At 57.5% G+C, this 115,343-nt stretch carries 99 protein-coding genes and 1 tRNA gene (2 of these 100 running past the window's edge); 67 read left to right on the forward strand and 33 right to left on the reverse strand.

The window, feature by feature from the left end:
* The 5 genes from ACQQZ8_RS04275 to ACQQZ8_RS04295 form a co-directional block, all read left to right on the forward strand.
* On the forward strand, positions 1-223 hold the end of the coding sequence (locus ACQQZ8_RS04275) for a single-stranded DNA-binding protein (protein WP_431711453.1). Its footprint begins 371 nt before the window's first position; 223 of the gene's 594 nt are visible here — the last part of the coding sequence; its start codon lies off the left edge, out of view; its stop codon occupies positions 221-223.
* A 209-nt stretch (positions 224-432) separates the two neighbouring features.
* Positions 433-957, forward strand: a complete 525-nt coding sequence (locus ACQQZ8_RS04280) for a hypothetical protein (protein WP_431711454.1) — start codon at positions 433-435, stop codon at positions 955-957.
* Positions 879-7,562 (forward strand): helicase-related protein, encoded by a 6,684-nt coding sequence (locus tag ACQQZ8_RS04285; RefSeq protein ID WP_431711455.1) that lies wholly within the window; start codon positions 879-881, stop codon positions 7,560-7,562. The genes ACQQZ8_RS04280 and ACQQZ8_RS04285 overlap by 79 nt, the downstream gene beginning before the upstream one ends.
* Positions 7,563-7,732: 170 nt before the next feature.
* On the forward strand, positions 7,733-8,605 hold the full coding sequence (locus ACQQZ8_RS04290; RefSeq protein WP_431711456.1) for a CPBP family glutamic-type intramembrane protease: 873 nt from the start codon (positions 7,733-7,735) through the stop codon (positions 8,603-8,605).
* A gap of 485 nt (positions 8,606-9,090) precedes the next feature.
* Positions 9,091-10,335 (forward strand): hypothetical protein, encoded by a 1,245-nt coding sequence (locus ACQQZ8_RS04295; protein ID WP_431711457.1) that lies wholly within the window; start codon positions 9,091-9,093, stop codon positions 10,333-10,335.
* 48 nt (positions 10,336-10,383) lie between these two features.
* Here ACQQZ8_RS04295 and mobF read toward each other — a convergent pair whose 3' ends face one another.
* On the reverse strand, positions 10,384-14,298 hold the full coding sequence (mobF, locus tag ACQQZ8_RS04300; protein WP_431711458.1) for a MobF family relaxase: 3,915 nt from the start codon (positions 14,296-14,298) through the stop codon (positions 10,384-10,386).
* Complete coding sequence (locus tag ACQQZ8_RS04305) at positions 14,295-15,257, reverse strand: hypothetical protein (RefSeq protein ID WP_431711459.1); 963 nt, start codon at positions 15,255-15,257, stop codon at positions 14,295-14,297. Before ACQQZ8_RS04305 ends, mobF begins: the two co-directional genes overlap by 4 nt.
* Before the next feature lie 279 nt (positions 15,258-15,536).
* On the opposite strand from ACQQZ8_RS04305, the gene ACQQZ8_RS04310 reads away from it, so the two are divergent.
* Positions 15,537-17,669, forward strand: coding sequence for a KAP family NTPase (locus ACQQZ8_RS04310; RefSeq protein WP_431711460.1), 2,133 nt, complete (start codon positions 15,537-15,539; stop codon positions 17,667-17,669).
* A gap of 199 nt (positions 17,670-17,868) precedes the next feature.
* On the opposite strand, the gene ACQQZ8_RS04315 is transcribed toward ACQQZ8_RS04310, so the two are convergent.
* Positions 17,869-19,089 carry an IS110 family transposase gene (locus tag ACQQZ8_RS04315; protein ID WP_431712132.1) on the reverse strand — a complete coding sequence of 407 codons (1,221 nt, stop codon included), beginning with the start codon at positions 19,087-19,089 and terminating at the stop codon, positions 17,869-17,871.
* A 395-nt stretch (positions 19,090-19,484) separates the two neighbouring features.
* Here ACQQZ8_RS04315 and ACQQZ8_RS04320 point away from each other — a divergent pair, with 395 nt between their 5' ends.
* Positions 19,485-20,681, forward strand: coding sequence for an IS110 family transposase (locus ACQQZ8_RS04320; RefSeq protein ID WP_431711461.1), 1,197 nt, complete (start codon positions 19,485-19,487; stop codon positions 20,679-20,681).
* A 379-nt stretch (positions 20,682-21,060) separates the two neighbouring features.
* Here ACQQZ8_RS04320 and ACQQZ8_RS04325 read toward each other — a convergent pair whose 3' ends face one another.
* Positions 21,061-21,999, reverse strand: a complete 939-nt coding sequence (locus ACQQZ8_RS04325; RefSeq protein ID WP_431711462.1) for a hypothetical protein — start codon at positions 21,997-21,999, stop codon at positions 21,061-21,063.
* 1,662 nt (positions 22,000-23,661) lie between these two features.
* Here ACQQZ8_RS04325 and ACQQZ8_RS04330 point away from each other — a divergent pair.
* The 6 genes from ACQQZ8_RS04330 to ACQQZ8_RS04355 all read left to right on the forward strand — a co-directional run bounded on the left by ACQQZ8_RS04330 (position 23,662) and on the right by ACQQZ8_RS04355 (position 33,641).
* The gene (locus ACQQZ8_RS04330; RefSeq protein ID WP_431711463.1) at positions 23,662-24,267 is read left to right on the forward strand and encodes a hypothetical protein; all 606 of its coding nucleotides are present in this window, start codon (positions 23,662-23,664) and stop codon (positions 24,265-24,267) included.
* Positions 24,268-24,757: 490 nt separating this feature from the next.
* The gene (locus ACQQZ8_RS04335) at positions 24,758-25,696 is read left to right on the forward strand and encodes a hypothetical protein (protein WP_431711464.1); all 939 of its coding nucleotides are present in this window, start codon (positions 24,758-24,760) and stop codon (positions 25,694-25,696) included.
* 825 nt (positions 25,697-26,521) lie between these two features.
* Positions 26,522-27,106, forward strand: a complete 585-nt coding sequence (locus ACQQZ8_RS04340) for a recombinase family protein (protein WP_431712133.1) — start codon at positions 26,522-26,524, stop codon at positions 27,104-27,106.
* A gap of 187 nt (positions 27,107-27,293) precedes the next feature.
* Positions 27,294-29,255, forward strand: coding sequence for a type I restriction-modification system subunit M (locus tag ACQQZ8_RS04345; RefSeq protein ID WP_431711465.1), 1,962 nt, complete (start codon positions 27,294-27,296; stop codon positions 29,253-29,255).
* Positions 29,252-30,571: a restriction endonuclease subunit S gene (locus ACQQZ8_RS04350; protein ID WP_431711466.1), complete on the forward strand. Its 1,320-nt coding sequence runs from the start codon at positions 29,252-29,254 to the stop codon at positions 30,569-30,571. Before ACQQZ8_RS04345 ends, ACQQZ8_RS04350 begins: the two co-directional genes overlap by 4 nt.
* Positions 30,558-33,641 (forward strand): type I restriction endonuclease subunit R, encoded by a 3,084-nt coding sequence (locus tag ACQQZ8_RS04355; protein ID WP_431711467.1) that lies wholly within the window; start codon positions 30,558-30,560, stop codon positions 33,639-33,641. Before ACQQZ8_RS04350 ends, ACQQZ8_RS04355 begins: the two co-directional genes overlap by 14 nt.
* Before the next feature lie 282 nt (positions 33,642-33,923).
* Here the strand turns inward: ACQQZ8_RS04355 and ACQQZ8_RS04360 are convergent, their stop codons facing one another.
* The 8 genes from ACQQZ8_RS04360 to ACQQZ8_RS04395 form a co-directional block, all read right to left on the reverse strand.
* Positions 33,924-34,571 (reverse strand): hypothetical protein, encoded by a 648-nt coding sequence (locus ACQQZ8_RS04360; RefSeq protein WP_431711468.1) that lies wholly within the window; start codon positions 34,569-34,571, stop codon positions 33,924-33,926.
* 2 nt (positions 34,572-34,573) lie between these two features.
* Positions 34,574-35,671: a transglycosylase SLT domain-containing protein gene (locus tag ACQQZ8_RS04365; RefSeq protein WP_431711469.1), complete on the reverse strand. Its 1,098-nt coding sequence runs from the start codon at positions 35,669-35,671 to the stop codon at positions 34,574-34,576.
* Positions 35,672-35,759: 88 nt separating this feature from the next.
* Complete coding sequence (locus tag ACQQZ8_RS04370) at positions 35,760-37,451, reverse strand: MinD/ParA family ATP-binding protein (RefSeq protein ID WP_431711470.1); 1,692 nt, start codon at positions 37,449-37,451, stop codon at positions 35,760-35,762.
* A 169-nt stretch (positions 37,452-37,620) separates the two neighbouring features.
* Complete coding sequence (locus ACQQZ8_RS04375) at positions 37,621-37,929, reverse strand: glutaredoxin family protein (RefSeq protein ID WP_431711471.1); 309 nt, start codon at positions 37,927-37,929, stop codon at positions 37,621-37,623.
* Positions 37,930-37,939: 10 nt separating this feature from the next.
* Positions 37,940-38,425, reverse strand: a complete 486-nt coding sequence (locus ACQQZ8_RS04380; RefSeq protein WP_431711472.1) for a hypothetical protein — start codon at positions 38,423-38,425, stop codon at positions 37,940-37,942.
* Positions 38,426-38,590: 165 nt separating this feature from the next.
* Positions 38,591-39,454 carry a tyrosine-type recombinase/integrase gene (locus ACQQZ8_RS04385; RefSeq protein ID WP_431711473.1) on the reverse strand — a complete coding sequence of 288 codons (864 nt, stop codon included), beginning with the start codon at positions 39,452-39,454 and terminating at the stop codon, positions 38,591-38,593.
* A 110-nt stretch (positions 39,455-39,564) separates the two neighbouring features.
* Complete coding sequence (locus ACQQZ8_RS04390) at positions 39,565-39,810, reverse strand: hypothetical protein (protein WP_431711474.1); 246 nt, start codon at positions 39,808-39,810, stop codon at positions 39,565-39,567.
* 80 nt (positions 39,811-39,890) lie between these two features.
* Positions 39,891-40,181 (reverse strand): hypothetical protein, encoded by a 291-nt coding sequence (locus ACQQZ8_RS04395; protein ID WP_431711475.1) that lies wholly within the window; start codon positions 40,179-40,181, stop codon positions 39,891-39,893.
* A gap of 376 nt (positions 40,182-40,557) precedes the next feature.
* Between ACQQZ8_RS04395 and ACQQZ8_RS04400 the strand changes: the two genes are divergently transcribed.
* From ACQQZ8_RS04400 to ACQQZ8_RS04425, 6 genes are all read left to right on the forward strand, one after another.
* Positions 40,558-41,367, forward strand: a complete 810-nt coding sequence (locus ACQQZ8_RS04400) for a DUF4190 domain-containing protein (RefSeq protein WP_431711476.1) — start codon at positions 40,558-40,560, stop codon at positions 41,365-41,367.
* Positions 41,368-41,836: 469 nt separating this feature from the next.
* The gene (locus ACQQZ8_RS04405; RefSeq protein ID WP_431711477.1) at positions 41,837-42,676 is read left to right on the forward strand and encodes a phage holin family protein; all 840 of its coding nucleotides are present in this window, start codon (positions 41,837-41,839) and stop codon (positions 42,674-42,676) included.
* A gap of 134 nt (positions 42,677-42,810) precedes the next feature.
* Positions 42,811-43,719 (forward strand): DMT family transporter, encoded by a 909-nt coding sequence (locus ACQQZ8_RS04410; protein WP_431711478.1) that lies wholly within the window; start codon positions 42,811-42,813, stop codon positions 43,717-43,719.
* Positions 43,720-43,772: 53 nt separating this feature from the next.
* On the forward strand, positions 43,773-44,954 hold the full coding sequence (locus ACQQZ8_RS04415; protein WP_431711479.1) for a glycosyltransferase: 1,182 nt from the start codon (positions 43,773-43,775) through the stop codon (positions 44,952-44,954).
* Between the two features lie 104 nt (positions 44,955-45,058).
* Positions 45,059-45,132 (forward strand) — tRNA-Ile (locus ACQQZ8_RS04420).
* 178 nt (positions 45,133-45,310) lie between these two features.
* Complete coding sequence (locus tag ACQQZ8_RS04425) at positions 45,311-46,126, forward strand: SGNH/GDSL hydrolase family protein (RefSeq protein ID WP_431711480.1); 816 nt, start codon at positions 45,311-45,313, stop codon at positions 46,124-46,126.
* 30 nt (positions 46,127-46,156) lie between these two features.
* On the opposite strand, the gene ACQQZ8_RS04430 is transcribed toward ACQQZ8_RS04425, so the two are convergent.
* Positions 46,157-46,681, reverse strand: coding sequence for a M23 family metallopeptidase (locus ACQQZ8_RS04430; protein WP_431711481.1), 525 nt, complete (start codon positions 46,679-46,681; stop codon positions 46,157-46,159).
* Positions 46,682-47,070: 389 nt separating this feature from the next.
* On the opposite strand from ACQQZ8_RS04430, the gene rpsB reads away from it, so the two are divergent.
* The 6 genes from rpsB (at position 47,071) to ACQQZ8_RS04460 (ending at position 52,061) form a co-directional block, all read left to right on the forward strand.
* Positions 47,071-47,892 carry a 30S ribosomal protein S2 gene (rpsB, locus tag ACQQZ8_RS04435; protein ID WP_431711482.1) on the forward strand — a complete coding sequence of 274 codons (822 nt, stop codon included), beginning with the start codon at positions 47,071-47,073 and terminating at the stop codon, positions 47,890-47,892.
* A gap of 145 nt (positions 47,893-48,037) precedes the next feature.
* A complete protein-coding gene (gene tsf, locus ACQQZ8_RS04440) occupies positions 48,038-48,874 on the forward strand; it encodes a translation elongation factor Ts (RefSeq protein WP_431711483.1) in 837 nt (278 codons plus the stop codon).
* A gap of 167 nt (positions 48,875-49,041) precedes the next feature.
* Positions 49,042-49,764, forward strand: a complete 723-nt coding sequence (gene pyrH / locus ACQQZ8_RS04445; RefSeq protein WP_431711484.1) for a UMP kinase — start codon at positions 49,042-49,044, stop codon at positions 49,762-49,764.
* A gap of 140 nt (positions 49,765-49,904) precedes the next feature.
* Complete coding sequence (gene frr, locus ACQQZ8_RS04450) at positions 49,905-50,426, forward strand: ribosome recycling factor (protein WP_431712134.1); 522 nt, start codon at positions 49,905-49,907, stop codon at positions 50,424-50,426.
* Positions 50,426-51,373 carry a phosphatidate cytidylyltransferase gene (locus tag ACQQZ8_RS04455; RefSeq protein ID WP_431711485.1) on the forward strand — a complete coding sequence of 316 codons (948 nt, stop codon included), beginning with the start codon at positions 50,426-50,428 and terminating at the stop codon, positions 51,371-51,373. Before frr ends, ACQQZ8_RS04455 begins: the two co-directional genes overlap by 1 nt.
* Positions 51,374-51,488: 115 nt before the next feature.
* Positions 51,489-52,061: a DivIVA domain-containing protein gene (locus ACQQZ8_RS04460; RefSeq protein ID WP_431711486.1), complete on the forward strand. Its 573-nt coding sequence runs from the start codon at positions 51,489-51,491 to the stop codon at positions 52,059-52,061.
* A 122-nt stretch (positions 52,062-52,183) separates the two neighbouring features.
* Here ACQQZ8_RS04460 and ACQQZ8_RS04465 read toward each other — a convergent pair whose 3' ends face one another.
* The 4 genes from ACQQZ8_RS04465 to ACQQZ8_RS04480 are packed head-to-tail and all read right to left on the reverse strand — an operon-like array spanning position 52,184 to position 55,950.
* Positions 52,184-53,659 (reverse strand): cation acetate symporter, encoded by a 1,476-nt coding sequence (locus ACQQZ8_RS04465; protein WP_431711487.1) that lies wholly within the window; start codon positions 53,657-53,659, stop codon positions 52,184-52,186.
* On the reverse strand, positions 53,656-54,030 hold the full coding sequence (locus tag ACQQZ8_RS04470) for a hypothetical protein (RefSeq protein ID WP_431711488.1): 375 nt from the start codon (positions 54,028-54,030) through the stop codon (positions 53,656-53,658). Before ACQQZ8_RS04470 ends, ACQQZ8_RS04465 begins: the two co-directional genes overlap by 4 nt.
* Positions 54,027-54,743 (reverse strand): LytR/AlgR family response regulator transcription factor, encoded by a 717-nt coding sequence (locus tag ACQQZ8_RS04475; RefSeq protein WP_431711489.1) that lies wholly within the window; start codon positions 54,741-54,743, stop codon positions 54,027-54,029. Before ACQQZ8_RS04475 ends, ACQQZ8_RS04470 begins: the two co-directional genes overlap by 4 nt.
* Before the next feature lie 25 nt (positions 54,744-54,768).
* Complete coding sequence (locus ACQQZ8_RS04480) at positions 54,769-55,950, reverse strand: sensor histidine kinase (protein ID WP_431711490.1); 1,182 nt, start codon at positions 55,948-55,950, stop codon at positions 54,769-54,771.
* Positions 55,951-56,148: 198 nt separating this feature from the next.
* Here ACQQZ8_RS04480 and ACQQZ8_RS04485 point away from each other — a divergent pair, with 198 nt between their 5' ends.
* Both ACQQZ8_RS04485 and ACQQZ8_RS04490 read left to right on the forward strand, forming a co-directional pair.
* Positions 56,149-56,490, forward strand: coding sequence for a DUF485 domain-containing protein (locus ACQQZ8_RS04485; RefSeq protein WP_431711491.1), 342 nt, complete (start codon positions 56,149-56,151; stop codon positions 56,488-56,490).
* A 6-nt stretch (positions 56,491-56,496) separates the two neighbouring features.
* A complete protein-coding gene (locus ACQQZ8_RS04490) occupies positions 56,497-58,116 on the forward strand; it encodes a solute symporter family protein (protein ID WP_431712135.1) in 1,620 nt (539 codons plus the stop codon).
* Between the two features lie 197 nt (positions 58,117-58,313).
* On the opposite strand, the gene ACQQZ8_RS04495 is transcribed toward ACQQZ8_RS04490, so the two are convergent.
* Positions 58,314-58,787 (reverse strand): Lrp/AsnC family transcriptional regulator, encoded by a 474-nt coding sequence (locus tag ACQQZ8_RS04495; RefSeq protein WP_431711492.1) that lies wholly within the window; start codon positions 58,785-58,787, stop codon positions 58,314-58,316.
* A gap of 151 nt (positions 58,788-58,938) precedes the next feature.
* Between ACQQZ8_RS04495 and pdhA the strand changes: the two genes are divergently transcribed.
* The 7 genes from pdhA to ACQQZ8_RS04530 all read left to right on the forward strand — a co-directional run bounded on the left by pdhA (position 58,939) and on the right by ACQQZ8_RS04530 (position 69,166).
* Positions 58,939-60,060, forward strand: a complete 1,122-nt coding sequence (gene pdhA / locus ACQQZ8_RS04500; RefSeq protein WP_431711493.1) for a pyruvate dehydrogenase (acetyl-transferring) E1 component subunit alpha — start codon at positions 58,939-58,941, stop codon at positions 60,058-60,060.
* The gene (locus ACQQZ8_RS04505) at positions 60,057-61,061 is read left to right on the forward strand and encodes an alpha-ketoacid dehydrogenase subunit beta (RefSeq protein WP_431711494.1); all 1,005 of its coding nucleotides are present in this window, start codon (positions 60,057-60,059) and stop codon (positions 61,059-61,061) included. Before pdhA ends, ACQQZ8_RS04505 begins: the two co-directional genes overlap by 4 nt.
* Entirely contained in the window at positions 61,058-62,398 is a 1,341-nt protein-coding gene (locus tag ACQQZ8_RS04510) for a dihydrolipoamide acetyltransferase family protein (protein WP_431711495.1), read from the forward strand. The genes ACQQZ8_RS04505 and ACQQZ8_RS04510 overlap by 4 nt, the downstream gene beginning before the upstream one ends.
* Before the next feature lie 523 nt (positions 62,399-62,921).
* The gene (locus tag ACQQZ8_RS04515) at positions 62,922-64,724 is read left to right on the forward strand and encodes an ABC transporter family substrate-binding protein (protein ID WP_431711496.1); all 1,803 of its coding nucleotides are present in this window, start codon (positions 62,922-62,924) and stop codon (positions 64,722-64,724) included.
* A gap of 144 nt (positions 64,725-64,868) precedes the next feature.
* Positions 64,869-66,386, forward strand: coding sequence for an ABC transporter permease (locus ACQQZ8_RS04520; protein WP_431711497.1), 1,518 nt, complete (start codon positions 64,869-64,871; stop codon positions 66,384-66,386).
* A gap of 53 nt (positions 66,387-66,439) precedes the next feature.
* A complete protein-coding gene (locus tag ACQQZ8_RS04525; protein ID WP_431711498.1) occupies positions 66,440-67,483 on the forward strand; it encodes an ABC transporter permease in 1,044 nt (347 codons plus the stop codon).
* A gap of 3 nt (positions 67,484-67,486) precedes the next feature.
* A complete protein-coding gene (locus ACQQZ8_RS04530; protein WP_431711499.1) occupies positions 67,487-69,166 on the forward strand; it encodes an ABC transporter ATP-binding protein in 1,680 nt (559 codons plus the stop codon).
* Between the two features lie 150 nt (positions 69,167-69,316).
* Here ACQQZ8_RS04530 and ACQQZ8_RS04535 read toward each other — a convergent pair whose 3' ends face one another.
* The gene (locus tag ACQQZ8_RS04535; RefSeq protein ID WP_431711500.1) at positions 69,317-69,781 is read right to left on the reverse strand and encodes a GNAT family N-acetyltransferase; all 465 of its coding nucleotides are present in this window, start codon (positions 69,779-69,781) and stop codon (positions 69,317-69,319) included.
* 68 nt (positions 69,782-69,849) lie between these two features.
* A complete protein-coding gene (locus tag ACQQZ8_RS04540; RefSeq protein WP_431711501.1) occupies positions 69,850-70,467 on the reverse strand; it encodes a TetR/AcrR family transcriptional regulator in 618 nt (205 codons plus the stop codon).
* Positions 70,468-70,670: 203 nt separating this feature from the next.
* On the opposite strand from ACQQZ8_RS04540, the gene ACQQZ8_RS04545 reads away from it, so the two are divergent.
* From ACQQZ8_RS04545 to ACQQZ8_RS04570, 6 genes are all read left to right on the forward strand, one after another.
* Positions 70,671-71,825 carry an acyl-CoA dehydrogenase family protein gene (locus ACQQZ8_RS04545; protein ID WP_431711502.1) on the forward strand — a complete coding sequence of 385 codons (1,155 nt, stop codon included), beginning with the start codon at positions 70,671-70,673 and terminating at the stop codon, positions 71,823-71,825.
* Positions 71,826-71,840: 15 nt separating this feature from the next.
* Positions 71,841-72,341 carry a MaoC family dehydratase gene (locus ACQQZ8_RS04550; RefSeq protein WP_431711503.1) on the forward strand — a complete coding sequence of 167 codons (501 nt, stop codon included), beginning with the start codon at positions 71,841-71,843 and terminating at the stop codon, positions 72,339-72,341.
* 361 nt (positions 72,342-72,702) lie between these two features.
* Positions 72,703-73,917, forward strand: coding sequence for a 1-deoxy-D-xylulose-5-phosphate reductoisomerase (gene dxr / locus ACQQZ8_RS04555; protein WP_431711504.1), 1,215 nt, complete (start codon positions 72,703-72,705; stop codon positions 73,915-73,917).
* Positions 73,914-75,257: a M50 family metallopeptidase gene (locus ACQQZ8_RS04560; protein ID WP_431711505.1), complete on the forward strand. Its 1,344-nt coding sequence runs from the start codon at positions 73,914-73,916 to the stop codon at positions 75,255-75,257. Before dxr ends, ACQQZ8_RS04560 begins: the two co-directional genes overlap by 4 nt.
* Before the next feature lie 24 nt (positions 75,258-75,281).
* Entirely contained in the window at positions 75,282-75,584 is a 303-nt protein-coding gene (locus tag ACQQZ8_RS04565) for a YciI family protein (protein ID WP_431711506.1), read from the forward strand.
* A gap of 260 nt (positions 75,585-75,844) precedes the next feature.
* Entirely contained in the window at positions 75,845-76,399 is a 555-nt protein-coding gene (locus ACQQZ8_RS04570; protein ID WP_431711507.1) for an NADPH-dependent FMN reductase, read from the forward strand.
* A 42-nt stretch (positions 76,400-76,441) separates the two neighbouring features.
* Here the strand turns inward: ACQQZ8_RS04570 and ACQQZ8_RS04575 are convergent, their stop codons facing one another.
* Positions 76,442-76,726 (reverse strand): hypothetical protein, encoded by a 285-nt coding sequence (locus tag ACQQZ8_RS04575; RefSeq protein WP_431711508.1) that lies wholly within the window; start codon positions 76,724-76,726, stop codon positions 76,442-76,444.
* A gap of 227 nt (positions 76,727-76,953) precedes the next feature.
* On the opposite strand from ACQQZ8_RS04575, the gene ispG reads away from it, so the two are divergent.
* From ispG to ACQQZ8_RS04605, 6 genes are all read left to right on the forward strand, one after another.
* Complete coding sequence (gene ispG / locus ACQQZ8_RS04580; RefSeq protein ID WP_431711509.1) at positions 76,954-78,120, forward strand: flavodoxin-dependent (E)-4-hydroxy-3-methylbut-2-enyl-diphosphate synthase; 1,167 nt, start codon at positions 76,954-76,956, stop codon at positions 78,118-78,120.
* Positions 78,074-78,961 (forward strand): GNAT family N-acetyltransferase, encoded by an 888-nt coding sequence (locus ACQQZ8_RS04585; protein ID WP_431711510.1) that lies wholly within the window; start codon positions 78,074-78,076, stop codon positions 78,959-78,961. Before ispG ends, ACQQZ8_RS04585 begins: the two co-directional genes overlap by 47 nt.
* Positions 78,962-79,019: 58 nt before the next feature.
* Complete coding sequence (locus ACQQZ8_RS04590; protein WP_431711511.1) at positions 79,020-79,712, forward strand: hypothetical protein; 693 nt, start codon at positions 79,020-79,022, stop codon at positions 79,710-79,712.
* A gap of 122 nt (positions 79,713-79,834) precedes the next feature.
* A complete protein-coding gene (locus tag ACQQZ8_RS04595) occupies positions 79,835-80,599 on the forward strand; it encodes a hypothetical protein (protein ID WP_431711512.1) in 765 nt (254 codons plus the stop codon).
* Between the two features lie 220 nt (positions 80,600-80,819).
* Positions 80,820-82,607 (forward strand): proline--tRNA ligase, encoded by a 1,788-nt coding sequence (locus ACQQZ8_RS04600; RefSeq protein ID WP_431711513.1) that lies wholly within the window; start codon positions 80,820-80,822, stop codon positions 82,605-82,607.
* Positions 82,608-82,657: 50 nt separating this feature from the next.
* On the forward strand, positions 82,658-83,452 hold the full coding sequence (locus tag ACQQZ8_RS04605) for a sulfite exporter TauE/SafE family protein (protein WP_431712136.1): 795 nt from the start codon (positions 82,658-82,660) through the stop codon (positions 83,450-83,452).
* 97 nt (positions 83,453-83,549) lie between these two features.
* On the opposite strand, the gene ACQQZ8_RS04610 is transcribed toward ACQQZ8_RS04605, so the two are convergent.
* The 8 genes from ACQQZ8_RS04610 to ACQQZ8_RS04645 all read right to left on the reverse strand — a co-directional run bounded on the left by ACQQZ8_RS04610 (position 83,550) and on the right by ACQQZ8_RS04645 (position 90,186).
* On the reverse strand, positions 83,550-84,092 hold the full coding sequence (locus ACQQZ8_RS04610) for a hypothetical protein (protein ID WP_431711514.1): 543 nt from the start codon (positions 84,090-84,092) through the stop codon (positions 83,550-83,552).
* A 174-nt stretch (positions 84,093-84,266) separates the two neighbouring features.
* Entirely contained in the window at positions 84,267-84,650 is a 384-nt protein-coding gene (locus ACQQZ8_RS04615) for a hypothetical protein (protein WP_431711515.1), read from the reverse strand.
* Positions 84,651-85,057: 407 nt separating this feature from the next.
* Entirely contained in the window at positions 85,058-85,735 is a 678-nt protein-coding gene (locus tag ACQQZ8_RS04620; protein ID WP_431711516.1) for a response regulator, read from the reverse strand.
* 10 nt (positions 85,736-85,745) lie between these two features.
* Positions 85,746-86,945 (reverse strand): sensor histidine kinase, encoded by a 1,200-nt coding sequence (locus tag ACQQZ8_RS04625; protein ID WP_431711517.1) that lies wholly within the window; start codon positions 86,943-86,945, stop codon positions 85,746-85,748.
* On the reverse strand, positions 86,912-87,319 hold the full coding sequence (locus ACQQZ8_RS04630; RefSeq protein WP_431711518.1) for a hypothetical protein: 408 nt from the start codon (positions 87,317-87,319) through the stop codon (positions 86,912-86,914). Before ACQQZ8_RS04630 ends, ACQQZ8_RS04625 begins: the two co-directional genes overlap by 34 nt.
* Before the next feature lie 98 nt (positions 87,320-87,417).
* Positions 87,418-89,571 carry a peptidase domain-containing ABC transporter gene (locus ACQQZ8_RS04635; RefSeq protein WP_431711519.1) on the reverse strand — a complete coding sequence of 718 codons (2,154 nt, stop codon included), beginning with the start codon at positions 89,569-89,571 and terminating at the stop codon, positions 87,418-87,420.
* Between the two features lie 182 nt (positions 89,572-89,753).
* A complete protein-coding gene (locus tag ACQQZ8_RS04640; protein ID WP_431711520.1) occupies positions 89,754-89,921 on the reverse strand; it encodes a hypothetical protein in 168 nt (55 codons plus the stop codon).
* A 97-nt stretch (positions 89,922-90,018) separates the two neighbouring features.
* A complete protein-coding gene (locus ACQQZ8_RS04645) occupies positions 90,019-90,186 on the reverse strand; it encodes a hypothetical protein (protein WP_431711521.1) in 168 nt (55 codons plus the stop codon).
* A gap of 275 nt (positions 90,187-90,461) precedes the next feature.
* Here ACQQZ8_RS04645 and ACQQZ8_RS04650 point away from each other — a divergent pair, with 275 nt between their 5' ends.
* Entirely contained in the window at positions 90,462-91,580 is a 1,119-nt protein-coding gene (locus ACQQZ8_RS04650; RefSeq protein ID WP_431711522.1) for a YihY/virulence factor BrkB family protein, read from the forward strand.
* Positions 91,581-91,750: 170 nt separating this feature from the next.
* Positions 91,751-92,419 carry a hypothetical protein gene (locus ACQQZ8_RS04655; protein ID WP_431711523.1) on the forward strand — a complete coding sequence of 223 codons (669 nt, stop codon included), beginning with the start codon at positions 91,751-91,753 and terminating at the stop codon, positions 92,417-92,419.
* A gap of 229 nt (positions 92,420-92,648) precedes the next feature.
* Here the strand turns inward: ACQQZ8_RS04655 and ACQQZ8_RS04660 are convergent, their stop codons facing one another.
* Entirely contained in the window at positions 92,649-93,695 is a 1,047-nt protein-coding gene (locus ACQQZ8_RS04660; RefSeq protein WP_431711524.1) for a hypothetical protein, read from the reverse strand.
* A gap of 165 nt (positions 93,696-93,860) precedes the next feature.
* On the opposite strand from ACQQZ8_RS04660, the gene rimP reads away from it, so the two are divergent.
* The 5 genes from rimP to rbfA all read left to right on the forward strand — a co-directional run bounded on the left by rimP (position 93,861) and on the right by rbfA (position 99,474).
* Positions 93,861-94,427, forward strand: a complete 567-nt coding sequence (gene rimP, locus ACQQZ8_RS04665) for a ribosome maturation factor RimP (protein WP_431711525.1) — start codon at positions 93,861-93,863, stop codon at positions 94,425-94,427.
* Between the two features lie 2 nt (positions 94,428-94,429).
* Positions 94,430-95,413, forward strand: coding sequence for a transcription termination factor NusA (nusA, locus tag ACQQZ8_RS04670; protein WP_431711526.1), 984 nt, complete (start codon positions 94,430-94,432; stop codon positions 95,411-95,413).
* A gap of 145 nt (positions 95,414-95,558) precedes the next feature.
* Positions 95,559-95,852 carry a YlxR family protein gene (locus ACQQZ8_RS04675; RefSeq protein WP_431712137.1) on the forward strand — a complete coding sequence of 98 codons (294 nt, stop codon included), beginning with the start codon at positions 95,559-95,561 and terminating at the stop codon, positions 95,850-95,852.
* Positions 95,853-96,018: 166 nt separating this feature from the next.
* A complete protein-coding gene (gene infB, locus ACQQZ8_RS04680) occupies positions 96,019-98,937 on the forward strand; it encodes a translation initiation factor IF-2 (RefSeq protein ID WP_431711527.1) in 2,919 nt (972 codons plus the stop codon).
* Between the two features lie 105 nt (positions 98,938-99,042).
* Positions 99,043-99,474, forward strand: coding sequence for a 30S ribosome-binding factor RbfA (rbfA, locus tag ACQQZ8_RS04685; RefSeq protein WP_431711528.1), 432 nt, complete (start codon positions 99,043-99,045; stop codon positions 99,472-99,474).
* Between the two features lie 101 nt (positions 99,475-99,575).
* On the opposite strand, the gene ACQQZ8_RS04690 is transcribed toward rbfA, so the two are convergent.
* On the reverse strand, positions 99,576-99,755 hold the full coding sequence (locus tag ACQQZ8_RS04690) for a hypothetical protein (protein WP_431711529.1): 180 nt from the start codon (positions 99,753-99,755) through the stop codon (positions 99,576-99,578).
* Positions 99,756-100,426: 671 nt separating this feature from the next.
* Between ACQQZ8_RS04690 and truB the strand changes: the two genes are divergently transcribed.
* From truB to ACQQZ8_RS04735, 9 genes are all read left to right on the forward strand, one after another.
* Positions 100,427-101,281, forward strand: a complete 855-nt coding sequence (gene truB, locus ACQQZ8_RS04695; RefSeq protein WP_431712138.1) for a tRNA pseudouridine(55) synthase TruB — start codon at positions 100,427-100,429, stop codon at positions 101,279-101,281.
* Between the two features lie 36 nt (positions 101,282-101,317).
* Positions 101,318-101,695, forward strand: coding sequence for a hypothetical protein (locus ACQQZ8_RS04700; RefSeq protein WP_431711530.1), 378 nt, complete (start codon positions 101,318-101,320; stop codon positions 101,693-101,695).
* Positions 101,692-102,165 carry a hypothetical protein gene (locus tag ACQQZ8_RS04705; protein WP_431711531.1) on the forward strand — a complete coding sequence of 158 codons (474 nt, stop codon included), beginning with the start codon at positions 101,692-101,694 and terminating at the stop codon, positions 102,163-102,165. The genes ACQQZ8_RS04700 and ACQQZ8_RS04705 overlap by 4 nt, the downstream gene beginning before the upstream one ends.
* A gap of 58 nt (positions 102,166-102,223) precedes the next feature.
* A complete protein-coding gene (locus ACQQZ8_RS04710; protein ID WP_431711532.1) occupies positions 102,224-103,174 on the forward strand; it encodes a bifunctional riboflavin kinase/FAD synthetase in 951 nt (316 codons plus the stop codon).
* A gap of 2 nt (positions 103,175-103,176) precedes the next feature.
* Positions 103,177-103,962, forward strand: a complete 786-nt coding sequence (locus tag ACQQZ8_RS04715; RefSeq protein ID WP_431711533.1) for a class I SAM-dependent methyltransferase — start codon at positions 103,177-103,179, stop codon at positions 103,960-103,962.
* A 105-nt stretch (positions 103,963-104,067) separates the two neighbouring features.
* On the forward strand, positions 104,068-104,337 hold the full coding sequence (rpsO, locus tag ACQQZ8_RS04720; RefSeq protein WP_188949123.1) for a 30S ribosomal protein S15: 270 nt from the start codon (positions 104,068-104,070) through the stop codon (positions 104,335-104,337).
* Between the two features lie 236 nt (positions 104,338-104,573).
* Positions 104,574-104,852, forward strand: coding sequence for a hypothetical protein (locus ACQQZ8_RS04725; RefSeq protein ID WP_431711534.1), 279 nt, complete (start codon positions 104,574-104,576; stop codon positions 104,850-104,852).
* A gap of 236 nt (positions 104,853-105,088) precedes the next feature.
* Positions 105,089-105,433 carry a DUF4282 domain-containing protein gene (locus ACQQZ8_RS04730; RefSeq protein WP_431711535.1) on the forward strand — a complete coding sequence of 115 codons (345 nt, stop codon included), beginning with the start codon at positions 105,089-105,091 and terminating at the stop codon, positions 105,431-105,433.
* 208 nt (positions 105,434-105,641) lie between these two features.
* Entirely contained in the window at positions 105,642-106,739 is a 1,098-nt protein-coding gene (locus ACQQZ8_RS04735; RefSeq protein ID WP_431711536.1) for a pyridoxal-phosphate-dependent aminotransferase family protein, read from the forward strand.
* A 167-nt stretch (positions 106,740-106,906) separates the two neighbouring features.
* Here ACQQZ8_RS04735 and ACQQZ8_RS04740 read toward each other — a convergent pair whose 3' ends face one another.
* Complete coding sequence (locus tag ACQQZ8_RS04740; RefSeq protein ID WP_431711537.1) at positions 106,907-107,653, reverse strand: type 1 glutamine amidotransferase domain-containing protein; 747 nt, start codon at positions 107,651-107,653, stop codon at positions 106,907-106,909.
* 430 nt (positions 107,654-108,083) lie between these two features.
* Between ACQQZ8_RS04740 and ACQQZ8_RS04745 the strand changes: the two genes are divergently transcribed.
* From ACQQZ8_RS04745 to ACQQZ8_RS04765, 5 genes are all read left to right on the forward strand, one after another.
* Positions 108,084-109,085: a glycoside hydrolase family 113 gene (locus ACQQZ8_RS04745; protein ID WP_431711538.1), complete on the forward strand. Its 1,002-nt coding sequence runs from the start codon at positions 108,084-108,086 to the stop codon at positions 109,083-109,085.
* Complete coding sequence (locus ACQQZ8_RS04750; protein ID WP_431711539.1) at positions 109,082-109,915, forward strand: CPBP family intramembrane glutamic endopeptidase; 834 nt, start codon at positions 109,082-109,084, stop codon at positions 109,913-109,915. The genes ACQQZ8_RS04745 and ACQQZ8_RS04750 overlap by 4 nt, the downstream gene beginning before the upstream one ends.
* 633 nt (positions 109,916-110,548) lie before the next feature.
* Positions 110,549-111,088, forward strand: coding sequence for a hypothetical protein (locus ACQQZ8_RS04755; protein ID WP_431711540.1), 540 nt, complete (start codon positions 110,549-110,551; stop codon positions 111,086-111,088).
* A 299-nt stretch (positions 111,089-111,387) separates the two neighbouring features.
* Positions 111,388-112,614 carry a toxic anion resistance protein gene (locus ACQQZ8_RS04760; RefSeq protein ID WP_431711541.1) on the forward strand — a complete coding sequence of 409 codons (1,227 nt, stop codon included), beginning with the start codon at positions 111,388-111,390 and terminating at the stop codon, positions 112,612-112,614.
* Positions 112,615-112,616: 2 nt separating this feature from the next.
* Positions 112,617-113,414 (forward strand): hypothetical protein, encoded by a 798-nt coding sequence (locus ACQQZ8_RS04765; protein ID WP_431711542.1) that lies wholly within the window; start codon positions 112,617-112,619, stop codon positions 113,412-113,414.
* Between the two features lie 666 nt (positions 113,415-114,080).
* Here ACQQZ8_RS04765 and ACQQZ8_RS04770 read toward each other — a convergent pair.
* Positions 114,081-115,343: the 3' portion of a putative transposase gene (locus ACQQZ8_RS04770; protein WP_431711543.1), read on the reverse strand. It continues 1,125 nt past the right edge of the window; the window shows 1,263 of its 2,388 coding nt (coding positions 1,126-2,388); its start codon lies off the right edge, out of view; its stop codon occupies positions 114,081-114,083.

Consider the following 115,343-nt stretch of genomic DNA (forward strand, 5'->3'; position numbering starts at 1 on the left):
ACCAAAGGCTGACCGGCAGGTTGATCGGAACCCCTCCGGGCCGCAGCAGTCCCCGCAATCCCCGACAGCAACGCCCGCGCCCGCGCCTGCACCTGCAGTGGCTTCAGCGGTGAATCCACAATCGGATGGCATGGTGCAGTCTGCGTCGGAATCGTGGGCCAGGATGATGACCAGTAAGTTCCAGAGTCAGCCGTCGGCCGGCCACCAGGGGCCGTCGCGATAGGTGCGACTTGCACTTCAAAACCTCACGTCCAAGACGGAGGTAGCCTGACGATCAAGAAGATCGTCGGGCTACCTTGACATTCATCCGTGTCCATCATGTTATGTAAAGTAAGCAGGCGAACATGGCTCGAAGGAAATCTTTTGAGAACCAAGCAGCACTATTCTCAATGGTCGGCGATGAGTACGAAATCAACCAGGAGCTGATAGACCATGAACCAGTCAACGCATCCACTGGTGAACCAGGAATCAGTACCAACCACTCAGAGCGTGACCCGCGATTGGGGCCAGCAGCGGTTCCTGGACAACCAGAACTGGCAGGCGGACCGCGAAACCCAGTGGGAGAGAAACCCGCACTCGTGGATGACCCCGGAGCTGTGCCCCTGGAACGAGTCCCTCAGCGAGAGGTTCGAAAGGGAGTATACGGAGGTTCCGACCCTGTTGGACGCCATGGCCACCATCCTGTACCCGGAGATGACCGAAGAGTTCATGGCGGCCATGATCCAGAATCTGATGTTCAAGAAGGGCACGGCGGATCCGGGCTTCCCGGGCCTGTTCGAGATGAGTCAGTACCAGCGCGCGACACCAGCCCAGAACCGGGCCAGCAACGAGCAGATGGATCTGATCGCCCAGGAAGTCATCAACCACCTGAGCCAGAAGTGCATTCGGTTCTCGACGTTGGAGGATTCGGTGTTCCCGTCGCTGGTGGCGAAGATGAAGTATCAGCCGAGGACGTAACGGCCCTGGACGTAGCAGCCGAGAAAGTTGCGGTCGTTGAGGCAACGATCTCCGACGCTGTTCCGGCTCGTGTGCGTCAAGGCCCGGTTCCCCCACGGTATGTGGGCGAACCGGGCCTTGGTGCACCTCGGAATGAGCGTGAACGAGTCCGCGCGAACCTTGACGCACTGAGACTGCTCACGGTGCTGGAGGAAGAGTATCGGTGGCCCAGCATGGGGGAGCAGGCGGTGCTGGCCCAGTATGCCTCCTGGGGTGGCGCATCCAAGGTGTTCGAGGAATGGCGTGGGGACTGGGCCGCCGAGCACGACGAACTACGGTTCCTGGTGGATGAGCCGACGTATCGTGAGCTGGCGGCAAGTACGCTGAACGCGCACTTCACTCCCGATGATCTGGCCGCGTCCATGTGGGCGGCACTGACCCATGCCGGTTTCACCGACGGGCAAGTTCTTGAACCAGGGTCGGGGAAGGGAACCTTCATCAAGCACGCACCCGCAGGGGCCGACATGGTGGGTGTTGAGATCGACTCGGTGACCGCGCGGATTTCGAGTTTTCTGGCGCCGGATGCGCAGATCCACCGTGAATCCTTCGGAACCTACCAGCGATCGAAGCAGAGTTTTCATGCGGTGATCGGCAATGTCCCGTTTGGGGACTTCAAGGTCCGGGATCCGAAGCACAACCCGGGTCGGCATTCGATCCACAACCATTTCATTCTCAAATCCCTGCAGCTCACCGCTCCTGGCGGGTATGCTGCCGTGGTTACCAGCTCCTACACGATGGATAGCCGCCGGGGGACGGCCCGGGCCGAGATGCAACGCCACGGCGATCTGCTCGGCGCGCTCCGGCTGCCCAATGGTGCATTCAAGAGCACTGTTGGGACCGATGTGCTCACCGACATCTTGATCTTCCGGGCCCGGGCCAAAGACCAACAGCCTGCCAACCGTGAACCGACCAGCAGCATAGCGTGGTTGACGTTGGGTGAGCTGGACGTGGGGGAGCACACGGTCGAGGTCAACCAGTACTTCCTGGACAACCCCGAGCATGTGCTGGGCCGTTGGGCCACCGCATCCACACCGTACGGTGGCCGTACCGCCGCCGTGACCGCAGACGACCTGAGTTTACTGGGCGCAGACGTGCAGCGGGCGATGGTGCAGATCGTTGATCAGGCCCGGGCGGAGGGGCTGGGGTATGAGCCCATCTTGGGTGTGGAGGCCCCGGTGTTTGATCCTGGGCTGCATCAGGAAACCGTGCTGACCCACACCGTCGGACACGTCCGCTACGAGGGCAACGGGTTCGAGCAGTATGAGCCCGACGGGTCCTGGGCCCCGGTCCGAGTGGCGAAAAAGAACGTCCCCGAATCGATCAAGCTACTGGAACTGCGTGACAGGGTCTCGACGTTGTTGGACATGCAGCGCACCCACCAGGACCCGGACCGTATCGCCGAATACCGTGACACTGTGGCGGCCCGCTATACGGAGTATGTCCACGAGTATGGGGCACTGAACCGCACCGAGGACGTGTTCCGCACCCCCACCTCCCGGCAAATCGCCGCGAAAATCCAGGACGCGACCACTCAGTGGCGCCAAACCCTTCCCACCGACGGGGATATCGCCCCGGTCGACGTTCCCGTCCCGGAGGAGCTGCTGGAAGTGTGGACCGAAGAGTTCTCGGCCCGGGAGCTGGTTCGCAGCGAACAGAAACACTTGAAGTTCCTCGCCGGGGACTCAATCCTCGGCCTTCTCACTGCCGCTGAGACCTATTCAGCGCAGACCGGGGAAGCGGCACCGGGGGCGATCCTCACCCGGAATGTCATTGATCTGCGGACCAGACCTGATACGGCGGATACTGCTGAGTCGGCGGTGGCGATCAGTATGGATGAGCTGGGGCGGATCGACATCGAGCGAGTCGCCCAGCTGCTGGGACTGGAGGTTGACCAGGCCAGAGCGGCGATTGAGCCGTTGTCGTTTACGGACCCCGAAACACGAAACTTGATCCCCGCCCAGGTGTACTTGTCCGGGCTGGTCCGCGACAAGCTCGACCTCGCCGTCGACGCCGCTGCCCAGGATCCAGAGTTCCACCGCAACGTGGCCGCGCTGCAGGAGGTGCTGCCACCGGTGGTGCCGATCGATGACATCTCCCTGAACCCCGGCGTCCGCTACGTGACGGAGGAAATGTACTCCCAGTTCGTGCGCGAGACGTTCCACCTTGATGCCCAAGCCTCATGGAACAACGCCACCGAAGCGTGGGAACTGAAGCTGCCCAAGAAGCGTGGGCCGTGGGATCCAAAAGTGCTGGCGGACTTCGGCACGGAGGATAAGAAACCCGACGCCCTGTTGGTGGATGCACTCAACGGTAGGGCCCCGGTGATCACCTGGGTGGATGATGACGGTAAACGGCACAAGGATGACCAAGCGACCACGGCCGTGCGCGAGAAACTGGACAAGCTCAAGGCAGAGTTCCGGGCCTGGGCGGTATCGGTCCCGGAGCGGGCCCAGGCCATCCAGGACCAGTACAACCGCGACTTCAATTCATTGGTCGCCCCGGACTACTCGGCCCTGGCGGAGAAAATGAGCTTCCCGGGCTTGGCCGAAGGAAGGACACCGTATGGGTACCAGCGGGCCGCGGTGGCGCGGATCGTCAATGAGCCGGCGGTGTTGATTGATCATGTGGTGGGGGCCGGGAAAACCGGGACGATGATCATGTCCTGTATGGAGCTTCGCCGCACGGGTATCACCCAGAAGCCGGCGATCGTAGTGCCGAACCATCTGGTGGAGCAGGTGGGCCGGGAGTTCAACCAGTGGTATCCCGGGGCGAAGGTTCTCACAGTCGGGTCGGGGCTCACCGTGGATGAGCGGATCCGGGTGGTGGCCCAAGCCGCTGCGGGGGACTGGGACGCGGTGATCATGCCGATGACCACCTTCGAGAAGATCCAGATTGACCCGCTCCGCACCGCAGCCTGGCTGGAAGAAGACATGGACAAGCTGCGTGCCGAGGTTCCGGGGGCCGACGACAAATACGAGAAGCAACTTCAAAAACAGCTGAAGCAACTTCAGACCCGGTACGAGAAAATCACGGCCGGGAAGGATCCCGGGGTGATCTGGGAGCAAACCGGCATTGACTACCTGTTCGTTGATGAGGCCCACAACTATAAGAATCTGGGCCGCACCGCACCCTTGCAGGAGCTGAGCTGTGCTGCGACGAATCGGGCGTCGGATTTGGATTACAAGCTGCGCGCCATGCGTGAAGCCAAGACCGAGGTGGCCATCGCTTCGGGCCGGTATTCCTCGTCCTACATTCCGGCGGTGTGCAGTTTCGCGACCGGGACACCGGTGGCGAACAACATGTCAGAGATGTGGGTGATGCAGCATTACCTGCGCCCGGACCTGTTGCACCGGGCCCAGGTCGAGCAGATTGGGGCGTGGGCGACCGCATTCACCATCCAAGGACAGGTGATCCGACCTAAGCCTGCGGGAGGCGGGTACGACCAAGTCATGAAGGTCAAAGAATATGTGAACGTGCCGGAACTGGTCGGTCTCTCTGCCCAGTTCACCGACGTGGTCACCACCGAGGATCTGAGCGCGAAAATCCCCACACTACGATCCGGTGAACGGCTGCTGCTGCGCAGGGAGCCCAGTGGCCCGGTGGAAGACTACGTGCTGGCGCTGCAAGACCGGGCCGAAGCGTTGAAGGGGGTGCGCCCCGAGAAGGGTGGGGATAACATGCTCTCGGTCGTCAATGACGGACGCAATGTCGCATTGGATGCCCGGCTGGCAGGCTTGGCGGCAGAACCTGACGGTGGCCGGGCCAGGCAACTGGCCCACACCATCATGGACGAACACCGAGCCACCGCAGACAAGGTCTACCAGGATGCCCACGGGAACCGGCACCCTGTACCCGGTGGGCTGCAACTGGTGTTCTGTGATCGGGCAATCCCCACGAGCGACGGCTCGTTTTCGATGTATCACGCCACCAAGGCCGAACTCGTCCGGTTGGGGATGCCGGCGGAGACGATCTCGTTCATCCATGACGCGACCACTGATCAGCAGCGCTCGGAGCTGTTCGAGAAGTGCCGGGTCGGGCAGATCAACGTGTTGATGGGCTCGACCACCAAGATGGGGACCGGCACGAACATCCAGGACCGTGCCATCGCGTTACATCATGTGGACTTGCCGTGGCGGCCCTCGGATATTGAGCAACGTGAAGGACGGATACTGCGCCAAGGCAACCAGAACGAGTCCGTGGAAATCTATCAGTACGCCACCGATCAGACCTTTGACATCTACATGAACGACGTCATCGCGAAGAAAGCCACGTTCATCAAACAACTCAAAGTCGGCCAACAGCTCGAACGCTCGCTGGAGGACCCCTTCGGCGGGCTGGACATGTCCGCCTCCCGGGCCGCAGCAGCCCTGAGTGGTGATCCGCGGTTGGAACAGCTGGCCAACCTGGAAATGGACGTCACCCGACTCAAACAACTCCACGCCGCACACCAAACAGAGAAATCCAGGGCGCGCCTGAAACTGGCCGGCAGCAAGACCACCCTTGACCACGTCACCGCGATCATTGCCGACCTTGAACCGCGCATCACCACCACCGTGCGCACCGACGGCGACGCATTCCGTTTCATCAGTGGGCAGGGCGAAGTCTTCACCAACCGGGGTCAGGCTGCCGATCATGTGCGTGAACAGATCACCGCAGCTTTGTCCCCTGCGGCCATGCCCGGTGAGCGGGTGCTGGGCATCCTGGGTGGACACCGGCTGGTGTTCACCGTCGACCAGGGGCGCGGGGACACCCGATACCACTTCGAAGACTCTCCCTATCTGCGTACGCTGGGTCGTGACAATCTGGGACAACCCGGCTCCTATGGGTTGATGACGAGGATCGAGAATTATGTGGCGAACATGCCGGCCGAACTCGCATTCCTGAAGAAACGTCAGCAGTTCTTGACCGAAGAGATCGCTTCCTTCGATAGCCTCATCCATCGTGACTTCGACAAGGCCGCCGAACTCACCGCCCGGTCCGAAGAGCTGACCGCACTCAAGGATGCGATGGGCGAAACAGACGAAAAGAACACCACTGATAGAGAACTGAACCGTGAAGAGATGGAGCTGCTCTACGGCGGCCTACCCAAGGGGGCACTGAACTTCGTAGCCCGGGCGGGGGACAGGGTGGTGCACCAGCAACGAGAATACCGGATCCACGACCTCGACGGAACCTTGTACGGCTTCACGAAGGGTGACGAACCAGCCGAAGAGAACATCAAGGTCAAGCCCTACGATGAACTCAGTGTCGTGGGGCGTTCCCGAGAGTTGTTGACGGGGCATGAACTGCGGGTTCTTGGCCATGACAGGGAGCATGATGTGGTGACCCACGACCGGTATTCGCTCCAGCCCGGTGACCGGGTGTCTGCGGAGTTGAGGATCCAGGGCGGGGGTATCCGGTCGATGACCGGGACGGTGCATACGAAGTACGGGGGATTCGACTTCCAACCCGACGGCCACACCGACCGGATCTCCTTCACCACCACTGGTGCGATTCTCCGGATCGACGCGACCACTCCGGAGCTGATTGCCCATAAGAAGGCTGAGGCCGAAGCGTTGAAAAACCGCGTGGGGGTTCGTGACCTGCAGCCAGGGGACGTGTTGTGTGTTGATGTGCCGTCCCTCGGGGCGGTGGCCGGGGATGTGATTAGGCTCCATGCCTCACGTTTCGGCCGGGCGGAGAAGGTCGCGGTGTCCCCGGACACCGGCCAACGACGCGACAAACCACCCTACCGGTACGGACGTGAGCATCAGGATCCCGAAAGTATCGACCGGGTGGTCGGCCGAGACCTGGAACAACATGAGCTGGCCATGATCCTAGCCACGACTACGGTTTCGTTGGTTCGTGTGCGGGAAGGGGACGCGGTGCCAATGAACCAACTGGATACCAGCAGAACGAACCCAGCACCGGTCCGGATCGTTGACGTGCACGGTCGCGGCGGAGAACGCCTGGACATCACCTACGTAGACGAAGATGGTGACCGGCACGAGGTGAAACGCAACGCCGACCAGGAAATCGAGATCCTCGGCCGCCGCCATGGCGCCTTGACGGTGTCCGAAGTCGCCTACGTGGCCACCGCTGGCCGTGGGGCGCAGCTGAAGCCCGCGAAGAATCTCGGGGAAACGGATGTGGGCTCATACGTCACCGGGTCCTCCCCGCGCACGGGTGAGAGTTTTCATGGCATCTTGCACCAGGTCGACCCGGATCAGGGAGAGCTTGTGCTGATGGATGATGCGTTTGAGATCTCGCGGTACCAGGTCGCGTCGAACACGGCAGTGACCGTCTGCCACGAGAATGTACCGTTGTCGCAGTTGTCGTGGTGCCAAACGAGCATGCAAACAACGGAACCAGCCGGTCATCAGGCCGAACCGGAACGAGTGAACGCCGAGGTCGAAGAACGCACACCGGAGCCAAAAACAGTGGCTCTTCTTGCTCGCGCGTCCCGGGTGGCATCATTGTCATCTAACGCGGGCCAACCACGATTGCCGGATCGGAACGGACAGGAACACCATGGACCACCCTTGGCATGGCGGCCGCACCAAACCGGGCCGTCGCTGGACCTCTAGAAGCGAACCCGGGCAGGCCGCGAACCACCAGAATCGATTCGCGGACCAATGTCATGCCGCACGCATTAGCGTCACCAGCGAATGTACCCGGGGCAAACAACCCGGCGGCCAGGTAAACGGACGATGGGCAGGCATGTGACATGAACCAAAGAAAACCTGCCAGCCGAAGTATGAGACTGAAATTCAAACAGTGGGAGAACACGACCACCGATACGGTCATGCTCGGATTCGTCGAGCTGTTCAGGATCAACCGCATCCCCACGAAACCAGATTGGTCCGGCTCACTCTGGCGAACCGTCATGATCCTGATCGTTATCGGGACGCTCATCGCCTCCGGCTGGGGCTCATCGACAATCCGCGCCATGAAGGTTCTCTTTGCCGGTGAACGCCCAGCCCCATTCATCGACGCGTCGAAGGTCGAGTTGTACGCCGCCAGCGTGCGGGATGACGTGCTGTTGACAGTCCTTGCCGTTGGCGTCTTCTTGATTTTCCGTGGCCCTGAACGGGCACGGCCGAAGTTGAGCATATCGGTCAAGGCCTATTTCGTCTATCCGCTCCTGGTCACGCTGGGAACCCTCACCCAGCGCCTATTTGCATGGATTCCGGGCTTTGATGTCACCATTCGCGGAGAACCCTACCTCGAACCGGGTGTGCCGCAGACGTTGTACATCGCGGATGCGGCGCTGGCCGGGCCGACCGAAGAACTGGTGCTGATGGCCATTCTTGTCGTCGCCGGCCGGCGACTCGGATACTCATGGGCGATGATTCTCCTGGCGGCCGTAATCGTGCGCGTACCGTTCCATCTGTATTACGGGTGGGCGGCGCTGGGTTTGTCGGTGTGGGCGGTCCTTGTTGTGCTTCTGTACCGTCGCACGAACGCTCTGCTTCCCCTGGTCTTGGGGCATACGACGTGGAACGTCATGGTCGACCTAGAACTGGGTATTGTTCTTGGACTCTTCTCTGCGGCCGGGCTGGTCATCGCCGGACTTAGTCTGCATCGATGCGGAAAAACTGTTGTTGAATCTCGTCAGGTAGGTTCGTGAGCGACCTAATGGATTCACAGGAGTCACTGAAGATCGAATGATACACGGAGGTTCAATGCTCAGCCTGTTGTTTCGATTACGAAGGTGGTCGTTCCCAGTCTTTTCAAACAGCGTCGTTTGCGTACGACACGTTCTCGTCCTGGAAGAATCCCTGAAGCGCCGGGTGTACTTCTGGAGCTGGCGTAACGTCCGCACCACGATTGACGTGATCTGATCCTGTGTGGTCGCCCGCGAATGGCTCACGTTTTCGTGTTAATCGTTCTTCCACCCCGATTGTCTTTGGTTCAGCTGCGGAGACTATAACGGCAGATGGTGCATGGTGAATTGCCCGTCGGTGGAGCCTGTCCAGTTCTTTACCGCACCCGGAGCGGTGCGGCCGGGTCACCCATCCATGGTCCTACTGTCCACGAGATATTGGTCTGTGGGCAGCTTCTACGGTTCAATGCAGGTATACGAATTTCTCCCTCTAGAACGAAGGCCAATGCATGACTCCGCTTCTCGTAAGCATTGCGATCGGAACTCTTGGTTCGATCCTGCTCCACTTAACGTTTCGAATGCTAAAGAGTGATTGGCCAACAAGCTATTCTGATATGAAAACTGTTGTTGATTCGGCATCTCAACGCAACGCGTGGTTATACGTAGCGATGAGATTCGTTCCGGTCTACGTAGTTTCTGTATTAGTGGCTTCAATGACTAATTCTGCCGAGGCGAATCCGTTTATAGCACTCACAGTTTGTGCTGTATTGCATATTTGCAGGACCAACCTTAGACCATCGGTATTACGTAGAGTATTCAGATCTTCACGAAACCGACCTCGTTACCTGGCAGCTTTTTTCTCATCGATAACCTTCATTGTTCTTGCAACCTTTTTAGCCTCCAAAACTTGGTCTTATTGGGAATCACTTCTGCCGGAACCAGATCAACTGGTTCAGGCGATATGGACAAGCCTGTTCGTTGGCCTTGTTGTAGTCTTAGTACGCTCTATAGGTACATTCGAAAATAATCTTGATGCGCAGATTAAGCGTGCCCTTGATGATTTGGGCAAGTCTCTTCAAAAGAAAATTCGAGAAGAGGCTCTGGCGAATAAAGTCTCTGCGGATTTCATTGAAGCCATCGTTTTGACTGAATGCATTCAGCGCCCAAAATGGGTGCGTCGAGCAGAATATATCAAAGGTCGTTTCATCGCGCCCGGTTCATATGGCGTTGCCCAGGTTTCTTCTTCCTCTCCCATCTCTGATGAAATGTCCATCGAGCTAATCTGCAAGAAATATGCTGGCTATTATCCTGTGCAGAACGAATATGGAAGTTATAATCAGACCCTGCTCCGGGTAGCTCTCGAATCGCATAATCCTGACCCCATATTCGTCGACCAAGCGAAAGAAATACTCGAGGCAAGACGCTCGGACATAGTTGAGAGTTCTTCGATTTGGGCCGAAGACGGACGAAAACTAATTGAAGTCACACATCTGAGGCGCGAAGGCCAAGAATGGGTTATCGTGCTGACCCATAGCCCTGATATTGATGGTCTGTGTATGACCACGTTCGCCAGAGACGGGGGAGAGGAGGAATCTTGCATCGACAGAGACATTCAAGAAGGTACTCGCAGCCAGAACGAAATAAGACTATCTATTCAGGTTCGGAAGGTTGAATTTAAAGGTGTTGATACTAAAAATAGCACCCAAGAGCTTGATTCTCTTACCCTCGACCTTGAAGACCCGCATATAGATTGATGCTTTACACGCTCTGTGGAAACCCTTGTCAAGATAAAGTCCTGGAGTTCATTTCAATTCTGGGTTCTCCTGATGTCGGCTTACTTCCACAGGCGGGGCAGTGCGAGCAAGCGATTCCTCTCGGGTGTGAATTGGCGGTTTGATACTCCACCTCAATGGGGTGAGTGGGTCCAATGTTTCTTCGCCAATTGGTGGCCCGTCGGTGAACAAGGACTCCCAGGACTCGCCACTCGGAAGCTGGTTCCATGCGCCTGCCTCGGATGTAGGTCCTTCGGTTGAAAACGGTTGGGGAGTGGATGACAGCGTAGCTGTCTTTACCATGATGGGTGATCCGAATCCTGGCTGCGGAGAACAGTGTGCTGGTTCAGGCGTCCTCGGGTTCTGTCGCAAGGCGCGCAGTTCGGTTTGAAACCGAGTGTAGAACCCATGCATGTATCTGTATCCTTGCTGATCAGGGATTGTCCCGACCGGTTTTGTTGCGTCGTCTTGGTCTGAGACGCTACGCCAAGCGCAGTGAAGCCTGACGGCGTCATACTCGACGGTGGGGTATTGGCTCTTGACGGTTTTCACCCAGTCAGGGTTCTCGAAGAGTGCTTGGCGAGTCATTTCATCCAACCGGTCGTCCATACGTCTGGTGAGATCAACTTTCAGTTCGGCTTGAGGGCCGCTTCCTGGGGCATAGTCGGGGACGATCGCACCGATACGCGGGGTGGCTTGTTGAGGTTCTTGGACGTGGAGTAGGAGTTCGGCGATGGTGATGTCCTCGACCTGGGGTGCGTGTTTGATGGTGTGGGCTGGGTCGGCGCGCACTAGGGATTGCCATTGCTCGCAGGATTGCAGTGTGGTGAGCTGCTCTTCGCCGTAGTGCTTGGTGATCCAGGCGATGGTGCGGGTGCTGCGGGCGACATCTGCCAGATAGATTGCCTCGTGGGCCATCCGTCCGTAGTCTTTGGCCCATCCGTGCTCGGCGTTCTGGATTACGTGGGCGGTTTTGGTGGCGGTTTCGTTGCGGAGAATCCCGGCAAGTACCTCCAGCTTCGCTTCCGGTTGGATCTTCTTCATGATGTTCCAGTGGTCTGGGGTGTCGTCCTGGTCGTCGGGGATGTTGACGTAGGCGTAGTTTCCGTATTTCCCGCGGGTCATGGCCACGTAGAACAATTCGCGGGGGACACCGCTGTCGGCGATGGTGTGGCAGGTGTCAACGGTGACACCTTGCGCCCGGTGCGCGGTGGAGGCATAACCGAGTTCGACTGATTCGGCCAGGTACTCCTTGTCGAGGCTGATGGTGGCATCGGTGTCGGTGCGGTGCCCCATCGCGGAGCCGTCAGTGTTGATGTGGGTGATGCGGATGCGCACTCCGTTGGCGATGAAGGCGCCGTCGGAGTCTCTGAGGTTGCGGTTGTTCTTCCGGGCCAGGATGACATCCCCGAGGCCGGCTTCTGCTCCCTCACGCAACGTGACAACGGTTTCGAGGTTCACGTGGCCGGCGTCGACCAGGTCGAGCTGTGCCTTGGCGTTCAGGCCGTGTACTTGGTCGTTGGTGGCCCCAATCATGAGCGACTCGGCCCCGTTGAGGGTGTCTATGATCCAGGCGCGGTAGGCGGTGTCTGCCGCGTCGACGCCTTGCTCTCCGATGAGGCGGCCTTCGTTGTCGTAGGTGGCCAACACCTTCTCATCGCCGATCCGGAGTTTCAGGGAGGCTTTGGCTTCCCAATGCTCCGGGGACGGAGCCGTGCCCCAGTCCCGGAATCGCCAGACCTGGTTGAGTATAGCGGGAGACTTTTCGCGTTCCATCCAGCCGAGGAATCCTCCGGCGTCAATGGAGTCCAGCTGGCGTGGGTCACCGACGAGCAGGACCTTGGCACCTGCGTTGGCGGCTTGACGGTTCAGTTCGGCCAGGGTGGCGGTGCCGACCATGGACGCTTCGTCGATGATGACCAGCTGGTTGGGTTTCATGCTGTAGTTGGCGTGGGTCGCATAGTCGGCGGCGAGCTTGGTGGTCACTGCGTCGATCTGCCGTAGCAGCCGTGCCTTGTAGGCGCCGGTGGCTTGGCCCAGGCGGTGGTTGAGGGTATCGAGTTCGGCTTGTTTCTGGTGCATTCGTGCGACGCGGCGTGCTGCCCCGTCGCCAACGGATTCATAGATCCATTTGGCGGTGTTGTCGGTGGGGGAGTCGAGTTCATCGCCGAGTACCCCGGCCGCGACGGCAGAGGGGGCCAGCCCAATGACCGACCCGGTCCCGTACTTTGCTGCCCAGAGGTCGCGGATGGCTTTCATCGTGGTGGTCTTGCCGGTTCCTGCCGGGCCGATGATTGCCTCCAGGGCTCGACCGCTGGTCAGCACCTGGGTGGCTGCCGCCTGTTGATCCGCGCTCAGCGCGTAACCGTCTTTCGTACGTAGATAACCGAGCTTGTCACCAATTTCGGCCGTGGAGAGTGCTGCTGTGTCGGTGTCTGTGCGGCTCATGAGGAAGTTTTCATCGTCTATGACTTGGTGGGTGGTGTAGAGGCCGGCGTGGGGTCTGTGTTCAAAGATGGAGTGTCCGCGGTGGGTGACTGCCGGGTCGATACCCATGCGTGGGGTTTTGGTGCGGGTGGGGGTGAGGTTGACCGCTTGGCTGAGGGCCGCTTCCACGATCCGGTTGGCGAGTTCTTCGCGGTCGGTGGCACTGGTGCAGCGTACCGCACGGAGGATGCGTTCGGTGCCGGCGAGCAGGTTGGCGCGGGTGAAGGTGCTGCGCCGCATCCCCGCGTCGGTGAGCACCCAGTGTCCCAGGCGTTCCACCGCGGTGTTGGTGAGCATGGTGGCGGTGATGACCGGGGCGTCATGTCCGGTCGCTTGACGCACCAGCTGTGCTGGGTCGTAGTGCAGGTCGCGGACCCGGTCACGCCACCCGGTCATCTTGTCCGTCAACGACAGGGGGCGGCTGGTGTCTTTGGGGGTCCTGGTTTCCAGGGTGGCTTGTTGTCGTAGGCGCAGCAGGACATGACGTGGCGGGGTGTCCTGCCCGGTGGTTCCGGACCATTGGGCCACCAGTTCGTTGGTGCGGTGCTCGATCAGGCGTGAGCGGGTGGAGAATTCTTCGATGAGTTCGTCGGGGATGCCTACCAGTTCGACCCGCGCGTTGTAGGGCTCGTACTGCGCCGAAGCGGTGTCGTGGTCGTGTTGGTCGATGGCTTGGGTGAGCATGTCAGCGGTGAGGTTCAGGTGATCGTCGCGGACTTCGGCTAACGCCCCTGCGGTTTGGAACAGCCGATCATAGAGTAACGAGTTGTAGCGTTCCGAGATCGCGACCACGTGCCGGTAGAGGGTGTAGGAGTCGATGGTGGTCCATTGCCCGTCACTGGTTCTTTGGACCCGGTTGTGGATGACCGCGTGGCTGTGCAGTTGCGGGTCGCCTTCCCGGGAGTCGGAATGGTCAAACAGGCTGCCGACGATGCCCGTCACCGGAACGTGGGCGACGCCGCCGTGTCCGGCTCTGGTTTGGATGACGTTTTTCTCGGCCCAGGTGAGGGTTTCTGCGATCGCGTCCTTGTGGGCTTGGTGGATGCGTGCCTGGAGTTCGGGGTCGGCCATGGCCCACAGTGTGGACACTGATTTGGGGGCGCTGAAGGTCAGGTCGAATCCGTGAACAGGTTTGCGGGTGTTCTTGGCCAGTTCACCTTTCGGGGTTTTCGCGCCTTCCGGTGTCTTTTGTTCCTTGATGGGTGGTCGTCCGAGTTTCTTGCCGGTGTAGGGGTCGGTCATGTCTTCGTAGAGTTTCTTCGCCGCCCACTTCTCTACTTGCTGGCCGTGGGTGATGCCGGTTCCGGTGAGCCCGGTGCCGAACCAGGTTCCGGGTGGGTCTTCGGACTCAGTGTAGTAGCTGGTCAGGTCCCTGGCGTTGCCGATCACGGCACCGTCGCCGCCGGCGGCGGTGGTCAGGTAGTAGTCGATGCTCATCTTGGAGATGCTGACGGTCATGATCCGGTGCCTGCTTTCGCCCAGGTTTCGTATTGTTGCCAGGTGGCGATGATGGTTTGGTGATGCTTTTCGGTCGGTCGCCCACTGGTGCGGCGGTAGAGTTCGCGGGCCAGGATCAGCCATTGCCGGATGATGATCTTGGTGTGCTCCCGGTCGGTGATCAGCTGCTCGATCAGTTGCCGCTGGTGGGCGTAGTGTTCGCGCAGTGTGGAGTGAGCGTTCTTGGCCAGGAGCATCTGTTCTCGCTGCTTGGCGATGACCGCCCGGGCGGTGTCCAGATCGGAGCGTAGCTGCTCGGCCTCGGGGTGCGGGGTGGTCACGTCGCTGTCGGGTGTCGGTGTTGCCGGACCGGTTGTCATCCCGCCGGGTGGGGTGTTGCGTCGGGTGCGGGACTGGTGGTGCGACAAGCCGATCACCTCGTCGAGCTGTGTCATAGTGTCCGCGACAAGATGGGTCAGTGTCGCGGCGTTGTCCTTGTCGCTGGGCAGGGGACGCCGCAGCATGTCACCTGGCGCGTGCTCGGTGACGTGCCAGGCTGTCGTCACTGGGGGAGTTGTGCCGCTCAGGTGGGCGAGGTGTTGTCCGAGCCTGGTGATCAGCAGGTGGGCCTGCCGATAGGTCGCGCGCAGCTGCTGATGCTGGGTGTGGAAGTGCAGCAGGGATTGCCGGCGGACGTCAAGGATGGTGTCTGTTTCGCGGCGTAGGGTGTGGGTTTCTCGGCGGTAGCCCATGGCCCGGTCATGGACTTTGGCCAGCTCGGCCTGAAGCCGTGAGACCTGTTGACGAAGCGCGGTGTTCTGGATGGCGAGCTGGTCTGTGCTGTTGGGGCCGGTTTTGGTGGTTCGTTGCTGGGTGCGGGCCCGGCGCATCCGGCAGGCGTCGTTGCAGTACTTGCGGCGCTTGCTCGTTCCGTCGGGGAACAGTGTGTTGCAGGCCTGGCAACGGTGTACGGTTTCCATACCCGTGTATCGGCAGAGACTGGCAACTGTGTATGTCGAGGCGAACGCGCAGCGTTCGGGTAGTGCACCTCGGTGCCAGAGGTGTGATGGCTATTTTCGTGAGTTGGGGAGGTGGGGGCTACCGCGGGAACGTGTTTCTCTGGACAGTAGATTGTTGGCGAGTACGAGTTGGTGCCAGTAGAGGTCCTGGCGGGTGCAGCACGCAGCTGGTGAGGGAATGAACGCGGCGCCTATTACCCCGACGAGGTACATGACGTGATGTTAGAGGATGATTGATGCATGGCGAACACCACCTGGACAGATGAAGCGCTCCGCGATAGTCGGGGTGACACTCTCGGACGCCTGCCGTACGCACAGCGGGCCGCGGAGCTTATTCATTCCACTCACTCGTTCGAATCCAGCGCAGTCTTCGGACTCAGCGGACCTTGGGGTAGCGGCAAGACGTCACTGGTGAACATGATCATAGAAGAACTCCAGAAGAAGCACAGCGAGTGGAGAATAGCCAGGTTTACTCCTTGGGCCACAAGTGATGTGGTGGGGTTATTGGGCGAGTTCCACTCGTCCATTGCCGAGGTACTCCCCAAGAAGAAGAGCCGGCAGGTGCGACGGGCGCTTGCTGTAACAGCGTCGGTCGCTGCACCCGCAGCGAACCTCATTCCGTATGCGGGTAGCGCAGCCGCCGAAGGCGTTCGGCTAGCAGGCGACGCGTTAGCTAAGTTGCCTTCGTGGCAGGCTGCATTTAGCAAGGCTTCAAAGGAACTGAAGAATCTTAACATGCCGATCCTGGTGGTGGTCGATGATATTGATCGGCTTCATGGGGATGAGTTACTGGCTCTTTTGAAAGTAGTTCGGCTGCTAGGAAGGTTCGACGGGGTTCAGTACCTGCTCGCTTATGACGACGAAACCCTGTACCGAAGCATGGCCTCAAATGCAGTCAATCCGCATGATGGGTCGGCCGAAAGATTCATGGAAAAAATTGTCCAGTACCCATTATTCGTGCCGCCGTTGTTGCGGCACCAACAAATATCGCGACTGGATAATGGATTTAAGGGCATCTCTCGTGAAACCGCTAACGACGGTTCGTCTGGCTACCGTCGCAGCGGACTAATCGACTCTTATACGGATCTATTGACGACCCCGCGGGCCATTGACCGGTATATCGCTCAATTGCGGCATCACATCCCGCTGCTGCCTCCAGAGGAGGTCGACGATGAGGACGTCCAGCTGCTTACTCTTATCAGAGTCAGTTTCCCGTCCCTCTTCAACTCAATCCCCCGGTATAGAAAGGAACTCATCCTGGGCCACACCGGTGTAATGCAGTGGGATGGCAATTCACGGAAATATGAACGGTTTAATGTGGAGCCATTACTCAAGGTCGTGCCCGATGAGCACCGTCAAAGCGCCCGGAAATTGCTGGTCTCACTGTTTCCAAAGATCGCGAAGGAGGGAACGATCTCGACTTATGGGAGCCGCAGGCGACAAAGTGTCCAGCACGAGGAATACTTCGACCGGTATTTCGCGATGGGTATCCTCGGTCATGATGTCAGCGATCGGAAGGTTGAGGCGGCGGTCACTTCAGCGAGCGATGGAGATGCCGCTCCGTTGAAGGATCTCCTTATCGGACAACCAGACGAAATCCGGAGCCTGGTGCTAAGCAAATGCCTCGACCCAGCAAACCAACCAACTACGGATGCGCAGCGTATCCAATTAACTGAAGTTCTCGCCCCGATTGCGGACGAGCTTTCGACGGCCGATAATGGGTTTCTTAGTGACCAAGACCAGCTTCTCAACTGGATTGCTAACGTGCTCGTTGAAATCGACAAAGAGACACCCGCGGAGAGGATTTGGGTCATCCTCCGGAATTTTAACAGCCCGTATCTGCGCATCCGAGCATGGAGTTTATTAGAGTACAGACTCGACGAGATTCACTCTTCGGAGAAACCCTCTTGGTATGACAAAATGACAGGGATGCTGGTCGATGATGCTGTTGCGGACTTCCTGGAACACCTCAAGCAAGGTGACGACGCGGAGACTCGATCTGGGATCGGTTATCAGGTGCACTTCGTACTTCGCCACCAAGCGGAAAAGCTTCGAACCGGGGTAAGTAAACTTATTGAATCGAAAGAAGCGGATTTATCGCTTCTTGCCTCGAGACTGGTATCAGCTCGAACCATTACCGGTGCCCAGTCTGACTCCCAACTCTCGCCAGATTTCGAGCAGGAGACGTTCAACCAAATCGCACCGCCTGGAGATGACCCTTGGTACCACGAACCAGTTCAACAAGTTGATCCACGTGATCTGAGCTGGGCGAACCGACGCAAGTTTGCTGCCGGCCGAGTTAGCCCGCCACCCTCCGACGTTGCCGAAAGTGGTGAGCCTGAGGGATTCCTTACGGACAGAGATGAGCCCTGAACCGTCTGCGGGCAACGCACGTACCTGGTAGTAGAGCACATGACAATGCCGGATAGTTGAACACGTATTTTTTTGGGGGGTGTTCCTATGTTTTAAGTCAAGGATTCGGTCGAAATTTATTCCAAGTGGTTCTGGACCGGTTTTTGGGCAGGGTTAGCTGGTCGGCGGCTTGTTGCCGTCGACGGGCTGGGGTGGTTGGTTAGGTGGTTTTCGGGGAGGGTGCCTCGTAGAACGTGCCGTCGCGGAGCATCGCGAACAGCACGTCGCAGCGGCGCCTAGCCAGGGCGATGAGCGCCTGGTTGTGCTTCTTACCCTCGGCGCGTTTCTTGTCGTAGTAGGCCCGGGAAAGCGGGTCCTTCAACGCCGCGAACGCGGAGAGGAAGAAAGCCCGTTTTAGGTTCTTATTGCCCTTCCTGGAAGGATGATCGCCGCGGATCGAGGTTCCCGAACGCCAGGTGACCGGCGCGAGCCCGGCGTAGGAGGCCAGATGCCCCGAGCTGTGGAATTCCTTGCCGGCTACTTCGGTGATGATTCGTGCTGCGGTCCTGGCACCCACGGCCGGCATGGAGGTCAGGACCTGGTGAAGAGGGTGGGCCTCCACGAGGTCTTCGACCTGGGTTAGCAGCTCGTTCCTGGCGGTGCGTAGCTGTTTGAGCATCGCGGCCAGTTGTCCCAGCACGATCCCGGCGGCACCGGTACCCGAAACCACCACGCTTTGCTCGCCCAGTGCGGTGAAGATGGCCGCGGCCCAGCGCTGGCCCGCCCGGGGCGCGTGCTTGCTCAGCAGGGTGGCGACCCGGGCCTGTCCGGCCTTGCGGATCTGTTGCGGCGAGGGGTACTTGATCAGCAGCTCCGCCATGGCGGGATGGTCCAGGTGCTCACCGATGGCGCGTTCAAGGGCCGGGTGGATCTGGGTGAGCAGGCCCCGGATACGGTTCGAGGTGGCTGTGGCTTGCTTGGCCAGGTCGTCATCGAAGCCGCAGAGCATGGACAGTTCGGCGGCTTGCTCGTCGGCCAGGACGATGGAACGCAGGGTGTGGGGCAGGGTCCTGGCTGCTTCGGCGATGATCGCCGCGTCACGGTCATCGGTCTTGGCCTCGCCGGGGTGCAGGTCCGCGATGCGGCGCATGGCCAGGCCCGGCAGGTAACCGACCTGTGTGCCCTCGGTGCGGGCCACGGCCACCGGCAGGGCACCGATGGTGGAGGGCTGGTCCACGTCCAGTAGGACGGTGCCTTTGCCTTTGACGGCCTGGATGATGGCCCGGATCTTCGCTTCGTCTTGGGGCAGGGCCCGGTCCAGGAACTTCTTGCCCTTGCGGTCGATGGCGACCGCGTGGTGATTGCTCTTGCCGACGTCACTACCTATGAAGATATCGACTTGTTCGTGGTCAGTGATCAACGCAAACCTCCCAGAATTCATAGTGTTCAGTTCGGTGCTGGCTTGTTCCTCGGCGGCAAGGCTCGGCATCCACGTTACGGCTGACCTGCACCGTGTTGGCTGGTGCTGGTCCGGTCCCCATTAGCGATATCCTTGGCGCCTATCGAGTCCCGGTGGCAACACCCGTTATCTTTTTGATAGTCCCAAATAAGAGGATCATAGGGACTGTCGGCCGACCAGCCTCGGCATGGTGTCTTGCCCCTGTCTAACCAATGATCCGGGGGGTGTTGCCACCGAGGCTGGGATGGCAGCAAGGTGATTGCTAATTAGGGGCGCGGCGCCAGGAAATGGACGCCTGTCATAACGTGGATGTAAGACTTTGCTACCGACGGTTGGTCGACCTTTGAAAGAGGAACTAGTTCAAAGGAGCACTAGTCATGATCAGCACGGATGTTGAGATCTTCCTCGGCCTGAACGTCGGGAAAACCGAGCACTGGGCCTGCGCCGTCACCCAAGACGGAACCAAAATCTGGAACAAGGCCCTGCCCAACGACGAAGCCAAACTCACCACGGTCTACCAGAACCTCAGCGCCAAAGGCACGGTGCTGGTGGTCGTGGACCAGCCGGCCACCATCGGTGCCCTAGCGGTCGCTGTCGCCCAGCATCTAGGCCTCCAGGTCGCCTACCTGCCGGGTCTGACCATGCGCCGCATCGCAGACATGTACCCCGGAACCGCGAAAACTGATGAGAAGGATGCCTTCATCATTGCTGACGCGGCCCGCACCATGCCGCACACCCTACGCAGCCTTCAGCTCTCTGACGAGGAAGAAGCAGCGCTGGGAATGCTCACCGGCTTTGACCTAGACCTGGCCCGGCGAATCACCCAGACCAGCAACCGCATCCGCGGCCTGTTCACCCAGATCCACCCACCACTTGAACGCCTGCTGGGTGCCAAGCTGGACTACAACGCGATCTTGGAAGTCCTAGCCGCATGGCCCACGCCAGCCGCACTGAGGCACACTGGTAAAGCGCGGATTGATGCGAAGCTCAAGAAGCACCATGCCCGCCGGCACACTGCCTGGGCCGAGGCAATCATGGAAGCGCTCGATGAGCAAACAGTGACCGTGGTCGGCACCGACGCGGCCGGGCTGGTCATTCCACACCTGGCCCGGCAACTGATTTCCTTGCATGCCCAACGGGCTGACGTGGCCGCCCATTTAGAAGCCATGGTGGAGGCCCACCCTCTTTACCCGGTCCTGACATCCATGCCAGGGGTCGCCGTCAGGACCGCCGCGATCATCATCGCCGAGATCTCCGGCAAAACCTTCACCAGCTCCGCAGCACTGTCTTCCTACGCGGGGCTGGCGCCGACAACGAGGCAGTCCGGGACATCGATCAAATCCGAACGAGTCAGCCATTCAGGGAACAAACGCCTGAAACGAGCGTTGTTCCTTTCAGCGTTCGCGTCCATCCGCTTCGACCCGACCAGTCGTGACTACTACGACCGGAAACGCGCCCAGGGCAAGCGTCATAACCAGGCCTTGATCGCGCTGGCTCACCGACGACTCACCGTACTGTTCGCCATGATCCGAGATGGTTCACTCTATAACGTACCGGTACCGAAAAACGCTTGACTTTTAACATAGGGGCACCCCCCGGATCATGGGTGACTGGGGGAAAGAACCATGCCGGGACTTACAGGCCAACTACCCCAAGTCTTACCTGATTTCGGGGCTACTAAAAAGGTAACGGGGGTAACGGGATCTGTTTCAGGCGTCTCAAAAACCTTGGTTTTTGAGACACGAACCGTCCTACAAACGAAGCACCCTGCGGACAACTATCTCGAGCCGGGTAAACGACCTCAAACAGAGGGACTGATGAGGGCTGATTCATGCTGGCCCGGTCGTCACCGCACCTTCGTGATCGGATGTCGGAATTGCTCCGACAGCAAAGAGGATGAACATCACCGTTTAGAAGTCACGTACGCCAAGTCCACTAACTCCAGCATCGCGCTTATCGGGGCCAGTTAATCGCCTCTTGAGCCAGCTCGGCAGGCCTGGGCGGTTTGGTGTCTAGTCCAGCGACATAGAGCACGGTGTCTCTGACGTATTCGTACGCGTCTATGATCACTGGGCGAATGGGGAAGTGTCCGCTTCTTTCTTGGTCGTACACCGCCGCGAGCGAGAGTGGCAGATCGAGCGGACTGATTTCGAGGGTCGGAGGCGATATGCCATTGGGCAGGCGAATCTCAAACACAGGATCACCGTCGTGCACTGGGCCGAGTCCAGGAAGAAATTTGATCATCTCGTCAACCTGCTCTTCTGAATGTTGCATCGCAGTGATCGTTGCTGCTAGTTCCACGGGGAGTTGAAAGCTGATACTGCTCAGCTGACGAATCTGGCCGGGGTTCGGAACCAATCCCACCTGGAAGCTGTCCCGGTGTTTGTTGGCATTATCGAGATCAGACAATAATGCTAGGGGATGCTTCGGAAATGGTCCGCGTCGCGGCCGGGCAAACGGCTGGACATCACGTATTCGATCGACGACAGGCTGAGGTAGCTGGGAAAGGCGGTCTTTCACCGCCTTTCTCCAAGAATCCGTTTCTGCAACGACCGGAAAGGCGTTATTGAATAGAACTTTCTCATCCGCGCCCACATGCATGCCGATCTCATGCACCAAATTGTCCAATGCCGTGCGCACATCATTGACAACGTAGCGCAACTTCCGCTCCATGTCCGTATCACGAACCGACGGTCGAATACGGGCAACCCACGTGAGCACGCCCATCTCAGACATGCTCGGCTCGAAACCGACTTCGGCCCTGCGGCAGTAGCCGTCCCAGGCATCAAAGAACTCGCGTAGCGTCTTGCGGGCCTCCTGCAACTTGGCGAGGGGAAGCTTTGTTGCTTCCTCGTAACGAACGGGTGCACTTTGGCCGAATGAGGTCACCATCAAAGCCTTACAGGAAAAGAGAGTCTTTGCAACGCCCCTCCCTCAAGGGCAGCCAGCGCCGAGGCTCGCTACAAAGCAAGTGAGCCTGCAAGATTCACTACCAAGTGCTCGATTCGCCTAGCTTCGTAGAAAGATCCGCGATGAAGGACGAGTTCATCGAAAGCCCAGTGAAACGACGTTCAAAAACGGTCGTTTCTGACACGCTGATCTGTCAGCTTGGCTAAAAATCCTAGACAGTTGAGAACTCAACAGATTTTTCCTCGGAATCGTCGCAATACTTAGTGCCAAAATCTATGTTTCGATCCACCATCGTTCGCACGAGTATTGATACATCTAAGCCCGTGGGACATCTCCTCGGATATGCCAGAATCTCCACGACACGCTGACTAAAGCCAACTGCTATCGCAACTTCACAGATACCGTCTCTGGCGCACTGGAATCACGGCCCGGACACGATAAGCTTTGGACCAGCTCCCCCACGCTCCCGCCGGTCCTCTCTGGCTGGCTCTCCCCAAGTCGGTCTATACGCCGCCCGATCAACCCTAGGGATGCACTGCAGTCTGAAGTGGGATTATTATTTAGCTAGTCCTATTTTCGAGGTCCAGATCATAAGCTTCAGGACAACCTTTCAGCTTCCGATATCCTCAGCGCTACCGGCCATATTCTCAACACTTCACCAAGCTGTCTGCACGAGAAGCCTTTTATAGGACACGCGAGATTTATTTCAGTGGCCCCTACACAGGTAGGTCGTTTGAGCGGCTATTTCGACCCTGTACCTCGGCTTGGTCTACGCTTACTGCGTGCGAAATGATATGGGAAAACGTCTGCGAGATGGAATCACTGCCCGGCTGGAGTATGACTTCGCCTGCGAACGGGGGCATGGTTTCGGTGAATATCACCTTCACGGCGTAATCAACGAGATAGTCACAGCTATTATCGACCCTGCAATTTTCAAGCAGTACGGAGGGTACGCTCACCCGGCCCTCAACAAACCCCCAAGGCGAGCGGGGCGACCTCGCGAGGTCGATTTCTATGTAGAACATCGCGAAACCAAAGAGGGAAGAACATGTCTCGAAGCGAAATGGGCGGGATCAAGCCATTGCACATGGGACAACATTCTTCGGGACCTCTATCGGCTCGCCTTCGTGAAGGAGCACTCGCCCACAATAGAATGCTTGCTCGTCTTGGCTGGTTCCACCGCAAATATGGACCTCATGATGAAAACCATGCCAGCCGTTTGGCAGGACGGCAACATCCAACGCAGGATGCGACCCCTTCAGAAGCCCGAAAACAAGGGACACGCAAGCTTGCGATACTACAATCCTGTGCCTTGGGCTGTTCCTATCGCAGTCAAAGAGGCGTTACCTGGAACCCCGCTTCCTTTCAGTAGCAAGTTGGCGCACAATACCAAATTAAAGGACTCTAGGTGGAGGACGGTGGTTTGGAAAGTTGAGTGATCCATAGCGCCTTAACTACTCAAAAGGACTCTTGGAACTAGGCCTTACCCCGCCTCAGCCCGCTGATCCGCTGAATGAAAAACCTCTTCTAAGATAGGTTTTGATAATGAGAAATTGGCTATCCCTTCATCCCAAAATTCGACTGACGTTCATAGTCGCGGTCTCAGTCATTGCTGGGGCGTTCCTATTCCAGAACATTAAGTTTGTGTCTCCAAACCCCCTCATCAATATCGATCTCATGCCCGTCTGGAAAACACTTGCGGCGGTTATCAGTGACAGTGAGTTCTGGAAAACAGTTCTTCCAGTACTTAGCGTCATTGCTGGCATCTGGCTAACCTCCCAGTTGTCCCACAAACGCGAGCTTCACAAAGATCTTCGCGATCGCCTAATGAGCGCCACTTTCGATAGCTTGACCGCATGCAGAAAACTAACGGAATCCTTGACCGAATTTGGTATCCATGCGCCGCGTGGCGGGGGTCGAACCCGACCCGCCGGTGGCGAAGAAGGTGACTGGGAAGAAATCGACGTGGAGGAAGCCGCGGAATCAGACCAGCGGGGAGCCGAGGCCTTCACAGGCATCGTCAAGGCTCTTGATACTTTACAAGAACGCAACTTAGAACTGTCCATCGTCGCATCTGATGATCTAGGAGAAGCCTTTGAAGCTATCCATCATCGTGTATATGAATACCTAATGAGTCTCGACGGAATGATTAAAGGCAGCGTACTTCAACAAACAATGGACGATGTGGAACAACTTTTTGAAGCAGCTAAGAATAAATCACGCCAAGCAATCCGATCTCCCAAATTCTAGACAGTAGGCGTGCTTATTTGGGGTATCAAATTCTTATCCAATCCCCGGACTGGCGGATGGAATAGAGTCTGTTTATCTATATCGTCTCTGGTACCCGCACATGCCCCGTTTGCCTCAGTGCCCCTGCACATAGACCGAAAGTAGAACCATAATGAGATCCAAACCAGACAGCCGTTCGCCAACTTCCTGATGCCGGGGTTACACCTCAACCTGACGGCTGCGCCTGCCACGGAAATAGGCCATTGGGAGTGGGGCCTCTGCCGAAGCAGCACCTGGCAGTTGCGTGACCCCAGATCCCGGCACAGAATCAAGATTCGACTGATTCGCGCCTTCTCAAAAAGTCGCTTTGGGCCCTTGGTAAAAATCCGACGCTAAGGGAGCACAGGGTCCGTTACCAGGTACACCGGCAACTCGGATAATCTCCATGTAGGCCCAGTATTCGCTGGCGACGAAAGCTTCGAGCAATTAGTGCAAGACCCATGGGGGACCTTTGAACCGCAATGTACAGTTTTGGCGCATCGTAAACGGCGCAGGCGAAGAACTACCAGGAACCTTCCCTGCCAATGCTCTAGTAACGTTACTAGAGCAGGCAGAAAACCGGGGAATGGATAGACATCTCGAATGCCGGAACGGAATGATGGTCTTGGCCCATGCAGGTGGAAATCGACCACTACCAACGGTCTTGCTGGACAAGGTCCGTCGTGAAAACTTTCCAAGCGTTGGAAACTCGCAAGGCCAAAGATCAAGAATTCCGCTAGGCTCCGATGAAGGGCTGTTGGAACCGACCTATTTTTCATTCCTCCCGAATAATGTCGTTGCCGTTCTCGTGGGGGGCCACGGGCCGCACGCGCAAAGACTCTCCGAATACCTCCAGATCAAGTTCGCGACTTCAGTTTCGCTCCAGCCAGTGCTCAGACACGATATGGATCGTATCCTCCAGGAAATGAGGCTGACTCAAATTGAGCTAGCTATCCCCGCCGAAAATATTGATCGAGATCTAATTGGTGGGGACTGGGTCCAAGCCTTAGATGGCGCGAGCACGCTGACCCACGAAGGCGTAATCCGCATTGGCTTATCGGTTGGTAGAAGCGGTGGTGCCAGCTACAAAGAATCCTTCAGCAATCGGCTCAAGGAACTGGTGAGCCATCTTCGCGAGGCAACAGGCATTGGTGTTCTCAAAACGGCGAGAGTTTCAGGAGTGCACAACGGACAGCCGCAATTCATCGATCTAATCAACGATAAATTTGTCGAACGAGTCGAAGTGGATTCAGAGAGGATCAATGACCCAGAAAAGGCCGTTGAGTATGCAAAGCAAGTTCTGTCCTCTGCCGCAGACAAGTCTCGCGAATTTTTGGAGCGCACTGTGCCACCCACCAACTCTGCATCAGTGACGCTCGGAGACTTCAACCCACGCACGTCAAGGTCCTGACATGAATTCTTCTGACGACTCCTCACCTGTATATGGAAAACCTTCCTGGCTAGTCGGCAGAATCTACAGCTGGGTCCGTTATCCAGCATTGGACAATCTCGTTCTTTTACCTTTGCTGATCTGGGCTCTTGCTGCTCATTTCGGCTACGTCCCGCTTTATTTCCACGAGGTGGATCGTGATTCCAAGAAGACTATCTTCCAAACCCTAGCAACGCTGTCAGGAACTACTGCAGGGCTAACTCTCACATCCGTCAGCATCATGATCAATCTCGTGAAGACGCCGTTGAATACTCTAGATCGTCTCTTACCTAAAGAAGACAAGATCAGAGTCGGAGGAGTCTTCCTCGCAGCTCTACCAAAATTGGCATTAACGTTCATCTCAGCATTCATAGGGTTTGTCTTTCAAGGCGTCGCGCACTCGACCTCAAATTGGGTCTTGGAACTACTAGTCCTGTGGTTCGGGTTTGCGTCACTAAGCGCTTTATGCAGGATTGTGTGGGTCCTTAGAAGACTTCTCAAACTCTCAACATGAACATTTGTCTCATCCAACAAAGACTCCTTGGACTGGACACCCATAGAGTGGCCAGGTCACCCATCTATAGGGCTCAGTGCTTATCAGCGTCTTTCTGAGCTCTCTTGATATCGTTGGAACTGACTTTGGGATGTCTTGCAACTCATGGGTTGCAAGACGTCTCATCAGAGCCCTTCTCGCCGAATCGGAATCGTTGAAATATCAATACTTTTGGATTCTCATAACCATGTCTCGCAAGTAATGTCATAGAATCGTGTCAACAACCTGAGTTGCGAGACACTTTTCGAGGATCCATGACCAAGCTGATCGGATACGCCCGCGTATCCACCAAAGTCCAGGACACCGACCGGCAGGTCCAGGACCTGCTCGCGGCCGGCGTGCGCCGCGATGACCTCTATATCGACCACGGACTCTCCGGCGCACTGGCCACCAGGCCGGGGCTGGCCAACGCGCTCCACGCGCTCCACGCTGGCGACACGTTGGTGATCACCACCCTGGACCGGCTCGGCCGGTCCACCCAGAAGATGCTCGACCTGGCCGAAGACCTCCGAGAACGCAACATCGGGTTGCGTGTGTTGAACCTCGGCGGCGGCGACGTGGACACCAAAACCCCCATGGGTGCCATGGTCTTCACCGTCATGGCCGCACTGGCCCAAATGGAGCTGGAAATCAAACGCGAACGGATCACCGACTCCGTCACCAAACGCCGGACCACCGGCGGCGACCTCGGCGGCCGGCGACCCACCTTCACCGACTCCCAAATCCGCACTGCCGCCAAGCTGGTCCAGGGTGGTGAACCGGCAACACAGGTTGCCAAGGATCTGGGCATGTCCCGGGCAACGCTGTATCGAAGGATCAAGGAACTGGCGGGGCCATAACTCGGCGTCAGGCTTTCGGCGCTTACTTTGACACATGGCACGAATACATCGCTACGACCGACTCCGCAGCCTGTCGAAGTCACCGAGAAGCAAAGCAACAGTGGGAAGTGGCAGAATCCTTAAGTGAAACATTGATATTGACCAGCGCCACTGCAGTCAAACAGGTAGTTGAAAAAGGCAGATTCTCATGAGCAAGCACGCGTCCTTCATCTGGGGCATCGCAGATCTCCTCCGCGGCAATTTCAAGGCACACCAGTACGGGGACTTCATTCTTCCCTTCACCGTGTTGCGCCGCCTCGACGCAGTCCTCGCCGAAACCAAACCGCAAGTCCTAGAAGTTGTTGCGGAAGCAGAAGCCAAGGGACTTCCCCTCCGCCCGGTACTGCTTAAGACCAGGGCAGGTCATCAGCACTCGTTCTACAACACCAGCCGCTACGACCTGGGCACCCTCATCGGAGACGCGGATAATCTCCGCGAAAACCTCCTCTCCTACATCAACGCGTTCTCCGAGAACGTGCGCGACATCTTCACCAAATACAAGATCGAAGACCGCATCGAAGAACTAGAAGAAGCCAACCTGCTGCTTCTGGTCCTTCAACGCTTCGCCGAAGTCAACCTGCATCCTCACAAGGTCACCAACGACCAAATGGGCCACATCTTCGAAGAGCTCATCCGCAAATTCGCCGAAGCATCCAACGAAACCGCCGGCGAACACTTCACCCCCCGCGAAGTCATCGAACTCATGGTTGATCTTCTATTTATTGAAGATGACCACGCTCTGCGTGATGGGGATATCGTTAGGTCGGTTTACGACCCCACCGCAGGCACCGGCGGCATGCTCTCCGTCGCCGAAGACCGCCTCATGGACATGAATCCCCGAGCGCGCCTGACACTCGCTGGTCAAGAGCTGAACCCTCAGTCCTACGCGATCTGCAAGGCAGACATGGTCATCAAGGGACAATCGGTCGACGCCATCGTGCACGACGACACACTTGTCAATGACGGCCACGCGGGCGCGACGTTCAACTACTGCCTCTCCAATCCGCCCTTCGGTGTGGACTGGAAGAAGCAGGAAAAAGCCGTCCGCGAAGAACACGCGGAAAAGGGCTTCGCCGGCCGCTTCGGCCCGGGCCTACCCCGCGTCTCCGACGGCTCCATGCTCTTCCTACTTCACCTAATTTCCAAGATGCGCGAACCGGCCCAGGGCTCCACCGGAGGCCGTGCCGCCATCGTCCTGAATGGCTCCCCGCTGTTCACCGGTGGCGCGGGCTCCGGCGAATCCAATATCCGCAAATGGATCATGGAACGCGACTATCTGGAAGCTATCATCGCCCTACCGACCGACATGTTCTACAACACCGGCATCAGCACCTACATCTGGGTGCTCTCGAAGGAAAAGTCCCCGGAGCGCCGCAACAAGGTGCAACTCGTCGATGGGTCCAAGCTGTGCCGCAAGATGCGCAAGGGCCTGGGCTCAAAGCGCAACGAACTGGGCCCGGAAGACATCCAAGCGATCGTGAAACTCTACGGAGACTTCGCGGAAACCGACCAGTCGAAGATCTTCGACACCACGGACTTCTTCTACCGCACCATCACTATCGAACGCCCGCTCAAGCTGAACTTCGCCACCACACCCGACCGCGTAGAGGCAGCCATGGCTGCCAAGGCCTTCGGCAAGCTCGCGCCAGAAGCTATGGCCAGCCTGCGTACCGCACTGGAGTCCATGGACGCCACCGTGCTGTGGAAGAACCGCGACGAATTCACGAAGATGCTGAAGAACCAGCTCAAGATCGACGGCGTCGAATTGAGTGCACCCCAGTTTAAGACACTCGTTGCAGGGCTGTCCGAACGCGATGACACCGCCGATGTGTGCACCGGGGCCAAAGGCAAGATCGAGCCGGATTCCGACCTGCGCGACACCGAAAACGTCCCCTGGACTGAAGACATCCACGCCTATGTCCAACGCGAAGTGAAGCCCTTCGTCCCCGATGCCTGGATCGACGAAGACAAAACCAAGGAAGGCTGCGAAATCCCCTTCACCCGCCACTTCTACCGGTACGTCCCACCGCGTCCCCTGGAAGAGATCGACGCGGACCTCGACGCAGTTCTCGGCCGCATCCGCTCACGCCTCGAACAGGTCAAGGCATGAGCATGGAGCCCTACCCCGAATACAAGGAAAGCGGAGTCAAATGGTTGGGAGAGATACCTGTCGGCTGGCGCATAGCCGCGATCAAGGTTCTTTGCTCTTTCAACGACGAAGTTCTCCCCGAAACTACCGACCCTGACTACCAGTTTCACTACGTTGAGATTTCCGATGTGAGTCACACCGAGGGAATCACATTCAGTGAACCAATCAAGTTTGCCAATGCAGCTTCGAGGGCTCGACGTGTAGTTCGCGAAGGCGATGTTTTGGTATCGACTGTGCGCACCTATCTCCGTGCTATTGCAGGCGCGCGTTCCATCCCCTGCAACACGATTGCTTCCACGGGATTCGCTGTATTACGACCCAGGAATTGCGACGCTCGGTTCTTGGCGTATGGGTTGCTCGCAGAACATTCCATCGGCGAGATCATTGCACGCTCCGTCGGTATTAGTTACCCAGCCATCAATGCAACAGACCTCGTCAATGTGAAACTTCCAGTACCCGAGCAAAATGAACAACACTCCATCGCTGACTACCTCGACCGCGAGACTTCTGAGATTGATGCTTTCATCGCGGACCAGGAAGAACTCATCACGTTGCTGGAAGAGCGCCGTACAGCAACCATCAGCGCTAAAACGTTTCCTTATAAGACGTCACCCGACGACTCGAACCACGCGCCGCTCGTACGTGTTGGACAAGCTTTTTCTGAATCTGATGATCGAGTAGAAAGCGCAAGTCCAGCAGAACTCTTGTCAGTTTCAATTCATTCCGGTGTATTGCCATGGAGCGAGCTGCACGATAAAGAACCGAAGTCGGAGACCCTTAAAAACTACAAGATCGTCATGCCGGGCGATATTGTCTTGAACCGCATGAGGGCTTTCCAAGGCGGCCTTGGCGAATCAAAAAACCATGGAGTAGTCAGTCCCGATTACATGGTCATGCGCATCCGCAAGAATGCAAACAGCAGTTATCTCAGCTACCTCATGAAGTCCCACCGATTTATCGCTGAAATGTCAAGCAGACTTAGAGGAATCGGTTCCGAGGAGCAAGGAACCGTGCGGACTCCACGAATTAACCCCCGGGATCTTTCAAATATTAGAGTCCCTCTCCCACCGCTTAAGGAACAACAGGAAATTGCAGCTTACCTCGACCGGGAGACCGCAGAGATTGACGCGGCGATCACGGATGCCCGTGAGGCAATCGCGTTGTCCAAGGAACGCCGTGCTGCGGTGATCAGTGCTGCAGTAACGGGGAAGATTGATGTCCGCGGACTCACCACCGAACCCACCCCTACCCAGGAGCAGTCTGTTGGCGTTGCATAACGAGATCGAGTTCGAGAACAGCATCTGTGAGCACCTCACCGCCCACGGGTGGCTCTATTCCCCCACCGATGCGGGCTATGACAAGGAACGGGCGCTCTTCCCAGAGGACGTGTTCGCGTGGCTCGAAGACACCGCCCCGGACGAACTGGCCAAGGTCCTGAAGCCCAGGTTAAATCCGACGATGCTGGTCAAGGCCAAACTCCGTATCCTGGACCGCCTGGTCACGGTGATGGGTACCGATCCGGTTAAGGGTGGTGGTACCCTGAACGTCTTGAAGAAGCCTGTCGGGGTGACCCCCGCCATGTTGCGGATGTTTCAATCCAAGCCCGCCGACAGCCTGAACCCCGTTACCCAAGAGCGCTACGGCAAAAACCGGTTACGCGTTATGCGGCAGGTGCACTACTCCACCACCAGCAATAAGTCCCTGGACCTGGTGTTCTTCCTTAACGGGATCCCCGTGGCCACCGCCGAACTGAAAACCGACCTCACTCAGGACGCACAAACAGCACTCGCCCAATACCGGCACGATCGCAACCCCAAGCACGAACCCCTGCTGACCTTCGGCCGCGGCGCGCTGGTGCACTTCGTGGTGTCCAACCGTGAAGTGCACATGACCACCAGACTCGAAGGAACCGTCACCCGGTTCCTGCCTTTCAACACCGGCAACAACAAGGGCGCGGGCAACCCCGAACATGAAGGCACCTCACCCACCGCCTACTTCTGGGAGGAACTGCTCGACCCGGACGCGTGGCTGACCGTGCTGGGCAAGTTCATCCACTACCGGTTCTCCGAGCACACCGACCCGATCACCGGCAAGAAATCCTTCACCACCGCCACACGGTTCCCCCGCTACCACCAATGGCGGGCCGTCAACGCTCTAGCCGATGCCGCACTGGTCGAAGGCCCCGGACACAACTACCTCATCCAGCACTCGGCCGGGTCCGGAAAAACCGATTCCATCGCCTGGACTGCTTACCGGCTCGCGGCCCTGCATCGCGAGGACGGGTCCAAGGTCTTCGACGGAGTCATCGTCATCAGCGACCGGACCGTGCTTGACGGGCAGCTGCAAAAAGCCATCGAACAACTCGAAACCGTGGCCGGTGTCTTCGCCCCGATCACCCATGGCTCCGAAGGCTCCAAATCCAAGCAGCTGGCCGACGCGCTGCTCAAGGGCCGGCAAATCATCGGCGTGACCCTCCAGACCTTCCCGCACGCGATGGAAGAGATCCGCGCCAACCAAGGACTCGCAGACCGCACGTACGCGATCATCGCCGATGAAGCGCACTCCTCCCAAGCAGGTGACGCGGCCAAGGCCCTGAAAAAGGTCCTCACCTCCCTGCATCTGGAGGAGGACGAGGACTACAGCACCGAAGACCTGTTGGCAGCGGAAATGGCGGCCCGTGCCGGCGCGACCGGCAACCTCTCGTTCTTCGCGTTTACCGCCACACCCAAGGCCAAAACGATCGAACTGTTCGGCCGCGAAGACGAGAACGGTGAACCTCAGGTCTTTGACCTGTACCCGATGAAGCAGGCCATCGAGGAAGGATTCATCCTTGATGTCTTGCAGAACTACACCACCTATGAGATGGCTGCGCGCATCGCGCACGCCAACGAAGAAGCCTCTAGCGTGGAGGTCGACCGCGATCAGGGGTCGAAGGCGCTGATGCAGTGGGTGCGTCTGCACCCTTACAATATTGCCCAAAAGGTGCAGATCATCGTGGAGCATTTCCGTGAGAACGTTGCCCACCATCTGGCGGGGCGAGCCAAGGCCATGGTCGTGACCTCCTCGCGTAAGGAAGCCGTCCGCTACAAGATCGCGATCGATGACTACCTGCGTACTAAGGGGTATGACACCGACCTGGCGGCACTGGTGGCGTTCTCGGGTGAAGTCTCCGACCCGGTTTCCGGGCCGGACCCGTTCACCGAACACACCATGAATCCCGGGCTCAAGGGCCGCGGACTGGCCAAGGCCTTCGCCACCGACGAATACCAAATCATGCTGGTGGCCAACAAATTCCAGACCGGGTTCGACCAGCCCCTGCTGGTCGGCATGTACGTGGATAAGAAACTCACCGGCATCGCCGCCGTGCAGACCCTCTCACGACTTAACCGGGTCATCCCCGGCAAGGACCAAACCTTCGTCCTGGACTTCGTTAACGATCCCGGAACCATCCTCGCCGCGTTCCAGGACTACTACGGAGAAGCCACCATCCAGGAAGCGTCCAACCCGGATCTCATCCACGACATGATCATGAAACTGGACGCGACCAGGCTCTACAACGACCGCGACGTGGATCTGCTCGCCGAGAAATGGGTGGCCCAACGCAACCACAACGGCCTGTACTCACATCTGCAGCCGGCCATCGATGTCTTCCACGACCGGTACAAGCAAGCCACCTTCACCGGTAATACCCTGGAGTTGGAGCTGCTCGACGACTTCCGCAAGACCGCAGGAGCGTTTAACAAGTCCTACGATTTCTTCTCGCAGATCATCGACTACGGCAACACCCGCATCGAGAAACTCGCGATCTATCTCAAACTGCTGTCCAAGGCCCTGCGAACCAGCGCGACCGGCAATCGGGTGGACCTCTCAGATGTGGTCCTCACCCACTACGCGCTGAAGAAACAAGAAACCCAGGCGCTGACCCTGACCCCGGGACAAGGCGGCGGCCTGAAAGGCGTCACCGGTGCAGGTTCTTCGACACCCCGGGAGAAAACCACCGGCACCTTCGGGGAGCTGATCGAGCAGATCAACAAGATCTTCGAAGGCACCGGTATCAGTGACAAGGACCAGGTCAGTGCTGTTGAATCGATCATGCGCCACGCGGAAAACCATGAACAGATCCAACGCGAAGCCATCGCGAACGGCCCAGGTGATTTCAATACTTCCCCCACCCTGCCTGAAACCATCGAAGAGCTCATCTACACCGCCGGGGAAGGACACCAGCAAGCAATCACCGCGCTCATGGACATGCAGGGTCCCGCACTACTCGTCGAAGTACTTCTGGCCGCGGGACTCCAAGAGCGCGCGAGAAAGCAAGCCCAAACTGATGCCCTGGCCAATGAGTAAGCGCTTTCTTCGTTTTTCCGTCCATTAGCCATCTCCATGAAAGTTCACTGATAGTTTTGAGGTCAAGTACTTTGTGCCGCGGTGTACTTATTGATGAAGGGGGAACATGCCTGAAGGGTCGGTAACTGCCTCACCACATCGCGCATCGGTGACACTTCCACGATTAACGTGGTAGCATTTTGCCGCCCGGTGTAGTCCTAGGGTTCTAGGTCAGGCAACACTTGCACCCAGTACGAAGGCTCGCTCTGACTGACGATAGTGGTCGGTAGCCGGTCTTCCTGATCAGCGATGATGGCCAGGTATGAGTAGTACGTCGTAGAGGTAGTCTGTGACTTCCCAGCCGAGGTCTGGGTCTTCGCGCATGGCCAGGTAGAAAACCCGTTCTTCGGCGACGAACTGTGAGTCGAAACCTTTGGCTTTCCAACGGTATGTGACGGTGACTTCTACGTTCACGAATTCGTTGTCGGGGTTATCGGATTCTGCGCGGTGTAGGGGCTCTCGGACGTCTACGTTGGGGATGCTGTAGCCGTTTCGTTTGCCCCAGAGAGTCCAATCGTCTCCGGTGGCTGGGCGTTCGGGCAGAATCAGTGTTTGAGCCTTGTCTTCGCTCATGAGTCCGGTGGCGCGTAGTTCGGCGTCGGTGCGGGAATGGTCGCGGGCTGGGTACCAGGTTGTGGCGATTTCCGTGAAGTGTTGGGCTACAGCGTTGCGATTGGTGCGGTCTACACCGGATACGTCGATTGCGTAGGACAGGGGATCGAACGCCAACTCGCTGATTTCAGTGGTTGCTTTAGATTCGGTGCTGCCGCTCTCCGCTGGGATGAATGCACCAAAGAGTGCCCAGGCTGCACCAGCGGCCATGATGAGGCCCATGATTGCCAGCACGGTGATGGTGATCCGGGATGTGACTAGTGATTTGTGGGTTTCCACGGTTAGAGCACTTTCTTGGCGATGAGGATGGGTCGCGGGTCGAGGGTGTTGCGACGGGTTGGTTGGGTAGGGTCTGTGCCGGGTTTGCCGATCTGGAAGTGCAGATGAGCCCCACTGGAATTACCGGTGTTCCCTTCGATACAGAGTGGTGTGCCTGCGCTGACTTTCTGCCCCACAGTTACTTTCAATGAGCCGTGCTCGCAATGGTGAAACTCGAACACGAACTGTTCGCCGCCCATCTGTTGCCCAAGGATCCAGGTGCCGTACCATCTGGCCCAGTAGTCGTTGTTGCTGGTGTAGGTCACTTCCATGTCGGCGGGAGCAAGAACTTTGGCGCCGCCGCCGGTGGAGAGGTCGATGCCTTGGTGGTTCAGGGTGTCGTAGTTGCAGTTCCTGGTCGGGCAGGGCCGTGGGCCGTACCCGGAGGTGAGTCTTCCTCCGGGTAGTGGGCTGGACCATTTCCTTGAGCGGACGAACTCAATGTCATCCTGGTTCAGGGGCAGGCATGCGTCTTTGTATTTGGTTTGCGCCAGGGCTGGGATTTTTTTGATGTAGTTCCTGGTTTCTGCGTTGTTGGGGATTCCGCCAGCGTGGGTGACGTTGCCGATTCCGGCGTTGTATCCGGCCAGGGTGAGTTCGAGCATGTTGTCCGCTTCACGGAAGCCGTTGTTGCTGAGGTAGGTTTTGATCCATTTCATGTACCGGCCGAGGGCAGGGATAGCGTCATTGGGGTTCATCACGTCGCCGCCTTCGCCCTGTTCAGCCCAGGTGTCATCAAGAAATTGTGCGATGCCCTTGGCGCCTTTCGGTGAAACGGCTGTGGGATTCCAGGAGGATTCGGAGTCGATTTGCGCTGCGATGATGGACGGGTCGACTTCCGCGGTGCGTGCAGCCGCGAATACGAGTTCGCGGTATTCTTCGGGGATGTTTCCGGCTCCGGCTCCGGGGGAGCAGGAGATCAGGTCCGGCTGCCCCTCATCGGTATCGGCCTTGTCACCTGGTCGGGTGGTAAAGAGTAATGCAGCGACGACGGCGAGGCCCAGGATCACGGCGATGCAGGCAGCCAGGAGAGTGGCGAGGGTGCTGAATAGTCGCCGCATCAGAAACCCCGACTCAATGGCGGTATGGGCTGGCCGCCGTACACGACGGTGGGAGTGTCACAGTTCTCTGGGGTAACTGACGTGGTCATTAGCGTAGTCCGGTGACGATGGCTGCGGCCGCTTGGAGGTAGGCTTCTTGGGTTTTGGGTTGTAGGGCTTCGAATTCGATTTTTCCTCCGTGGATGAGTGCTTTGTCGAAGGGGATGACCACGACGTCGCGGACATAACTGCGTAGTTCTTGCACGAATTCTTTGGTGCGTCGTTTCGCGTACCGGGGTTCGATCTTTTCGGAGAACACCACGACCGCGTTGGCCAGTTTCTTTTGGTAGCCTTGCCCTTCCAGTGCGTCGATGGTTTTCAGGGAGCCGCGGAAGCCGTCTTCGGCGTTGGCGGAGGCGATGATGACTGCATCGCTGGCCTTGATGCTTGCTTCCCAGGGGCCGGAGTTGGAGGCGTTGCCGGTGTCGACGAGCATGAGGTCGTAGAATCGGCGCAGGATTCCGTACATCCGGTCGAAGGCCGCACCATCGATGACTTGCTTGGTTCCTGCTTCGTTCTGGGAGGGCAGCAGGTAGAAGCGGTTGTCTCCTTGCATGAGGACGTAGCGTTTTAGTAGGTGGGATAGTTCGGCGTTCTCGAATTGGTCGATGTCTTGGTAGAGGTCGACGGCGGCTTTGACCTCGCGTTCTTTCGGGACGATGGCTCGGTCGACGATGTTTCCGGCGTTTTCGTTGTTGTCCCAGTAGAGGATGTTTCCTCCACGGAAGCGTCCCAGGACTGCGCCGAGCAGGTAGACGGAGGTGCTTTTCGCGGCTCCTCCTTTGATGTTGGCCATGGCCAGGGTTCGGTGTGCGCTCAAGGATTTCTGGACGCCGGCTCGGTAGTTGCGGAGTTTTTGCTCGTGGGTGCCGGGGCCAAGTGTTGTTTTGAAGTTGCGGTTTATGGTGCCGCGCCATCCTTCTCGGGCGGGTGCGGCGGCGGTTTTGCGGTTCTCCATGCGGGTGGCGAAGGTCGCGGCCGCATTCTTCGCCTGCGTGTTGCTCGCCAATGGCGTTGACTCGGCTGGTGCCTTGGCTGGTGTGCGTCCTTGTTCCTCGACCGAGTCCGTCAAGGTAGAGAGCGGTTGGATTGGCTCCGGTGCCGTGGCGTCGGTTGACGGTTCGTGCTCTTCATTGTGTTCGGCAGCGTGCCCATCGTTTGTGAGGGGATTGTTTGGGTTGCTGCCCGGCCTGTGGCTGACGAGTCCATTGATGCTCATGTTGAGGCCGTTCTCGGCTTCGGACCGGGAAGGGGTGCCTTGCACGGTTGGGATTGGCTGTTCACCGAGTGTAAGGGCCGGGATGGTCATCCCATTCAGTGCCGGGAAGTCCGAAACAAGATGGAGGGTAGGTGGGTGTCCGTTCGATGTGTTGCGGGCGGCGAGCTGGTGGCCGGCATTGATGGCTTGGTCGAAGGTGGTGAAGCTTCCACCGTTGGGGAAGGCGTATCCGGTCAGGCTGAGAGTGACTGCCTGGCGGCGTTGTTGTGGGTCGATCTTGGTGGAAATTGGTTCAAATATGACGTGCTGTTCGTCGAATGTGACGGTGAATTCGTTGATGGTCCAGGGGGCATCGGCGGTGCGGTCCATGATCAGGTGGAGGGTTTCGTTCGGGTTGTTGCGCTGGTAGCTGCGCAGGATCTTCTCGATCTGGCCCATGTTTTCAGCGTTGATTGAGGTGCCGTCGGGTGTTTCGAGCTGGTAGGCAGTGGGGTTCAACGTCAGGGTGTAGACGGTGCTCATGGTGTGTGCCCTTCACTTGGCAGCGGATAGTTGTGGTTTCGGTGTTGAATCCGACGGGGGAGTGTGTATGTATGTCAACCGTTGGGCCTGTGCACAAGTGGGCCGGTGCGCAAGATAGGGCCGGCTGTGCGAGTACAGCCGGCCCTGTGCTCTTGTGAGTGTGGTTGATCTAGTGCAGTTCGCGTTGGTGCTGGGCGGTGAGCGCACGCTGTTGTTGTTCGAGCCGTTGGAGTTCTTCGGTCCGGTAGTCGAGCACGGATTTCACTTCCAGGTCCTTGCGGCGGCCGCACCAGGCGTTGTTGCTGGTCTCGACGATGGGGGTGCTGCCGAAACCTTGGTCCTTGAGCCGTTGGAGAATGTCGGCGTTCTGCGGGTTGGAGAGGTTCACGTACTGGGTGGGGATGCCGCGGCGTTGGTAGTACTTCATCAGTTCGTCGCAGTAGGCGCAGTCGTCTTGTCCGTAGACGGTGATGTTCATGATGTTGTCCTTAGAAGGGGTTTTCGGATGCGACATGGTTTTGTGCCTGTTCCTTGGCTTTGATGGCCCCGGTGGTGACGACCTCGAACACTTCGTCGGGGTCGGCGTCTTTGTAGTCGATCCACCATCCACACCGGGTGATGGTGCGCGCGGCAGTGATGAGTTCTTGGGCTTCCGGGCTGTCGTGTCCGATGTCGTCCAGGCCGTCGGTCAGCAGCTGGTATCGCACCCGGGTGGCCCAGGGTAGTTGCTTGTCGCTGCCTTCAAGGTCTGGCAGGTCGTGGTGCTGGCCGAACACTTCGGCGTCGGCCAGGGTGTCCGCGTTGAGTTTGTCCAGGTCTTTCCGGTCGGCTGCCTTGAAACATGTCGTGCAGGTGTAGGTGTCGCCCATCCACCGTGCTTTGGATACGCGTTTGCCAGGTGGTGTGGTGCCGAGGTCCTTGATTTCGGTGTGTCCACAGGTGAACTTGATCTTGTACCTTGTCGCGATGGCCATGATCCTGACTCCCTTGTCGTGTGTCGTACACAGGAATCTTCATCAGCATTGATTGGCGCATGTCGCAGGGCGAGCAAGGTCAGGGGTGCAGCGCGTGTTGTCGGATGGTCGTTCGTATCGCTGGTGTTGTCGCGACAGGTGTCGATGTGCGACACCGGGGGCTGGTTAGCTGGCCTTTTTGAGATTGCTTAGGGCGCGCCGGGTGGCCTCAGTGACAGCGTCGCGTCGTGGTAGTGCCCGAACGGCAGGGGCTAGCCTTGAGCTGTCGCCGCGGGTATAGATACGGGTGGTCGCGATGGACGCGTGTCCGAGTAGTTCCTGGATGAGGATCAAATCATGGGTACGAGAATAGAGTTCTGTCGCGAAGTGGTGCCGCAGGCTGTGCCCGCCGGGACCTTCTGGGCCCAGTAGATCGCCGAGGCGTTGACTGATGGACGCAGGTAGGTAGTGTCCGGTGGGGTTCCTTCCGGAGGGAAACACCCATCCCGCCGGGATATGCGGGATCAAGACTTCGAGCATCGCGTGCACTGGGACATAACGGACGCGGCTGCCTTTGCCTTGGACTCGGATCTGACCGTCGTAAATATCGTTGGAATGCAGCGACGCTATTTCTTTGCAGCGCAATCCTGCATAGAGGGCCAAGACGATCATGGTGACGTCGTTGAAGTGCTTGCAGCTTCTGAACGCCTTGTCGATAAAGTCCGGGTGCGTCGGGCGAGGCTGATGAGCTGGTACCCGAATACGTGGGATGGCTTTGACGGGGTCATTGGTCGTTTGTCCGGTGCTGATGCCCCACCTGTAGAGGCAAGTGAGCCCGTCGCGGATGTTCTTCTTCGTTGATGGGGCTTTGCCGCCGTGAATAATGAACTGACTGACATGAGTTGTGGCAGCATCCCATGGCGTGTGGACGCCCTGATTTTCAAGCCAAGCCACAAAACGCCTCGCGTAGTAGTGCCGGTTTTTCACACTAGTTGGTGCGAGGAATGTATCTAACCAGTCCTTGTAAGAGTTGAGATTGATCTTTTCCATGCCTCGATTGTGACCGAAGATCGGCGAAACTCGAACACGTAGATTGCTGCTTGTGGACAAGCCTTGAAAGTGCTATTTGCTTGCTGGGGCCGAGTTGCGCACGGTGGGTTCTATTCAGCGAACATGCGCGCTTTGAGGACCAGGAGTCCGATGAAACCGATGGTTCCACCTGCCGCCCAGAGCAGGTAGTTGTTGGCGTAGGTTCCGGCCCCGACGACGAGAAGCCCGAACCAACCGAACGCCCCAGCGATGAAGGCGGCCAGGATGGCCAGGTTCATCATCACGCGCATCGGGTTGAAAATGACGAAGAGTACGAGCATGACAATACTGACGAGAAGTCCGAGCGCGAGGTACATGATGCTCTCCAGTTCAACTGGTGCTGTTGCTTGCGTTGGGTCTTGTCTATCAGGCCTCCCCGACAGTTCGGCTGCAAGGGTTAAGCCGATTCCTGGCAGGGCATCGAATCGATGAAGACCTGCAGTGTTCCGGTCAGGAGCACTCGGGCGCTGGAAGGGATGTACTGGGGAATGCCAACGTCCTGATGCTTGCGGTAGTTGTCGATCGCATCCGGGTTCAGGATCTTGAGCTGGTCCAGGTGGTACGCCACCTCGGTCGCCAGTCTTTGGAGTGCCAGCGCAAGTTCGTAGGGGTCGGTCTCAGCGTAGCGCTCGGCCTTCAGATCGGCTGCGGCGGCGTTTAATGCACAAATGAGTGGGTTGTTGCTCATGGGATTGCCTTAGTGTGCGCTAATCGGAGTGGAACTGGTGGTCCAGATCATCCAGTACAGGAATGGATCAATGACATCGTTCTGACTTGGGCGTAAAGGAATATCCTCGAACGGATAAACGAAGGGTTACTGGTTCAAGTCCAGTTGGAGGAGCTCAGAGCAAAAGCCTCGAACTATATCTAATAGTTCGGGGCTTTTGGCATTTCGAGTGAACGGTGCTTTGGGTCGGATAATCTGCGCTGACCTCTAAACTGTCGGGTGCCATTGGCAGGATGGGTGACGGATCGAACAGTTGATCCTTTCAGTGTTTCTTTTGGGGAGACATTGAACATCACTCCGGCGCTAACTTGGCGTCTCAAGCACTCGAGGAAAATTCATGAGCATTCAGAGTCCGATTGACCCTGGCCAGATAACCGCAACACCAGCCGCAAAGACCAGCGCAGGGAAAGGTCTGGGGATCGCCGCGCTGGTCATCGCCATCCTTGCTCTATGTTTGTGCTGGGTTCCAATCATCAACAACTTCGCCGCAGTCTTGGGATTCGTGGCACTGATCTTGGGAATCATTTCTCTCGTTATTGCCGCTAAACGCAATGGCAGTAAAGGGATGGGCGTTGCCTCCAGCATCATTGCGGTAGTTGCGATTGTTTTGGTGTTCGTTACTCAGGCAGCCTACGTCGCCGCCATCGATGAGGTTGTTGAAGCCATCGAGGAGGGCGTCGATGGACAGAGCGAGGCCTCGGAGAGTGAAATCACACAGGCAAGTGACGAATCGATGGTCTTGAATATGGGGGATAGCATCGATATTGGCGAATACGCCGTCAGTGTCACTTCAGTAAATCTGGAAGCCGCAGCAGAGATCGAAGCAGCCAATCCGTTCAACGAGAGTGCAAACGGACAGTATGTCCTAGTGGAACTGGAAGTCACCTACAACGGCAATGAAGAAGGCGACGCGTGGATCGATCTAATGATTGAGCTGATGGGCTCGGACGCACGGATTTACAGTAGCTCCACCACCGATGCCATCGTCGAAAACTCTGCCTTCGACCTACCTACGCTCACCACTGGTGGTTCAGGAAGCTTCCAAGTGGTCTTTGATCTGCCAGCAGAAGCCGTGACCGACGCAAAGGTACGGGTTACCGAGACCTTGTCGTTCACTGACGACGCAGGAATCTGGGCCGCCAAGTAGACCTTCCAGTAGGGAAGCTGTCTGACAGCGGTATATCGACAAGAGCATAAGGGCCACGGATCCGAATCGAACGGAACCGTGGCCCTTTGGCATCTTCCAACGGTAACGGGAATTAGACAGGGCACGGCGCTAGAACCATCGAGAAAAGTATTTGAAAGGTGCCGTCCCACGGCTGAACGGTGAACGAATATTAGTGGACCATTAGCTGAAACGGCTAGCGATGAGGTGAGAGCGAAGCGGAGGTTCGACCCGTTACGCCATACTGAGGGGTAATCAGTTTGGGTGACTTGGGCTTTTCGACTAAAAAGAGCCGTGCTTAAGGGGATAGACTTGCAAATCGATGATGCCTACAGCAGCTTGAAGGAAAACTCATACCGTGGGTTTACTCCTTGAGGCTGAGCCGAAAGCAATGTCCGGGGTGTTAGTTTGGAACTACCGGACGCTGAGCGATCGAGAAACTGGAGAAACCATGTCTGAAGATGATTCGACGCAGACGGACGAAAGCTTGAAAATGAGTCTGAAGAACGCCAAGGAACAGGTGGAAGGTCTCAAGGAGCTTGTTCCACAGCAGATCTCCGACGAGATCAAACTGGCGACTACGCTCCTGAAGAGCAAAGGCATCCGACTCGGCGTTGCAGCCGGTTTAGCCGCCGCGGCCCTGGTCGTACTCTTGCTTTTCGTGATAGCTATCGTGGTGACCTTGGTGAATGTACTTTCGCTGTGGATGCCAGGTTGGGCCGCAGGACTCATTGTCGCCGGTTTCTTCCTATTGATTGTTCTCGTCTTGGCTCTGGTTGGGTATAGCAAGATCAAGAAGGCGCTACCACTGACTCCTGACGCTGCAATCCGCGGGATCCGCCACGATATCGGTGTGCTTAAGGAAGGCAGCCAGTTCGACGAGTCGACCTTGGATCAGCCGCGGAAGCCGAAGTCTGAAGACGAGGACTCCGAAGAGCAGAACAAGGAGCCTAAACCACCTGCTCCGAGCGCTGATGAACTTATCCTGCGTACCAAGCGCCGCCGTCGTCAGATTCAGGCACTTCGCGATAACTTGGAGGCGAGTGTTCGCGGCCCAAAAGGAAAAATTGATCGCGCCCGTCGGTTAGCCGACCAAGCGGGATCAAGCGTCAGCGAGATGGCCGCTAAGGCCCGTGGTTTCGTGATGCCTTCAGCCAACCCTGACGAAGAGCTGACCGAGGCGCAACGAGCAAGTCAAGAACGAATCGAGAAAATCCGGCCTGTTGCTCTGATGTCAGCCGGTGCGTTGCTGGTCCTCGGAGTTCTACGCAAGGTCCTACGCAAGTCTTAGACCAAGTTCCCCTTGGGAGCAGGTTCCTAAGAGGAATTTCATTCACGGCACTAGTTCACGCATAGTGCCTCCCACTCTGGAAGCCGCCGAAGTGAAAACCTCGGACTGGGCGCTACTCAAGGAGAACCGCAGTTTTGGTCTGGATTGCCGTTGCCGCCGCACTCTGCGGTGCTGTGGGTCTGGCCTTTGGCGCGCACTGGCAGTCAGCCGCAGTGCGCGAACAGGGGTTGGACAGCAACGTAAGTCTAGGAAATCTGAAGACCTTATTGCGTAGCAGACGCTGGGTTATCGGACTGCTGATGCTGGGGGCCGGAACCCTTCTAAACATCTACGCTTTGGCCAGCGCACCGCTTACGGTAGTTCAACCAATCGGTGCCATCGCCTTGGTAATTACCACCATAGTCACGGCCCGCACGCATCATCTGAAGATGAACACCGCTACGATTCTAGCCATCACGGCCTGCATGATCGGTTCAATTGCGTTCGTTCTCATGGCCATCAACGTCACCAACCCAAATAGCGAAGCGACCCCGCATCAAACACTGATCATTGAAATGATTCTGACGGTGGTAGTCATCATTTTTGCGATCTTCGGGTGGCTGGGACGACACAAGTTCGGTCCCTTCTTCTACATCGTCGGTGCCGGTGTACTTTTCGGATTCGTGGCGGTTCTGGTCCGAACAATTGCTATTGCGTTGATGAACCTCGAAGGAACCGCCGGGCTCTTAGATCTGCCGTGGCTGGCCGTACTCTACGTCGCCATAGCCGGTTTGCTGGGCTCGTACTTCGTGCAAAACGCTTACTCTAAGGGTCCACCTGATCTGGTGATTGCTGGGCTAACTGTTATTGACCCAATTATTGGCATAGCTATTGGCATTAGCATTCTCAATGAGCTCCGACCACAGGTTCCGCCGGTGATGGGTATGCTGATGGGTGTCGCCGGGGTCCTTGCGATTGTCGGTGTCGTTGCACTTTCGAAGCATCATCCAGATGTGCTCAAACGCAAAGCGAGAAAATCGGCTGGGGGAAACCGAGAACACTGATGACAGTATCGAGAATTGCAAGCAACTTTTCAACAGAGAACAAGGAAGCGCCCGTGCCTCAGGAGCAAGCACTGACCATCGTCATTGCCGCAGACACCTACCCGCCGGATATTAATGGGGCCGCGACCTTCTGCTATCGCTTAGCCAGTGCGATGCATGCCCGGGGGCACCGTGTACACGTTCTAGCTACGCGTGGAAATAAAGGCAAAACTTATACTGAGGTGCGTCCAGAAGCTATCGTGCATCGGTTGGAGTCTTACGCCGTGCCGACTCATGAGTACTTCCGCTTAACTCTTCCGCTCAAGATCAATCGGGAGATCTATCGCTTGCTCAAAGACATCCAGCCCGATGCGATTCACGCGCAGAGTCATTACATGATCGGTCGTGCGGCGCTGACCTATGGGAAACGCCGCGGCATCCGAACCGTCGCGACTAATCACCTGATGCCGGAGAACCTCAACCCATTCTTGCCGTTTCCACAGTGGTTCAATGATCTCTACTTCCGCTTCTCGTGGTGGGACATGGGCAGGGTCTTCAATCGGGCTGAGCTAATCACTACCCCCACCCCGTTGGCTGCTAAAGCTATGGAAGAACGTGCCGGATTGAATCATGTCCAGCCGCTGTCAAACGGCATCGAGGTAGGCAATTACGAGTTGGCCGAAAACGAAAGTGTCAAACGTAACGCAGAACCGACCATCCTCTTTGTTGGGCGGCTTGCCGTTGAGAAGAACGTTAACGAGCTCATCGAAGCGCTTGGCATGATGACCAAGGTTCCCAACGCGGTGCTAGAAATTGTCGGAGGCGGCGAACAACGAGTCAAGCTCGAACAATTAGCTAAAGCACAAGGCCTAACTGATCGCGTGAAATTCTTCGGTCATATCAGTGACGCCGAATTGCGTGAAGCGTACCTGCGTTGCGACTTGTTCTGTCAGCCCGGCACCGCCGAATTGCAATCTTTAGTGACCTTAGAGGCTCTCTCGGCCTCCAAACCCGTGGTGCTAGCCAATGCGTTGGCGCTGCCACACCTCGTTGATGAGGGCGTGAACGGGTACATGTTTGAACCAGGAAATCGTGTCGATCTGGCAGAGAAACTGGATCGGGTCCTGTCCCTGCCGCAAATGGAACGTGAGCGGATGGGGAAAGCGGGTCACCACAAAGTGTTGAATCATGCGCAGGAAAAAACTATGCAGGCTTTCGAAGATATTTATCGTCGTAAGACCCCAGTGATTCACTGATCACGAACGCGACATGGCATGGGGCGTTTCATTGTTCTGAGTGTTCATGCTCTAGAATATTTCAAGTGTGCTTGGAGAAGTTGTGGTGGATCCTTGGCACATGGGGGGCGTTAGCTCAGTTGGTTAGAGCAGGGGACTCATAATCCCTTGGTCGCGGGTTCAAGTCCCGCACGCCCTACTACAAAATATCGCTCGGTGACCTGTAAAAAGGTTGCTGGGCGATATTTCGTTAATCCTAGAAGTCTGGCTTAGTGCCTGAAGTTGTTTTCCTAATGGTAAGGCTCGCCAATACTGTCTTCACCGAAATTTAGCTTTGAGGTTGCTTTGCCTTCATTGCCTGAATTTAACGTAGAGAAATGGATCGGCTCTTCGTTGCAATCGGTGACTCCTTTACGGAAGGGGTGGGGGACTGGGAGCCTCGGCTTCCCAACGGGGTGCGAGGATGGGCTGACCGGGTCGCAAAGCAACTTTCTAAGGATGATCCTGGGTGGCGCTACGCCAATCTAGCCATTCGGAGCCGGCGTTTGGATCGGATTGTTTCCGAGCAGATTGAGCCGGCCCTTGCCTTGAAACCGGATGTGATCAGTTTCTACGCCGGGGGAAACGACATCATGGAATTCCGGAAAGATATGGATCAGGTTCTCGCAGACTACTCGCGCGCGGTGCGGTGTCTGGCCGAGTCTGGTTCGCAGATTTTATTGTTCACCGGATTCGATATCCCCGTGCACCCATTGTTAGCCCCAATGAAGCGACGCAACTGGCGTTTTAACGAACGCGTCAGGGAGCTGGCACGCGAATATCCGCAGAGCGTAACACTGGTGGACTACTGGCGTTGGGGAGAATACGCAGATCGCCGGATGTGGGACATCGATAAGTTACATATGAACCGTGCCGGACATCGATACATGGCCATCCAGATTCTGGAGATTCTCGGAGCCCGACACCAACTAACTTTTGAACCCTTTGGTGAAGCGTTGCGGGTGGGGCCGGTACAAGCCATGCGCCGAGACGCCGAATGGGCTCGGCAATGGGTGCTGCCGATGTTTGGTCGCAGAATTCGTGGCGTGACCCTCGGTGATAGTCTGACTCCGCGGTGGCCGGACCCCATTTATCCGGCCGATGGGATGAAAAAGCTAGCCAAACGTATGCGCAAAGTCCACGACGGAGCGTAACTGAGAACTACCGCATACAGTCCGCACAGCTCAACCGAGCGGCAAAAGCACCGAAGGGCGAAGATCCTCGATCAGTAAGGCGGGGTCAATGTACTGGCCATGGAGCCGAACACCCCAGTGCACACAACGCAAGCTGCAGTGAGCCCCGATGGACACTTCGGCAATTAGCTCACGGGCTGCCACCCGTTGCCCCACGGCTAAGTCACTGCTAACCGGTTCAAAGCTGGACTTAAACCCGTGGCCATGATCGATCACGAGAACCTGACGGTCCACCACCTGACCACGAAAACTTACGACCCCGTCCTGAGGCGCCAAGACACTGCGGCCCTCGCTGGCTGCCAAGTCGACGCCGCGGTGACCGGGCAACCAATTCTGGGGTGGGCCGTCAAAGGGACGGAGCACCGCGATATCTCCGGCTAACGGCCACTGCCATTGACTGCTAAACCCCGGAACGATGCGCGCCGGAGCGGTGCTCGCCTGTTGGGGTGAGAGTGCCAACAGCACCGCAAGTAAGGGTAAGAGCGCTACGAGGTGCATCAGAGTTCGTTTTTTCATGGCTCAACCATGCCTCTGAGGTGGAAAGTCTGCAGTGCGGTGCGGTGCCAATTGTGGGTAAGCGGAAACACGTTTATACCTCGGATAGCGCGTCGATCCGGTTCGACGCGGTGTAGTACACTGGACAAAGCGGTTTCGTGTGTCAGGTGTGCCCAAAATGCCTGGCATGTAACGGAATTGACTTCGCGTGTGAAGTAGCACGATTCATTTTGTGTCCTGACCCCAATGGTCCGAGAAATCGGTGGGGTTTGCTTAAGCCTGCTTGCAGGTTTAGTACTTCGCACTAGGGCCGGTAGCCACCAGGGTTACCTGCAATTAACCACAACAACAAGGGCAGTTACCGCGGGCGCGCACGCGTCCGGTCCGCCACTGCTGAAAGGAGTTGCGACATGCCAGTCGTAACCATGCGAGAGCTGCTTGACAGCGGCGTCCACTTCGGCCACCAGACCCGTCGCTGGAACCCAAAGATGAAGCGTTTCATCTTCACCGAGCGCAACGGCATCTACATCATTGACCTGCAGCAGTCGTTGTCGTTCATCGACCGCGCCTACGACTTCGTCAAGCAGACCGTAGCCCACGGTGGCTCGGTACTGTTCGTCGGTACCAAGAAGCAGGCTCAGGAAGCCATCGCCGAGCAGGCTACCCGCGTTGGTCAGCCATATGTGAACCACCGCTGGCTCGGCGGTATGCTGACCAACTTCCAGACCGTCTCCAAGCGCGTTTCGCGCATGAAGGAACTGGAAGAGATCAACTTCGACGATGTTGCCGGTTCGGGCCACACCAAGAAGGAACTGCTGCTGCTCAAGCGCGAGCTGACCAAGCTGCAGAACAACCTCGGTGGTATCCGCAACCTGACCCGTACCCCTTCGGCTATCTGGATCGTTGACACCAAGAAGGAACACTTGGCTATCGACGAAGCTCAGAAGCTGGGCATCCCAGTGGTGGCCATCTTGGACACCAACTGCGATCCAGACGAAGTGACCTACCCAATCCCAGGCAACGACGACGCAATCCGCTCCGTCAACCTGCTGACCCGCGTTGTTGCTGACGCTGTGGCCGAAGGCCTCATCGCCAAGAACAACAAGGCCGCAGGCAAGACCGAGGGTGCAGCTGAGCCAATGGCTGAGTGGGAGCGCGAACTGCTGGAAAAGGGTGCCAAGGAAGAGGCCGCTAAGGCTGAGGAAGCTGCTGAGAAGCCAGCTGCCGAGTAGTCACCCAAATGACTTATGGAGTTTGCCTCACGGTGCTATGTTGCCGTAGGGCGTAACTCCAGACCCTCTCGTGGGACGGGCCGGAATTCCGACCCGTCCCACGAGCGAAATAAACTTGAAACCTCCTAGTGAATGGGGAACGCACGTGGCAAACTACACCGCTGCTGACATCAAGGCACTGCGCGAGCGCACCGGCGCCGGCATGATGGATGTGAAGAAGGCTCTCGACGAGGCTAACGGCGACGCCGAGAAGGCCATCGAGATCATCCGCATCAAGGGCCTGAAGGGCGCGACCAAGCGCGAAGGCCGTTCGACTGCAGAAGGCCTGGTTGCGGCCAAGGTTGATGGCACCGCTGGCGTCATGATCGAGATCAACTGCGAAACCGACTTCGTTGCGAAGAACGATAAGTTCATCGAGCTGGCTAACAAGGTTCTGGAGGCAGCTGTGGCTTCCGCAGCAGCCGACGCAGAAACCCTGCTGGCCTACGAAGTTGACGGCAAAACCGTTGGCGACATCGTCATCGAAGAGGGCGCTATCCTGGGCGAAAAGGTTGTTGTTCGCCGGGTTGCCCGCGTTGAGGGTGCCAAGGTTGCTGCTTACCTGCACAAGACCAGCAAGGACTTGCCTGCACAGGTCGGCGTGCTGATGGCTGTTGACGCCGACTCTGAGGCTGCAGCTACCGCTGCCCACGATGTGGCCGTACACACCGCCGCAATGGCTCCAACCTACCTGTCCCGCGAAGATGTTCCAGCGGAAAAGGTTGAGGACGAGCGTCGTATTGCCGACGAGACCGCACGCGCCGAAGGCAAGCCAGAAGCTGCCCTGACCAAGATCGTTGAAGGCCGTCTGACCGGCTTCTTCAAGGAGATTGTTCTGGTTGACCAGGCATTTGCTAAGGATGCCAAGAAGTCCGTTGGTTCGGTCTTCGAAGAAGCTGGCACCAAGCCAGTTGCGTTCGCACGCTTCCGCGTTGGTGCCTAAGCACTAACCCGCAGCTAGCACACACCGCCTTCTTGAGGCGGTAGGAGAACAGAAGGGAGGTGAGCACCGAGCACACTCGGTGTCTCGCCTCCCTTTTCCTACGCCCTGTCAACAGGGTATTTTTTAGAGCAGTCGCAAGCATTTTTAAGTTCAGGAGCCAGACACCGATGGTCAATAGCGAAACTCCCAAGCGTCGTCGCGTCCTACTGAAGCTCTCCGGGGAAGTCTTCGGCGGCGGGAACGTCGGCGTGGATCCCACCACCGTGCGTGGCGTAGCCGAGCAAATTGCCCAGACCGTCGGAGAAGTTGAAACCGCGATCGTGGTCGGTGGCGGTAACTTCTTCCGTGGTGCCGAACTTTCTGCGGCCGGTATGGACCGTTCCCGTGCAGATTACATGGGGATGCTGGGAACCGTCATGAACTGTCTGGCATTGCAGGATTTTCTGGAGCAGTGCGGGGTCGAGACCCGCGTCCAGTCGGCTATCGCCATGGCTCAGGTTGCCGAGAACTACATTCCGCGCCGTGCCATCCGTCACATGGAAAAGGATCGTGTGGTGATTTTTGGTGCGGGTGCCGGCCTGCCGTACTTCTCCACCGACACCGTGGCCGCGCAGCGTGCCCTCGAAGTCGCTGCCGATGAAGTCTTGATGGCCAAGAGTGGGGTGGACGGGGTATACACCGCTGACCCGAAGAAGGATCCAACCGCGCAGAAGCTGGAAACCCTGACCTACAATGACGCGTTGGTGCGCAACATCCGTGTCATGGATCAGACCGCAATGACCATGTGCCAGGACAACAACCTGAACATGTTGGTCTTCGGGATGGAAGGCGCGGGCAATGTGGCACGCGCGATTCGTGGCGAACGTATCGGCACCACCGTCACACCCTAGCGCTCTTCGTGGCATAGGATTGAACTAGTTTGAACTGCCCAGAGTCTGGTTCGTGTGTCTGCTTACACGGACTCTGGGCCAGATAAATACTTAAAGGAGTACCGGTGATTGACGAAATTCTGGCGGAAGCCGCCGAGAAAATGGAACGCACCATCGAGGCCGCCAAGGAAGATTTCGCGAATATCCGCACCGGCCGTGCCCACCCAGGAATGTATTCCAAGGTCATGGTTGACTACTACGGTTCGCCAACCCCGCTGCAGCAGCTGGCCTCCTTCGCGGTGCCCGAAGCACGCACCATCCTGATCACCCCTTACGATGTCACTGCCTTGCGTGAAATCGAAAAGGCACTAGGCGATTCCGAGGTGGGTGCAAACCCATCGAACGACGGAAAGACCATTCGGGTGACCCTGCCGGTGCTGACCGAGGAGCGTCGTAAGGAATACGTGAAGCTCACCCGGACCAAGGGTGAGGACGCAAAGGTCGGTATCCGTAACCACCGTCGCAAGGCCAAGGAAGCCATTGACAAGCTGGTCAAGGATGGCGAAGTTGGCGAGGATGACGGCAGCCGCGGCGAAAAGGATCTGGACGCCCAGACCAAGAAGTTTACCGAGACCATCGATGATTTGGTCAAGCGTAAAGAAGCCGAGCTGCTGGACGTCTAATGTCTGACTTGCCAGAGCCGGCGGCCGAGACGGGTAAGCCCGCCGCGGCCGCCGCACAGGCCGAGACCCCGCCGCTGACTCGTCGCCAGCTGCGCCAAGTAGCGCAGCAGGCCGAGGCAGCGAAACCTTCTAAAGCCGGGCGCAACCTGCCCGCCGCCATCAGCGTCGGGCTACTGATGCTTGGCGCGGTGCTCGTGGGCCTGTTCTGGTTCCCGTTGGCGCTGCTGGCAATGGTGGTACTGCTTGCCGCCCTGGGAAGCTGGGAAGTGGCCCGGGCTACTAGTCAGGCCCGGGTGCACGTGCCGGTGCTGCCACTGTACTTTGCCGCGCTGCTGCTTCCGGGAGCCGCTTACTTTGGGGGGCTTGAAGCTCTCGGGTTCGCTTATGCCGGCTCCCTGCTGGTGATCGTCCTCAGCCGCATTCTTGAAGGCCTGAAGAACGCCGCCCCCTCGATCATGGCCTCGATCTTCATCATCAGCTGGATCCCGCTGCTACTGAGCTTCGCGATTCTCTTGCTGGCCGATGAAAATGGTACTTGGCTGATTGCCACCGCGTTACTCTTGGTGGTTGCCAACGATACCTTCGGGTACATCGTCGGGGTGCTCTTCGGCAAGCACCCAATGGCACCAAAAATTTCGCCCAAGAAGTCTTGGGAAGGGTTCGCCGGTTCGGTGGCCGGCGCCATCGTCATTGGCGTGCTGGCCGCACACTATGTGCTGGACATGCCGTGGTGGGCCGGATCCATTCTGGCGGTCTTTACGGTGATCGCGGCAACCACGGGGGATCTGTCCGAATCCATGGTCAAACGTGAACTGGGGATCAAGGACATGAGCAACCTGTTGCCTGGTCACGGTGGGGTGATGGACCGGCTGGATTCGGTACTCTTCGCAATCCCACTGGTGTATCTCGTCAGCCACCTGATGACCTGGAGCGCTTCGCTGAGCTAGTCGCCCGCTGGGTGCGCCGAAGCCGGGAATACCCCTAAACAGAACATAGAATATTGCCGGTGGCCGGTGCACAGCTCCGCCACCAGACCTAACGCAGTACAACGAAGGATGAGTCGTGTCGCAGCAACCAGACACTCCGTTTACCCAAGTCTCCGAGCAGGAGTTTGGGTACAACATGAAGCAGGTTGACGCCTTCTTAAACCGTGCACGGGAAACCTTCAACGGGGCCGGAACGGACGAAGCCGTGGTGACCAGCCACCTTGTTCGTCGCACCACTTTCGCCCCGCAAAAGGGCGGCTATGCAGCCCGTGAAGTCGATGGTGCCCTGGACCGCTTGGAAGACGTCTTTGCCAAGCGAGAACGCGATGACCTGATCGCACACCAAGGCGAAGAAGTCTGGTTGCAGCAGGTGGGCCGACTAGCCGCCATCCTGCGCGGCCGACTGCACCGGGCACACGGTGAACGATTCCGCCGCCCCTCACGCAGCAATGCGGCCAGTTACAACGTCGAAGATGTTGACCGGCTCTGCGACCAGCTCATCGATTACTTTGAAAAAGACGTCCCGATGAGCGTGAACTCGGTACGCCGCGTTGAATTCCGAACCGCAGTCGGAACCGAAGGTTATGAAGAGTCACAGGTTGATGCGTTCCTTGATCGCGTGGTCGAACTGATGGCTTCGATCGACTAGCCCAGCATTCCACACTCTAGTTAAGCCGCCACCTACCATCTTCCGCGAAATCGGAACTGGTCGGTGGCGCCTTTCTGTGTGGGCTCCGGGTAGCGACGCGGTATACCGCGGATGGCCGGTAACTAGTCGCGCAGGGTGCTCTGCTCGGGGACATGCAGACGCGCCAAAATACGTTCTACTCCGCGGGGCACCCGATCGCTGGTCGCTAAGGACACCAGCACCATGACCACGAACGCTAAAGGCACACTCCACGCGGCCGGTTGCCGAAGCAGCGCGGCCGCTGGTTCGCTGCTCTCTACCAGTAGCCCACTGATCAGCAGGGATAAAGCACAGCTGATGGCGCCGGTCAGCATCCCGGCGATCGCACCCACCGCGGTTAGTCGCCGCCACCAGATCCCCAAGAGCAGGAGCGGGCAGATGGTGGATGCGGTAAAGGCGAAAACATTACCGATGGCGCCGGCTAAAGCGAGGGAACTGGTCAGCGCGGCCACCAGTACCGGGGCGCTGGTGGCAATCACCGTGGAGATCTTAAAGCCCCGCACGGTGCCGGAGAAGAACTCTTGAGATACCGCCCCGGCCAAGGAGACCACCAAACCGGAGGTGGTAGAAAGAAACGCGGCGAATGCTCCGCCGGCCACCACCGCGGTCAACACATCGGCCGCTACACCCTCCAAAATGGTTCCGGGCAATAACAACACCGTGGCATCCGCATTCCCTTGGGCCCCTGTCACCGGGGTGTAGAGCCGCCCCAGGATCCCCAGGGCTACCGGCCAGATGTAAAAGATCGACAACAGTCCCAACACGATGACGGTGGTGGAACGAGCCGCTTGACCGGTGGGGTTGGTGTAAAAACGCACCAACACATGCGGTAATCCCAGCGTCCCAAAGAGCAGCGCGATGATGATGGAGATGGTCTCATAAAGGCCCAGCGTTCCGTTCCCACCGAGCCGGTCGCCGAGCTGAGTGATCCGCAGTGCCGGATCATCTCCGGGAATGATGCGGGTGAGTAGAAAAATGGTGGGAATGACCAGTGCGGCTAATTTCAGCCAGTACTGGAAAGCCTGAACGAAAGTCACCGAGCGCATGCCACCGGAAATGACGGTAAGACAGACTACCGCGGCGACGAGGATCGGTCCGACCCAGCCAGGTAGCCCCGTGGCTACCGTCAAGGTTAGCGACGCCCCATGCAACTGCGGCACAATGTACAACAGACAGATCACCACGACCAGATAGGTGGTGAGTTTGCGCAAGGCAGTGGAGCGCAACCGGATCTGGGCGAAATCCGGGAGCGTATATGCTCGCGAGCGGCGTAGTGGCGCGGCCACAAAGAGGAGCAGCATCAGGTAGCCGGCGGTGTATCCGATGGGGAACCAGAGCCCGGACTGACCGGAAACCACGATGAGCCCGGCGACCCCAAGAAAGGACGCGGCCGAAAGGTACTCACCGCCAATGGCCGAGGCGTTCCACCAAGGACGCACCGTGCGGCTGGCCACATAGAAGTCGCTGGTGGTGCGTGAGAGCCGCAGGCCGTGCACTGCCACAAGCACCGTGGCCAAACAGACCACCAGCAGAGCAATGACAGAAAAGGTCTGGGTCATCGGGCGATGCTCCGATAACGCCGTTCATTGCGTACCGCGGACAGATTATAAAGAACCCCGGCCAGAATAATCAGCGGGTAGATCCCCACACCCAAGATCCACCACGGCAGCGGGATAGCGGCCAGCGTAATCTCGGAGATTGCCGGCCAAAAGGAGAGCAACACGGTGATGCCCACTAGCAGCACAATGATTCCCGCGGCGACCGAAACCGCCAACCGCAACTGCGAGCGAATGAGCTGACGGACGTAGTAGGCATCGGCACTGTGCTCCACCGCCACCGTAGGTAGCGTTAGTGCTGCATCACTCGGGGCTTGCACGCGCACGCGTTGCGGCCGCTGCTGGGCGAAGGGATCCTCGGAGTGCTGGTTCATAGGGGACGGACCCGGTTCGCTGAGAGTCTTTCGCGCAGGTAGGGCAACGCCCGCCGGGAGACCGGTAGCTCGGTGTGGTTCAGCACCACCGAGGCCTTGCCGGTGGCCAGTTTGACCGTCTCAATTTTCTCCATGTTCACCAGATACGAACGATGGATTCGTACATAGCCTGCGGAGCCCCATTGGGCTTCTAAATCATTGAGCGGCACCCGGATCAGGTAACTGGCATCTTGGGTATGCAGCCGGGCATAGTCGCCGGCAGCCTGCACATAGGCGATGGAATCGCGTTCGATCATTTTAGTGATTCCGCCCTGATCAACGGTGATCATCTCCGGCTTGCTGGGGGCCTCCTGCACCAGCTCGCACACCCGGCGCACCGATTCAGCCAGCCGCTGCGGACGGATCGGTTTCAGCACGTAATCCACGGCCGCCAGGTCAAAGGCTTCCAGCGCTTGGTCCTCATCGGCGGTGACAAAAACGATCTGTGGGGGATTGCTGAATCGTGAGATCACCCGGGCAATATCCAGTCCCGATAGGGCGGGCATATGAATGTCCAGAAAGAGGGCGTCGACGCTGTGCTCTTCCAAGGCTTTGAGTGCCGCGGCTCCGGACGTGGCCCGGTAAATTTTTCCCACCCGTGCGTCTTGGCTCAGCAGATAGGCCAATTCCTCGACGGCGGGTAGTTCGTCGTCGGCTACTACGACATTAATCATTGTTTGAGTGTACCTTTTTGCTTTTTCAGGTTCCCGGCGTGGCATCGACGGAAGGGATAAATTTGGGGATTCGCAGGGTGATCAGCGTCCCGGCGTTCGGCGCCGTTTCAACCACCAAACCATGTCCCGCCCCATAAATTTGGCGCAGTCGAACATCCACATTACGCAATCCCACATGCAGGTTGGTGGTGGTTCCGGCTAACACGCTGGAGAGTTTTTCTGGATCCATGCCCGCCCCATCGTCTTCAACTTGAATCGCGGCGTACTGGCCTTCATCCACGGCGGTGATACTGATCAGCCCACCGTCGGGTTTAGCTTCCAAACCGTGGCGCACCGCGTTTTCCACCAACGGTTGAAGAGCCAAGAAAGGGATCTGGATATTCAGTACTTCCGGGGCGATCTGCAAGGAAACGCGGATTCGGTCCCCGAAGCGGGCTTTCTCTAAGAGTAGGTAGCGGTCTATGGCCTCCAGCTCCTCGGCCAGTGTGGTGAAATCCCCGCGGCGCCGGAAAGAGTAGCGGGTGAAGTCCGCGAACTCGATCACCAGTTCACGGGCGCGCGCTGGATCGGTGTTGATAAATGAGGCAATGGCGTTCAGTGAGTTGTAGATGAAGTGCGGTGAGATTTGGGCGCGTAGCGCCCGGACCTGTGCTTCGAGCAGTTGGGCGCGGGAGGTATCGAGCTCGGCCTGGGAGAGTTGCGCCGAAACAAAGCCGGCCACTTCGCTGACCGCACGCACAAATCCTGCCCCCGCCCGATTGTGCACCGCGCTGACCGCACCCACCGGTTGTCCGGCGACCAATAAGGGGGAACTGACCACGGTGCCTTGGGCTAACTTATTGACTTGTGTTTTATTGGTGGAGATCGCGTCGCCGGCGCTCACCTGCAAGCGGTGCAACAGCTGCGGACTCAACGCGTGGTTGGCATCGCTGCCTAGGACCGAGTTCACGTCCGTGATCACCAAACCCGCGCATCCCAACAAGCGCCGCAAGGCCTTGGAAGCTTTCGCGGCATTGGTGTCGTTCAACCCTTCCGCCAGGTGCGGAATCGCTGCTGACATGTGGTGTAAGGCTTGGAAGGTGGCCTGTTCGGCATCCGTTCCCATTTCTTTGGTGGAGCGTGAAATCTTAAAACCTAAGAAGCCGACGATGGCGATGCCGACGGTCACCACGGTAACGATCAGGGTGATCTGCAGGGCAATTGACATAGGGCAATCCTACTCATTGGTCAGGATCGGTGACCGCTCATCGTGCGTCGAAATGCCGTTGGGCGCAGGAATATATCCGTTGAGCCGCAGCGCTGCGTTAACCCCTATCGGTCACGGAATCGATGAACCATAGTGAAACCAGTCACTTTAAGAGTGTGTGTTCGCTCACATTCCGATTGGTATTCAAGGAGGAGAGCTATGAGCTCCAACCCGCAGCACGACCTGGAGTCATCGGTCGATTTTATCGCGGAACAGAACTCGGAAGAGTTCAAACAGTTACGCAAAACGCATCGTAGTTTCGTGTTCCCCATGGCAGTGGTCTTCTTACTGTGGTATTTCGCCTACGTGATCATGGCCGACTACTTCCACGACTTCATGTCGATCAAGGTGTGGGGCAACATCAACATGGGGATCGTTCTGGGTCTGTTGCAGTTCGTGTCCACTTTCGCGATCACCGCCGCATACGTGCACTTCAGCAATAACAAGTTGGACCCGAAGGCCAAGAAGATCCGCGAGCGCCTCGAGAAGCAGGGGGCCTAAGCCATGATGAGTCCATTGATTCTGGCGCAAGCCGAAACCTCCACCTCAGTGGGCAACCCCTGGGTCAACATCGCGATTTTCGCCGCCTTTGTCGGAGTCACCTTGGTGATCGTGCTGCGCGCCAGCAAGAACAACAAGACCGCTGCCGACTACTACGCCGGCGGCCGGTCGTTCACCGGAACGCAGAACGGTACCGCCATTGCCGGTGACTACCTCTCGGCGGCATCCTTCCTAGGTATTGTCGGCGCCATCGCGATCAACGGTTACGATGGTTTCCTTTATTCCATTGGCTTCTTGGTCGCCTGGTTGGTAGCCCTGCTGCTCGTTGCTGAGCTGCTTCGCAATACCGGTAAGTTCACCATGGCCGATGTGCTCTCCTTCCGGCTACGGCAAAAGCCGGTGCGTATCGCCGCAGCGATTACCACCCTCGCGGTCTGCCTGTTCTACCTGCTGGCCCAGATGGCTGGCGCCGGTGCACTGGTGTCCTTGCTGCTGGGAATTGATGAGAAATTGGGTCAGTCCCTAGTCATCGTGGTTGTCGGCGCACTGATGATTCTGTACGTATTGGTCGGCGGCATGAAGGGCACCACCTGGGTGCAGATCATCAAGGCTTGCCTGCTGATTGCCGGTACCGCGGTGATGACCGTGTGGACGCTGGCACTGTTCGGGTTCAACTTCTCCGAGCTCCTCGGTGCTGCGGCGAACGTCGCCGGAACCGATGCGGTATTGAACCCGGGTCTGCAATACGGGGCAACCAGCGCCTCGAAGCTTGACTTCATTTCCTTGGCCTTGGCTCTGGTATTGGGTACCGCTGGCCTGCCACACGTGCTGATGCGCTTCTACACGGTTCCCACCGCGAAGGAAGCCCGCAAGTCGGTGGTCTGGGCGATCTGGCTGATCGGCGCCTTCTACCTGTTCACCTTGGTACTAGGTTACGGTGCAGGTGCGTTGATTGGTCCAGAGAAGATCAAGGCCGCCCCTGGTGGCGTGAACTCGGCCGCCCCACTGCTGGCCTACGAATTAGGTGGAACCTTGTTGCTGGGTCTGATCTCGGCGGTCGCTTTCGCAACCATCCTCGCAGTGGTTGCCGGGCTAACCATTACCGCGGCAGCATCCTTCGCCCACGACGTGTATGCCTCGGTGCTGGCTAAGGGGCAGACCACCCCGGCTCAGGAGATGAAGGTTGCCCGGCGTACGGTGATCATCATTGGTGTCTTGTCCATCGCTGGCGGTATCGGTGCCCAAGGTCAGAACGTGGCATTCCTGGTGGCTCTGGCCTTCGCCGTGGCAGCCAGCGCGAACCTGCCAACCATCCTGTACTCGCTGTTCTGGAAGAAGTTCACCACCCAGGGTGCAGTATGGTCGATGATTGGTGGTCTGGGATCCGCGATCCTGCTGATCGTCTTCTCGCCGGTCTTCTCCGGCAAGGAAACCTCGATGATCCCTGGCGCAGATTTCGCGTTCTTCCCGCTGGCCAATCCTGGTATTGTCTCCATTCCGCTGGCCTTCTTCCTTGGCTGGTTGGGTTCGGTGCTCGATAAGCGTTCCGAAGACCTTGCCACCGCGGCAGAAATGGAAGTCCGCTCCTTGACCGGTGTCGGAGCCGAAAAGGCTGTCGATCACTAACACGCAGTGAGGGTGATGAGCGAAAATCACTCACGAACGGATCCCGTCAAACCCTGCAGGTTTGGCGGGATCCTTCCTGTTAACGGCACGAACCAAACAGGCCCGCGCGAGGGCCGCCAGCAAATGACCGGGTCGCAGGAAAACTTCGTCGGTCAGCTGACCTTGCGCCAGCTTGATCTGCGATCTTTTCTACGGGACTAAAGACCCTTATCCAGGGTCATTTCGATCAGTTTGGTGACTCGGTAGGGGACAAGCTCGGCCATTGACAGTGCCGAATCGGCGCGTTGTACGCCCTCGATATGCAGCAAGCGGCCGTGCACCCGAAAAAGCTCCTCGGCGTTCGCAGCCGCGACACGCACCAGAATGTCGGCGGTACCGGTTAGTCCATGGGCTTCCAGTACCTCGGGAATCTGACGCAACGCTTCGGTGATCTGATCCAGATGGCGTTGATCGACATGTAATTGAACGAAGGACAAAAGCCCGAATCCCAGGGCGGTGGGCGGGATACGGCGATCCGCCGGGTCAAGCACTTCAGCTTCTAATCGACTCAACCGGGTTTGTACGGTGTTGCGCCCCAAACCCAACGCGCTGGCAATCGAGGAGGCGCTGCGCCGCACCGCCGAGGACAGCGCCAACAAAATGCGGCGATCGGTACTGTCAAGAGGCTGCATAGAGTGCAGAATAACATTCATTTACCCATGGAAATAGGGCATAGTGCTTCTTCTACTTGATAGCCATTGTGCAACTTGCTTGTTGTGAGTAGCATCACAGTAAGGCGGGGTTCGCCGGAGAATCCTGCAGGATAACCAAGCGAGATTAAGGATGCCGATCGTGTCCACCCAACGCATGGACCTTAACGCAGTGGGCCTACCCACGCACCAGCTGCTGACGGTCAACGGAGAACGTGAACCCCATGAGGAGCTCGATCCCTATCTACGGGATATTGACGAGGCCGCCTTGGGGGATTTCCTACGCGACATGATGGTTTTACGTCGCATGGATACCGAGGCCACCGCCCTACAACGGCAGGGCGAACTGGGCCTCTGGGCCCCGCTGCTTGGGCAAGAAGCCGCTCAGATCGGTTCGGTGCGAGCCACCCAGAGTGAAGATTTCATTTTTCCTTCCTACCGCGAACACGGAGTTGCCTGGGCGCGCGGAGTCAAAGCCGAAGACCTGCTCAGCGTGTGGCGCGGGGTCAACCCCAGCGGATGGGATCCCAATGAGGTGAACATCGCCTGCCAACAAATTGTCATCGGTTCCCAAGCGCTACACGCCGCCGGGTACGCGATGGGTATCAAATTCGATGGCGGAAACCAGGTGGCGCTGAGCTACTTTGGGGATGGGGCCACCAGCCAGGGGGATGTCAATGAGGCACTGGTCTTTGCCGCGAGCTATCAGGCTCCAGCGCTCTTCTTCTGCCAAAACAACCATTGGGCCATTTCCGAGCCAGTGGGTCTGCAAAGCCGAACTCAGCTAGCCGACCGAGCCGCCGGGTTTGGGTTGGCGGCCTGGCGTGTGGACGGTAACGACGTTTTGGCGGTGCATGCGGTGACCCGTGCGGCCTTAGAGCATGTGCGTAGCGGGGCAGGCCCGGCATTTATCGAAGCGGTTACCTATCGGATGGGGCCGCACACTACGGCCGATGATCCCACCCGCTACCGGGATGAAGCCGAACTTGAACACTGGCGCACGAAGGACCCGATTCAACGGTTGACCAAGCATTTACAGCTCCTCGGTGCGGACGTCAAGAGCTATGTGCAACGAGGTGAGCAGGCGGCCGATGAATTGGCTGCGGAGCTTCGTCGGGCGATCACCAGCATGCCTGACCCGCAGCCGACGGCGCTTTTCGCCCACGTGTATGCCGAACCCCATGCCGCCTTGGCCCAAGCCGAACACGAGTACCTGCAATACCTCGAAGAATTCGAAACGGGGGAATCACTATGAGCCGGCTGACCATGATTAAGGCGCTCAATACCGCGCTCCGTGAGGCATTGAGCGAAGATCCGTCCGTCGTCTTGCTGGGTGAGGACATCGGGACCTTAGGCGGAGTTTTTCGTGTCACCTCGGAGCTAAAAAAAGAATTCGGGGCACAGCGAGTGATTGACACTCCGTTAGCCGAATCCGGAATCGTCGGAACCGCGGTGGGACTGGCCTATCGCGGGTATCGGCCGGTGGTAGAAATCCAATTCGATGGGTTCACCTACCCAGCCTTTGACCAGTTAGTTTCTCAAGTGGCTAAGTTGCATTACCGTTCCCGGGGTCGACTGAAAATGCCGCTGACGGTACGCATTCCCTACGGCGGGGGGATTGGTTCACCCGAGCATCACTCCGAGTCGCCGGAGGCTTATTTCGCACATACCGCAGGCTTGCGGGTCTTTGCCCCCAGCAGTGTGCAGGACTCGTATAGCATGCTGCGGCAGGCCATCGCCTGTGATGACCCGGTGATCTTCTTCGAACCTAAACGTCGGTATCACGAGTCCGCTGAAATCACCACGGGCGCGGTGGAATCCGGGCCGCTCAAAGCCCATGTGGTTCGACCCGGCGACGATGTGACCGTCATTGCCTACGGGCCCAGCGTTTACACCGTAACTGAGGCCGCGCTGGCGGCGGAGGATGAGGGGATCAGTATGGAGGTGATCGACCTGCGTAGTCTCGATCCGCTAGATATTGAGACGATGGCCGAATCGGTGAGGCACACCGGCCGGGTGGTGATCGTGCACGAAGCCGGTCCCACCGCCGGGCTGGGAGCCGAGATTGCTACGCAGCTCACTGAGCGATGCTTTGATTATCTAGATCATGCCCCGGTAAGGGTGACCGGATTCGACATTCCGTACCCACCGGCGCGTCTAGAAAAGTATCACCTACCGGACCTTGACCGGATCCTTGCGGGGGTCGACCGGGTGCTGCGTCGCACCGACAGCAATGATCAGGTAGGTGCACGATGAACGCGGCACAGATTTTTAAGCTGCCCGATCTAGGCGAGGGGCTGACCGAATCCGAGGTGCTGAAATGGAACATTGAGGTTGGTCAAGAAGTTGCACTCAATCAGGTGATTGCCGAGGTGGAAACCGCCAAGGCCGTGGTGGAACTGCCCTCACCTTACGCCGGCGTGGTGCAACAATTACATGCCCAGCCCGGCGAAACGGTGCCGGTCGGCAGTCCGCTGGTGACTTTTGCCGAACAAACAACCGACTCCGGGGCGAAGCCAACTCCGGTAAAGCCCGAACGCACGCCCACTCTGGTTGGCTACGGGGCGGAGCCTGCCAGTGGGAAGCGCCCGGCACGCAAGGCAAGGCGCGGACATAAGGCAGTGTCTGCACCGACCGCCGAGGCTGCGCCACCGGCGCACGCTCTGGCCGAAGATCAAAGACCGAGCACAGCAGCTCGCTCGACGGTGCCACGCAGTACGCCGCCGGTTCGTAAACTGGCCCGCGATCATGGGGTAGACCTAGCTAGCGTGCGCGGCACCGGACCTCAAGGGTTAATTCTGCGGGCGGACGTGCAAACCTTGATTGACGCCGAATCATCGGGGAGCCATACCCTGCAGGAGGAGCTGAACCAGCAACCGCCATCGCCCGAGACGCAAGACCGGGTGGTCAAGCTCAGCGCACTGCGTCGAGCCACGGCTAAGGCCATGGTGGAGTCGGCTTTTACCGCGCCGCACGCCACGGAGTTCCTGACCGTCGACGTCACCGCATCCTTAGAGTTGATCGAGCAGCTACGCCAGCATCCGAGTCTGCAAGAGCAGCACGTGAACTTCACGACGTTCTTGGCGCTGATCGTCAGCCGGCTGCTGCAAACTCACCGGGTGATGAATTCGAGTTGGGATGGGCCCAACGACCAGATCATTGAACATGGTTCGGTGAATCTGGGCATGGCGGTCTCCAGCGATCGGGGTTTGCTGGTTCCCGTGATTCGCTCGGCCGACCGGTTGAGTTTGAAGGAACTTGCCGGAGAATTGAGCGCGGTGATTGAGCAGGGCCGCGCCGGAACCTTGTCCCCGAGCCAGCTCACGGGAGGGACTTTTTCCATCACGAATCTGGGGGTCTTTGGTGTTGATGCCGGAACTCCGATCCTGCCCCCGGGGCAGTCGGCAATTGTGGCGATCGGACAGATCAAACCCCGGCCTTGGGAGTACCGCGGTGAATTAGCCTTACGGCAGACCGCCACCTTGGCGCTCTCTTTCGATCACCGGCTGATCGATGGGAAGGAAGGCAGTATGTTCCTCGCCGATCTGGGACGAGTTTTGGAGAACCCGGGGTTGATCAATCTCTTCGTTTAACGATTAGGAAACCCATAACACGTTTTTTGCCTTGCCCCAGTGGGGAAGATGCCAAGACGTGCTGATTTATTCGAGTGCCAAACCCTGAAAAGTTTCTAAATAGTCCCTGATGGAGGGGGAGCAAGACACCGGATTTCCCGCGCGGAACCGGTGTCTTGGTCGTGCAGAACGCAACAATTTAAGAAATGCTTCGTATATTTCTCCTCTGAAGTGAATGTTGCAAAAATGTTATAAAGCGTTTGTTTGACGTCCAGCCCGCTTCGCCGATTTCCCATTGATTTTTCCCAATGTGAAAGAGATCCTTGATTTTCCGCGGCTGTGAGGCGGGCGACACGAAACTGCTCGGTAACTTGTGAGCGTGACACATTGTTATCACCCCGCCGATAGTTCGAATCTGAAACGATTTCTTTATATCCATCCCCTCAAAAAACCGCTAGTCTAGTGCCCAGCGGAATACTTCATGTGATCTATTCCACAGGAACGTAGGTTCCAAAACCATTGATCGAACACTCAAGGAGGCGAAATGCGGTTTCAGCGCGTTTCGAAGGCCGTAGCGCTTGGCGCTGTATTGGCCCTGTCCATCACCGCTTGCTCCCCGGGTGGCACCGATGCCCCGGAAACCAGCGAAACCAACGCAACCCAAAACGGCGGTGGCGGCGGTACCGAGGCCAACACCACGGGCTTGGCAGACCTCGGCGACATCACCACCAAGGACGACACCATCAGTGTCTCGGTAGGTGCGCCGGAGTTCATTAGCTACAACGGCTTCACTCCGCAGACCTACTCGACCTACAACTCTGCGATCACCGATCGTATGTTTGCCGGCTTCTCCTACTTCGGTACCGACGGCGCCATCTACCCGAACGAAGACCTGGGTAGCTACGAGAAGGTCAGCGATGACCCGCTGGTCGTGGAATACACGATCGCCGAGGACGCTGTCTGGTCTGATGGCACCCCAATCACCGTGGCAGATGCCGTTCTGGCTTGGGCTGTGCAGAACACCAACCTAGACGCAGGCGATGGCGCCATCTTCAACTCGGTGTCCCAGGATCTTGGCAACACCGTTCCAAACGGTCCTGAGGGCGAAGCTTCGGGCAAGAAGTTCTCCGTCACCTTCAACGCACCGGATCCAGACTGGCAGATTCAGACCTGGATGCTGCACCCAGCCCACGTTGTGGCAGAGCAGGGCGGCCTTTCCGTGGATGAGTTCGTCGAGGCCGTTCGCGGCGGCGACGCAGCAGCACTGAAGGACGCAGCTGACTTCTGGAACACCGGCTGGACCACCGACCCAGGTACCCTGCCAGACGCAGAGCTCATGCCAGTTTCCGGCCCCTACAAGCTCTCCAGCTGGCAGGCCGGCGAGTCGGTGACCATCGAAGCCAACGAGGCATACTATGGCACCCCGGCAGCCACCAAGAACCTGACCTTCCGCTTCTCCGCCGACAACACCATGGTGCAGTCGCTGCAGAACCAGGACTTGAACGTCATCGCTCCACAGCCAACCGTGGATACCTTGACGCAGCTTGAAGCTCTGGGCGATGCAGTAGTCGTTCACCAAGGTGACACCCTGACCTGGGAGCACCTGGACTTCAACTTCATTGAAGGCAATGCCATGACCAACCTAGAACTGCGCAAGGCCTTTGCCATGTGTGTTCCGCGTCAGGACATTGTTGACAACCTGATCAAGCCACTGAACCCAGAGGCTCAGGTGATGAACGCCCGCGAAGTCTTCCCATTCCAGGAAAACTACGAGGAAGTTGTTTCGGCAGCCTATGACGGCCGCTTTGACCAGGTCGACATCGAAGGTGCCAAGGCCATCCTGGAAGAGCAGGATGCTGTGGGCACCGAGGTACGAATCGGCTACTCGGCACCAAACGAGCGCCGTACCAACCAGGTTGCTCAGATCAAGTCCTCCTGTGACGAAGCTGGCTTCGAAGTTGTTGACGCCGGCGACCCACAGTTCTTCGCTCCGGGCGGCACCCAGGAACGCGGTGACTACGAAGTAGCACTGTTCGCGTGGGCAGGATCGGGCCAGATTGCTTCGGGCCAGAACATCTACGCCACCGGCAAGCCCCAGAACTACGGCAAGTTCTCCAACGAACAGGTTGACGCCGAGTGGGAGACCCTAGCCGGATCGCTGGACCCAGCGGTTCACTTGGAGCAGGTCAAGAAGATTGAGAAGCTGCTGTGGGATGAGCTGTACGGTATCCCAATCTTCGCCCACCCAGGTCTGGACGCTTCCAGCGCCGACATCGACAATGTCCGTTTCACCGCGACCCAGAACGGCATCGTATGGAATGCCGAGCAGTGGCTGCGAGCAGAGTAGTTTTTACACCAAAAACTAACTGACTCCAACCGGTGAACGCCTGTGGGGCCCGATCCATCGGTCGGGCCCCACAGCATGTCTAAAGTTCTTCTACCTCAAGGACTTTGACGCGTTGACGGTGACGTAGAGAGTAGGGAAAACACCGTGCTGAAATTCATCCTCAAACGACTGGGCTCAGCCCTGGGCGTCCTGTTAGCAGCCTCGCTGCTGCTATACGTCCTGGTCATCAACTCTGGCGATCCGCTCGAAGATCTGCGTGAGTCCAATGCCGACAACCGTGAATACCTGATGGAACAACGCATCGGGTACATGGAGCTAGACCAACCCTGGTACGCCCGGTATTGGGGATGGCTCAGTGGTGCATCGAAGTGTCTGATCGGTCAGTGTGACCTCGGCCGCAATATCAATGGAATCGAAGTCTCCGGACTGTTGGCCAATGCGGCCTCATCTACCCTGCGTCTGGTGCTACTGGCCACCATCATCGCCGCGATCCTAGGCATCGCCATTGGTGTGCTCACCGCGGTCCGCCAGTACTCGGGTCTGGACTACCTAGTCACCTTCCTGACCTTCTTGTTCTTCTCGCTGCCGGTCTTCTGGGCTGCAGTGCTCCTGAAGAACTACATGGCTATCGAGTTCAATGACTGGCTCGTAGCCCCCGCGATCTCGATAAGTACCTCGATAATCATCGGTGTTGTTGCCGGTCTGGTGATGCAAATGTTGCTGGCCGGCTCCCTGAAACGTCGTGCCTTGACCTTCGTGATCACTGCCGCCTTCGTACCCCTGATGCTGCAGTACACCCTCTGGCTGAACTTCTACCGCTACCCACAAATGGGTCCGGCCGTCATCGTCGTGCTCACCGCGCTACTGGCCTTGAGCGCCACCGCGATGACCGTGGGGTTGAAGGAGCGCCGAGTCTTGATGCCGGCGTTGATCACCGTGGCCCTGGTGCTGGGCATCTACTACGCCAGCTTCAACCTGATGCTGAATCCAAACGTGTGGGTGCTGGTGATCGGCCTGATCCTGGCGGTGGCCATCCCCGCACTCATCGGCAAGCTGATGGGTGGCCGGCTCAGCAAGGTAGCTGCCAGTGTCTCGGCCATTGTTGGTCTGGTGGGCGCCGGGCTTACCCTGATCGATCACCTGTTCCGCGCGTGGCCGGGCTTCTTGCAGATCAAGTCCCGCCCGATCTCCACCATCGGTTCCTCAACCCCGAACCTGCAGGGCGGCTTCTGGGACCACTTCCTAGATAACGCCACCCAGCTGTTGCTGCCCACCATCCTGTTGGCGATCATTTCGCTGGCTAGCTACTCGCGGTACACCCGCTCCTCGATGCTTGAAGTGCAGCAGCAGGATTACATCCGTACCGCACGCTCCAAGGGCTTGGCCGAGCGTACCGTGATCTTCCGCCACGCCTTCCGCAATGCGTTGATCCCTATTGCCACCATTGCCGCCTTCGACTTCGCCGGATTGATCGGCGGAGCAGTGATCACTGAAACCGTGTTCGGTTGGAAGGGAATGGGTGAAATGTTCACCACGGGTCTGAACCATGTGGATCCCAACCCGGTGATGGCCTTCTTCTTAGTGACCGGTTCTGCCGCGATCCTGTTCAACTTATTGGCCGACATTGTGTACGCGCTACTCGATCCGCGAATCAGGGTCTAGTGATGAATCATGGCGAAACACAAGAATTCCGCGTGGCACATTAAGGACACACGATGAGCAATACCAATGAGCAGACTCCCAAGGATCTGACTTCGATCGCCGAAGTCGAAGATGCCAAGCTGGCGAGTCGGGACGAAAAATCAAAAAGCCAAGGACGCATCGTCTTTGAGCGCTTCATCAAGCACAAGCCGGCGATGATCTCCTCGGCGGTGCTGGTGATCATTACCGTGGTGGCGTTCACCTCCATCGGTTACGGGCCGCTACCGGGCTGGTGGGATAAGTCCTACCTCGCCGCCGGTCAGGTAGTCGATGGTGGACGCCCGACGATGAGCCTGCTGCCCACCTGGTTAGGCGGTAGCGGGTTGAGCATCGGTGAACACCCCTTCGGTCAGGATTCGATCGGCAAAGACTACTTCGCACTGGTGATGAACGGCACCCAGAAGTCGATCATCATCGGTTTGGTGGTTGGCCTGGTAGCTACCTTCATCGGTTCGGTGATTGGTGCGGTCGCCGGATACTTCCGCGGCTGGGTCGATGAGATCTTGATGCGCATGACCGACCTGTTCATCGTGATCCCCTTGCTGGTGCTGGCCGCCGTGCTTGGTCAAATGGCCGGTGCATCTTCCGGATCGATTATCACCCTAGCCCTCGTGCTGGGCTTGGTGACCTGGACCGGGTTGGCGCGTCTGGTGCGCGGCGAGGTGCTCTCACTGCGCGAACGCGAATACGTAGCCGCGGCCCAAGCCATGGGTTCGCGCACTGGAAGGGTCATCTTCAAGCATTTGCTGCCCAACACCATCGGTGTCATCGTGGTGAACGCGACCTTCGCGATTGCCGGGGCGATCCTGCTTGAATCCTCCCTATCCTTCCTCGGCTTCGGTGTTCAGGCACCGGAATCCTCGCTCGGGCTACTGATCAGCCAGTACCAGAACGCGTTCGTTTCACGTCCGTGGCTGTTCTGGTGGCCAGGCATGATCATCGTCGCCATCGCGTTGAGCGTGAACTTCCTGGGCGACGGTCTGCGCGATGCGTTCGACCCACGTCAGAGCTCCCGGCCACGTCGCCGGAAGCTGTCGCTGATGAATCGAAAGGGCTAGGTCATGAGCACTGAAGCTACCGAGAATTATGCATTGAGTTTCCAAGACCTGAAGGTCACCTTCGAAACCGAAGCCCGCGATGTGCACGCAGTGAAGGGCCTGAGCCTAGAAGTTCGCCCCGGCGAGGTCGTGGCGCTAGTCGGTGAGTCGGGCTCCGGGAAGTCGGTCACCTCCACCGCCGCGATGGGGCTGCTGCCCGGCAACGCCAACATCACCGGTGAAGCCCGCGTGGGCAACGTCAACGTGGTAGGACTGGATCAAGGTGCGATGCGCAAAATGCGTGCCACCGATATCGCCATGGTCTTCCAAGAACCGATGACGGCGCTGAACCCGGTGTTGACCGTGGAACGTCAGCTCACCGAGGCCTTGGAACTGCACGGAATCGCGTACGGTAAGGAAGCCACGGCCCGCGCGGTGGAGCTGCTGGAAATGGTCGGTATCCCAGAACCCGCCAAACGGATTAAGCAGTACCCGCACCAGTTCTCTGGCGGCCAACGACAGCGCATCGTGATCGCCATGGCGATCTCCTGTGACCCCAAGGTGATCATCGCCGATGAGCCGACCACCGCACTGGATGTGACGGTGCAGGCCGAAATTCTGGACCTGATGCGCGAGCTGAAGGACCGGCTAAACACCGGCATCCTGCTGATTACCCACAACATGGGGGTCGTGGCGGATATGGCCGATCGTGTTGCGGTGATGTTCCAAGGCAATCTGGTGGAGACCGGGAGTGTCGAGCAGGTTCTGCTGCGCCCGCAGCACGAGTACACCCAGCGCCTGTTGGCTGCCGTACCGCGCTTGTCGAAGATTGAACTGACCGAGGCCGGCCCCGCGCAGGCTGAACCGGTAACCCCCAAGGATCGTGAGCTGGTGCTCACTGCCGAGGACCTGGTGTTGGAGTACGACATGCGCGGCTCTAAATACCGGGCGGTGGAAGGAGTTTCCTTCGATATCGCCAAAGGCGAGGTGCTGGGTATCGTGGGCGAATCCGGTTCTGGCAAATCCACTGTGGCCAAGGCCGTGCTGGGGCTATTGCCGGTGGCCGAAGGCAGCTTGCTGGTCAAAGGCCACGATCTGCCTAAGCTCTCACCGCGGCAGGCCCGTGAGGTGCGCAAATCCATTGGGGTGATCTTCCAGGATCCTGCCGCATCGCTGAACCCACGTTTCCCGATCGGCGAGTGCATCACTGAGCCGATGGTGGTGCACAAGGTCGGGACGAAGGCATCGCGAGTGAAGCGCGCTCAGGAGTTGCTCGACGCGGTCAAACTGCCGCGCAACGTGATCAACCGCTATCCGCACGAGCTCTCCGGCGGTCAGCGACAGCGTATCTGCATTGCGCGCGCACTGACCATGAGCCCGGAACTATTGATTGCTGATGAGCCCACCAGTGCGTTGGACGTCTCGGTGCAGGCCGTGGTGTTGGAGATGCTGCAAGACTTGCAGCGCGACTTCAACTTCGCTTGCCTGTTCGTCAGCCATGATCTAGCCGTGGTGGATATGTTGGCCGATTCGGTAGTGGTGATGCAAAGCGGCAAGGCGGTGGAGCAGGGGCCGGTGAAGGAAGTGCTGCACGCGCCACGGCACGACTACACCCGGCGTCTGCTGGCCGCGGCACCGGTACCGGATCCGTACCTGCAGGCCGAACGCCGCGACGCGTGGCGGTTGCTGAACAACCAGCGGTAGGCACCAGCGTTTACTTCCCTGTGCCGTTGTCGCCTTGTCAGGTGACAACGGCACATCCGCCAGTGGCTAAGCTGTGCGGTAGCAAGAAACGAAAAACGAAGAGTCCCGATTCATGGAATCGGGACTCTTCGTTTTGGTGTGCAACGGGTATTAGTCCAGTTGCATAATGTTTTCGGTAACAACCTGCGCACGCGAGTTTGAAAAAACTTCCTCGGTACCCAACAGTTTGAAGCCACGGCGCTCAAGAACCTTGATGGAGCCGACGTTATCGTGCACCACGTGCGCGACTAGCGGACGCTTGGTGTACTGCTCCAAGAACGCTTCCACCGCGGTGGTGGTGATGCCCTTGCCCCAGAACTTTGACGAAGTCCAGAAGGAGATTTCCGGGGTCTTGTCATGTTCGAAGACCAGAATGGACCCGGCAACTTCTCCCTCGTGCTCGATCGTGCGCACGATTACCTTCGGATCGTTGAGGATCGATGACCAATGGTGATCGAAGACCGAACGGTCGGCTGGGTTGCGTGCCTGATAGGCGGCCATCAGGTTAGCCTCTGGTTCCTGCTGCTGAGCGAAGAAGACATCGAGGTCTGAAGGGCGAACTTCACGTAGCTGCACGAGAAAGGCCTTTCGGTTGTGAATGTGTGACCGCAACGGTTGCTGCGGTTGGAAAGCGGCATCTGACACTAGCCTACCGGTGATGTCAGAGCTGCGAGTGCCATCTGAGATAGCAAGAGTTTCAAACCAGACTTTTTGGTCCGCGGGTTATGCACCGAATGTGAGGTCGAATTCAGTAACCCGAATATTGCGTGAGCCCGAAAGCGATTCGTTTGTGCCGTGGACCCGGGGTGTAACTTCTCAAGTTGATCGGTCCATAACGCAATATAAGCATTTTGCAGTTTCCGAACCAGCTGTAGTTCCGTTTTGGGTAAGGATTTCAAGTCTCGGTCCTGAACCTGAATGATGTCCGGGCGCGAGAAGGAAAAATCCGTGTGGTAATCCACCAGACGCCGCAGAACTTCTAGGGGTTCGCCACCGATACCCACCGCTTGCTGACCCCCGGCGAGAATGTCCGTGGACATATCGACCATCAACGCGATGAGAACGGCCTGCTTACCGGAGAAATGTCGATAGACGGCCGGACCGGAAATCCCGCAGGCTGCCCCGAGGTCTTCCAAGGACACCCCGGCGTAACCGTGCAGGGCAAACAGTCGAGTAGCTTCCCGCAGCAGTGAATCACGGCGTTCGGCCTTGGCCCGTTCGCGTTCCGTGGGCTCGCTCAATGACTGATAGCTTCTCGCCATCCTTGCGACCCCCTTTGCTGGCCCGAAACCCTAGACAAGTGTGAGCTGCGACACTAGTCTCGAATTAGTTAATTGATATTAACCATACTGGCTGTGCAGGGCGGTCTCAATGCGTTACGCGCCAGTATTGCCGAGTCTGTTCACCGCGGCAGGTCACCCATATTTCGCCGTCGGGGGAGCGGATAGTGAGATAAGGAGAATAAATGCTGAACCATGATCTGGATGAGCATTATCAAGACCTGATCTCCGTGGTGCGAGAATTTGCCCGCGAGGTCGTCGCCCCGGTTAGCGCGCATCACGATGCGACACACACCTTCCCTTATGAGGTGGTTGCGCAGATGGGGGAGTTGGGTCTTTTCGGGTTGCCGATTAGTGAAGACTACGGCGGCATGGGCGGGGACTATTTTGCGCTCTCGCTGGCACTCGAAGAGCTCGGTAGAGTGGATCAATCCGTGGCCATTACCCTGGAAGCTGGCGTCTCGCTTGGAGCCATGCCCATTTATCGTTTTGGCAGTGAGGCACAAAAGAACCGGTGGCTTCCGGAACTGGCCAGCGGGCAGAAGCTAGGCGGTTTCGGTCTAACTGAGCCGGGAGCCGGCTCGGATGCTTCAGCAACCAAAACCAAGGCCGAACTGGATAACGGACAGTGGAAAATCAATGGGTCAAAGGAGTTCATTACTAACTCCGGGACCACCATCACCTCGCATGTCACCGTCACCGCAGTGACCGGACAGGAAAAGGACACCGGGGCTAAGGAAATCTCTGCCCTGATCGTTCCGAGTGGGAGCGCGGGATTCACTGTTCACCCGGCCTACGACAAGGTTGGCTGGCGGGCAAGTGACACTCATCCACTGAGCTTTGATGATGTCCTGGTGTCCGAGGAGAACCTGCTGGGTGAACGCGGGCGAGGGTATGCCTACTTCTTGGAGATCCTCGATGAGGGGCGAATCGCTATTGCTGCCCTAGCTACCGGTGCGGCCCAGGGGTGTTTGGATGAGGCAGTGGAATATGCCAAGAACCGGATCACCTTTGGAACCCCCATTGGCCGCAACCAAGCGATTTCCTTCACCATCGCACGGATGGCCTCGCGCGTGCATTCAGCCCGACTTGCCTATTACGCGGCCGCTGCACGCATGCTCGCCGGTAAGGATTTCAAAGTTGAAGCCGCACAAGCCAAACTGATTGCCTCCGAAGCAGCCATGGATAATGCCCGGGACGCTACACAAATCTTTGGCGGCTACGGATTCATTAATGAGTCACTGGTGGCTCGCCATTACCGCGACTCAAAGATCTTGGAGATCGGTGAGGGCACCAGCGAAGTACAGCTGATGCTGATTGCCCGCAGTCTGGGACTGTGATTAAGGAGAAGCGAAATGAAACGGATTGAGCAGCGCGGTCTGTATTTCGACGAACTGCAAACCGATGTGCTTTATGTGCACACTCCCGGGCGCACGATGACCGAAGCTGACAACGTCCTATTCACCACGATGACCATGAATACCCAGGGGCTACACCTTGACGAGGTTTTCGCCTCCGCCCAGCCCTTGGGCAAACGCGTGATGAATTCGATGTTCACGCTGGCAACCATGGTCGGCCAATCGGTGACCCAGCTAACCCAAGGAACAATCGTAGGACAGCTGGGACTGGCCAAGATTACCTTTCCGCACCCGTTGTATCCCGGGGATACCTTAACTACCGAGACCACAGTGGTGGCATTGCGCCCCAGCAAGTCGAAGCCGGGTTTGGGGATTGCTACCTTCGCACACACCGGACGCAATCAACACGGCACGGTGGTGGCCACCGCTGAACGCAGTTGCTTGATGTTCACCGCGGAGGCCCACCGGGCAGCGGCGGCGAGCCAAAAACTGGTTTAGAAGATCGAACAGTAATGGTGTTGCGAGCGGCCCTTCGAATCATAGCGTGCTGGCCGGTGGCCTGAGGTTGGGCGACTAGGAACTCTAGATCTAGGTGAACCGAAAGCCCAATTAACCCGAGAGCTTCTGTTTGCTCTTGCGTAGCAAGGTGTTCATCGATCCGGCAAACATTGAGTGATGGCTAACTCGGCACTCTGAGCAACGTGCGCAGTGCAGCTGCGGTCAGCATCAGGCGACGAAGTCGCTGAACCGAGGCCATCAAACTCCACACGTAACCCACACTCTGCTGCCAAAGTGGTGCGTTATCGGCTGCCGCCCGACGCTTTGGGAGCTCACAGTTAAACAGTCCATAATTAACTAAGTGAGCACCCAATCAACTTTTACTCCGCTAGGCCATCCACGCCGCGTCATCCTTTTGGGATCCACCGGCTCTGTGGGAACCCAGGGCTTAGATGTTATTGCCCAAGCGCCGGAACTCTTTAGCGTCGCGGCGCTCGCCGGGGGATACAATCTCAAACTGCTCGCCGAGCAGGCCGTGGCGGTGCGTGCCGAGGTGGTCGGTTGCGCAGCTGAGGATGCGAGCGGGCTGGCCGCTGCCATCGCCGCGGCTGCTGAGGCTGCCGGGGTGAAGAATTTTCATCCCGAACTCGTGGCAGGTAAACACGCGGCCACGCAGATTGCTGGATACGCTCAAGCGGACGTGGTGCTCAACGGGATTACTGGAGCCATCGGGCTGGAACCGACACTCTCCGGGCTGAAAGCCGGGCACCTGATGGCTCTGGCAAATAAGGAATCGTTGATCATTGGTGGCCAGGTGGTGATGGCTGCGGCGCAAGCCGGGCAAATTGCTCCGGTGGACTCGGAACACTCGGCCTTAGCCCAGGCGCTACGATCGGGAAGCAGCGACGAAGTCGCCAAACTCATTGTCACGGCTTCTGGAGGCCCTTTCTTCGGATACACCCGGGAGCAACTTGACCAAGTCACCCCCGCCCAGGCGCTAGCTCACCCGACCTGGGATATGGGCCGTGTGATTACCACGAACTCGGCGACCATGGTCAACAAAGCGCTGGAGATTATCGAGGCTCACCTGCTTTTCGACGTTCCGCTAGAAAAGATTGAACCGGTGGTACACCGGCAATCCATCGTGCACTCGATGGTGGAATTTATCGACGGTTCGGTGATCGCTCAAGCCTCGCCACCTGATATGCGCCTGCCCATTGCCTTGGGGATGAATTGGCCGCACCGGGTGGCCGGAGCCGCGACTCCCTGCGATTTTTCAACAGCAGCGAGCTGGACCTTCGAGCCGTTGGACGGAGAGGTGTTCACCGCGGTCAAACTTGCTAAGCAAGCTGCCAGCACCTCGGGTACCCATATGGCCGTCTATAACGCGGTGAACGAGGTTGCGGTCGACGCTTTCCATGAGGGGCGGATCCGCTTCACTGACATTGTCGATTCGATCGAACGTGCCCTAGATTCTTACCAGGCACCCTCCGGGGAACTCAGCGCCGAATTGGTGCTGGAAACCGATCAGTGGGCCCGGAGCTATGCCAGTGAGTTCATCAAGGAGATGGCATGAGTACGCTGCTGTTCATCGCAGGCGTGTTGGTGATGATCGTGGCGGTTGCCGCTTCGATCGCGCTACACGAAGTCGGGCACCTGTTACCGGCTAAGAAGTTTGGACTGCGCGTACCGCAGTACATGATCGGTTTTGGAAAGACCCTCTTCTCCTTTAAACGCGGGGAAACCGAATACGGGGTTAAAGCCATCCCACTGGGTGGCTATGTCTCCATGGTGGGGATGTACCCGCCGCAGCCTGCCACCGCCACCGAAGGGAAGAAACGGGGTTTCTTCCCGAAAGTGTTCGGGCAGCTTATCGATGATGCTCGTTCGCAGGCTAACGAACAGGTCAAAGTCGAAGATGACGGCCGGATGTTCTATCAGCTGCCGATCTACAAGCGGATTATCATCATGCTCGGCGGACCATTGATGAACCTGCTCATTGGTTTTGTGATGATCGGTATCGTGGTGATGGGTTTCGGGGTATCCACCGCGACTACTACCGTCAGTGAGGTCTACCAGTGCATGGCCACCGCGGAGCGCAGCGACGCCACGGAATGTCACAGTGGCGACCCGGCGGCACCGGCTTACGCCGCCGGACTGCGCCCGGGGGATACCATCACCGCAGTCAACGGGCAGGCCGTGGCTCACGATGCTTGGTATGAACTGACCGGTGTGATTCGTGAACATCCGGGCCAGAGCATTGCTCTGGAATATGAACGTGGTGGCACCGTGCACGCCACCACCCTGACCCCGTATCTGACCGAACGTCCGGTGCTGGATGAGGACGGCTATGCGGTTTCTGGCCCGAATGGGCAAACCTTGACCGAAGAGGTTGGGTTCGTGGGGATGGCTTCCGAGCTGCAGAACCTGCCCCAACCGATTAGTGAAGTTCCGGTGGTGGTGGGGGATCAGCTCTTACGCATCGGCGAAGTGATTCTCCATTTGCCGCAACGCATGGTTGATGTGGCTCAGGCTGCTTTTGGTACCCAAGAACGCGACCCGAACGGGCCAGTCTCAGTAGTGGGGGTGGGGCGTATCGCGGGGGAAATCAATGCCTCGGATCAACTGGAGGTGACCGACAAGGCTGCCTCGCTGGTTTCCCTCATTGGCGGCCTTAATCTTGCGTTGTTTGCTTTCAACCTGATCCCCTTGCTGCCTTTGGACGGCGGGCACGTGGCCGGTGCGCTCTATGAGGGGGTCAAGCGCTTCTTTGGCCGTCTTGCCGGGAAGAAGCATGTTGCTCCGGTAGACACCCTCAAGCTGTTGCCGCTGACCTATGTGGTGGTGGTCGCCATGATGGTGATGGGCGGACTGTTAATATACGCCGACATCTTCAAGCCCATTCAAATCTTCTAAGCTGTGGAGTTATAACCTTAGGTCATGACTGTTTTTGCTGTTGAATACTTGTACGCCGAAAATTCAGTGGAGTTGCGTAACGAACACCGCGCCGCCCACCGCGGCTACCTTTCCGATTTTTTGGACACCACCGCTGCGGTTTCTGTGCTGGCTTCGGGGCCATGCCCGGTGGCCGATAGGGCGCTACTCATTTTCCAAGCAGACTCCGAGGAGCAGCTACGTGAGGTCTTGGAGAACGACCCATTCAATATGGTCGGTGCGCTGGAACAGGTCAAGGTGACCGAGTGGAACCCGGTTACCGGGCTCCTTTCACAGTTCGCCTCCTAGAACCGGACACGTTGGTCCCCACATCCATCCGGGTGTGGGGACTTTGTGCTTTCGGGACGAATACCTAGATACCGGCACGCTACCGATCCGGTCCCTCGCCGCATTCTTTGCTCATGAAGCGAAGTGGATCGCCGATACGTACCAACCGTGGCGAGCATCACTGCTGCCACTGGGAATCGAAATAGCTGACCATCGGTTGTGAAAGTTGAAGTATCACCTATGCGCATCTTAAGAGCGCAATCCCAAGGAGAAATACCCTTATGGCAACTACCGTATTGGCACTCGTCGGCTCGCTACGTCATGGATCCACTAACCGTCAGCTGGCCGAAGCCACCGTCGAAAACGCGCCACAGGGTGTTGACGTGAATGTTTATGCGGGTCTGGAAGAGATCCCGTTCTACAACGAAGACAATGATGTTGAAGGTCAGGTGCCAGAAGCTGCTGTCAAGCTGCGTGCGGCCGTTGCCGAAGCCGACGCCCTGATTCTGGTATCCCCGGAGTACAACGGCACCATGCCAGCGGTACTGAAAAATGCCATTGACTGGCTCTCCCGCCCCTTCGGTGCCTCGGTGGCCAAGGACCTGCCTGCTGCGGTAATCGGTACCGCCTTCGGTCAGTACGGTGGCGTATGGGCCCAGGACGAGGCCCGCAAGGCTCTGGGAATTGCTGGTGCAAAGGTGTTGGAAGACATCAAGATTGCCATCCCGAACTCAGTGGTTCGTTTCGCTGAAACCCACCCGAAGGATGACGCCGAGGTGGCCGAGCAGGTTTCGACCATGCTTAATGAAATTCGTAAGGTCGCCGAAGCAAACTAATTCGTCAGATCTAAAGGATGGTGAGTAGCGATCCGCGGATCGCTACTCACCAGTTCCGTTTTGGCGTTCTACTTCGGCTTCTAGCTGGGAATTTCTCAGGATCAACTGGCTAGTCAGCAGCGTGCTGGTCGCAGCGAGGTACGGAACATAGACAGTGAATCCGGTGGCATCTTCCAAAAGCCAACGGAAGAGGAAAAACACCGTGACGGCCAGAATCAGACATAGTGTCAGTTGTTGCCACCTGCGCCGGCGACCGGTGACGGATTCCGTCTTGGAGCGCCGCGAACCGTTTAAGCCGAAATAGTCGATAAGTCCTGATAGATCCATCAATAACCGTCCTTGGGCTTTCTGTAGCTCACCGTATTTACTCCACTCATCATAATAAACGTCAAGCGTTCGGTGAATCACTCTTAAGGACGAGATGCCAAACCGATGGGATGGACTCTATGTGTGAGTGTCAGTAAGGGTGGCCTAGCTCGCATCCGTACCCTTTAGCCAGCAGACAGTGACATACTTGAAACTGAGACATACCCAAATACTTTTGGAGGCATCCATTGACCTCGGTCAAACTCGGCATGCCGGCAGCACCACCGCCGGTCGTCGCACCACGTCGTAAGACCCGCCAGTTTAATGTTGGCCACGTGGGAATCGGATCAGATTCGTCCATCAGCGTGCAGACGATGACCACCACCAAAACCTACGATATCAACGCAACGCTGCAGCAGATCGCGGAATTGACCGCAGCTGGTTGCGACATTGTGCGTGTTGCTTGCCCTACGGATAAAGATGCCGAAGCGCTAAAAATCATTGCGATGAAATCGCAAATCCCGGTCATCGCCGATATTCACTTCCAGCCAAAGTACGTCTTTGCCGCGATTGAAGCAGGCTGCGGTGCAGTACGTGTTAATCCTGGAAATATCCGTAAGTTCGATGACCAGGTGAAGGAGATCGCTCAGGCGGCCAAGGACCACGGCACCTCGATTCGTATCGGAGTTAACGGTGGATCGCTACATCCAAAACTTCTAAAGAAGTACGGAAAGGCCACTCCGGAGGCCTTGGTCGAATCGGCCATTTGGGAAGCTTCGCTTTTCGAAGAGCACGGTTTCCGTGATTTCAAGATCTCGGTGAAGCACAGTGACCCGGTAATTATGGTTCGTGCCTACCAGTTATTGGCAGAATCTGGTGATTGGCCGTTGCACTTGGGTGTGACTGAGGCCGGACCGGCCTTCCAAGGAACCATCAAGTCTGCGACCGCTTTCGGTGCGCTGTTGTCGCAGGGTATCGGTGACACTATCCGCGTTTCCCTCTCCGCCCCACCGGTGGAAGAGGTCAAGGTGGGCAATCAAATCTTGGAATCGCTGAACTTGCGCCCGCGCAAACTCGATATTGTCTCCTGCCCTTCCTGCGGTCGAGCACAGGTTGATGTGTACACCTTGGCCGAAAAAGTTACCGAGGGCTTGGAAGGCATGGAAGCTCCGTTACGTGTGGCAGTCATGGGTTGTGTAGTCAATGGCCCAGGCGAGGCTCGCGATGCAGACCTTGGTGTGGCCTCAGGCAACGGTAAGGGGCAGATTTTCGTCAAGGGTGAAGTCATCAAGACCGTTCCGGAAGACCAGATCGTCGAAACGCTCATCGCCGAGGCCAACCGTATTGCCAGCGAGATGGAATTGAACAATGGCGAAGATTCTGCCTCGGGTGCTCCCGTGGTTACCGTCAGCTAAAGATGATTCCGATCAGCTAACACGCGTGCTGGGCCGGGAGGATACCCCGGCCCTGCTCGCGATGCTGGACAAAGATCCAGTATCGAATATTTTTCTCCGCGCACAGGTGGATCAGCATGGCACCGCCGCGCCCGACGGATTCGCTCGAATACTCGCTCCTAGCGACCCGGCACAGCTAGTTAACGCGTGCTGGGTCGGAGCAAATATCGTGCCCACGCCCATGGCACCATCTTTGGCACAAATCTATGCGCGCCGAGCCATGGCTACCCGCCAGCGCTTTGCCTCGGTATTCGGTCCAAGTGAGGCCGTGATGGCCATGGAGCCGATTCTGGCTCGGGGATCCCAACAGATTTTTGACGTTCGGCCCAACCAACCATTGTTGGTGATGGATGATCTTTCTCCTGTCGAACCCAGCCCCACGTTGCGCCCGGCCACAATCGATGATTTCGATGCGGTCCTTCCGGCTAGTGCCGCAATGTTTGAAGAAGAGCTTGGTTACTCCCCACTGAGCAGTGGGGGAGGCTACTATCGGAGCCGCGTGCGCCAAATGCTCCGGAACGGGCATACCTTTATCGATGTCGATCAATACGGCGAGATAATTTTCAAAGCCGATTTGGGCACCGTGACGTCCCACGCAACACAGATCCAAGGCGTATGGATCAACCCCCGCTATCGAGGTCAGTCTCTTGCAGCGAACTATATGGCCGCGGTAGTCAATCACGCGCTCACCTTCGCGCCCGTGGTCAGTTTGTACGTCAACGACTACAACGAGCCTGCCTTGCGAACCTATGAACGCGTAGGCTTTCGACAAATTGGTACCTTCGCAACGATTCTGTTCTAGTCTAAATGTTGGACTGAGCCATAGGCGGTTGGGTCGACCGTCACGGAAGGACTGCTGAATGCGCGGGTATCGGACGAAGGTGTTGCTCTCAGCCTTGAGTGCCACCGTATTACTCTTGGCTGGTTGCTCTGTGGCGGAACCAAGCGTCGAGCAATCGACTGAACTCGAAGGCAGCGCCGCAAGTGAGCATACGGCCGAGGAACTTGTTCAAGTTCTGGAAGTGCAGACTACGCAGCATCCGAACAGTCAGGTACTTAGTGATCAACAATTGCGTGAGTCCATCCCCGCGGCGGAAGCTTGGCTTCAAGAGCTTGAAGTGAATCCCGAAGAATGCGGACTCACACTCAGCGCTCCCGTGGCCGAACAGCTTGAACATGCCGTGATGGCAGCCCTTCAAACGGAGGATAGTCTGATCACGCTAGCTTCCTATGAGGACGCCAAACAGTTAGCCGAGAACTTTGATGCAGGGTCCGAACGTACTGAGCGATGCTCGCGCTATACAGTTCTCAACGGTTCCCAACGAGTGGCCTTCCATATGGCTGCCCAAGAAGTATCGACGGAGGCAGAACGTACCGTCGCGCATGTACTCACCAGCAGCGATGGCGCGGCTTCGGAGCAACAGTTACTTCTAAAAGTCGCCGATGGAAATGTGATGATCACGATTAATCAGCCTTTACAAAACAATGCGAAAGACGACCAGTTTCAATCGCTATCGCAACAGGTCAATGAACTATTAGCCGCCTTAGAGTGATCCCTGATTGAAGTTTGACTTCTCGACTTAATCGCAGATCTCCGGGATTTCTTAGGAACAATATCTCCAACATGTGGTCAAATAGTAGGAGTTATAACGCATCCCTACCTAAGGATTTGAGCATGAAGAAGCGTTCGTTGATGATTTTGCCGCTGGCTGCCGCATTCGCCTTGACGGGTTGTTCCGGATCGGACGATAACGGTGGCGCAGAAACTGCACCCGAGGGTACCCAAACTGAGCAGAGCACTCAGAGCGAGGAAACCGCGCAAGCCGAAGCAGCTTCGGGTGAAGCTCTCGACGGAGCTCAGGTTAAGAGTGTCGTTGAGGCGCTCGTAGCTGGTAAGGGCGAAGCCCAGATCCTTGATGGCGATACGATCGCTGCCACCCTGCCACAGGCACAGGCCATGATCGAATCCATGAACATTGAGCCAGCTCAGTGCGCCGAACTGATTTCCCAGCAGGGTTCGTGGGATGTTGAAGGCATTAACATGGCCGTTGCTACCGTACTTGAAGGTACCGATGCAACCAGTTATTCCGTTTCCTCTTACGAGGACGATGCGAAGCTGGATGAAGCACGCACGGCTGCACAGAGCAAGGACATGCAAGGCTGCGAGAGTTTTTCGATGGAAGCCGAAGGTCAGAAACTAGAAGCGTCCGCTGAAATCGTAGATGCTTCCTCAGACGCAGAGATTACCCTGGTGACCAAGACGAACGTGACCATGGACGGCGTTGACATTCCGATGAATTCGATTAGCGTTCAGGCCATTGAAGGTCGCACCGCTGTATCCGTCAGCGCATCCGGTGACGTGTCTGACGAACAGCAGATTATCGATGAGCTGATCTCCGAGGTGAATCGAGCAGTGGCGGAACTCGCCAACGTTCAGTAAACGAGATTGAGAAGTGCCGCTCTGACTGCCGGGTCTTAGCCCGCGGTGAGGGCGGCTTTTTCTTTTCCTTCACAACGGTTCGGCAAGCCGCAGCAGAGTTGAGCGGCTAAGATTGTTCGTGGTCGTGAAATCGGCCAAACAATAAGATTTTGCATTGCTAAGTTCATGGCCTGCCCATTATCCGGCGGTGGCGTGCAACTTACGGAAAAGGATACGAAGCGTGGTCTTGAAGCTTTCCACCATGTTCCTGCGCACCTTGCGCGAAGATCCGGTTGACGCCGAGGTTGCCAGCCACAGGTTGCTGGTGCGTGCCGGTTACATCCGCCGTGCCGCCCCGGGAATCTACACTTGGTTACCGCTTGGCCTGAAGGTGCTGGCCAAGGTCGAGAACATTGTGCGTGAAGAGATGAACGCCATTGGTGCCCAAGAAGTGCATTTCCCGGCGCTGTTACCGCGCGAACCGTATGAGCAGACCGGACGTTGGACCGAATACGGCGAGGGTCTCTTCCGTCTGAAGGACCGCAAAGACGCTGATTACTTGCTAGCGCCGACCCATGAAGAAATGTTCACGCTGCTGGTCAAAGACCTGTACTCCTCGTACAAGGATCTTCCGGTGTACCTTTACCAGATTCAAAATAAGTACCGTGACGAGGCACGTCCACGTGCTGGTCTGCTGCGTGGCCGCGAGTTCATCATGAAGGACTCGTATTCCTTCAACATTGATGACGAGGGTCTAGACGAGGCCTATATGGCTCACCGTGCTGCATACCTAAAGATGTTTGAACGTCTTGGTCTCGAAGTTGTGCCGGTTTTCGCTCAGGCCGGTGCCATGGGTGGGTCGAAGTCCGAAGAGTTCCTGCACCCAACCCCGATTGGTGAGGACACTTTCGTGCGTTCTCCGGGCGGCTATGCTGCAAACGTCGAGGCAGTGACCACAGTTGTTCCAGAAGCCATCGATTACACCGATGCCGCCGCCTTCGAAGTTCTCGATACTCCGGACACTCCAACGATTGACACTTTGGTAGCTGCAGCGAACGAGTTACGTCCGCGTGCAGACCGTGCCTGGGAAGCCAAAGACACACTCAAGAACGTGGTGTTGGCTGTCGTGGACCCTGAGGGCGAACGTCACCTGGTGGTCCTGGGCGTTCCAGGAGACCGGCAGGTAGACGAGAAGCGCGTGGAAGCCACCATTGGTGCTGCCTTGGGGATCAATGGTGAAGTTCAGGTGGAGCAGGCCAGTGCCGAAGACCTAGCGAAGCACCCTGAGATCGTCACCGGTTATCTCGGCCCAGCTCTTGGACTAGATAACCAGCTGCTGGGTAAGGACACCGAGCACGGTATCACCTACCTGGTTGATCCACGCGTGGTGGCCGGAACAGCTTGGATCACCGGTGCCAACGTCAAGGGTCAGCACGTCTTCAACCTTGTCGCCGAGCGTGACTTTAGCTGGGACGGAACCATCGAAGCGGTCAACGTGCTGGACGGAGATCCAGCTCCGGATGGCTCGGGCCCGTTGCGCACCGAACGCGGCATCGAGATGGGGCACATCTTCCAGCTGGGCCGCAAATACGCCGAGGCCCTGGACCTGAAAGTCCTGGACCAGAACGGCAAGCTGCAGGTGGTAACCATGGGTTCATACGGTGTGGGTGTGACCCGTGCCGTAGCTGCTTTGGCCGAAACCTACCACGACGAAAACGGACTGTCCTGGCCGCAGCAGATCGCACCGGCTGACATCCACCTAGTAGTCACCGGCAAGGGCGCAGAACTTTTGGAGGCCGCCGAAAAGCTAGCCAACGAGTTCGAAGCCGCTGGTCTCGATGTCATCTTTGATGATCGCCCGAAGCTTTCGGCTGGAGTGAAGTTCTCGGATGCCGAACTGATCGGTGTACCGACCATTGTGGTTGTCGGTCGTGGCCTGGCCGATGGCTTGGTAGAGGTCAAGGACCGAGCCAGCGGTGAACGTCGGGATGTGAAGCTCGAAGACGTCGTGGCTGAGCTGCGCGGCTAAGAGTCTCTGACTCAAAGGTCATTTGAAAAGGACGTAGCGCGGTGCAAGAGATCATCGACTTCCTGTCGGTCAACGGCGAACCCGTTCCTGTCTGGCCGCTGGCCCTGCTGTTACTAGCGGGCTTTGCGGCTGGATGGGTGGATGCCGTGGTAGGCGGCGGAGGACTAATCCAATTGCCCGCGCTACTACTTTTTCCCGGGATAACCCCGGTGCAGGCCCTAGCGACGAATAAGCTGGGCTCCATTTTCGGCACCACGACCAGTGCCATTACCTACTACCGGCGCACCAGTCCGGATCTCAAAACGGCGATCCCGATGGCCCTGTGCGCGCTCGCCGGAGCTTTTGGTGGTGCCGGAGTTGCCGTCATCCTCCCCAGCGACCTGATCGAACCGATCATTATTGCAGCCTTGGTGGCGGTACTGATTTTCACCATTGCCAAACCCAAAGCGGGAGAACTCTCGAAGCTGAAATACAGCGGACAAGGACATTACCTCAGAGCCATTCTGATTGGAATTGTAATCGGCGGTTATGACGGGATGGTCGGCCCGGGAACCGGTTCTTTCCTGATTATTGCTATGGTCACCGTGCTTGGTTACAGCTTCCTGCAGGCCTCAGCCAAGGCCAAGATCGTCAACTTGGCCACGAATCTAGGGGCCCTGCTCCTCTTCCTGCCCGGAGGCCACGTCCTAGTCGGCCTGGGTCTAGCCATGGGTGTGATGAATATGTTGGGTGGTTACCTCGGGGCACGGATGGCCATCTCCCAAGGTAGCAAGTTTATTCGCATCATCTTCGTGATCGTGGTTAGCGCATTAATTCTCAAACTCGGATCGGATCTAATTTTCTAACGCTCTTTAGGAGACCTGGAATCCAATAAATAACCCGGCTATTCAATCCACCACATGGGGGATTGAATAGCCGGGTTAGTAGCTGAGAACCCAATGATTAGGCATTCAGGGTGCCGGTACCGTTGCTGCCTTTGTTATCTCCGATACCGCGAGGAATCGGCATACCGGGTTCGGCGTTATCCAGAGCATGGCTTGCCTGCATCATCTCAACCGGGAAGGTTGGTCCGGGCCAAGGGCTGGGTGGCCAGGGAGTGGGCCAAGGGCTCGGAGTCGGCCAAGGTTCAGGCCACGGTGAAGGATGTGGCCACGGGGGATAAGGCACGGTGCGTGAAGTAACTGAGACCGCAGCGACCGCAGTCGCCTCGGCCTTGGGTTCAAGGATCGGCGGCTGGATGGGTCGCGGGATCCTCGGTGGGGTCGGTGGCAAGACAATATCGCAGTACAGTGGTCTGACCATCGGCTCCGGCACCACCGGTCCCGGGCACAGGTCCCGTGGGGGTTTGATCGGATTGATTCGCTCGTGCGGGCTCTTGCTCGCGTTCTCAGTGGTATCGGCCAAAGCCGGTGTTGCCCCTAAGCAGAGGGCTGCGGTGGCCAGAAGCAGGGAAGCTTTGCCCACGACTCGTGATGCACTGCGCATGATGACTCCATTGGGTTGCGGTGAGAGAGAACTATTTCTCTCGGTTGCTGATGTCTCAATCGTTCCGCAGAAGCTCTGCCGGACAATCACCGTGCCGGGGTAACTTCAATACCGCGACGGAATGACTTAGCTCAGCTCGGGGATGGAGTGCAGCAGGACAACTACCATCTAGACCTAAACAGCCTCAAAGGTGTAGGTACCTGGATCGGGCAATACATCGTGTATTTCGTCATTATCGTGCGGGATGTAGTCCACAGAATGTAGGAATCCGTCCACTACCCACAGGTGCACCAACCCCACACCTTCACCCTCGCGAATCGCCTCAAGCGTAGCGAAGGGCCCGCCGCCAAACTTAATCGGAGTCAGTGAAGTTTTGCCGGTGACACCGATTAGTGGGCAGGCGCAGTCTGCGATTTGATTGCCGGCCCAGTAGGCTCGTTCCAATTGCGCCCGGGCTTGCACGAACCGAGAATCCTGTCCAGCACATAGCATGGTGAGTAGCTGGAATTCGGTGGTAGAGAGTTCATCGCCGACTTGGCGCTGTGAAGTGGGGTGCATAGGCACAGCCTATCGAAACACTGACGGTCCTAGGGGCACGATGTCGTTGCTCGGATTGGTCTGCTGAGAGTTGCCATCAAACGCAAGGAAGCCCATGGTCTAACCGATGGAGCGTCGGCTAAACCATGGGCCTATGACTTCCTCCCCCAAGAAAGTCACCTCAGATTCCGGGATATCGGGTTCGCAACAAGCAACAGCTGTGGCGAATCGGTGAAGAGTACACGATCTGGAATCTAACCCTTTACTCATGGATAGTCACTGCGACGGTGTGCCGCGACTATCGAAATGATGCGCGCGGTATCAAATTCCTGAGCGCGCGTTTGCATTTCGACTTCAGTATGACAGTGCCTCGCGGGGTGCGCATCATCCCAGCACGGTATCTTTAGTACCCCAGAGGATGATTTTGCTCAGCTCGCCGGAACTGGGTCGTCGGGGTGGACAAATCCGGAGCGGTAAGCCAGCGCCACCACTGCCGCCCTGTCGCGCGATCCAGTTTTGAACAGGATCCGCGCCACATGTGTCTTGACGGTGGCTTCACTGAGCACCAAGGCATCACGGATTTCTCGATTGGACAGCCCCGCGGCGACGAAGCGCAGCACCTCTTGCTCACGTGGTGTCAGTAATTCGGTGACATCCGGGTGCTCGGCGCTTTTGGTGCGTAGCCGTTGCACTAAACGGGTGGCAGCGGTGGCGTCCAGCCAAGTGTCCCCGGCTGCCACTCGGCGTATCGCATCAGCAATTTCGGTGGGGGAGGCATGCTTGAGCAGATACCCGCTGGCACCGGCTTGGAGGGCTTCGACCACAACATCTTCATCATCGAACGTAGTCATAATGAGCACTCTGACTAGCCGGTCGGGATGAGTGAGCGATTCTCGGACCAGTTCGCGGGTGGCGGTCACGCCGTCCATTCCTGGCATCCTCACGTCCATCAGCACAACCTCGGGTCGGGTGCTGCGCACTAGATCCAAGGCTTCCTGCCCGGAGCCGGCCTCTCCAACGACTTCGAGGTCCGGTTCGGCCGAAAGCAACATGGAAATCCCGGCGCGAACCATTGGCTGGTCATCAACGATTAGAACGGCGGTCATGATCCCTCATTCACTCTTCGATAATTGCTGGTGTACTGCCACTTCCCTGAGCCCCGGTGACCGGCAGGGTGGCTTTGAGTAAGAACCCGTCGCGGGTGGGGCCATGCTGCAGGGTTCCGCCCGAGACACTGATTCGTTCGCGTAAGCCCAGAAGTCCGTAGCCGCCAGAGATCGCTTGGTGAGTTTCGACTCCGGAAATTGAGCGGAGGCTGAGCGTGAGCTTGCCGGGAGACCACTCCTGGGATAGCTCTACCCGGGCTCCCTCCCCGGCATGTTTCATGGCGTTGGCAAGGCCTTCTTGGACTACCCGGTAGGCGGCATGGGCCACACTTGGATCTAGCGGCTGTTCATGGCCGTGGGTGGTGGCGACAACGTCCAATCCGGAGTCGCGTGCCGAGCTGATCAGGCTGGCGGTGTTGGCCAAGGTGTGTGAGTCCTCGGCTTCGGTCGGGCTTTCGCTACGCAGCATTCCGAGTAACCGGTGCAGTTCGCGCATGCTTTGTTCCGCGGTCGCTTGAATGTCGGCCAGCACTCGATCAACGTCGACGCCGGGTTTCTGACTTTTGATGACGGTGCGCACTCCAGCCACCTGCAACACAATCGCGGTCATCGAGTGGGCCACCGAATCGTGTAGGTCACGGCTAATTCGCAGGCGTTCAACCGCGGTTGCTTCGTCGCGGGCTTCTTCAGCCCAACGTCTTTCGGTGGACAAGCGGTGCGCATTGCGGGCTAACGCTCGTCCGGCGATCCAGGACGCGAGCACTACAGCACTCCATAATCCCGCGTTGATCAGAACAAAGAGCACCGTGACACTGTCGTAGTAGGAAACACCGTTATAGGTGGTGATCCCAATCGGCACCACAGAGCTGGCTAATGCTAGCCACGCATGACGTTTGGATGCGTGCCGCGCCATCAGGAACAGCGCCATCATGAACCCGGCCATGCACTCGGCCGCAGGTAGCGTCAACGAGGCTAGCGCAAGTAGCAGCATCGCGAAGTACCCCGGTACCGGGGAACGCGGAATCGCTAACCAACTATAGGTGGCGACACCTACGCCCAGCACGAGCCAGAGCGGAAGCTCGGCTCCGGTGAAGCTATGGGTGTCTCCACCCCAGATGAGCAGATCGATACCAAACACGGCCAGGGCCATGACCGTGCGCACTACGCGGTGGTGTTTCAGCACCCGCGAATCCGGGGAAACAAACGGCACCAGAAGGCGTAAGTGGCTGGCATCCCGCGCGAATGCTCGGGTTCCATGCCTGGCGGGTAGGCTTCGGCCCCGACGTTCAGGGTGCCCTCGGGTAGCTGCAGTGCGCTCAGTGGCTCCCATCGCTCAAACCCCTTGGTGGTCTCGTAGATCTCTTCCACACCGATGCGTTGGCCATCGACAGTGACCTCGACAGAGGCATCAAGTCCACCGGCCAGCACCACGACCACATCGTTCTTGACCGCCCACCCGGTGAGCAGGAGTTTTCCTTGGTGTACCGCTACGGTTTGGGCAGTGCGTTCTGGGGTTGCGGGGGACGAACCGGGGGAGGATGCTGATTGCTCGGTGGTGCCCGCAGGCTCGGATGATTCGGTCACGGTGAACTCCTCGGTAGGCATGCAAGTGACTACATCTTGGCACATGCGTTACTGACTAGTCATCATCCGTAAACGGTACGTCATGTCATTCCGTAGGATCACACACGGCTCCGGCCTCGGATCAGTGAGGCGTACCAGCCTTGGCTGCCGGAGAGTTCTTCCGGGGTGCCGCGTTCGGTAATTTGTCCATGATTTACGACCCAGATTTCATCTGCGTCCGCCGCGACATCTAAACGGTGGGTGATCACGATTCGGGTGATAGATAGTTCGCGTAGAACCTGTTCGATCATTGCCTCGGTGTGTGCATCTAATGCGCTCGTGGGCTCGTCGAGGATCAGAATTTTCGGGTCGGCGAGTAACGCCCGAGCCCACGCGAGCCGTTGCCGCTGCCCACCGGAGAGCCCGGTACCCGAAGACCCTAGCCGCGTGTCGATGCCAAGAGGCAATTCGATGATCTCTGCGGCGAGCTGTGCCCGAGCCAAAGCCCGCCAGACGCTCTCATCGTCATATCCTTCGCGTCCGGCAAGTACCGCGTCACGGATGGTGCCACGACTGAGCCAGTTGTCTTGGAAAACCACACCGATCTGTGGGCGCAAGGATTCGGGCGTTAACTCGCGCAGATCTTGTTCGTCGATTAAGACGCGTCCGACGCTTGGTGTCTGCAACCCGGCCATTAGCTGCGCAAGGGTGCTTTTTCCGCCACCGGTGGGACCCAGGATGCACAGCTTCGAGCCAGCGGCAACCTCGCCACTGATCTGACTGAGCACCTCGCGCCCGTGTCGTTCGTGCCGAAAGCTCACGGACTCTAAACGCAGCTGACCGCTCAGGGTACCTGCCGACAGCTGACCAATTTCCGCGGCCGGAGCCGAATCTAAATCCTCGACACGATCCAACAGCGGGCGGAGATCTGCCGCCCCCACCAGCTGGGTGGCCAGTGAGGTAACCGGCGTGAGTGTAGCTGCGGCCAAGCCCATCAAACCCAGTGCTGCACCGGGGGAGATTTGGTTAAAGAGTCCCAGCGATGTGGTCGAACTGGCCTGCAACAAGATGATCAGTGGCGTGATCACTGCCATGGCCGCCAGTAACGCCAACGCGAGCGCATTGAGTCGAGTGCGGCTGCGGGTGAGTGCCAGTCGGCGTTGTAACAGTTCCTGCCACTCTTTCAGCGCTCCTTGTTCTGCCTGATAGGCCCGCAGCGTGTTCATCCCGTTAATGCTGTCGACCATCAACGTGGAAGATTCCGCGGTCACCAAGATTTCTTCGCGACGCAGCGCAGCACATTTCGCTGCGACCCACAGTGCCAGACCAAGCCCGCTGAATATAATCACGCCGGTGGTCAAGGCCAGTGAGGGGGCAATGAGTAGCAGGGCCACCAGATAGCTGATGGTCAGAATTGCGTCGAGTGCGGCGCCCAGTAACGTGACGCTAAGTAAGGAGTGGATTGCATGAGCCGAATCAACCCGCCCCACCATGTCACCAACCGAACGCCGGTCAAAGAATTTCATGCTCCGACTAAAAAGTGTGGAAGCCACCCGTTTGCTTAGTGAGCCTGCCAAACGGTACTGCAGAGTGGACAATATCCAGTAGCGGGCGAGGGAGAGCACACCGACCACTGCGGCCAGACCGATACCTAAAACCATCCACCGCTGTTGCGGTAAATCGTTGGCGATCATGGAATCGACAATCAGTGCGGTGGCGACCGGAAGTGCGAGTCCGAAGACCGCGAGTAACGCTGAGAGCGTCGCCGCCCAGCCGAAATCGCGGCGCACCGAAAGCAAAATGTCTTTCAAGAGACTGAGCGTCCGTTGCCGTGATTCGGGTGGAAGCTGATCCGAGCTGAGCTTTTGCTCTTCGGCGATAATCAGCACCATACCGCTAGCTTCCTCGGCGAGTTCTTCGGCCGCGATCGTTCGCCTGCCTACCGCCGGATCCATGACAAAGATCTGCGAGCCCCGAGCCCCTTCAACAACCACGTAGTGCCCACGAGAAAGATGCATGATCAGTGGTAGTTGTAATTCGGTGATGCGGGAAACCAATTCCTCCGGGTCGGCCAGCAAAGCCTTTAGGCCTAGACCCCACCGAGCGGCGGAAGCCCGGATAATCCGCCCCGATGACCCATCACGGCCGGGATCCATTTCGGCTCGCACACCGGCCAGTGACACGGTATGCCCCTTGAACCGGAGAATAGCGCTCAGACATGCTGCCGCACAGTCGGTATCGGCGGTCTGCAAGATGACGGGAGGACGGGACATGGCAAGGGCCAGCCTTTCAGGATCGTCGGTGGATTTGGTCGAGTCACGAAGCACTGATTGTTTTGCGCAGCATCGACGGGGATGAAGCGAAGCACGGAAGGTGCCGCAAGGGTAATACTGGCCGATGAACCGCTTCGGGCCCCGGTAGCGCTAGGCTGCCGGGGCCCCTAAATCCATGAGCTTTATTGCGGGTTCAGGTTGATCACGATGCCGTCGCACTGGCCGATGGTTTTGATGCCAATAACTTGGCCATTGCCGTTACGGATAATGGTGATTTCACATGATCCGCCGTGAAAGCTCTCCAGCTCGCTGTCGTTGAGTTCGCGAGTGAATTCGGTCGATGTTCTCATGGTCAGTTCTCCTAAATGTGGAAAGAGTAATGGTGGATGTGGAATCGAGCTGCGAAGGCCGGTATTGGCCAAGGGCTAGCGTCGATGGGCAGTGTGTTTAAGCGGCGCGGGTTTTGACTTCGCAGTCCCCGACGGTGGCATATCCGAGGAATTTCCCGGTTTCGCCGTCGATAATGATGTAGACGGTGCATGCTGCAGCGCCGTGGAACTCATCGAGCTGTTCATCGGTGAGTTCGCGACCTAGTGGAGCGAGGGTGGTGGTCATGATCTTCTCCATCTCTTGCGTGTGACCTGCCCGGATAGCTGGCCATCTGCTCTCCATCCTTCCGCTCGTCGAGACCGGAAACATCGGCCGTTTGCGGGTCGCGCAGCACCGAAGCTGGGGTAGTGAGAATCATCTTGTGGGAGCACCTGTGTACCACCGCGGATGCACTGGCTCTTGCTGGCAAGGTGCTGAAAATATTGAAGAAAACTTCGTACCCTGTTTGAATAACGGCAGATGAGGCAACTCATTGTCGCGACACAAGCTAGAGGTGGAACATGGCCAATAACCAAGAAACCGGAAGCCCAGCCGACATGGTCGACAAGTATACGAATGCCCCGGATGCGGATGCGGCCCGCAAACCAAAGATGCCCACGGATCTACGTCTGCGTTCATGGCGGTATACCTTCAAACGTTCCGTAAACGAGTTTTCGCGCAAGAAATGCACGGACTTGGCTGCAGCATTGACTTACTTCACGATGCTTTCGATCTTCCCGGCATTATTGGCGATGGTGTCGCTGCTCGGTGTCGTGGGACAAGCCGAGACAACAACTCAAAACTTGTTGGGGATGCTCAAGGAAATCGCCAGTGAGCAAGTCGTAACGACCTTAGAACAACCCATCGAACAACTCACCTCTGCGCCGTCGGCCGGGTTCGCGTTAGTTGCCGGTATTCTCGGTGCCCTGTGGAGTGCCTCGGGTTATGTCGGGGCCTTTGGGCGTGCGATGAACCAAATTTATGACGTACAAGAGGGCCGGCCCTTTTATAAGCTGAAGCCAATTTTGCTCTTGATCACCCTGGTTATGTTGGTCGCCGCGGCAGTGATGGCGGTGCTCTTGGTCGTTTCCGGGCCGATCGCCGGCACCATCGGACAGGCCATCGGTCTGGGGGAGCAGGGACTATTGATCTGGAACATTGCCAAGTGGCCGGTGGTCGTGATTTTTGCGATCATCCTCGTGGCAGTGTTGTACTACGGAACCCCGAATGTGAAACAACCAAAGTTCCAATGGATCAGCGTGGGGTCGGCCATCGCGTTGCTGGTGCTCGCCTTGGCGACTTGGGGATTCTTCTACTACGTCTCGAACTTTGGAAACTATAACGCTACCTATGGCGCCATCGGTGGTGTGATCGTCTTGCTGCTGTGGATCTGGATTGCTAATCTTTCACTCTTGTTCGGGGCGGTATTCGATGCCGAACTGGAACGTGCACGGGAACTTCAAGCCGGAATCGAGGCCGAAGAATCGATTCAACTGCCGCCGCGTGACCTGACAGCCGTGGAAAAAATGGCCCAGAAGGAAGCCGAGGACATCCGCCAAGGTGAGGCCCTGCGTTATTCGAGCGAACTCGCAGCCGAGGAAGCCGCTGAGCAGACCAAAACAAAAAACTCCGCAGACTAGACACGTAATTAGCTCTTCTTGCTCCCTGCGAAGTCCACAAGGTGAGATTTTATGAATCTGATTTAATAAATACTCTGCTCCCGCATAAAGTGTGGATGACGAATTCTTAACATCAGAATTTGGGATCCGAGAAATCTTGCCTTTGGGGCAGTGCGTAGGGAGTAATAGAGATGCGGCGAGTATTGGTGCTGGGTGCCTGTCTGACCTTAGCTTTGAGCATGAGTGCCTGTGGCCAACAGACAATGACTGATTCCGAGTCCGCTGCAACCAGCACACCCAAGAACGTTGAGCCGAGTGCGGCATCCTCGGCGCCTGACAGCGCTCCGGCTGAAGCAAGCGAAGCGGTTAAGAGTGAAGAGTCGGCCCAAACCTACCGGGACACTATCGATACCAAGACCGGTGGACTCGGTGCGGCCCTATTACATGAAGAACTAACCGAGCTAGCAGCAGCCACCTCACCCCAGAAGTTCGAGTTGCTGTTCCACCGCTCGGGCGACACAGGGGGAGATATCAATCTCCTGGGTGATCAGGTGCAACTTTCGCTACCGTATACCGATGCCGCAGGCCGCGAAACCTACTTCAGCATTCTGGCAGACGACAAGGTACTGGACTACGCCAACGCCGGCCAGTGGCTTCAACTGCGTGGCGTATTCACCGCGGCGATTTCCCCGGAAAATGAGCGCCAGTTCGAGATTACACTCGTCGATGAATTGGTAGCCAACAAAGCCCACGACGAACAACGCTGCCAACAAACCTCGACCATCGAGGCCGAAGTGTTTGCTGCGGCCGAAGAGCTTCAAGAGGGCCGACGCGGTGAAATATGCCGAACTTCGCGATGAGTGGGAAGAATCCCCACAAGTTTGGTGGGCCGTGAAGTCTACGTCCCAAACGATGGCGCAATCCGCCGGTCAAGTCGGTGGGGATGCCCTAGCGCAAGTCTGCGGCGACTACTGGTTCTAAGCCAATCCGTATCCGGTCAGGCAGGGAGGTCAGTCAGGGATGTGTCCACACCTCGAATACTGGCCGGTGATGAGCCGAACTGCCGCTGCGGCCAACCCGAGCGGTGATTTACTGGGTGGCCAGTAAATCCCGGGCGGGGGAGTCAGCCGGCTGGGTGGCCAGCATCTGCCAAACTGTGCTGGCTAAGGTGGACCGGGCTTCAGCACTGGTCAAGGCAGTGGCGCTAAGGAGCTCGTTGACGAAGTCCCGCTCAAGCTGTGCCGAAAGCTGGGCTAGGTTGTCTAGGGACCCCTCCGGCAAATCGTAGGCCAGCTGACGCAGGTCGGAACAATCCTCTGCGAAAACCGTCCGGATCGCGGCCAATCGGTCATTTAAATCGCGACGTTCGGCTTCGATCGACGTGGCTGCTTCACTGTCCCCGCGGGCCGCCTGCAATTGCAACACATAATCCAGTGCGTAGCCACGATCCAAGGCGCGCGCGGCACGAACCGGGGCGGTATCAACCTCTGCTGACATAGGTTGACCTGGCTCCAATAGGGCCGGGTTGCTCAAGCAACTCAGTGGCGCGGCGCCCATCGTGGGGTCAGCTGCGTCCTGCGGGCTCGCGCTGCTAGGAATAGTGAATTCAAGCTCATCGGTCTGCGGATCTTCGGCGAGAATCACCGCGCGGGCTTCCAGGCTGGTCGCGAAGGCCACCCGAACAATCAACGAAGCAGCTTCGCCGTCCAACTGTGCAGCGACCGGCTGCTCATTGAGCGCCAGAACTTCATTCGCTAATGCCTTGGTCGCCTCGTCGGACTCGGGGCTGGGTGATACCTGGCCGGTGGACGCCGTGCGGACTTCGCCCAGCAATGCTGCCCCATTGGCCAGTGACTCATGCAAAGCCTGCAGTTGCTCAGCCGATTGTTCGTGAGCGTGCTGACTGAGTGCTTCGGCACGTCCGGCGAGATCCGCTAAACGAGTACCGTACTGCCAGAGTGCGAACTGCTCGGCGGAGGAACCACGAATTTCTTCGGGTAAACCACGCTCTTCTAAAGCATCACGAAAGACCGTCACACCTAAGGTCCACACAAGGGCGATAACACCCAGAACTATCAAGACGGACGTCAACCACGCCGGATATTTGGAACGTGAAACGGATGAGGAATTGTTCATGGCACTCATGATCATTTCACGATTCCCCACCTTTGAGCTGCAAGGCGATGGCTGTGGCACAGATCTTCGTGAGTTCCTTCACCTAGAGGGCTAAACTCGTATCCAGGCTTGGCCCGATAGCGTTACGCTTAGAGGTACAACAACGAATAACGTGGGAGGATATCCATGACCGGCAAGCCGGCCGATACCGAACAAGAAGCAAAGCGGTTGATGACCGTGCTGCACAAGGACGTTGAATCCCACGGGCTGGTTCTCGAAGACATTACTCTTCGGCCAGCGGGCAAACAGCAGATCCTGCAGATTACCGTCGACTTGCCAACCGGCACCGCCAGTGTCAATCTCGACCAGCTCGGAGAAGTTACCGAGACTATCTCCAAAGTCCTGGATGCAGACGCGGTCTATGCCAATGCCGCTCCCTATGAACTTGAAGTGAGCTCCCCGGGGCTCTCGCGTCCTTTGACCGAGGCACGCCATTGGGTACGCGCCCAGTCTCGACTCGTAAAGTTCTCGCTTACCGATGGCAGCAAGCTGCGCGGTCGGATCGTCGAGGTGGCCCAAGACGAGGTCTCCATCGAGCTGCACCATGAGGCACCGAAGAAGGGCATGAAAGAAAAAATTGACCCTGCCCGCAGCTTCGCCCTAGCCGACATTCGCAAAGCGGTGGTTGATGTTGAATTCAACCGTTCCGACGACGAACTAGAGATCATCGACTTAGAAAACCCGGAGGACTGAGCATGGACATCGATATGGATGCACTGCGCACCTTGGAAAAAAGCCGCGACATTCCGATGGATGTCTTGATCAACACCATCGAATCCGCGCTGCTGTTGGCCTACAACAAAACCGATGGTGCCATGCCTAATGCTCGCGCGCAGATCGAACGCCGTACCGGACACGTGAGCATCATGGTTGAAGACTATGACGAACACGGTGTGCTGTTGGGCGAATTCGACGACACTCCGCTGGGCTTCGGCCGAATTGCCGCGTCCACCGCTCGTCAGGTGATCATGCAGCGTCTGCGTGAAGCCGAAGATGATCAGGTGGTCGGCGAATACCGGGATCGGGTGGGCGGTCTGATTTCCGGAACCATCCAACAGGGCCACAGCGCCCACATGATTCAGGTGAACATCGGTGAAGTGGAAGCTCTGCTTCCGCCCCCGGAGCAGGTTCCCGGTGAAAAGTACAAGCACGGCGAACGCTTACGTGCCTTCGTCGTTTCGGCCGAGCGTGGCCCTAAGGGTCCGGCGATCACCATTTCGCGTTCGCACCCGTCGCTGGTCCGAAAGCTTTTCGAAATGGAAGTTCCGGAAATCGCTGACGGCGTTGTGGTAATCGAGGCTTTGGCTCGTGAAGCCGGACACCGCACCAAGATTGCGGTTCACGCCACCCAAGCCGGGGTTAACGCCAAGGGCGCGTGCATCGGTGAAATGGGAACGCGTGTGCGTGCAGTGATGAATGAACTGAATGACGAGAAGATCGACATTGTCGACTATGACACCAATCCGGTGAAGTTCATCGCCTCGGCACTATCACCCTCGAAGGTGCTCTCGGTTGAGATCCTCAGCGAAGATGAGCGCCGGGCGCGGGTTATTGTTCCCGATTCACAGCTGTCCTTGGCGATCGGCAAGGAAGGGCAGAACGCTCGTCTGGCTGCCAAACTCACCGGCTGGCGGATCGATATCATCGCCGAATCCGGCGGTAAGGAACCGCGGTACTAGGTCTAATGACGCGCCTTGGCGTACGTGATAGTTAGCTCACACGAACGCCGAGGCATAAACGCGCTAGACTAGTAGTTGGCTCTTTTGAAGAATATGTGAAGGTGGGATATCTCAGCGCATGAAGCTGCAACAGCAACGCACATGTATGGGATGCCGCATCACAACGTCTAAGGAAGAGCTTATTCGCTGGGTGGTAGAACAAACCGCACCACAACCACAGGTTCGACTGGACTTCACCGGTCGGGCTCACGGACGTGGTGCCTGGACCCACCCGGTATCAAAGTGTGTGCAACAAACGGTACACCGCAAGGGGTTCGCCCGTGCATTTCGCGCGGCGGTGGACACCGGTGCGGTGTTACAGGATTTTGCGGCATACGAAGATCGTCTGGCACCGAGCCAGCGAACTGGCAGAGATAAGGAAAGCGGGTCAGAAATCTGATGGCTACCCGATGAGTCCGCAACGATGAGCGCCAAACGATGAGCAATCAGTTTTGCGTCTTCCACCTTGCGGCGGAAAACAACGACGAATTTTTATCCTGATCTGCCGAAACCCCATTTCCCCTGTGATATGGAGTGTCGGTTGATCACACTGACACAGGAGAGATGTGGCAAAACTCCGCGTTCACGAGCTCGCTAAAGAGCTCGGAATCACTTCTAAAGATGCATTGAATAAATTGCAGGAAATGGGCGAATTCGTTCGTTCAGCTTCCTCCACTGTGGAACCACCGGTAGTGCGCAAGCTGCGCGATGCCTTTGGTGGCTCGACGGCTGCCCCGGCTAAGGCTCCGGCAGCACGCCCGGCAGCACCTGCGGCGCCGACCGCAACCCCCAAGGCCGGTTCCGCACCAAAGCCCGGAGCCGCTGCTCCGAAGCCAAACCCAGCACCAAAGCCAGCGCAGAAGCCTGCTTCCGAAGCGCCAGCGGCCCCAGCCGCACCGGCTGCACCGGCCGCTAAGGCTCCTGCTGCCCCGGCCGCTAAGGCTCCTGCTGCCCCGGCACCGGGCGGACCAAAGCCAGGTCCTAAGCCGGCTCCCAAGCCAGCTGCTGGTCCACGTCCAGGTAACAACCCCTTCGCTTCGCAGCAAGGGATGCGTTCGGGCGATGCCCCGGCACCACGTCCCGGTGGCGGCCAGCGCGGTCCCCGTCCGGGTGGCCCACGTCCAGGTAACAACCCCTTCGCTTCGCAGCAGGGGATGCGTACCGGTGACGGCCGCGGTCCACGCCCCGAGGGTGGCCGCGGGCCACGTCCCGGTGGTGCCCCACGTCCAGGCCGCGATGCTCAGGGCGGCGCACCACGTCCACCACGCCCAGCAGGTCAGGGCGGTCCCCGTCCGGCAGCGGGCCAGGGCGGTCCACGCCCAACCGCGGGTCAGGGCGGTCCACGCCCAGCCAGCCCACGCACCCCATCGGGTGCTAAGGCCACTCCGGGCATGATGCCTAACCGCACCGAACGTCCGGCTCCGGCTGGCGCCGGACGCCCAGGCGGCGGCGGTGCAGGTCGCGGTCGTCCAGGTGCCGGTGGCGGCGCTGGTGCCGGCGGCGGTACCGGTGGCGGTTTCCGTCCAGGTGCTCCACGTGGTCGCGGCGGCGTTGGCGGTGCCTTCGGTCGCGGTGGCGGCGGACGCGGCAAGCAGCGCAAGTCGAAGCGCGCGAAGCGCCAGGAATTGGAGCAGATGAGTGCTCCGTCGCTGGGCGGCGTGAATGTTCCACGCGGCAACGGTGACACCGAGATTCGCATGCGCCGTGGCGCAACCATCACCGATTTCGCTGACAAGATCGGCGCAAACCCGGCCGCACTGGTGACCGTACTGTTCCACCTTGGTGAAATGGCTACCGCAACCCAGTCGCTGGATGAAGCGACCTTCGAGGTCCTCGGTGAGGAACTTGGCTACAAGGTTTCGGTTGTTTCCCCAGAGGACGAGGACCGCGAACTCCTTGAAGGTTTCGGTCTGGATCTGGAAGCCGAGCTTGAGGCCGAAGGTGAGGACGTGCTCGAAGAGCGCGCCCCAGTGATCACCATTATGGGTCACGTTGACCACGGTAAGACTCGACTGCTCGATGCGATCCGTAAGTCCAACGTGATCGAGGGCGAGCACGGTGGTATTACCCAGCACATCGGTGCCTACCAGATCGTTCACGAGCATGAGGGCCGCGATCGTGCGATGACCTTCATCGATACCCCGGGTCACGAGGCGTTCACCGCCATGCGTGCCCGTGGTGCCAAGGTCACCGACCTGGCCGTGCTGGTGGTTGCCGCTGATGACGGTGTCATGCCTCAGACGGTGGAAGCTTTGAACCACGCCCAGTCGGCCGGTGTGCCGATTATCGTGGCCGTCAACAAGGTTGATAAACCAGCCGCGAACCCTGACAAGGTCAAGGGCCAGCTTGCCGAGTACGGTCTGGTACCCGAGGAATACGGTGGCGACACCATGTTCGTGCACGTTTCTGCATTGCAGAAGGTGGGTATCGATGACTTGCTGGACGCCCTGTTGCTCACCGCCGACGCTGGCATGGAACTGACCGCTAACCCGGACAAGTCCGCTCGTGGTGTGGCCATTGAAGCGAACCTGGATAAGGGTCGCGGCGCCGTGGCTACCGTGCTGGTTCAGTCCGGTACGCTCTGCGTGGGTGACACCATGGTTGTGGGCACCGCTCACGGCCGTGTGCGTGCCATGTTCAACGAGAACGGTGAGAACTTGGACGTGGCCCTGCCATCGCGTCCGGTTCAGGTGCTGGGTCTGTCTTCCGTGCCACGCGCCGGTGACAGCTTCTTGGTCACCGAAGATGAGCGCACCGCTCGTCAGATCGCTGACAAGCGCGAAGCCGCCGAGCGTAACGCCCTGCTGGCCAAGCGTCGCAAGCGCATCACCCTGGAAGACTTCGACCAGGCTGTGGCCGAGGGCAAGATCGATACCCTGAACCTGATCCTCAAGGGCGACGTCTCCGGTGCTGTCGAAGCACTGGAAGACTCGCTGATGAAGATCGACGTAGGCGAGGAAGTTCAGCTGCGCGTTATTCACCGCGGCGTGGGTGCCATCACCCAGAACGACGTCAACTTGGCCACCGTGGACAACGCCATCATCATTGGCTTCAACGTCCGCCCGGCCGAGCGTGTGGCAGAAATGGCCGACAAGGAAGGCGTGGACATGCGCTTCTACTCGGTCATCTACGGTGCCATCGACGATATCGAGTCGGCGCTCAAGGGTATGCTCAAGCCAATCTACGAAGAAGTCGCTTTGGGTACCGCAGAAGTCCGTCAGGTCTTCCGCTCCTCGAAGTTCGGCAACATCGCTGGTTCGCTTATCCGTAACGGAAGCGTCAAGCGTAACTCCAAGGCTCGCCTGGTGCGTGATGGAGCCGTGGTGGCTGAGAACCTGGCCATCGATTCGCTGCGTCGTGAAAAGGACGATGTCACCGAGGTCCGCGAGGGCTTCGAATGTGGTATCGGTCTGGGATCGTTCAACGACATCAAGGAAGGCGACCTCATCGAGACCTTCGAGATGCGCGAAAAGCCGCGCGACTAAGGTATCGAGGAAGTACACCTCTCGTGTGGGCGCGCCCCGGAAGCTTATACTTCCGGTGTGCGCCCATGCGCCTTTTGACTCAAAGACTCATTAAAGGAGTAGTTCATGGCTGACTCAGCCCGTGCCGCCCGGCTGGCCCAACGTGTCAAGGTGCTTATGGCCCAGTCGCTGCGCACCGTGATCAAGGACGAGCGGATTGACAATGTCACCGTAACCGATGCTCGGGTAACCAATGACCTGCAGCACGCCACCGTGTACTACACGGTCTTCGGTGAAGCCGAGCTGAAGGAAGAAGTGGCTCAGATTCTCGCCAAGCGCACTGGTGCGCTGCGCAAGGAGCTGGGGCGCAACCTCACCATCCGCTTGACCCCCACTTTGGAATTTGTGGCGGATGAAATCCCGGAAAGCGCCTCACATCTCGATGAGCTGCTGGCCAAGGCCCGTGAAAAGGACGCCGAAGTTGCGGCCCTTCGCGAAGGTAAAGCCCACGCCGGGGACGCTGACCCGTACAAGAAGGACGAGGACGACGAGGACTAATTACTAGTCCACTGAGTCACGTGTGAAAAACTGCTAAGGACCGACTTCGAAATGAAGTCGGTCCTTAGCAGTTTAAGAGCTCAAGGCGAATCCTCGGTCGATTACCCCGCCGACTCTTCGTCATCCTCCGCGGGGAAGAGGCTCTCATCAACAAATTCGTCCACGAGTTCTTGGTGAGCTTCAACCGTCGTTACCCCCGCGTAAATGCCTGTCTGCCGGTACACCGGCGCATATACGGTATAGGCGGCAGGGGGTAGTTGTGTGATGTCATTTCGGAGCACTGTTTGTAGCCTAGGGTGTGCAGATTGGTGGTGGGCTTGAGCCGCCATGTCTACGCCTTTCCCTGGTTCCGCTCTGTCGCCGCTTGGCCTGCGTTGGGAGGACTCAGTATAGCGCCGTCAGGCATACGCCATGCCTTAGCAGTAAGTTCTCATCTCGATTACGTGCCATAGTCCCGGCTGCCCCAGCCCCAATGCTTGGCTCCACGGGCAATGTCAGCACAACAGCACGGCGGGCCACGCCAGAACGAGCACGCTGCGGTGAACCCATGCGTTTGCGGCAAGAAAAGTGATCTTAGTACCCTGCCTCCAGCGAAGCACGCCGATCACACTTCACTGGATGACACCACGGGAATTAGGAATTATCCGCGAGCCAGCTACGCAGTGAGAACGATCGAAAAAACTCCAAGGGAAAGTAAATCTGCCGTCCCACCGCAGAGTCTGTGTTGGATGTGTCGCGGAACATCGGTCTCTCTTCGACGAATTCACCTTCACGCATGGCATTTACCGAACCTGTACCAAGTCTGAGCAGGCGGGTAGAGCGTGCTCAGCACATGACTGGCGTCACGCCAGCTCAAAGATGAGAAACATCTATACTGGAAGGCGTGAGTAAAGCCGGGCAAAACACTGAAGAGCAGGCCTCGGGCCTGGTACTAGTCGACAAAGATCAGGGTATGACCTCCCATGATGTGGTGGGTCGCATTCGGCGACTGGCCGGTACACGGAAAGTCGGTCACGCCGGAACCCTAGATCCGATGGCCACCGGTGTCTTAGTCATCGGTGTTAACAAGGCCACCCGACTGCTGACCTACATTGTCGGCCACGACAAAACCTACACCGCCACCATTCGTTTAGGGCAAAGCACCGTTACCGATGATGCCGAAGGTGAGATCCTCCAAGAACGGATTGCGGCCGCGGTGACCGACGCGGACATTGAACGCGAAGTGGCTAAACTACGCGGCGAGATCGAGCAGGTACCCAGCCAGGTTTCGGCTATCAAAGTTGACGGGAAGCGCTCCTACGCCCGGGTACGTGCCGGCGAACAAGTTGAGCTCAAAGCCCGGCCGGTGACTATCAGCCGCTTTCAGATCCACGAGGTACGCCGCGAATCGGCCGGAAAAGTGCTCGACGTTGATGTCACCGTTTCCTGCAGTTCCGGCACCTATATTCGAGCCTTAGCTCGCGACCTAGGCGAAGCTTTGAATGTGGGAGGACACCTGACGGCGCTGCGTCGCACCGAGGTTGGTCCCTACACGATTTCCCAAGCCAAGAAGCTGGCCGAGTTGGCCGAAGAATTTTCCATGCTGCCACTGGATCGGGCCGCCGCCGCACTCTTCCCGAATCGCACGGTGAGTGTCGATGAGGCCGTGGAACTCTCCTTCGGGCGCACTATCGCTGCCTCCGGCACGGTCATGGACAACCCGAACAATGAACTTGTAGCCGCCTTTGCCCCCAACGGTACGCTGGTTGCTTTACTGAAAGACCAAGCGGATAAAGCCCGCGCCCAACTTGTTTTCACCGCCAAGTGATGCTCGGCCAACTGTGTAGCGAAAGGGCTAGCGCCTGTGATTATTGTTGACGGATTCTTTATTGCCGGTGCCATCATTTGTGCTGTGGCCGCGCTACTGGGGTTGATCGCCACCATCATCCGCACCTACCCGGATGACTTCGCACTGATTGCGACCGGGCTGTCTTGGGTTTACCTGCTGGTGTACGGTATTGCCGCTGGAGTGCGGCAAGCCGGTGGGGAAGTGGTGACCGGGGAGGTTTGGGAATTCTGGGGATATTTCATTACGGCGCTGATCATCCCCCCGATCGCCTTCTTTTGGGCGATCAGTGACAAGAGCCGCTGGGCGAATGCGGTGCTGACTGCCAGCGCGCTGATCGTTTTCGTCATGATTTTCCGTATGGAGCAGATCTGGGATGCAGGAGTAATGGCATGATTCAAAAACAGCGTACCTCTCGAATCGTCGATGCCGCGGCTCGGCGCAAACCACAGCGCGCCGCCAAGCCTGGCCGTTCGACTGGCCTAGGCCGAATCATTATCGCCGTCTATGGGGTGCTGGCGCTGTCGGCCACCATTCGCGCGCTCTACCAGATGTTTTTCCGCGACTTCTCCGAAGCTGCCTTAGCCTACAGCCTGTCGCTCGTCGCCGGTCTGGTTTATATTTTGGCCACACTCTGCCTTGCTTCATCCAAACCGCGGGCTTGGTACCTGTCCTTGTACGCGGTGGTGTTTGAGTTTGTGGGTGTCCTTGTCGTAGGGACCTTGTCGTTCACTCACTCGGAACTTTTCGGTCATGACGCGGTCTGGAGCTACTTCGGCCAGGGCTATGGTTATGTGCCGTTGGTGCTCCCAATAGTGGGGCTGTGGTGGCTCTACCGTAACCGAGATGAACGTCTGAGCGTTTAAACGTGTAAGAATTGCTGAGGCAACACATTATTGCCATAGATCACACCTAAGGAGCATTGTGCACTATTGGAAGGGCCTCGAGGCGGTCCCGGCAGCTGTTGGGCCCACCGTGGTGACCATTGGTAACTTCGATGGTGTCCATCGCGGACACTGCGAAGTGCTGGAACAGGTGGTTCAGCGCGCCAATGAACTCGACGCGAAATCGGTGGCGATCACCTTTGATCCGCACCCGGCGTTGGTGCACCGCCCGGATAACCCACCCGAACTCATTATGGGTCTGGCAGATCGGATCGATCTGCTGGCTGCGGTGGGTTTGGACGCAGTGCTGATGATCCATTACACCCTTGAATTTGCGCAGAGTACCGCGGAAGAGTTTGTGCGCCAGATTTTCGTGGAAAAGCTCGGAGCCGTTGCCGTGGTGATCGGCCACGATGTGCGTTTCGGCCAAGGTAATTCCGGGGACTTCGAGCTCATGCAGGAACTGGGTAAAAAGTACGGTTTCGAAGTCATCGGGGTAGAGGACGTGGGGGACAAGCGTCGGCTGTCCTCGACCTGGGTGCGCGAAGAACTTGCCGCCGGGAACGTTGAGGCGGCCGCTAAAATTCTTGGACGCCCACACCGGATGCGCGGAGAAGTGGTTCATGGTGCCGCTCGCGGCCGCGAATTGGGTTTCCCCACCGCCAACCTTGCCTCCGACGCCTCGGGAATTATTCCGGCCGACGGCGTGTACGCTGGCTGGTTGGTGGATGAAGCTCTGGTGCGCTGGCCCGCCGCGATTTCCGTGGGCTCCAACCCGACCTTCGACGGTGTCTCTCGGGTCGTGGAATCTCACGTGATCGATCGACCCACCGAGGACTTTGGCGACTTTGACCTCTACGGCCAGCAGGTCGTGGTTGAATTCGTGAAGCATCTGCGGCCCATGGTTGCCTATCGCGGCATCGAAGCCTTGGTCGATCAGATGAATGAAGACGTGGAACAAACTCGAAGCGTGCTTGCCAAGCAGGTCTAACGGTGTCAGAGATTCCTTCACTGCCGCAACGCGCCTTTACCGTCAACGCGCAGCGCCGGAGCGACATGGCCACGGCCTATCAAACGGACGCCAAGGACTATGACAAGATCCGTCCCGCTTATCCGAATGCGGCACTCGACTTCGCCCTAGCGCATCAGCCGAAGCAGGCTGTAGACATCGGCTGTGGTTCAGGGATCTTCACCGAACAGCTGGTCTCTCGTGGCCTGATGGTGACGGCCGTTGATCCGTCTCAGGATATGCTCGACGTGCTCCACAGCCGACTACCGACAGTAGCTACTGTGTGCGCTGGAGCCGAAGACACTGGGCTGGCAGCACAGAGTGTCCAACTCATTAGCTGTGCTCAAGCGTGGCATTGGGTGGATCCTGAGCTAGCGAGTGTGGAAGCGGCACGACTGCTCGAAGATGATGGCTGGTTAGTGTTGCTGTGGAACCAGCTGGATGTAGCGGTTGACTGGGTGCACCGCCTGGCGCGGATTATGCATGCCGGTGATGTGCACCGGCCGGATCACGTCCCGCCATTGGGTAAACAGTTCAGGATACCGGAGCAGGGACTGTGGCACTGGACGATGCCCTTAGACCTGGCAGAAATCATCGAGCTGACCAAGAGTCGCAGCTACTACCGAAAATCCAGTGATGCCACCCGCGCCAAGGTGGAAGCAAACCTGCGCTGGTACTGGGGCGAACACTTAGGACATGTAGCTACTGCGAAAGTGGACGTGCCCTATCTCACCCATGCTTGGAGGGCGCGCAAACGCCCTCGTAGGTGATAGCATTAACGCTGGCTTACGCTGCAGTCCGCGGTTGCGCGAGCTATGCCCGGGTTAGTTTTCGGGCAAGAATTTGTTATCGCGGTCCAACTCTAGGAGTTTGTTATGGCATTGGATGCCGCTATTAAGAACGAAATCATCAAGGCTTACGCCACCCACGAGGGTGACACCGGTTCGCCTGAGGTTCAGATTGCTGTGATGTCCCGTCGCATTTCGGATCTGACCGAGCACCTGAAGATGCACAAGCATGATCACCACACCCGCCGTGGCCTGATGGCTCTGGTTGGTCGTCGTCGTCGTATGCTCGGCTACCTGAAGAACACCGACATCGAGCGCTACCGTGCGCTGATCGAACGTCTGGGACTGCGTAAGTAGTTCCTTCTCGGTTTGGAAATCCCCGGCGCCGCCGTGGGTGAGTCAATGAACGTTGACGAGCCTATTGCGGTGTCGGGGATTTCTGTTTTAACCGGTGGCGCTTTAAGCGCTTTTGCAAGATAACTTCCCGACCTCCCTTCCAGAGTGGGCGCGCGCATCATTCAATCCCTAGCCCGAGAAATTCGGCTTGCTGTAGGGTGAACACAACATGTTGCATTTGGGAGGGGAGCGGGCTCATGAATGATGCTGACGCTGTCACACAGACTACAACTGTTCCACTGAATAAACTCTCGGTGCTTGCCTTCGCATGCGCGGTGGTAGCCCTGGCCGCACTGGTGTTTCTGGGGCTCAGCGCCACCGCTGTATTCGCCGTGGGATGCGGGCACTTAGCGCTGCAGCAACTGTCAACGGGCCAGCAACGCGGACACCTTCTGGCCAGACTGGCACTAGTGGCGGGTTACGGCATCGGTATTTTCGCGTTGCTGAGCGCCGCCGGATTACTGCTTTGGCGCTGAGCAAGCTTCACCGAGACTCGAACAACAGAAAACTACGCCGGTAGTGGATCTGACATCGAGGCTGTGCACATAATCCTGAAGATCCTTTCGGCGGAGGAGGGGTGGTTTAGAGATAGATCTTCATTGATAGTTCACCGGAACTTGCCGCGCTAAACGATGTAGCATTAACTAGTTTGTCCAAAGGTTAGTGTAAAGTCGAATGCGACATCATCACTCCATGAGAAAGCGAGAAGTCCGTGAAGGCGCTCTTCGATTTAGAATTCCGAAAGTTTGTCACCCCGACCATTATCAAGATTATTTATGTCTTGATCATGGCCCTGCTGGGTGTTGGTTACATTGCTTCCGTGATTGCGGCATTCCAAGCCAGCAGCGGGTTCGGCATTTTTGTGCTGCTGATCCTTGGGCCACTCTTCGTGCTCATTTACCTGGCACTGGCACGCGCTGGCCTTGAATCGCTGATCGCGCAGATCCGCACCGCAGAGAATACCGCGGAGCTAGTTCGCCTCGCCGGCGGAAACACTCCGGGTCCGGTGAGCGATCAGGGCGGCCCAGTTCCACCAGCTAATCCGTACCAGCCGTAGCGGCCTTCAGCAGTGCGCCAGCCGAAAGGTTGGCGCGCTGTCGTATTTAATCGGTGAAATTTCAAGGCGACGCCCGCTGGATCGGCGAAGCAATTAATTGCCCACAGTCTGCCGAATATCGTTGTGCGGAATTTCAATATCGTTTTTGTGAACGTAAAGGGATATGGTTGGAGAAGCCATCACACAAATTCAGGGAAAGTGAGCAACCATGTCCCAGCCTGTTATTGCGCGCCAGCTCTTCGGACCAGGCCCCTGCAACCCCTATCCCGAAGCCACGGCAGCGCTCGGGTTGCCGTTATTGGGTCACCTAGACCCCGAATTCATTGCACGGATGGACCGGGTGGCTCAAGGGTTGCGCACACTTTGGGGTACGAACAATGCTCGGACCCTTCCGCTGAGCGCCACCGGTTCTGCCGGCATGGAGGCTGCCTTCGTCAATACCGTCACGCCGGGCGACGTGGCAGTCATCGCGGTCAATGGCTTATTTGGTGAGCGCATGTGCGAGGTCGCCGCACGCGTGGGCGCCGAGGTAATTCGGGTTGATCATGAATACGGCACGCCAATCGATGCCGAACGTGTTGCTGCGGCCCACCCCAATCCCACGGTCATTGCCGGTGTACATGCTGAAACAAGTACCGGTGTCGTATCCGACATTGCTGCCTTGGGCGCCATTAAGGGCGATGCCCTACTGATCACCGACGCGGTGACCTCCATCGGCGGGATGCCGGTCTTGGCCGACGAGTGGGGAATCGACATTGGATACGCCGGGACCCAGAAGTGCATCGGTGTAGCTCCCGGGCTGGCACCCTTCACGATCTCGGACCGGGCATTCGAGCGCCGGGTCAAGAAGCCCACGTCCTGGTATCTCGACTTGGGGCTGCTCGGTGGTTACACAACTGGCGGCAGTGGTGGTGGACGTACTTATCACCACACCGCACCGGTGGCGATGGTGGCTTCACTGGAAGCTGGTATTGATCGGATTCTGGCCGAAGGTCTGGATGCGGTGACCACGCGCCATCAGGACGCGGGTAAATCGTTGCAGGATGGCATTCAGGAGATGGGCCTTGAGCTCTTTGCCCAGGAAGGTTACCGACTGCCACAGCTGACCACCGTCAAGGTGCCCGAAGGCGTGGATTCGGCCAAAGTCCGCGGCTACCTGCTGGATCGTTTCAACATCGAAATCGGTGGAGGCGTCGGACAGTACGCAAACACCGTATGGCGTATTGGGCTGATGGGTCCGAACGCTAACCCGGCTTCCGTAGCCTTGATTTTGTCATCGCTCAAGGAAGCCATAGACAAAGCCTAGTTATCGCAGCGAAGAGGCGATCCTGCATGCAGGATCGCCTCTTCGCTCCATGCTCAGCACATACCGGGATGGAACCTGACCTCGCACCGCCTCAGATTTCTCGATGTGCAGGTCACTGCTGAGTTCAACAAAGCCACCCAAGAAATCCCGGTATTTTTGACAGTGACTTATGGCTTCCCAGAGTCTCTAGACTCACGCAAAGCCTGAGCATCGTGTTGCTCTTCGTCCTTTTCTTGGTGGATCATTTCGGCGAAGAGCTTTTCCATTTCCTTGGCAACGCCTCCGGCCGAAGCGGGGTTCTGACCGGTGATGAGTCGATCAGAGACAATCACATTCTCGGTGAAGTTCTCAGCGGGAATATGTGTAGCACCGTTCTCCACAAGCCGGTCCGCCAATAAGAACGGAACTATTTTTTCCTTGCCAACGGCGATTTCCTCATCATTAGTAAAGGCAGCTACTTCACGCCCGGAGAGCAGGTGCACACCATTGGCGAGCCGAACATTGAGCAACCCGGCAGGGCCATGGCAGACAGCACCAACTAAGCCACCGCGGTCATAAATGTTGGCCACTAGCTGTTGCAGTCCTTCACTCTCGGGGAAGTCCCACATTGTGCCGTGACCACCTACCAGATAGATGCCATCGTATTGCTCGGGATCAACGACGTCCACGCGTGCAGTGTTAAAGAGTCCAGCCCGGGTGGTTTCATCCTGAGTAAAGGCGACCTGGATGGGGTCATCACTATCCACGGTGTCCTGTGGTGGTTGTCCTCCAGCAATGGATGCGAAGTCCACAAAGTGGCCTGAGTCCCGGAACACTTTCCACGGGTGGGCGGCTTCGGCCACGTTGTAGCCGGTCTCCTCGCCAGTATCGGCTAGTTCGGAAACGCTGGTCAGTACCATGAGTATTTTCTTCACGGTTTACTCCTTTCATCCGGTTCACGCCAGCCTAACGGCGGCAGATAGCGAAATATGGGCAATGGTGGGGATTCACTGGAAACGTTGATAGAACTCGGACAACCCTTGTGGATTGGGTGAGGTCATTAACTTCAGGCCGCTGCGTTCTGAGCGAAGCAGCGAGCACAGCTTGCCGGTACCCAACCGGTGGCTTAATGCTGAGCTAGGATCGAACTATGCGACGTGCACGGACACTTGGAGCAACCGACCCCGGTCGGCGTAACGTGGCGCATCACTGGGTGCCACCGATTGCGCCGAATATTCCCACCCTGATTCTCATCGCTCGAAGCCTGAAACACCCGTCAAGGACAGTCCGCGTACTCGCCGAGCTTCACTTCACTGGTCCAAAAGCCGCGGTAAACGGCGCTGATTCGGTGCGATGATGACTGGCATGAAAAACCCCGTCCGCGGAATCGGATACGACGCCGGTGTCATCTATGACCATGATTTTGACTCCCGACCGCATTGGAACCCCACCCAAACGAGGAATGATTTGCGAGTTATCCGTCAGGAGTTGGGCTGCGACAGTGTACTGGTGATGGCCACCGACATTGACCGCCTCATCGACACCTCCCGGCTGGCCCGCGAGGAGGGTCTTAATGTGTGGGTCCAACCACGACTTTTTGACGCAGATCGAGACGTCATCAGCGAGTATCTAGGTAAAGTTGCCGAACGAGCCGAAGCACTACGGATGAGCCATGGAGAGATCTACTTGAACATCGGCTGTGAGCTGAGTTTGTCTGCCCGCGGATTTACTCCAGGCAAGACATTCTCAGCACGTGGTTCGCTCTTGCCCCTCTTCTCGGTGTTTCTCCCGGTGATCAATGTTCGTCTACGGGCCTACTTACGCCAGCTCGTCCACACTGTGCGTACCCGTTTCAATGGTCCGATTAGTTATGGCGCAGGTGAATGGGAACGGCCAGACTGGTCACTTTTTGATGTGGTCGGGCTCGATGCGTATCGTGATGCAACCAATGCGTGGCGGTTTGCGCCAGCAATAAGAAATCTTGTGGCAAAGCATCATCGGCAGGGGCGGCCCGTATACATTTTTGAGTTCGGTACCTGCAGCTACGTGGGCGCGGCCGAAAACGCTTCGCAGGCTTCCGGGATTCTCAAGGAGGGACCAGCGGGACTTCGCGTGCCGCGCAGCGCCACCCGAGATGAACAGGTACAAGCCCGGTACCTCGAAGAGATGTTTGAAATCTTCACTGAAGCCGTGGTGGACGGAACCTTCGTGTGGGGATTTAGTGAACCTCAACTAATTCGTTCCACGCAGCCGGGGCAAGATCTAGATTTGGCCAGCTACGGGGTCGTGGCGCCCGCGCCAGATGGCTCGTGGACACCCAAAGCCGCCTTTCACACGGTGGCTAGAAAGTACCGGGACAGCGAATGACTCCACTATCTGAGCAGCCGAACCGAAACAGCACGCTTGGGTTTCTTGCCCGACTTCTTTTACCGCTCATCATCTTGGGGGCCGCACTCTTCGCGTTCGGCAGTATCCTTACCGTAGTTGACCCGGGTGAGCCGGGGACCTTGCTATCTCGCAGTGCGGCGGGAGTACTGCTCTCACTTTTCGCCATACTCTTAGCCACCAGTCGGTTCGCTGAATCGGCTGGCGGGCCGAACCAAAGCCTTGGAAGAATCCGCTTTCACGGTGCGGGTCGAGGGCTCGGCCTGGGCGTAGCGCTATGGCTGACTCCGGCAGCCGTGGTCTTCATTGTGCTGGGCATGTTCGGTAGTCCGCTACAGTTTGTCGGATCCGTTGCTGAGATCTTGCTGGTTGGGGCGCTGGTGGCTTTGGCGGTATTGCTCAGTGAGGCTTTGCCGGAAGAGCTGGTGTTTCGTGGACAGCTAATGAACGTGCTCAGCGAGAAGTTCACGGGTTGGTGGATTATTTTGATTCAAGCCGGATTGTTTACGCTTTTCGCGCTCGCACTTCGCGGGTGGACTGGATTTGCAGATTTATCGCTCTTTGTAGGTATGGGAATCGGTCTGGGCTATATCCGTGTGATTACCGGTTCGGTCTGGGTCGCGATTGGATTCCACGCGGCGTTCCAAACGGGGTCTCAGCTCCTACTGACTCATGAGGTCGCAAGTTTTGACGGGTCACAGACCCTGAACATGATGGCCTTAGGAGCCGTGCCTTTCGCCTTCGCCGCGATCTTTGTAGCATTATGTGCTCCCAAATACCCGAGACTGTTTACTGCAACCAAGCGTCCGTAGTTTAACCATCACGCGACGGGGGAGCAGGGACTTGATCAGGCCGGTTATCCGAGCTGAGCTTTAGCGGTTGCGCGATGTGCCGAGGAAGATGGAAATATGCTCATGAAACTCACCGTATTGACGGCGACGCAGTGACCGCCACGTACCGGCCACACCATCTCGCTTTGGCTCATGGGGTAGAAATCAAACGCAGTGACCACCGAAATCTTTGACAGGATCGACGGCTTGTGGCGCGGCCGTGGTTGCCAGATGCACTTTTTCGACCCGAAAGCCAAGTTCTTCTGCTCGTGGTTCAACGGCGAAGGTTTAGTATCAGAGTGTCGCTGGCTAATAGTATGCTTGATTGAAATCTCAATGATATTGAGATTTCAATCAAACTCGGAAAAAGTCCTTCCATGCGGTTGACAAAAATGAGGGGAAACGTTGAACGCCAGAGTACTAGCAAGTTTTGCGCTAACTATCACCGCAACATTAGCGCTGACATCGTGCGCGTCAGACGGGGCTTCAGAAAGTCGCACTGATAAAGGCGGGTTCGCTTCGACTGTATGTAATGTCATTGATTCCGCAACAATTTTTTCTCTATCCTCATGCACCACCAGTGAAGTTTCTTCCTCTCATTTATCAAATCTAGATGTGGACATTGAAAAGCTGCCCGAGGTGGTCAACGAGGAATCATTTTTGAAGTCCTCAGGAAATACCCAAGACTTGGGAGCGCAAACCGTAGTAGATGGAAAGATTGGTCAACAACTTGTTAATGGGCGAGTCTCGTTAACTGTTGTCAAAGCCGAAATTGTTGATTCCGTTCCGATGAACAGGTCGGGTTATGTAGAGGAAGAGTTCATGGTGATCACACACGACAAGCCAAGCAAAGGCGCAAAGTTTGTCAGGGTCGACACGCTGATCAAAAACACGGGTGATACGTCCATGGATCTTACTTGCGATTGGGTGATCGAAAATAAACTCCTCGACTCGGAAAATCGAGCCTTCGATCCGATTGATGAGCTTTACCTGTTATTAGACAACCCGCAATGTAATGTCAAACTCCAACCGGGACTTGAAACCGACATGAGTTACGTTTACATGATCCCTGAGAGCGCATCGGTCGAAACGTTCTCCTTCAGAGATACCTCGAATAAGTCTAACGAGGTTTTCACCAACGCTTCATTGCGATGAGCTCGGTGGGACGAGGAAATAAGACAATCCATAGTCCGAATTTCCATTTTGATGCTCGTAACTGCGGAACTAGGCTTCGTATTTCATCAATCTGGCAACCGGCCAAGCTTAAAATATGTAAAGGCTAACGAAACTGGAAAAATAGTGGTTTCTAATCATCCTTGGTTCTTGTTCAAAGACGATGGACTGAAACTTATGCCCTATCTTCCGTCGACAGCGATTGCTTACATTTTAATTTCACCAATATCGAATTGTGCGTAAACTGATAATTGCTTTCATAATCACCAAGGAGTACGAACATGCTGAACCCGCTCGACCTCGGCTCAACTGGATCACCTCAAGCAGAGAGACCACTGGAATTGGTACCACCAACTCCTCCCGCAGAGGTGGAGGTGCACACTCCAGAGAAGGTCGGCGGATTCATCCTCGTAGACGAAGAAACCCAAGAAAAACATGCGGAAACGGCCAATAAATTTCTAGATGATTTGCTCACATCTGATCCGCATAGTCCAGAGTTCCAAACTAAGTTGGAGCAGCTCGTTCGCTTGGGCGAAGGGACGATGCATGAAACTAATGCAGCTTCCAATCGTATGATGCAGAGACCTGCAGCAGCGTTGGCAGCCACAGGCAGCGATCCTGCCTCCCGCACAGGGAAAACTCTGGTGGAACTCCGTCAAATTATCACTGAGTTAGATCCTAAACGTCATGATTTGACAGGAGCCAAACGCTTTTTACGTTTCATGCCGGGTGGCAGCGCGATACAGCGATACTTTATGAAGTACGAGACAGCGCAGGAACAGCTTGATGCAATAACGAAGGCGCTCAAAGGCGGGCAAGACGAGCTTCGCCAAGACAATGCTGCTATTCAGACGGAACGAGACGGGCTTTGGGTAGCGATGGGGCAGCTAGCTAACTATGCTGTACTAGCCAACCACCTGGGAAATGGTCTAGAACAACGCATCATCGTTCTACGCAATGCTGGCAAGTCCGATGACGCAACGGCGCTCGAAGCTGATGCGCTGTTCTACGTGCGCCAGCGTCACCAAGACTTGCTTACGCAGTTGGCTGTGTCGATCCAAGGGTATCTGGCACTTGATGTTGTTAGGAAGAATAATTCTGAACTGATCAAGGGCGTTGACCGCGCCTTAGACACCACTCTGGCAGCACTGCGCGTTGCTGTTATTGTTGCTCAAGCGTTGGCTCAGCAAAAGATCGTCCTGTCGCAAATCGATGCACTCAACTCGACTACATCTGATTTGATTGTTGCGACTTCAGAACTTCTTCGTTCGCAAGGGACGGCGATCCAAGCTCAAGCATCACGTTCCACCATTGATCCGTCCAAGTTACAACAGGCATTCGATAACATTTATCAAGCCATGGACGAGATCGACAGGTTTAAGATTGAAGCAACGAAGTCGATGAAGCAAACTGTCCATATAATGGAAGGGCAAGTTGCGAAAGCGCACCACCAAATTCAGCGAAGCCGTGCTTCGGACGCAACCGGTTCTTTTAAAGGAAGGGCATAGAATTGTCCCGTCTTACGGCACCTAATCTGGTCAAAATAGGACTGGCCGTTCTATTTTTCCCCTTTATTGCTTTACTCGTACTTTTGATTGGTATCGGTGCGAAGAACAAAAAAGTTATCATCGAGGGAACGGTTTACGCGGTTTTATTCTTCGCCGCGCTTTCAATTACGGGTGATGTTTCCGCTTTCGCAGGTCTAGGGAGCATGGTCTTTTCTGCCGTACGCTCGTACATGCTCCGCGATCTTTGGTTGCCTCTACGAAATCGGAAATCGAGTGTCAAAAATCAGCCCAATGCTGCTTTAGTGACCCTACCGACTTCGATTCAAGAGCCGGATACTGCGCTACCGTCGTTCAGTCCAGTGAAGAGTTCATTGGCATCGGCAATTTCTGCTGTCAGTGCAGAAGCAAAGATGAATAAGCACCGACTTCCCGGTGATACCTACGTGACTATCTTGGAGACATGCCAACTATTGGATGCTGTTGTAGATGCTGAGGAACAGCAGCCTGGGTCCGATGCTCGTTTTGAGTACGAGCTGTCCGCGCTCACCAAAGAGTATCTTCCGGCAGTCCTTCAAGGGTATCTAGCTATACCACCGAGCCTAGTTCAAGATCGACAGCCAAATGGGAAGAGCTCCAATGATGAACTGGCCGAACAGCTAGAGCTTCTCCACGCGCAAGCAGAAAAGTTACATGCCGTGCGGTACCGTCAGTCCTCCGTCGACTTGACGACTACGGGGAACTTCCTACGTGAACGGTTCAGTCACCATGTAAAGGATGGATTCGACTTCGGAATCAAGTAAGTCGCTTGATCTAGAATTGCTGTAAAAAGTTATTCTAGATCAAAGCGCAATGTTTGATGCCTTTATTCTCCTAGTTTAATTCACTCCTTTGTTCTTAATTTCTGCTAGTAGGATGCGCTGCCATGACGTGCCCGGGGTTTGTGAACGGTAGTATTTTCCCGCAGATTTCAAGTTACGGGTGGATTGGAAGCTAGATCCTCAGTGGGGACCTCCTCCGGCGGCTGGTATGTGGGAGGCAATAAAGAAGATGATAGTTCGGTCAAACAGCCGCCGGCGTATACGCAGAATCCATATCTTTACATGTACGTCATGCCTCCTTCGCCTATTGGAACCTCCCCAACTGGTTCACTGTCAACATATGCTATGGCCAACCATTCTGGATCAGTCTAAAAACACCAAAGAAGATGAGTAAAGGTGTTAGATCGGGCTTGGTGCAGCTGCCGTTCTGGTTATTTTTGCGTTTGCCAGTGCCTTAGCCGGTGTAAACGAACAACCCACTAGCTCGCCTGAATCATCTACCACCATATTGAATAGCCCGCAGTCAGTTGCGGAAAGTGCAACTTCTGCGAATCGTGCGGAAGACGATCAAGTTGCGCAAGAAGCCGAGTCCAGGGCCGCCGCCGAAGCGTCAGGGCTCTGTATATCGGGTGAAAATTAATGCGACACTCACAAGCCTTTAACTCGGTACCGCAACACCCGGTCAGTCCCCGGGAACACCGTCCCCGTCTCCGTCAGCCGCTCACATAACCTAGCTAACGCCCGGGTATCCCGGCCGGTACCCATCGGGTCAAGCACCACCTCCAAAAAGCCCTCCCGCCGCGGATCGATATCCCCGGTGACGCTGAGCGCCTGCCGGATAAAGTTATGGGTTTCATTCTGTGCGGCTGAGTACCCGGTTTGGGTGCGGACCTCGGTCGCTAGGATCATCGAAATGTTGTACGCGGCCATCCGGAACGCGTGTAACAACTGTTTCAACTCGGTATCTAACACCACCTGCCCCGGACTGACCTCACCTAACGGGAGCCGGGCCGGGATCTTCTGGTACGCCGCATTCGCTTTGGCTAATTGCTTCTCGAGCTTGATCACCGGGGCGTTAACATCATTGAGCATCTTATTAGTCACTAACAAGGTTTCTCCCGGCTGCGGGGTACTTAACGCGACTTCTTGGGCTTGCACCACCCCCACCAACCCATTCAGCTGCGCCGCGAGCACATCACGCTTCCGCTTCGCTTGCTCCTTCGCCGGATTCGGCACACTCCGCCGAGCATCATCAGCCACTGCCTGGTACGTATCATGAGCATCCAGGGCGAAGTGTTCCCGGGCGAACCGGAAATAATTCTCATGCCGCCACCGCCGACTCATCACATGCAACAACTCAGCCGCCGGGGCCTGCGTGTTACTGGTCAGCAAATGAATCTGTCGGGTGTCATCCCCGGTGGCTTCTTGGGTATGTTTCCCGGCCGCCACGATCCGGCTGATCTGCCGCATCGGCACCAGCGTAGGATTCTTCACTGACCCGTACGTCAGGTTCACCCGGGTGTCAGCGACCTGCCCATACGTTGTGGTCACACCCCACCGATCCGTATATTCACATTCGGCGAACAGGTCCTGGTTGACTGGTTCGATCTCACCTTTGCGCCAGGTCAACGGGTCAAGCCCGGCCTCGATCAGATGCTCAAAGAGCTGCGGGGACCACCCTTCCCGGTCAAAACCGATCAACACCCGCCGTTGATCACCAATCATCTCCCGCAACGTCGGGGTCAGCCGGCGCAGTTCGCTCACCAAGGACGAGTTCGGTTCAGCCATCACCATAAAGATCGGGGCCCCGTTCCCGTCAGCGACCCAGGTCTCCATGGTGGCGGGGGTGGGGAACTTCAACCGGGTCGAGTACTGTTTGCCCGTCTTCTTCTTCCCTTGGTAGGAGCGCAC

It is taken from the genome of Glutamicibacter uratoxydans (assembly GCF_050753455.1).
Lineage (GTDB): Bacteria > Actinomycetota > Actinomycetes > Actinomycetales > Micrococcaceae > Glutamicibacter > Glutamicibacter uratoxydans_A.

Bases quoted from the DNA above. Each gene is read 5' to 3' on its own strand.
- ACQQZ8_RS04280 (WP_431711454.1), top strand. From the start codon at position 433: ATGAACCAGTCAACGCATCCACTGGTGAACCAGGAATCAGTACCAACC.
- ACQQZ8_RS04290 (WP_431711456.1), top strand. From the start codon at position 7,733: ATGAGACTGAAATTCAAACAGTGGGAGAACACGACCACCGATACGGTC.
- ACQQZ8_RS04295 (WP_431711457.1), top strand. From the start codon at position 9,091: ATGACTCCGCTTCTCGTAAGCATTGCGATCGGAACTCTTGGTTCGATC.
- mobF (WP_431711458.1), bottom strand. From the start codon at position 14,298: ATGACCGTCAGCATCTCCAAGATGAGCATCGACTACTACCTGACCACC.
- ACQQZ8_RS04305 (WP_431711459.1), bottom strand. From the start codon at position 15,257: ATGGAAACCGTACACCGTTGCCAGGCCTGCAACACACTGTTCCCCGAC.
- ACQQZ8_RS04310 (WP_431711460.1), top strand. From the start codon at position 15,537: ATGGCGAACACCACCTGGACAGATGAAGCGCTCCGCGATAGTCGGGGT.
- ACQQZ8_RS04315 (WP_431712132.1), bottom strand. From the start codon at position 19,089: ATGAATTCTGGGAGGTTTGCGTTGATCACTGACCACGAACAAGTCGAT.
- ACQQZ8_RS04320 (WP_431711461.1), top strand. From the start codon at position 19,485: ATGATCAGCACGGATGTTGAGATCTTCCTCGGCCTGAACGTCGGGAAA.
- ACQQZ8_RS04325 (WP_431711462.1), bottom strand. From the start codon at position 21,999: ATGGTGACCTCATTCGGCCAAAGTGCACCCGTTCGTTACGAGGAAGCA.
- ACQQZ8_RS04340 (WP_431712133.1), top strand. From the start codon at position 26,522: ATGACCAAGCTGATCGGATACGCCCGCGTATCCACCAAAGTCCAGGAC.
- ACQQZ8_RS04345 (WP_431711465.1), top strand. From the start codon at position 27,294: ATGAGCAAGCACGCGTCCTTCATCTGGGGCATCGCAGATCTCCTCCGC.
- ACQQZ8_RS04350 (WP_431711466.1), top strand. From the start codon at position 29,252: ATGAGCATGGAGCCCTACCCCGAATACAAGGAAAGCGGAGTCAAATGG.
- ACQQZ8_RS04365 (WP_431711469.1), bottom strand. From the start codon at position 35,671: ATGCGGCGACTATTCAGCACCCTCGCCACTCTCCTGGCTGCCTGCATC.
- ACQQZ8_RS04370 (WP_431711470.1), bottom strand. From the start codon at position 37,451: ATGAGCACCGTCTACACCCTGACGTTGAACCCCACTGCCTACCAGCTC.
- ACQQZ8_RS04375 (WP_431711471.1), bottom strand. From the start codon at position 37,929: ATGAACATCACCGTCTACGGACAAGACGACTGCGCCTACTGCGACGAA.
- ACQQZ8_RS04380 (WP_431711472.1), bottom strand. From the start codon at position 38,425: ATGGCCATCGCGACAAGGTACAAGATCAAGTTCACCTGTGGACACACC.
- ACQQZ8_RS04385 (WP_431711473.1), bottom strand. From the start codon at position 39,454: ATGGAAAAGATCAATCTCAACTCTTACAAGGACTGGTTAGATACATTC.
- ACQQZ8_RS04390 (WP_431711474.1), bottom strand. From the start codon at position 39,810: ATGTACCTCGCGCTCGGACTTCTCGTCAGTATTGTCATGCTCGTACTC.
- ACQQZ8_RS04395 (WP_431711475.1), bottom strand. From the start codon at position 40,181: ATGAGCAACAACCCACTCATTTGTGCATTAAACGCCGCCGCAGCCGAT.
- ACQQZ8_RS04400 (WP_431711476.1), top strand. From the start codon at position 40,558: ATGAGCATTCAGAGTCCGATTGACCCTGGCCAGATAACCGCAACACCA.
- ACQQZ8_RS04405 (WP_431711477.1), top strand. From the start codon at position 41,837: ATGTCTGAAGATGATTCGACGCAGACGGACGAAAGCTTGAAAATGAGT.
- ACQQZ8_RS04425 (WP_431711480.1), top strand. From the start codon at position 45,311: ATGGATCGGCTCTTCGTTGCAATCGGTGACTCCTTTACGGAAGGGGTG.
- ACQQZ8_RS04430 (WP_431711481.1), bottom strand. From the start codon at position 46,681: ATGAAAAAACGAACTCTGATGCACCTCGTAGCGCTCTTACCCTTACTT.
- rpsB (WP_431711482.1), top strand. From the start codon at position 47,071: ATGCCAGTCGTAACCATGCGAGAGCTGCTTGACAGCGGCGTCCACTTC.
- pyrH (WP_431711484.1), top strand. From the start codon at position 49,042: ATGGTCAATAGCGAAACTCCCAAGCGTCGTCGCGTCCTACTGAAGCTC.
- frr (WP_431712134.1), top strand. From the start codon at position 49,905: ATGGAACGCACCATCGAGGCCGCCAAGGAAGATTTCGCGAATATCCGC.
- ACQQZ8_RS04455 (WP_431711485.1), top strand. From the start codon at position 50,426: ATGTCTGACTTGCCAGAGCCGGCGGCCGAGACGGGTAAGCCCGCCGCG.
- ACQQZ8_RS04465 (WP_431711487.1), bottom strand. From the start codon at position 53,659: ATGACCCAGACCTTTTCTGTCATTGCTCTGCTGGTGGTCTGTTTGGCC.
- ACQQZ8_RS04470 (WP_431711488.1), bottom strand. From the start codon at position 54,030: ATGAACCAGCACTCCGAGGATCCCTTCGCCCAGCAGCGGCCGCAACGC.
- ACQQZ8_RS04475 (WP_431711489.1), bottom strand. From the start codon at position 54,743: ATGATTAATGTCGTAGTAGCCGACGACGAACTACCCGCCGTCGAGGAA.
- ACQQZ8_RS04480 (WP_431711490.1), bottom strand. From the start codon at position 55,950: ATGTCAATTGCCCTGCAGATCACCCTGATCGTTACCGTGGTGACCGTC.
- ACQQZ8_RS04485 (WP_431711491.1), top strand. From the start codon at position 56,149: ATGAGCTCCAACCCGCAGCACGACCTGGAGTCATCGGTCGATTTTATC.
- ACQQZ8_RS04490 (WP_431712135.1), top strand. From the start codon at position 56,497: ATGAGTCCATTGATTCTGGCGCAAGCCGAAACCTCCACCTCAGTGGGC.
- ACQQZ8_RS04495 (WP_431711492.1), bottom strand. From the start codon at position 58,787: ATGCAGCCTCTTGACAGTACCGATCGCCGCATTTTGTTGGCGCTGTCC.
- pdhA (WP_431711493.1), top strand. From the start codon at position 58,939: ATGCCGATCGTGTCCACCCAACGCATGGACCTTAACGCAGTGGGCCTA.
- ACQQZ8_RS04505 (WP_431711494.1), top strand. From the start codon at position 60,057: ATGAGCCGGCTGACCATGATTAAGGCGCTCAATACCGCGCTCCGTGAG.
- ACQQZ8_RS04510 (WP_431711495.1), top strand. From the start codon at position 61,058: ATGAACGCGGCACAGATTTTTAAGCTGCCCGATCTAGGCGAGGGGCTG.
- ACQQZ8_RS04515 (WP_431711496.1), top strand. From the start codon at position 62,922: ATGCGGTTTCAGCGCGTTTCGAAGGCCGTAGCGCTTGGCGCTGTATTG.
- ACQQZ8_RS04525 (WP_431711498.1), top strand. From the start codon at position 66,440: ATGAGCAATACCAATGAGCAGACTCCCAAGGATCTGACTTCGATCGCC.
- ACQQZ8_RS04530 (WP_431711499.1), top strand. From the start codon at position 67,487: ATGAGCACTGAAGCTACCGAGAATTATGCATTGAGTTTCCAAGACCTG.
- ACQQZ8_RS04540 (WP_431711501.1), bottom strand. From the start codon at position 70,467: ATGGCGAGAAGCTATCAGTCATTGAGCGAGCCCACGGAACGCGAACGG.
- ACQQZ8_RS04545 (WP_431711502.1), top strand. From the start codon at position 70,671: ATGCTGAACCATGATCTGGATGAGCATTATCAAGACCTGATCTCCGTG.
- ACQQZ8_RS04550 (WP_431711503.1), top strand. From the start codon at position 71,841: ATGAAACGGATTGAGCAGCGCGGTCTGTATTTCGACGAACTGCAAACC.
- ACQQZ8_RS04560 (WP_431711505.1), top strand. From the start codon at position 73,914: ATGAGTACGCTGCTGTTCATCGCAGGCGTGTTGGTGATGATCGTGGCG.
- ACQQZ8_RS04565 (WP_431711506.1), top strand. From the start codon at position 75,282: ATGACTGTTTTTGCTGTTGAATACTTGTACGCCGAAAATTCAGTGGAG.
- ACQQZ8_RS04570 (WP_431711507.1), top strand. From the start codon at position 75,845: ATGGCAACTACCGTATTGGCACTCGTCGGCTCGCTACGTCATGGATCC.
- ACQQZ8_RS04575 (WP_431711508.1), bottom strand. From the start codon at position 76,726: ATGGATCTATCAGGACTTATCGACTATTTCGGCTTAAACGGTTCGCGG.
- ACQQZ8_RS04585 (WP_431711510.1), top strand. From the start codon at position 78,074: ATGGCGAAGATTCTGCCTCGGGTGCTCCCGTGGTTACCGTCAGCTAAA.
- ACQQZ8_RS04590 (WP_431711511.1), top strand. From the start codon at position 79,020: ATGCGCGGGTATCGGACGAAGGTGTTGCTCTCAGCCTTGAGTGCCACC.
- ACQQZ8_RS04595 (WP_431711512.1), top strand. From the start codon at position 79,835: ATGAAGAAGCGTTCGTTGATGATTTTGCCGCTGGCTGCCGCATTCGCC.
- ACQQZ8_RS04610 (WP_431711514.1), bottom strand. From the start codon at position 84,092: ATGCGCAGTGCATCACGAGTCGTGGGCAAAGCTTCCCTGCTTCTGGCC.
- ACQQZ8_RS04615 (WP_431711515.1), bottom strand. From the start codon at position 84,650: ATGCACCCCACTTCACAGCGCCAAGTCGGCGATGAACTCTCTACCACC.
- ACQQZ8_RS04620 (WP_431711516.1), bottom strand. From the start codon at position 85,735: ATGACCGCCGTTCTAATCGTTGATGACCAGCCAATGGTTCGCGCCGGG.
- ACQQZ8_RS04635 (WP_431711519.1), bottom strand. From the start codon at position 89,571: ATGTCCCGTCCTCCCGTCATCTTGCAGACCGCCGATACCGACTGTGCG.
- ACQQZ8_RS04640 (WP_431711520.1), bottom strand. From the start codon at position 89,921: ATGAGAACATCGACCGAATTCACTCGCGAACTCAACGACAGCGAGCTG.
- ACQQZ8_RS04645 (WP_431711521.1), bottom strand. From the start codon at position 90,186: ATGACCACCACCCTCGCTCCACTAGGTCGCGAACTCACCGATGAACAG.
- ACQQZ8_RS04650 (WP_431711522.1), top strand. From the start codon at position 90,462: ATGGCCAATAACCAAGAAACCGGAAGCCCAGCCGACATGGTCGACAAG.
- ACQQZ8_RS04655 (WP_431711523.1), top strand. From the start codon at position 91,751: ATGCGGCGAGTATTGGTGCTGGGTGCCTGTCTGACCTTAGCTTTGAGC.
- ACQQZ8_RS04660 (WP_431711524.1), bottom strand. From the start codon at position 93,695: ATGAACAATTCCTCATCCGTTTCACGTTCCAAATATCCGGCGTGGTTG.
- rimP (WP_431711525.1), top strand. From the start codon at position 93,861: ATGACCGGCAAGCCGGCCGATACCGAACAAGAAGCAAAGCGGTTGATG.
- nusA (WP_431711526.1), top strand. From the start codon at position 94,430: ATGGACATCGATATGGATGCACTGCGCACCTTGGAAAAAAGCCGCGAC.
- ACQQZ8_RS04675 (WP_431712137.1), top strand. From the start codon at position 95,559: ATGGGATGCCGCATCACAACGTCTAAGGAAGAGCTTATTCGCTGGGTG.
- rbfA (WP_431711528.1), top strand. From the start codon at position 99,043: ATGGCTGACTCAGCCCGTGCCGCCCGGCTGGCCCAACGTGTCAAGGTG.
- truB (WP_431712138.1), top strand. From the start codon at position 100,427: ATGACCTCCCATGATGTGGTGGGTCGCATTCGGCGACTGGCCGGTACA.
- ACQQZ8_RS04705 (WP_431711531.1), top strand. From the start codon at position 101,692: ATGATTCAAAAACAGCGTACCTCTCGAATCGTCGATGCCGCGGCTCGG.
- rpsO (WP_188949123.1), top strand. From the start codon at position 104,068: ATGGCATTGGATGCCGCTATTAAGAACGAAATCATCAAGGCTTACGCC.
- ACQQZ8_RS04725 (WP_431711534.1), top strand. From the start codon at position 104,574: ATGAATGATGCTGACGCTGTCACACAGACTACAACTGTTCCACTGAAT.
- ACQQZ8_RS04735 (WP_431711536.1), top strand. From the start codon at position 105,642: ATGTCCCAGCCTGTTATTGCGCGCCAGCTCTTCGGACCAGGCCCCTGC.
- ACQQZ8_RS04745 (WP_431711538.1), top strand. From the start codon at position 108,084: ATGAAAAACCCCGTCCGCGGAATCGGATACGACGCCGGTGTCATCTAT.
- ACQQZ8_RS04750 (WP_431711539.1), top strand. From the start codon at position 109,082: ATGACTCCACTATCTGAGCAGCCGAACCGAAACAGCACGCTTGGGTTT.
- ACQQZ8_RS04760 (WP_431711541.1), top strand. From the start codon at position 111,388: ATGCTGAACCCGCTCGACCTCGGCTCAACTGGATCACCTCAAGCAGAG.